This is a genomic window from Ectopseudomonas chengduensis, assembly GCF_900102635.1.
Classification (GTDB): domain Bacteria; phylum Pseudomonadota; class Gammaproteobacteria; order Pseudomonadales; family Pseudomonadaceae; genus Aquipseudomonas; species Aquipseudomonas chengduensis.
The window spans coordinates 56821-145468 of record NZ_FMZQ01000011.1 but is presented as its reverse complement, the minus strand read 5'-3'; the positions used below and the strand labels follow the sequence as shown (position 1 = coordinate 145468).

The following is an 88648-nucleotide window of genomic DNA, read 5'->3' as shown; positions in this document are numbered from 1 at the left end:
AATTCGCCCCGGGGCGGGGCTCCTACAATTTCAGGGCCGATGAAGGCATTGCGCGGGATGGATCAGCGAAGCGTAATCCGTCGTTACGCAGCCCACACCTGACACCAGAGACAAATCACCTCAAGCCATCTCGTGGAGCTCAAGCCAACCCACAAAACTGGAGGAAACCACGGCTAGCACCAACGATTGCGAACAGGCACGCCGGAGAATAGACTAACCAAGTTAGCTAACCAGGTGCTCCACCATGAAAACCGAGACCCCCACCAACAGCCCGAAAATGGTCAATATTCACGACGCCAAGACGCACCTGTCACAACTGATTCTCGATGCAAGCCAAGGCAGCCCGTTTATCATCGCAAAGGCAGGCAAGCCGATGGTGAAGGTCATCTCGATCAACCAGGAAAGCAAACCTCGCACCGGGATGCTGACTGGCGTTTTCAATGTGCCAGACGACATTGACACACCGTTTCAGAATGAAATCGAGTCGATGTTCGGCGCATGAAACTGCTGCTCGACACTCATATTTTACTCTGGGCCTGCGCCACCCCCACCTCACTGCCAACCGACGCGGCCAATCTGATCAACGACCGCGACAACGAACTGCTCTTCAGCGCTGCGAGCATCTGGGAGGTTGGCATCAAGCATGCCATGGGCAAGGCCCACTTCCACTTTGACCCGGCAGTACTCAGAAGAGCACTGCTCGATGCAGACTATCAAGAGCTGGCAATGACCGGGCAGCACAGCATTGCAGCCGCCGCTCTTCCACCTATACATAACGACCCATTTGATCGAATGCTGATTGCTCAGGCCACCACTGAAGGCTTTATATTGGTCACAAGCGATCTGGCCATAGCGAAGTACGCGGGTCCAATCAGGCACGTCAAGTAAGGACGATTCAGAACAGACCACGCACGCCATAAGCGGAAGCAGGGGAAATCGCGGCCTGTCCCTGGGCCCTATAAATCCCAGCTTGTTACACCAGAACTGGACTTCTGCATAGCAAGGCGCCCCCAGCCTTCACACGTCAAGGCAGCCACCACCCAGTAGGAGCCGCGCCTCGCGGCGAATCGATAGCAGGCTCACCACAAAACCAGCCGCCCACCTGTGCGGATATGACAACGTTTTTTCTGAGGGAAAAACCTCAATCCTCCCGCGCATCCTTCAACAGAATGCTTTTGGAATAATCGAGAAACTCATCCAGGTGCCGGGTAATGACCGCCACGGTAATCGGTAGCTGCAGCGCTTGGTACTCATGCACGGCGATATTGCGGTAACCGACCATACGCTTGAGCGCTTCAGCCAGTGCAACATCAATCCAACCTGCCCCAGCCAACAGCACGAAAACATCGCGCGCACTCTGTGGAATACCGAGACGCTCACGCCGAATCAAATGCTGCCCCATATCCAGGGCTGCCTCGCAAGCGCGCTGGATGTTCAGAATGGCCGCATCCTGCCGAGTAAAGTCCTCTGCAAAACTCGCCGGGTCGCGCTCATACTCCTCACGCGCACGCCTGACGCAACGCTCGATGCTTGCGGCCTTGTTCAACAACACATCATCGGCCATACACCCGCCCATCTCGCTCGATATCCCGTAACAGAGGCGCCCTGGCCCGATCCAGCTCAAGCTTCTCGCTCAACACAGCACACTCGAACAAACCGGGCTCGGGCCCCTCAGCCACCCACCAGTGCTCGCCTTTCACCAACACCTGCTGCTGCATCACGGTGGAAGCCCTGCGCAAATCCAGCAGGTCAACCGGACAACCCGCAATATCGGCAGCCTCGCTGGCAATCTCCCAGAGCACCAGTGGATCAACATAACCTTTTACCAATACAGCCAGATCGAGATCACTGCCTTCGTCTGCCGTACCCTGGACACGACTACCAAAGGCATAGATAGCCAGCAAACCATCCAGTCGCGAGCGCAGTAACTCGACCAGCACGACCTTATTCATAGCCAACCTCCGCATACACGCTTAGAAGTGTATCCCAACCGCTATAGCACCAAACAATGCCGAACCTACCGCCATGTAGACGACCGCTGCATGGCGGCAGGAAATAGAGCCAGGCCGGATGCCTGCAGGGCGGATTAGCCCCAGCCCCAAAAGCCGAACGCTCCATTCCAGGCGTCACGCAGATACTTCGGCAAACATCGTGGCCTGTAGCAAACGACTGATTAGACTTCGCCAATCCATCCTGAAAGCAGTCTTCGCCAAGCCGGTACCGAGCACACTTGAGTGGTCCCGCATTGAATCGCTATTTGTAGCGGCCGGCGCCAGAGCTATCGAGGGCAATGGCTCACGCGTGCGCTTCGAACTGAATGGCGTGGTTGGCACCTTTCACCGCCCCCCATCCCGACAAGGAAGCCAAGCCGTATCAGGTTCGCGATGCACGGGCCTTCCTTGAACAAGCAGGAGTTACCCCATGAATGCGCATGCAATGACTTACAAGGGCTATGCAGCCCGCATCGAGTACAGCGACGAAGACGGCCTTTTCGTTGGTCACATCGCCGGCATTCGCGACGTGGTGGGTTTTCATGGTGAGTCCGTTCAGGAACTTCGCACGGCATTCGAAGAAGCAGTGAACGACTACCTCGACACCTGCGCTCAGCTGGATCGCCCGCCGCAAAAGCCCTACTCCGGCAAGCTCAGCCTACGCCTGGGGCCAGAGCTGCACGCCACGGTCGCGGTAAAAGCCGAACTGGAGCACAAGAGTATCAACCAGGGGGTCGCCGACGTGCTGAGCCGCGAGGCACATGCGTAGGCCATAACCGTAGGGCGCATTAGCCGCAGGCGTAATGCGCCGAACGATGCAGACCTGCCCCCTTGCCCCCTACCCATCCCCCGGCACCTCAAGCCCGATATCACCCGCCCAATCAACCGGGTAAAGCCCCATCACCACATCACGGTGAAAGCTCGAATGGGGCCAGTCCGCCACCCGCCCCACCAGCCCGTGTTTGCAAGGGTTGATGTAGACATAATCTATATGCCGGCGAAAGTCCTCGTCATCACGCAGTTGATGCTCCCAGTAGCGCCGCTGCCAGATTCCCCGTTCGCCGCGACGCAAACGCGTCAGCGAGCGGTATTCATCGGAGGGCAACCCTCGGCAGAAAAACGTCTTGATCAGCCGCCAGCGCAACGGGTAATCCGCATCACCAGGCGGCAACGTCCATACGCAATGCATGTGTTCGGGCAGCACCACCCACGCATCGATAGTGAACGGATAATCGCGATGCACGCGCCGCACCGCATCACGCAACAGCTCGACATGCCGCAGCAACAGATCATTGCGGCGGCGTTGCAGCAGATTCACGGTAAAGAACCAGCTCGCCCCCGGCGCGAAAGCACGGCGATAGTTCGGCATCCTTGCCCCTCCAGAAACACCAAAAGGTCAAGCCTAGACGGCCACGGAAATAGCTCAAGCCCCGGCAACATCAGGTAAACCGTAGGGCGCATTAGCCACAGGCGTAATGCGCCGAACGAGAGCCGCACACCACAAACTCCAGAGAGCAAAACACCCCGCGCAAGGTAGGGCGTTCAGTGTTGCAATGGATATCGTGATTCGCGGTGAACGACGGATTACGCTTCGCTAATCCATCCTACGGAGTTGATCCGCCTTACCGGGTTACGGAGTTGATCCGCCTTACCGGGTTAATCCATCCTAAGTTGCTCCGCCTTACCACGTTACCCCGTATTTGCTCTCTCGATCAGAAGCAACCCGAGGGCATATAGGTAGGTTTCCAAGCACCAGCGCCGGACTCATCAAGGTTGCAGGTCCAGGTACCGTTTGCCGAGCGCAGGATGGCGATCCGTGCTCCTGCAACAACTGCACTGGCATTGCCACCGATGGTGACCTCCAGCGAGCCGGAGCCATCGGCCGCGAAGGTGGCGATATCAGCCAGAACCACCGTTGTCAGACTTGAAGCCGTGTAACCCAATTCAGCGTTGTTGATCGTATGCTGACCACGGCTTAGCGCCTCTTCAACCAAGCCTTTGTATTAACCCGGCAATTTAACAGGGCAAGTAGCGACCAATCTTTATATCCATAAGCCATTGAATTTAATGGTTTTTGTGAATGCTTGAGATGTGCTATTTGATTGCCGCGTTAATAAGCTGCAACTTCGGCATGAACCCGCTGTACTTGGGTCCGCGCCACATAGTCCTGGTAAATAGGGATCGCAATCGCCGCAAGAATGCCGATGATCGCAACCACGATCATCAGTTCGATAAGGGTGAAGCCTCGACTCCTACTCATAACCTGCACCTACACGATGACATTGAAACAACGCTCATCCAGACGGCGTTCGAAAAAGAATGCCCCGCACAAGGCGGGGCATTCTTTGTGGCAGCTCAAAAATGAGTCCTATTGCAACGGTTAGATTACAGCGGGCAACTAGTGGCAGTGTATTTGGTATCAATGCCAGCGGCTTGGCAGGTCCAGGAGCCGTTTGCGTCACGACGCCAAGTAACACTGCCCGGGCCGCTGCTCAGAGCTGTAGCCGCCTTGTTGCCGAAGGTGGCGACGATAGTCGCTAGGCCGGTGTTAGGGATTGTTACTTGTGGCACGCCAGTGTCAGCCGGAATCGGGTTGCCTTGAGTGGGGCCAACGAGGATGCTGGAGCCAGTAGCCTGCGGATCACAGTTGCCTGCTGCAATACCTACAGTCAGTTTGTTTTCCAAGATGCAGGCTTCGATAGCGGTCTTGATGGCACCTGATTCAGCAACAGCACGTTGAACCTGCGACTTGGCAACGTAGGTCTGATATTGCGGGATGGCGATGGCAGCCAGAATACCGATGATCGCAACCACGATCATCAGTTCGATCAGGGTAAAACCCTTTTGCGCTTGAGCTTTCATTCGTTAACTCTCCTAGAAATGGACAGGTCCAGCGACCTGAGCATCACAATGCAGCCGGCGTGCCAACTTTTCGAAGCAGGCCAGACGGCGATATTCAGCCACTCCATTACAGGCCACCACACCACCCACTGACACTAACTGACCTTTTTCGTCACCTGACAAACCGCGGTTTGGCAGGCGCCAGCATCTAGGCTATAAGGCAGGCATTGTGTGTGGAGCCCCCGATGAACGAAAGCGTATCCCTCTCCGGCCTGGCCAAGCAGATGGTGCTGGCCGAGCTGCTGGACGAAAAAGCCGCTCAACAGGCGCAACTGCAGGCGCAGCGCAACAAGCTGTCGCTGGTGACTTACCTGGTGCAGAACAAGCTGGTCAAGAGCCGCGCCCTGGCCGAACTGGCCTCGGAGCAATTCGGCGTTTCCTTTCTCGACCTCAACACCCTCGACAAGGAAAGCCAGCCACGTGACCTGATCAGTGAGAAACTGGTGCGCCAGCACCGCGTGCTGCCGCTATGGCGCCGCGGCAACAAGCTGTTTATCGGCCTCTCCGATCCGACCAGTCACCAGGCGGTGACCGATGTGCAGTTCAGCACCGGCCTGACCACAGAAGCCATTCTGGTCGAGGACGACAAGCTCGGCGATGCCATCGACAAGTTCTTCGACTCAGCCACCAGCGGCATGGAGGACCTGGCCGATGTCGACCTGGACGGCCTGGATGTTCAGGCCGTGGATGATGACAAGCAGATAAATGATGGCAACGCCGATGCTGACGATGCACCCGTGGTGCGTTTCGTCAACAAGATGCTGCTGGACGCCATCAAGGGCGGCTCATCGGACCTGCACTTCGAACCTTACGAAAAGAACTATCGCGTGCGTTTTCGTACCGACGGCATTCTGCATGAAGCGGCCCGCCCGCCCATTCAGCTGGCGCCGCGAATTGCCGCCCGCCTCAAGGTGATGGCCGCGCTGGATATCTCCGAGCGGCGCAAGCCGCAGGATGGCCGGATCAAGATGAAAATCTCCAAGACCAAGGCCATCGATTTTCGCGTCAACACCTTGCCCACGCTCTGGGGCGAAAAGATCGTGATGCGCATTCTCGACCCCACCAGCGCGCAGATGGGCATCGACGCACTGGGCTACGAGGAAGAGCAGAAAGAGCTGTATATGGCTGCCCTCAAGCAGCCCCAGGGCATGATTCTGGTGACCGGCCCCACCGGCTCGGGCAAAACCGTATCGCTGTACACCGGCCTCAATATCCTCAATACGCCTGATGTGAACATCTCCACCGCCGAAGACCCGGTGGAGATCAACCTGGAGGGCATCAACCAGGTCAACGTCAACCCCAAGCAGGGCATGGATTTTACCCAGGCGCTGCGCGCCTTTCTGCGTCAGGACCCGGATATCATCATGGTCGGTGAGATCCGCGACCTGGATACCGCCTCCATCGCCGTCAAGGCCGCGCAGACCGGGCATATGGTGATGTCGACCCTGCACACCAACAGCGCCGCGGAAACCCTGACCCGCCTGCGCAATATGGGTGTGCCATCCTTCAACATCGCCACCTCGGTCAACCTGATCATCGCCCAGCGCCTGGCGCGCAAGCTGTGCAGCAGCTGCAAGAAGGAAGTCAACGTACCCCGCGAAACCCTCCTGGCCGAAGGCTTCCCCGAGGACAAGATCGGCACCTTCAAGATTTATGGCCCCGTGGGCTGTGAAAACTGCAAGGGCGGTTACAAGGGCCGCGTCGGTATTTATGAAGTGGTTAAAAACACGCCCAACCTGCAGCGGATTATCATGGAAGAAGGCAACTCCATCGATATTGCCACGCAGATGCGTAAAGACGGCTTTAATGACCTGCGCACCTCCGCTTTGCTCAAGGCCATGCAAGGGGTTACCAGCCTTGAGGAAGTCAACCGCGTGACCAAGGATTAACCATGGCTGAGAAAGCTCTAAAAACCAGCGCATTCAAGTGGGAAGGCAAAGACAGACGCGGCGCCGCCGTCAAGGGGGTCATGAATAGTCAGAACCCCGCCTTGGTCAAGGCGCAACTGCGCAAGCAGGGCATCAACCCGACCAAGGTGCGCAAGGAATCCTCCCTGTCCTTTGGCAAGGGCAAGAAGATCAAGCCCATGGATATAGCCCTGTTTACCCGGCAGATGGCGACCATGATGAAGGCCGGGGTACCGCTGCTGCAGTCCTTCGACATCATCGGCGAGGGCTTCGATAACCCCAATATGCGCAAGCTGGTCGACGAAATTAAACAAGAAGTGGCGGCGGGCAACAGCTTCGCCACCTCGCTGCGCAAGAAACCCGAATACTTCGACGAGCTCTACTGCAACCTGGTTGAGTCTGGCGAACAGGCCGGCGCCCTGGAAAATCTGCTGGACCGGATTGCCACCTACAAGGAAAAGACCGAAGCACTGAAGGCCAAGATCAAGAAAGCGCTTAATTACCCCATCGCGGTGATCGTGGTAGCAGTTGTCGTCTCAGCAATTCTGCTGATCAAGGTAGTACCGCAATTCGAATCTGTTTTTGCCAGTTTTGGAGCCGAACTACCAGCCTTTACCCTTATGGTTATCGGCATTTCACAAGCACTTCAGGCATGGTGGTTTGTTGTACTGGCCGCACTGCTTGTGATTGGCTTTTCCTTCAAGGAGGCCCTCAAGCGCTCGCAAAAATTCAGGGATGCGGTAGATCGCGGGGTTCTGAAGCTGCCGATAGTCGGAGATATTCTCTATAAGTCCGCCGTAGCGCGCTTCGCCCGTACCCTATCAACTACTTTCGCGGCCGGCGTACCTTTGGTGGATGCCCTCGACTCGGTATCCGGCGCCACCGGGAATGTGGTGTTCAAGAACGCCACCAACAAGATCAAGGCTGACGTATCCACCGGTATGCAGCTAAACTTCTCGATGCGCACCACCGGCACCTTCCCCTCCATGGCCGTGCAAATGACCGCTATCGGCGAAGAGTCTGGCTCGCTGGATGAGATGCTCGACAAGGTGGCCAGCTTCTATGAAGCAGAAGTGGACAACATGGTCGACGGCCTCACCAGCCTGATGGAGCCCATCATCATGTCCGTACTGGGCGTATTGGTCGGCGGTCTGATCATCGCCATGTACCTGCCAATCTTCCAGTTGGGTGCCGTCGTTTAAATGCTCGTGATCGACTTCCTGGCCAGCCATGTGCTGGCCTTTGTTTTGTGTGTTTCGTTGCTGGGTTTGCTAGTCGGCAGCTTCCTCAATGTAGTGATCTACCGCCTACCGGTGATGCTGCAACGCGATTGGCAGAGCCAGGCACGCGAGGTGCTGGAGCTGCCGCCAGCACCGACCACTCAGACCTTCAATCTGATTCTGCCTAACTCCAGCTGCCCCAGTTGCGGCCATGAGATTCGTCCTTGGGAAAACATTCCGGTGATCAGCTACCTGTTCCTGCGCGGCAAGTGCTCGAACTGCAAGACGCCGATCAGCAAGCGCTACCCCATCGTCGAACTAACCTGCGGGCTACTTTCCGCTTACGTCGCCTGGCACTTCGGCTTTACCTGGCAGGCCGGGGCGATGCTGGTGCTGGCCTGGGGGCTGCTGGCGATGAGTCTGATCGATGCTGATCACCAGATTCTGCCGGACGTGCTGGTGCTGCCACTGTTGTGGCTAGGGTTGATCGTCAATTACTTCGGGCTGTTCACCAGCCTTGAAGATGCTCTGTGGGGGGCGATTGCCGGTTATCTGAGCCTGTGGTCGGTGTACTGGCTGTTCAAGCTGATCACCGGCAAGGAAGGCATGGGCTATGGCGACTTCAAACTACTGGCCATGCTCGGCGCCTGGGGTGGCTGGCAGATTCTGCCGTTGACCATTCTGCTGTCGTCGCTGGTCGGTGCGGTGCTGGGAGTAATCATGCTGCGCATGCGCGGCAGCGACTCCGGCACGCCGATTCCCTTCGGCCCTTATCTGGCGATTGCCGGGTGGATCGCCCTGCTGTGGGGCGATGTGATTACCGGCAGTTATCTGAAGTTCGCTGGGTTTTGAGTCAAAGAGCCACCCATAGTCGCCCAAGTTGTAGGAGCCCCGCCCCGGGGCGAAGCTTTTGAATTTAGCGCTGCCCCTCAGAACCATTCGCCGCGGGGCGCGGCTCCTACATAAGCTAAAGGCACACCAGTTCGCATCACATCGAAATCCCCCCTACAATCGCGGCCTTGAGCAATAACGAGGCTGCATTGGCGTTATGAAACCCTGGATACTCGGCCTGACTGGCGGCATCGGCAGCGGCAAGAGCGCGGTGGCGCAAGGTTTTATCGAACGCGGCGTGCACGTGGTGGACGCCGATCATGCAGCGCGTTGGGTGGTGGAGCCAGGGCGTCCGGCGCTGGCCAGGATCGTCGAGCATTTCGGCGCGGGCGTATTGCAAGCCAATGGCGAGCTGGACCGCGCCGCACTGCGCAAGCTGATATTTGCCGCACCCGAGCAACGCCGCTGGCTGGAAAGCCTGCTGCACCCGCTGATCGGCCAGGAGATCGTTCAGGTGCTGGCGCGCGCAGAATCGCCCTATGCCATTCTGGTGTCGCCACTACTGGTCGAGTCCGGCCAGCGGCAGATGACCCAACGCATATTGGTCGTCGACACACCTGCCGAGCTGCAGGTGCAACGCACCATCGCGCGCGACCAGAGTTCGGAAGAGCAGGTGCGCGCCATCATGCAGGCCCAGGCCAGCCGCGAAGAACGCTTGCGCCATGCCCACGACGTGCTGGTCAATGATCGTGATATGGCCTGGCTGGACGCCGAGGTCGAGCGCCTGCACAACTTCTATCTGACCCTGCGTGGAGGCCAGCCATGACCATTACCGTTCAATGCCCAACCTGTAGCGCACCCGTCGAGTGGAAAGCCGAAAACACCTACCGCCCCTTCTGCTGCGAGCGCTGCAAGCTGATCGACCTGGGCGCCTGGGCCGCTGAAGAGCATGCGATTCCCGGCAATGACCTGGAAGACGAGATGTTCAGCGGCGACCTGCCGACGCGCCCGCATTGATCCATCTCGCCCTGTAGGAGCCCCGCCCCGGGGCGAAGCTTTTTGACTTTAGCGTCGCCCCACAGCCATTCGCCGCGGGGCGCGGCTCCCGCACAAGCAGAATCGGGAACGTCAGGGGCGCATAAAGGCGTAGTCGCGGTCATCATCGAGGTTGTCGGCGAGAAATTGCAGTTCGTGCGCCAGCTCCTGGGAATCACGCAGCGCCCTGCTCCGCAGTACGACTTCCGATAGCAGCGCACGCAATGCCACGATAGGCTCATGACCCTGCACGTCGGCGTCATGCAAAGCGTCCTGAACAGTGCTTCTTGCCCAGCTGTGAACACTCATCTCAAGTACCTCGGAGGCGTTTCTCACAGCATGGCGGCAGGCCCGCTCCGATCATTGACGAAGATCAATCTCGGCCGCGCCATTCAACCGAGCAATACAACGCCATTCATGCGTCTCGATCGTTCTCCTTCCAGGGCGCCTGCAGGTAGCGGCTGCGATTGAAGGTTTCCAGCCAGTCCGGGTAGAACACCACCAGCGCGGTGACGATGGTGCCGTTGATAAAGGCTTCAGGGAACGCCACCAGCCACAGATAGCCGGCAAAGTCGTCCAGCCAGGGCGGCATGGGGAACAGCCCGTCCATCCACAACAAGGCAAGGCCGCCGAGCAGCGTCATCAACGTCGCCAACGCCGCTGGAAAGAAACCGCAGAAGAAGATGTAGACGAATAGGTTGCGCGGCTGTGCGCGCTCGACACGGATGGCGCACAGCTCGGTGACCAACACCGGGATCAGCACCAGTAGCACGCCGTTGATGCCGAGCGAGGCCAGGTCCATGCGACCGATAGCCAGCAGGCCAAGCTGCGCGGCCAGACCGGCGAGCACGGCCAGTGGCCAGTCGAGCAGCAACGTCACAGCGGTCATGCCGATGAAGTGATAGGAGAGCCCGGAGTCGAAATCGCGGCGCACCAGCCATAGCAGAAACAGCGCGAGCATGGTGCCGAACAGCAGATGCTGGCGGCGCAGGTCACTGAACAGTTCGACCCAGGGCGCCCGTGTTATCGCCCAGAGCAGCGCCAGCCCGTAGACCAGCCAGCCGCCCAACAAGGTGGAGAACGCCAGCAGGTTGGAAGCGATCATGCGCGCACACCCTCTCCTTCATTCATCGCCATGCCAGGGAGTCTACACCGGTACTCGGATTTGATTTTGCCGGCAGAGCAGTTGCCCTGCCATTGATCGACAACAGCCCAAAAAACCCAGCTGGATTTCCACGCTCACTGAAACGACTGGAGTTGCAGGCACTGGCATGCGGGTAAGCGCTGCGGCTAAGCTTCAGACATGGACGATTCCGATTATCTGCGCTTACTTACGCACCAGGCCGAACAAGCCAATGCCTTCCTCTCCAACGCCAAGAAATGGGAGCGTGAGCGTTGGGTCTGTCAACGCCTGCTACAAGCGCTGAACGTGCGCCATCACAGCGACGACTTCACGCCCAGCGGCCAGGAGCCGCCGGACGTGCTGTTTCGCGATGCCAACTTCGAAGTGTTTTTCGTGCTCGATGAAGGCCGGCGCCTCAATGACGAGTGGCGCGCCGAACTGGAGCGGCGCCGCAGCGCCTTTTCCCTGAGCCAGCTGGTACGCCGTGAAGCGCGCCCCAAACGTATTCCAGCCAGTGAGATGCAGACGAGGCTGGCGCCGACCCTGCGCAAGAAGGCGCATAACTACCGCGAGCGTGGCATCGACCTCGGCGAACTCGACCTGGTCGCCTTCGTCAGCCTCAAGCGCGCCGTGCTCGACTGCAACAGCCACTTCCCGCCCCCTACCGAATACCTGCGCCAAGGCTGGCGCTCGCTGTCCTTGGTTGGTCCGCGCTTTGCCCGTGTGCTGTTCGCTCACCCGGACGCGCCGGATTTTCTGCGGCAAAACCTCGGCCGTAGTCTGCTGTTCGACATCGGTATCGGCCTGTGAGCCCCTTGCAGGAATTGCTCGCCGACGTGCCGCAAGTCGGCCAGGTGCGCTGGATAGGGGTTCGCCCCAAGGCGCGCGAGGCGATGCTCGAAGTCGAGGCCGTGGAAGCGCGGCGTGAAGCCGGCCTGACCGGCGATCACAGCCGTCCCGGGCCACGCAATGCGCGGCAGGTCACGCTGATCCAGTGGGAACACCTGGCCGTCGTTGCCGCCTTGCTCGGCCGCGATGCACCCATGCCGCCCAGCGAGCTGCGCCGCAATATCGCGGTCGCCGGCATCAATCTGTTCAGCCTCAAGGGCCGTCGCTTTCGCATTGGCCAGGCACTGCTGGAAACCACCGGTTGGTGCCAACCCTGCGCCCGCCTGGAGGAACGCCTCGGTCACGGCACCTTCCAGGCCATGCGTGGCCATGGCGGCATTACCGCTCGCGTGATCGAAGGCGGCATCATCCGCCTGGAGGACACGGTAAGTGTGGAACCCCTCGAAACGATATCTGACCCGCAGGACAACGACGCTCGCCAAGGCTGGCGGGTACGCCTAGAATAGCCGCATTCAAGCAGAGGCCCGCCCATGACCAGTCGCCTGAGCCCCGAAGACCAACAGAAAGTCGACCAATACCTGAGCGCACCGCAGCATCAGGTTGAACGTCAGCCGTTTCGCGTTTGGCATCTGCTGGCGCTGGTCATGGTCGTGACCATTGGCCTGGGCCTGCTGAGCCGCTTGCTGAGTCGACTGGTGCTATGAGCTGCCTTGCGCTCGCCCTCTCGCACTCACACCGTCTTTTTCAAAGCCTTGTGAGCAATATCCATGTCCCATCGCATCGTGATTGTCGGCGGCGGCGCCGGCGGTTTGGAGCTGGCCACCCGTCTGGGTAGAAAACTGGGCAAGAGTGGCGCGGCCCGAATCATTCTGGTCGACGCCAACCTCACCCATATCTGGAAGCCCCTGCTGCACGAAGTGGCCGCCGGCTCGCTGAACTCCTCGGAAGACGAACTGAACTACGTGGCTCAGGCCAAGTGGAACCATTTCGAGTTCCAGCTCGGGCGCATGTCCGGCCTCGACCGCGCCAGTAAGAGCATCACCCTGGCACCGACGCTAGATGACGACGGCCAGGTACTGATGCCTGAACGCCGCATCACCTACGACAGCCTGGTCATTGCCGTTGGCAGCACCACCAATGACTTCGGCACGCCAGGCGCCGCTGAGCACTGCATTTTCCTCGACACCCGCGCGCAGGCCGAGCGCTTCCATCGCCGCATGCTCAGCCACTACTTGCGGGCGCATGCCAATGAAGGCGCGGATGGCTCGCAGATCGATATCGCCATCGTCGGCGCCGGTGCCACCGGGGTCGAGCTGGCAGCAGAACTGCACCACGCTGCCAAGCAGTTGGCTGCCTATGGCCTCAATCGCATTCGCCCTGAAGACATGCGTATCACCCTGATCGAGGCCGGGCCGCGTGTATTGCCAGCCCTGCCCGAGCGCATCGCTCGGCCGGTGCATCAGACCCTGGAAAAGCTCGGCGTCACCGTGCTGACCGGCGCCGCCGTCAGCGAAGTGACCGCCGACGGTCTGAAAACCGCCGACGGCAACTTCATCCCGGCCAGCCTGAAAGTCTGGGCTGCCGGCATTCGCGCCCCCGGTTTTCTCAAGGACCTCGATGGTCTGGAGAGCAACCGCATCAACCAGCTGCAGGTTCGTCCGACCCTGCAAACGACGCTCGATGACGACGTGTTCGCCTTCGGCGACTGCGCAGCCTGCCCGCAGCCGGGCACTGAGGGCCGCAACGTGCCGCCACGCGCCCAGGCAGCGCATCAGCAGGCATCGCTGCTGGCCAAGTCGCTACGTTTGAAGATCAGCGCCCAGCCGCTGCCGGAATATCGCTATCGCGATTACGGCTCGCTGATCTCGCTGTCGAGCTTCTCCGCGGTCGGTAACCTGATGGGCAACCTGACCGGCAGCGTCATGCTCGAAGGCTGGCTGGCGCGGGTGTTCTACGTGTCGCTGTACCGCATGCACCAGATGGCGCTGTATGGCGTACCACGCACCCTGCTGCTGATGCTCAGCGACCGCATCGGACGCAGCACCGAGCCGCGCCTGAAGCTGCATTGAAGTAGTGGCAGGCTACAGACTGTAGGGTGGGCCGGGCGGCGATCCGCTTCAGCCCACGTCGACCGCTGGTGGGCTAAAGCCCACCCTACGAGCTGAAGCGCCCGTAGGAAAAATGTTGGCATTCCCCTTTGCGAGACAGCCGATCGCCCGTGGTGCGTATGACGCACCTGTGCGAACCGGCCAGCGTGGCCGGGACAATGCGAGACGGCCCAGACCCGCGTGAGGCACAGAAACGAAAAAGCCCGCGCTAGGCGGGCTTGTTCGTTGTAGTGGTGGGTCGTGTAGGATTCGAACCTACGACCAATTGGTTAAAAGCCAACTGCTCTACCAACTGAGCTAACGACCCAAATATGGTCGGGGTAGGGGGATTCGAACTCCCGACATCTTGCTCCCAAAGCAAGCGCGCTACCGGACTGCGCTATACCCCGATAGGAAGTTGGCTCCGCGACCTGGACTCGAACCAGGGACCCAATGATTAACAGTCATTTGCTCTACCGACTGAGCTATCGCGGAACTTCGGTCTTCCAGCTCTGTTGCGCTTCGGCTTTCGCTTTACCGCTTCAGAGGCGCGCCATTTTACGTAGCAAAATTTCCCTGTCAACCCCTGCAAACTGCTTTTACGACAATGCTTTGCAGGCAAGCCATGGACTACTATATGTTTCATCGAACTGCGGCACGACGCAGGACGCGCCAGCCGACGACGCCAGTCAGGACAGTCCATGAGCAACCAGGACAAGCCCCCCATTCATCCCAAGGTGGTTAGCCTCGCCAGCCGCGGTATACAGCCGCGCTTCAGCGATCTGGTACAAGCCTGCCGCAAACTGGTGATGAACCGACTGGCGGAGCATCTGAGCGGTGTATTCGGCCAAGTCGATGACACCCTGTTCGAATGCGCCGAGAAAGCCGAGAACAACAAGGTGCAGACGTTGTTCTTCGACAACATGCGCGAGATCCGCCGCCAGCGTCCACAGATCGAGCGCAGCTACCACCAGGCCATCGCCAACAATTTTTCCGATTTCCTCGACGGCAAACTGCAGGATCAGACGCCGGCCGAAGTGGACCCCGAGCAATTGGCCCTGGTGCAGAACGAGGATTACGAAGAAACCCTGCAAGTCACCAATATGGTCAGCCGGGTCAAGGCACGCTGCACCCAGCCGCTATTCGCTCTGGAGCAGCGCCTGGCGCTGCTCAACAACGGCCAGAAGCTCGGCGAGGACAGCAACCCCTTCGGCCCACAGGCCATTGCCCAGGCGTTTCGCGATGCGCTGGCGCCCTGCCCCTTCCCGCTGCAGATCAAGACCATCCTCTACATGCTCTTCGATCGCCATGTGATGCAGAGCCTCGATTCACTCTATGGTGCACTCAACCAGCGTCTGATCGATGCCGGCGTGCTGCCCAACCTCAAGTACAGCGCGCAGATCAATCAAAGCGTCAGCCGTCCCGATGCACCTGCGCCAGAAGCCCCGCCCCCCCAACAGACAGCGGGCAGACCGGGTACGACGCCAGCGCCCGTAGAGCCGGCGCTGTTCGATCTGGATCTCAGCGCACCGCCGCCGAGCGATCCGGGCGCGCTGTTCAGCGGCCTGTCCAGCCTGCTCGGCGAACACCGCCAGAGCCACCCGGACGCGCCGCTGCTGGGCGGCACACGGAGCATCGTCAGCTTCTCACCGCGCCAGGCCAGCCGTACCTACAGCGCCAGCGAACTGCTTGCTGCACTCAATCGCATGCAACAGCAGTCGGCCCACGAACTGGCCCAGCGCCTGCATCAACCGCAAGCCGTTGAAGGCCTCAAGGCCGACCTGCAGCAGCAACTGGAATCGCACAGCAGCCTGCCGGGCGACAGCAAGGTGTCCGATCAGGAAGCCGACGTGATCGACCTGGTTGGCATGCTGTTCGACTTCATCCTCGATGATGAGAACCTGCCGGACGCCTGCAAGACCGCACTTTCGCACCTGCATACGCCCTATCTGAAAATCGCGCTGCAGGACAAGGCGCTGTTCACCCAACACCACCATCCGGCGCGACGCCTGCTCAACACCATGGCCCAGGCTGGCGTGCTTTACGGCAGCGAAGGTGACGAACGCAGCCTGCTGGCCAAGATGCAATGGGTAGTCGAACGGGTGATTCACGGCTTCAGCGGTGACCTGGGACTGTTCGACAGCCTGATCGAGGAGTTCAACGAGTATGTCGAGACCCTGCGCCACAAGGTCGAACTGCGCGAACGCCGCGCGGTCGAGGCGGCCAAGGGGCGTGATCGTCTACTGGGGGCTCGCGAGCAGGCGCTTGAGGTGGTTCAGCGATGCGTCGGAAAGCGCGACCTACCAACCATCATCCGCAACTTCCTCGAACTGACCTGGGCCGACGTCCTGGTGTTTGTCCTGCTGCGCCATGGCGAACAGAGCACGGAGTGGAAGCGCTCCTGCGAAGTGGCCGAACAGCTGGCCTGGAGCGGCACACCGCTCGGCGAGGCCGAGGTGCTGCAGTTGCAGGAACAGCGCGTGCCGATGCTCAGCGACCTGCGCAAGGGCCTGGAATTGCTCGGCGGCTACCATGAGGACGGTATCCGTCGCCTGCTGCAGGACCTGGTGGCCTGCCAGCATGCAGTCCAGGCCAAGCAGCCGCAGTTGGCCGCCCAGCTCAAACCTACCCTGCCAGAAAGTCCCCTGGGCGCCATGCTTGGAGAAGATGCCGACCTGGCTCGCCAGGCACCTTTGCGCAGCAAACTCTCGGCACGCGCACAAGCCCTGGCCAAGGAATTGGCCAGCGTCGAGTTCGGCACCTGGTTCGAGTTCGTCGAGGGCGGCAAGAGCCGCGTGCTCAAGCTTTCCTGGTTCAGCCCGACCACGCACAACTACATGTTCGTCGACCACAGTGGCCAGCGCGTGGCGATCAAACCGCTGACCCTGCTGGCCAGCGAGATGGAAAAGGGCCTGGCCCGAATCGTGACACCCGAACGCGCGGCGCCCCTGGTGGATCGCGCGCTGACTGCCATTTACCGTGTGCTACAGCGTTTCACTGGGCGCACGGCCGAACCCCGCTGAGGAATTTCCATGGAAGAGCGTCGTCAACACAGCCGCCATGGCACCGAAATGCAGCTGGAGGTCTTCGACCTGAACAGCGGCCAGCGCCTGGGCCGGATAGTCGACCTGTCTGCCGATGGTTTCATGCTGTTCAGCGACACCCCCCATACCGCCGACGCGGTGCTGGAATGCCGCCTGGTGTGCACCTCAGGTAGCGATGCGGTACAGGAAGTGCGCCTGGGCGCCGATTGCCTGTGGAGCCGCCCCGGCGCCGACGGCCAGCATTGCTGGGCCGGCTTTCATATCATCGATCTGGCCGAGGATCAGGCCAAGGCTCTAGAGAGCCTGCTGGCCAGGCTCTGAGGGCACCAAACCCACACCAACGAAAAAGCTGATGCCAATCAGATAAGCACTATAAGGCGGTCTTGCGTGGGAGCCCCGCCCCGGGGCGAAGCTTGTGGATTTGTGCTGAACGCGTGATCGATTCGCCGCGAGGCGCGGCTCCTACAGGTACGTAGCAATCTTTCGACCGACACATACTCCGAATGGGTAGGAGCTTTCGCCTCTTCCCCGGTTCGCGGCGGGGCGCCGCTCCTACAGATAGCCTGCGCCCTCAACGAAAACGGAGCCCGCGGGCTCCGTTTTTTCATCCCGGCGTAACACCGGGATATCGCATGGTGGGTTACGCGGCGCACTCTGCTCGTGAAACCAGCCAATTAAGTGCTTGGCGCCGCTAACCCACCCTACGCCAGCTTCTTGTAACGCACGCGGTGCGGCTGCGCGGCGGCATCGCCCAGGCGTTTCTTGCGATCGGCTTCGAACTCGGTGTAGTTGCCTTCGAAGAAGTTGACCTTGCCGTCGTCCTCGTAGGAGAGGATGTGCGTGGCGATACGGTCGAGGAACCAGCGATCGTGGGAAATCACCACGGCGGCGCCCGGGAAGTCCAGCAGCGCCTCTTCCAGCGCGCGCAGGGTTTCCACGTCGAGGTCGTTGGACGGTTCGTCGAGCAGCAGCACGTTGCCGCCCTGCTTCAGGGTCAGCGCCATGTGCAGGCGACCGCGCTCACCACCGGAGAGGTCCTTGACGAACTTCTGCTGGTCGGCGCCCTTGAAGTTGAAGCGGCCGACGTAACCGCGCGACGGCACCTCGTAGTTGCCGACCTTGATCATGTCGAAGCCATCGGAAATCTGCTCCCACACGGTCTTGTTGCCTTCGAGCATCTCGCGGCTCTGCTCGACGCTGGCGATCTGTACGGTCTCACCGATCTCGATGGTGCCGGAGTCCGGCTGCTCCTTACCGGTGATCATGCGCAGCAGGGTCGACTTACCAGCGCCGTTACCACCGATCACGCCGACAATGGCGCCTTTGGGGATGCTGAAGGACAGGTCATCGATCAGCACGCGGTCGCCGAAGGACTTCGACACATTGTGGAAATCGATGACCTTGTCGCCCAGACGCGGGCCAGCCGGGATGTAGATCTCGTTGGTCTCGCTGCGCTTCTGGAATTCCTGCGACTGCATTTCCTCGAAGCGCTGCAGACGTGCCTTGGATTTGGACTGGCGTGCCTTGGCGCCCTGGCGTACCCACTCCAGTTCGGCCTTCATCGCCTTGGCGTGCGACGCCTCGGCCTTGGCTTCCTGAGCCAGACGGTTGGCTTTCGATTCCAGCCAGCCGGAGTAGTTGCCCTCATAGGGAATACCGTGGCCGCGGTCGAGTTCGAGAATCCAGCCGGCGACGTTATCGAGGAAGTAACGGTCGTGAGTAATCGCTACCACTGTGCCGGGGAAGTCGTGCAGGAAGCGCTCCAGCCAGGCGACCGAGTCGGCGTCCAGGTGGTTGGTCGGCTCGTCGAGCAGCAGCATGTCTGGCGCCGACAGCAGCAGGCGACACAGCGCCACGCGGCGTTTCTCACCACCGGACAGGTGCTCGACCTTGGCGTCCCAGGCCGGCAGACGCAGGGCGTCGGCGGCGACTTCCAGCTGCCGCTCCAGGTTATGACCATCGGACGCCTGCAGAATGGCTTCGAGCTTGGCCTGCTCGGCAGCCAGGGCGTCGAAGTCGGCGTCCGGCTCGGCGTAAGCGGCGTAGACCTCGTCAAGGCGGGCCTGGGCCTGCTTGATCTCGCCTACCGCCTCTTCGACGATGTCGCGCACCGTCTTGCTCGGGTCGAGCTGCGGCTCCTGCGGCAGGTAGCCGACCTTGATCCCCGGCATCGGACGAGCCTCGCCGTCGATCTCGGTATCGACGCCAGCCATGATGCGCAGCAGCGTGGACTTACCGGCACCGTTGAGGCCCAGCACGCCGATCTTGGCACCTGGGAAGAATGACAGGGAGATGTCCTTGAGAATTTCACGCTTCGGCGGGACAACCTTGCTGACCCGATGCATGCTGTAGACGTACTGAGCCATGGAGAACCTGACTGGTGAGAATGAGGGCTGAGAATGGCGGGCCTTGCAGACACTGCGATAACGTTGCGAGTGACGAAACCGGCAACGCCGACAGTCTGACCATCTGCTGCGTGCCGGCCTGGCCGCCGTATTACCGGCTGCAGGCAGTTTTCACCAAGCCTGCAGCGGGGCGTTTGCAGAGACCTTAGCCGCTGCCGGAGCGAACGCCAAGTACCGCGCGGACAGTTCACGCGCGCGGCGCAAAACTACCGGAATGTGCGTGACAGGGCAAACCTACGTTCGTCGGCGCAGCTGGCACTTGGCCACGTTTGCAGGCATTCTAGCCGGCTCGCGCGAGCGCAGGCATGCCCGCGCGCCTCAACGCTTAAAATAGCCCAGCACTGGCTGCAGGTTCACAGAACGTGTCGACTCCCTCATCCCTGCCTTCCTCCTCCCCGGGCGAGTCGCGCGCAGCATTGCGCCGTGCCCTGGTGGTGCTGGTGCTGGCGATGCTGGGATTGCTGGCCTGGCAGCTGACTCAGGAATACCGCCAGTTGCTCGATAGCCAGAAGCAACTGAGTCAGGGTTACAGCGCCCAACTGGCCAAGCACCTGAGTCTGAACATGCGCCTCAAGGCGCAGGCGGGCCAGGCGATGCTACAAAGCAGCCCTGCGCGCGCTGGCGACGGCAGCGAATTGGTCACAGCATTGCGCAGCATTTTCCCGACCGTCAGCAGTGTGGCCTGGCTCGATGCCAACGGGCAGTTGCTGGCCGACAGCGCCAGCGAGTCGCGTGACCTCAGTTTCATTCGCAGCCAGCAGCAACGCAGCGGCGCGGAGCCCTATCACTTCGCTTTCAGCGCACTGGACGGCGGCGCGCTCTACCTGCTGCTGCGTCAGCCTGACGACAGTCACCGAGTATTGCGCATGCGCATCAGTGCGTTGCGCGGCTGGCTGCGCGAGCAGCACCAGAGCGAGCACGACTGGTTACTCGAAGATCTGCTCAGTCACCGCGTGATAGCGCGTGCCGATGACCTGCAACAGGCTGGCGGCATCATCGCTCCGGTTACTGCGGCAGAACAGGCACAAAGCCTGGAACTGATCACCCTGCCCGGCAGCGACTGGCAACTGCGCGCCCTGTTCGATGCAGAACGCGCCGGCAACGAGCTGATGCCGACCCTGGCCGGCAAGTTCCTGCTGTTCGCGCTGTGCAGCCTGCTTACCCTGCTGGCCCTGTACGGCCTGCAACGCGAGCAGCGCAGCCTGCAGCGCCTGAATAACGAAACACGCCGCTCGCTGCGCCAGGCCGCCAGTGCGCTCGGCGCCGTCGAAGAACGCATTCTGGTGACCCAGGCCGATGGCAAGGTGCGCTACCTGAACCCGCAGGCCGAAGCGCTGTTCGGGGTTCCCAGCGACGTGGCCGGGGAACTCCATCTGCTTGATCTGTTGCCCGATCTCGACCCGTTGCTGCTCAACAGCCCACAACTGAGCAGCGATCTGGGACCGGAGCTGATCAGAGTCGAAAGCGAAGGGCGCGAGCGACTGTTCGCCGTGACCCGTAGCGATATCAGCGAAGTCGGGCGTCATGCCGGTTACGTCTGGGTGCTGCGCGATGTGACCGATGAACAGCAGGCCATGCGCGTACTGCAGGAAACCCGCAGACGCTATCAGGACATCTTCGACGGCACCGGCGTAGCCCTCTGCGTGCTCGACCTCTCCGGCCTGCGCTGCCTGTTGCTGCAGCACAAGTTGCGCGATGCGGCGGGTCTGCAGCGCTGGTTGCAGGCCGATGCCGAGCATCAGCAACTGCTGGTCGAGCAACTGCGCATTACCGAGGCCAACCAGGTGGCGCTCAACCTGCTCGGGGTCAAGTCCACCGAACAGGCCTGGCAGCAACTGATCGACAACGGTCCGGTACAGCCGGACGACCTGTGTTACCGCCTGGCCGTGGCCGTGCTCGAAGGCCCCAACCTGATGGAGCTGGAAACCCAACTGGTCACCGCACAAGGCTTGCAGCGGCACGTCTGGCTGGTGCTGCGTCTGCCGGAAATGCTCCAGGACTATCAGGCCGTCACGCTGAGCATCAGCGACATTACCAGCCGCAAGCGCATCGAGCTGTCGCTGATCGAGCGTGAGCGCTTCTGGTCCGAAGTGGTTCGCTCGGTGCCCGACCTGCTCTACGTGCATGACATGCAGAACCGGCAGGTGCTGTTCAGCAACCACAGCCTCGGATTGCAACTGGGCTATAGCGTCAGCGAGCTCAAGGCGATGGCCGGCGACTTCTGGGAGCAGGTACTGCACCCGGACGACAGCGAATACTACTGGCGCATTCGCAACCTGCAGAAAGTGGTCGGCAACGGCCTGCTGCTCGAATCGGTGCTGCGCTGGCGTCACCGCAATGGCCAATGGCACTGGTTCAGCATCCGTGAGCAGGCTCTGGCGCGTGATGAGCGCGGTCGCGTCAGCCGGCTGATCGGCGTGGCCAAGGACATCACCGAGCAGATCGAGCGCAACCAGTCGCTGCGTGACAGCGAGCAACGCTACCGCCTGCTGGCGGAAAGCATCAGCGACGTGATCGTCTCCACCGATGACAGCCTGAATCTGAACTACGTCAGCCCGTCGGTGGAAGCCATGCTCGGCTACAACGCCGAATGGGTGACGGCCAACGGCCTGCAAGGCCTGGCGGCCAACCCGCAGCAGCTCACCGGCCTCTACCTGCTGCTCGAGCGGATTCGCGATTCGCTCGGCGAGCGTGACCGCCTCGAGCGTCTGCGCGAGGAGCTGCCGGATCAGCTGTTCGTGTTCGACTGCCTGCGCGCCGACGGCCACAAGATCCCGGTGGAGCTGCGCCTGGTGCTGATGTGGGACGAGAACGGTCGCTTCGAAGGCATCCTCGGCGTTGGCCGCGACATCAGCCAGCAACGCCGCGCGGAAAAAGACCTGCGCATGGCCGCCACGGTATTCGAGCACTCCACCGCAGCGATTCTGGTGACCGACCCGGCCGGTTACATCGTTCAGGTCAACAAGGCCTTCAGCCGCGTCAGTGGTTATTCCGCCGGCCAGGTGCTCGACCAGCTTCCAGGTATGCTCACCGCCGACCGCCAGCAGGCGGCGCACCTGCAGTACATCCTCGGCCAACTCAACCAGCGCGGCAGTTGGGAGGGCGAGGTGTGGCTCAAGCGCAAGGGTGGCGAAAACTTCCCGGCCTGGGTCGGCATTACCGCGGTGCATGACGAGGAAGGCGACCTGGTCAGCTATGTGTGCTTCTTCAGCGACATAAGCGAACGCAAGGCCAGCGAACAGCGAATCCATCGTCTGGCCTACTACGACGCCCTGACCCACCTGCCCAACCGTACCTTGTTCCAGGATCGCCTGCACAGCGCCCTGCAGCATGCGGATCGGCATGACGAATGGGTGGTGCTGATGTTCCTCGACCTCGACCGCTTCAAGCCGATCAACGATTCGCTCGGCCACGCCGCCGGCGACCGCATGCTCAAGGACGTGGCCGTGCGCCTGTCGGCCTGCGTCGACGGCGACGACACCGTGGCGCGCATGGGCGGCGACGAATTCACCCTGCTGCTGCAGCCGCGCGCCACCCGCGAGGGCGCATTGAATCGCGCCATTCATGTCGCCGAGCAGATTCTCTCCAGCCTGGCCCGCCCTTTCGTCCTCGAAGGCCGCGAATTCTTCGTCACCGCCAGTATCGGTATCGCCCTCGCCCCGCAGGACGGTAGCGAGCTGAGCCAACTGATGAAGAACGCCGACACCGCGATGTATCACGCCAAGGAACACGGCAAGAACAACTTCCAGTTCTACCAGGCCGACATGAACGCCAGTGCCCTGGAGCGCCTGGAACTTGAAAGCGATCTGCGCCACGCTCAGGAGCAGAGCCAGTTCGTCCTGCATTATCAGCCGCAGTTCTCCGGCGACGGCAATCGCCTGACAGGGGTCGAGGCGCTGTTGCGCTGGAGTCACCCGACACGCGGCCTGGTGCCGCCGGATGAGTTCATCCCGGTGCTGGAGGAGCTCGGTCTGGTGGTGCAGGTCGGTGAATGGGTGCTGGAGGAGGCCTGCCGGCAGCTCAAGGCCTGGCACGAGGAAAAGATCCGCATCCCCAAGATTTCGGTCAATCTGTCGGCCCGGCAGTTCGCCGAAGGCGATCTGAGCGCACGCATCGCCGCCATTCTGGACAGAACCGGACTAGCCCCGGCCTGCCTGGAGCTGGAGCTGACCGAAAGCATACTGATGCGTGACGTCGCCAGCGCGATGCAGACTCTCGGCAACCTCAAGCGTTTGGGCCTGTGCATTGCTGTGGATGATTTCGGCACCGGCTACTCGTCGCTGAACTACCTCAAGCAGTTCCCCATCGACGTTTTGAAGATCGACCGCAGCTTCGTCGACGGCCTGCCCGATGGCGAGCAGGACGCGCAGATCGCCCGCGCCATCATCGCCATGGCGCACAGCCTGAACATGATGGTGATCGCCGAGGGCGTGGAGAGCCAGGCACAACTCGACTTCCTTCGTGAACACGACTGCGACGAAGTGCAGGGCTTCCTGCTGGGCAGGCCCATGCCTGCACGTCAGCTCACCGCCCAATTCAGCGGCGCAGCGCTGTTCATCCTCAGTTGACGGGCGGGCCCTGGGCCCAACTCAGCATGAAGGCCATTTGTCAGGCTCATGACCGACCTTCATATGCCTGAATGCGACCTTTGCGGTAGAATCCGCCCCCTCTTTCTACCGCCCAGCTGATTTCAGGGGACCGCCATGTTCAGCCGTGATTTGACCCTCGCTCGTTATGACGCCGAACTCTTTGCCGCGATGGAGCAGGAAGCCCAGCGCCAGGAAGAGCACATCGAGCTGATCGCCTCGGAAAACTACACCAGCCCGGCGGTGATGGAAGCCCAGGGCAGCGTGCTGACCAACAAGTACGCCGAAGGCTATCCGGGCAAGCGTTACTACGGCGGCTGCGAATACGTCGACGTGGTCGAGCAACTCGCCATCGACCGCGCCAAGGAGCTGTTCGGCGCCGACTACGCCAACGTCCAGCCGCACTCCGGCAGCCAGGCCAACAGCGCCGTGTACATGGCCCTGCTCAACGCCGGCGACACCGTGCTGGGCATGAGCCTGGCCCACGGCGGCCACCTGACCCACGGCGCCAGCGTCAGCTTCTCCGGCAAGATCTACAACGCCGTGCAGTACGGCATCAACGACCAGGGCCTGATCGACTACGACGAAGTCGAGCGCCTGGCCGTGGAGCACAAGCCGAAGATGATCATCGCCGGCTTCAGCGCCTACTCGCAGGTACTGGACTTCCCGCGTTTCCGCGCCATCGCCGACAAGGTCGGTGCCTACCTGTTCGTCGACATGGCCCACGTCGCTGGTCTGGTCGCCGCCGGTCTGTACCCGAACCCGGTACCGTTCGCCGACGTGGTTACCACCACCACGCACAAGACCCTGCGCGGCCCGCGCGGTGGCCTGATCCTGGCGCGCAAGAACGAAGAGCTGGAGAAGAAGTTCAACTCCGCGGTATTCCCGGGCGGCCAGGGCGGCCCGCTGGAGCACGTCATCGCCGCCAAGGCGGTGTGCTTCAAGGAAGCGCTGCAGCCTGAGTTCAAGGCTTACCAGGCGCAGGTGATCAAGAACGCCCAGACCATGGCCCAGGTGTTCATCGACAACGGTTACGACGTGGTCTCCGGCGGCACCGAGAACCACCTGTTCCTGCTCTCGCTGATCAAGCAGGACATTACCGGCAAGGATGCTGACGCTGCCCTGGGCCGAGCCTTCATCACCGTGAACAAGAACAGCGTACCGAACGATCCGCGTTCGCCGTTCGTCACCTCCGGCCTGCGTATCGGCACCCCCGCCGTCACCACTCGCGGCTTCAAGGAAGACGAGTGCCGTCAACTGGCAGGCTGGATCTGCGACGTACTGGCCAACATCGGCAATGATGAAGTCGAAGGCCGCGTGCGTGAGCAGGTCAAGGCGCTGTGCGCGAAGTTCCCGGTATACGGCAACTGATACGCTGCCTGAAATGAACAAGCCCGCCAAATTGGCGGGCTTGTTTTTGCCGGGGATTAATCTCAGGCCGGCTGTTTCACGTAGCGCGCCAGTTGCGCGTCACGGCTCATCACCTCGAGCGTGGCTGCCAGCACCTGCTCACTGGTGGCGTCGGCTTTGCTGAAGATGCTGCCGAAGTTGTCGTGAGTGACCTTGGCGAAGTGCGCACGATCCTGAGCCTCCACGCCCAGCAAGGTAGCGTAGGCGTCCAGCGCTTCGCCCTGGCCCATGGCCATGTCTTCGGCAATCGAATCGAGCATGCCATTCATTGCCAGCATGGAGCGACCGTTGTAACCCAGCGCGCCGCTGGTATCGCAGCCGTTGGTACCGGAAGTCATACCGAAGGTGGCATTACCCGAGGTGCCGTTGGTAGTGGTCGCTAGAAAGTGCGGCGCCATGCCGCGCTGCCCTTCGAACAGCATGTTGCCCCAGCCGCAGCCATTACCGCCCGCAGCATCGGCAAACGCACCAACACTGGCCATGCTCAACAGACCGAAGACCAACCCTTTACCCAGCAGTCGCTTGCTCATATGTGTCGCTCCGCAATATTGAGTAATAAAAACTACACAAGGAGCTTTGGCGAAACTTGGCCACCTGTCAAACTGGTGTGTCTCAGCTGTGCGCTGCGACACAGCGGCAAAGCACGGGGCCGTCAGCCTTGGCTATAGTGATGTAAATCCTTCAGGAGTATGGGCATGAGTGAATCAGCCAACGAGCGTCGGCGCTTTCAGCGCATCGCCTTCGACGCCCCCACCGTCATCGCTCAGGGTGAGCGACAATGGTCGGCAGCTCTGCACGATATCTCTCTCAAGGGCCTGCTGATCAAGACCCCGCGCGACTGGAACGGGGACCCGAACCAGCCCTTCGAAGCCCTTATCGAACTGGGGGACGAAGCCAAGGTGAAGATGGAAGTGGTACTGACGCGCACCCAGCCGCAGTCGCTCGGCTTCGTCTGTCGGCATATCGACCTGGAATCGATCAGCCACCTGCGCCGCCTGATCGAGCTCAATCTTGGTGATGAGCAACTGCTGGAACGTGAACTGGCGGCATTGGGCGAAGACGACTAGGTTCTATACGAAAAGTCGTCGAGCGAAGGTCAGGCGAGGCAAAAACCGGTGAGGAAGCGCAGTTTACGAGTGGTAAATGAGCATTCCGAACCGGTTTTTAACGAAGCATCACCGAGCGCAGGCACTTTTCGTACAGAGCCTAGCAGTCAGTGGCGCAAGCAGGCAGCCTCTGCCTGTTCACGACGCTGGCGACGCGCCTGAATACGCTGCGCCTGACGACGCGCATCGCGCGACTCAATGGCCTTGGCGTCGAAGTTGAAAGCCCGGGAAAAGAAATCGAAGAACAGGAACATGATGGCGTCTCCTTCAGTGGATACGCCTTCATGCTGCGCGTCGATAGCCTGCTACTTATTGACCTCGGTCAATTTTCGACCCGCCCCACTCGCGGCAGAACGCCGCAGCCGATACAAAGACGTAGCTCGGATGGACCTGTAGGAGCCGGCTTGCCGGCGATGCTTTTATCGATGATCGCCCGCAAGCGGGCTCCTACAGTTGGTACATGTGCAGGTACAGCAGGAAGGGTTTTAGCCGCGACTTTAGTTACTCGAAAAGCGCATCCAGCGCCTGTTCCAGGCGCGTGACGGCTACTATCTGCAAACCCGGCGGTGCTTCCTTGGGGGCATTGCCCTTGGGCACGATGGCGCGCTTGAAACCATGCTTGGCCGCCTCCTTCAGACGCTCCTGACCGCTCGGCACCGGACGAATCTCGCCGGACAGACCAATCTCGCCGAACACCAGCAGGTCATGTTGCAGCGGCCGGTTGCGCAGGCTGGAGATCACCGCCGCCATCAGTGCCAGGTCGGACGCCGTTTCCAGCACCTTGACCCCGCCAACCACGTTGAGGAACACGTCCTGGTCATAGGTCGGAATGCCGCCGTGGCGGTGCAGTACCGCCAGCAGCATGGCCAGGCGGTTCTGATCCAGGCCCAGGGTGACGCGGCGCGGATTGCCCAGATGACTGGTGTCGACCAGCGCCTGCACCTCCACCAGCATCGGTCGCGAGCCTTCCCAGGTAGCCATCACCACACTGCCGGGCACGGCCTCCTGCGCGCGGGTGAGGAAGATCGCCGAGGGATTGGAGACTTCCTTCAGGCCCTTGTCGGTCATGCCGAACACACCCAGTTCGTTGACCGCGCCGAAACGGTTCTTCACCGCCCGCAAGAGGCGCAGGCGGCCATCGGACTCGCCCTCGAAATACAGCACGGTGTCGACCATGTGCTCCAGCACGCGTGGGCCGGCCAACGCGCCCTCCTTGGTGACGTGGCCGACGAGAAAGATCGCCGTGCCGCTCTGTTTGGCAAAACGCACCAGCAGCGCCGCACTCTCGCGCACCTGGGCAACGCCACCAGGAGCCGACTGCAGTTGCTCGGTGAAGATGGTCTGGATCGAGTCGATGACCATGACCTTGGGTTTTTCCTGGCGGGCGGTGGCGATGATCGACTCGATGCAGGTTTCGGTCATCACCTTGAGCTTGTCCTGCGGCAGATCCAGCCGCCGCGCACGCATGGCCACCTGCTGCTGCGATTCCTCACCCGTCACATACAGTGCCGGGAAACGCTGGGCGATGTTGCACAGGGTCTGCAGCAGGATGGTCGACTTGCCAATGCCGGGGTCGCCGCCGATCAGCACCACCGAGCCATCGACCAGGCCGCCACCCAGCACCCGATCCAGCTCACCGGAAGCGGTGGAAAAACGCGGAATTTCCTCGACACTGACCTCAGCCAAGGTCTTGATATTGGCCTTGTCGCCGGCCCAGCCAGTGCGCCCGCTGGGCGTCGCGCCCTCGACCACGGTTTCCACCAGGGTGTTCCAGGCACCACACTCGCCACATTGCCCGGCCCACTTGGGAAAGGTGGCGCCGCACTCGGTGCAGCCGTACATGCGTTTTGCCTTGGCCATTGCGATCAATCCTGCCGCTGAACGAAGGCTGGAACGATACCGAACAACTGGATAAATTTACAGATCACAGCCACTCTGCCCGGAATGCCCATATGCAGATCCAACTGCTCCCCACCAGCGCCGAACAGCTGCCGCTACTGGCCAACCTCTACCAGTTCTACGCCTACGAAAGCTCGGACTGGGAGCAGGAGGACGTGGAGACGGACGGTCGCTTCTACATCCATCAACCCCACCTGCAGCGCTATTGGCAGGAGCCGGGCTGGAGTGCGCAACTGATACTGGTCGACGACTTCATTGCCGGCTTCCTGCTGATCGAACAGAGCGAGTTACCCGGTCTTGATGTACCGGAATTCGCCGACCTGTTCATCCTCAAAAAGTATCGTCGCCAGGGCATCGGTCGTGCCCTGGTACAGCAGGTAATGGGCGATGGTAGTCCCTGGCTGCTGCGTTTCTACCGTCAGGATGAGTTGGCCTGCGCCTTCTGGCAGCAGCTGTTGAACGAATGGCCCAGGCCGGCGCGCCCGGTGTGGACAGAAGAAGAGGCGGACGGGCTGCTCACTTATCTGATCAACCCGCCCGTGCATTGAGGCCTTTCGGCTCCGATGGCGAAGTCAAGACGAGATCCGGGAAGGCCGGTGCGCACGACGCAACCTACCGGTAGCGATCTCGTAGGGGGCGCCGTGTCTGCCGCATTTTCCGGGCATCAACCCCGACAGCCATTGCCACAACCGCAGCACTGACCTGCAGCGCGTTTGAGCTGGCGCGCCAACTCGTCCTTCATTGCCACACGGTCGAGTTTCAGCGCGCTGAGGGTGACGTCATCGAGCAACTCGATACCGTCCTCGATACGGCAGATGCGCTTGTCCAGCGCTTCGTACTCTTCGGCCTGGCGAGAGAACTGTTCATCGCTCTGCCGCAGACGCTGCAGTTCGTTGCGCAGTTCGGGGAAATCATGAACCAGCGGATGGTGGTCGACGTGCATGAGGAAGCCTCTGACAGGGAAGATGGCTCCAGCCTAGCGCTGCACGTCGACCGTTCATTTGATCCGGATCAAGCACTGCCCGCCTTGCGCAGCAGATCGGCGATCTCGTCCTTGAGGCCCACACGCTGCAGTTTGAGCCCCTGCAAGGTCAGGTCGTCGGCAGCCTCGCGACCGTCCTCTATTTCGTAGATGCGCTTGTCCAGCGCTTCATATTCGCCAGCCAGGCGAGGGAAGTGGGGGTGACTTTGCATCAGCTTGCGCATGACGTCGCCTTGCTGAGGAAATTCGCGGGTCAACGGGTGATGTTCAAGCGGCATGGAGGACCTCCCCAGATAGTGTCCCTTTAGCCTAGTCGAAGCTGGGCTACGTGCAGCCAGTGAAATATCGGCAGGCAAGACGTTGGGCAGTGAACGTCAACGGCGCCAGCATGACGAAATGAAATGTTGCAGCTTTTCTGCTTTTTCCAATGCACTTGCGCTAAATTGGCCGGCCCTTGGCCACCTACCCCTCTACATGACACTCCTGATAGCGTTCGCTGTCCTCTCCATCCTGGTTTCGTTCATCTGCTCCATCCTCGAAGCCGCCCTGCTCTCCCTCACGCCCAGTTACATCGCACAGCAGAAGGCCGAAAAACCTCAGTTGTACGAAAGGCTGAAAGAGCTCAAAGACAAGATCGACCAGCCGCTGGCGGCCATCCTGACCCTCAACACCGTGGCGCATACCGTTGGTGCGACCGGCGTTGGTGCGCAGGTGGCGATCGTCTTCGGTGACGGTTACCTGGGTATCGCCTCGGCGGTCATGACCCTGCTGATCCTGGTGCTTTCGGAGATTCTGCCGAAGACCATCGGTGCCCGTTACTGGCGCGCCCTGGCGCCCTTCCTGCCGGCCCTGCTGCGCTTCATGATCCTGCTGCTCAAGCCGTTCATCGTCATGTCGGACCTGATCATGCGCCTGTTCGGCGGCAAGGAGCCGGAGCACGACATTCGCCAGGAGATCAAGGCGCTGACCCTGCTTGGCCGCGAAGTGGGCAAGCTCGACGAAGACGAGCATCGGGTGATCAGCAATATCCTCGACCTGCACGAGATTCGCCTGCGCGACATCATGACGCCACGCATCGTCTGCGAATCCGCCGCACCGGATGAATCGATCGCCGCGTTCAAGGCGCGTGCCCGCGAGAGCCAGTTCTCCCGTTACCCGGTGATCGGCGAGGACGAATCGCCGCTGGGCGTGGTGTTCCGTTATGACGCCCTGGCGGCCGAGAACGATGGCGAACCGATCACCCAGATCATGAAGCCGATCAAGGTCGTGCCGGACAGCATGAACGTGGAAAACCTGATGACCCTGCTCATGCAGGAGCGTCAGCACATGTGCCTGGTGTACGACGAGTTCGGTAGCTGGCACGGCCTGGTGACACTGGAAGACATCATGGAAACCATCATCGGCAAGCCGATTCTCGACGAGACCGACGATATCCCCAACATGCGCCGTTTTGCCAAACGCCGTTGGGAACATCGACTCAAGGCGATCCGCGAAGACTGATCACCAGTAGTTCTCTACCGCCACCTGACCCGGCCGCCGGGTCAGGCTCAGATTCAGGCCGCGCACCTTCAGACGCTGACGAATGTCGTCGATCATCTGCGGGTTGCCGCAGATCATCACCCGCGAGTGCTCGGGGGTCAGTTGCAAGCCAGCGGCACGCTCCAGCTCGCCGCTGTCGAGCAAGTCGGTGATACGTGCATTCAGGCAACCCGGCGCTTGCTCGCGGGTGACCACCGGCAGGTAGGTGAGCTTGTGAACGAATTCGGCCAGGTGTTCCAGCTCGGCGAAGCTCCTGATCAGCGGCTGATAGGCCAGTTCGGTGAAGCTGCGCGCGCTGTACACCAGCACGATACGCTCGAAGCGCTGCCACACCTCGAAGTCCTGCAGGATCGACAAAAACGGTGCGATGCCAGTGCCACTGCCGAGCAACCAGAGGTCGCGGCCGTCGACGAAGCGATCCAGGGTCAGAAAGCCGGTCGCCATCTTCTCCACCAGCAAGCTGTCGCCAACGCGCAGTCGACTCAACTCGCTGGTGAATTCGCCGCCCGGCACCACGATGGAGAAGAACTCGAGAAACTCGTCATGTGGCGCGGACACCAGCGAATAGGCGCGCCAGACCACGCTGCCATCGGCTTTCTCCACGCCCAGACGCACGAACTGCCCGGCGCGGAAACGAAAGCCCGGATCACGGGTGGTGCGCAGGGTGAACAGGCTCGGCGTCAGGCTGTGTACCTCGAGCAGCGTCTGACGGGTGAACTTGTCTTCGCTGACGGTCATAATCGCCCCCTTCATTGAATACCTGTCCAGTCTGGCGCAATCGGCCAGCAACAAACACCGAAGGTTTGCATGCCTACTCTCGAAACTCCCTTCGCCAGCCTCGAACTGCAGCGTCAGCCGCACCAGGCGAACGAGCCGCTCCAAGCCTTCGACGCCGCCGACGAATACCTGCTCCATCATCTTCATGAGCATGGCATCGCACCAAGCAGCCGGGTGCTGCTGCTCAACGACAGCTTCGGCGCCCTCGCCTGCTCGCTGGCCGGACGCTGCCAGGTGACCAGCAGCGGTGACTCGCACCTGGGCTTTCTCGCCTTGCAGAAGAACCTCGCCAGCAACGGACTTAATGGCGATACGGTGACCTTTCTGCCGAGCTGCGAAACGCCGCAAGGACCGTTCGACTGGATACTGATCCGTGTGCCCAAGACCCTGGCGCTGCTGGAGGAGCAACTGATTCGCCTGCACGGCCAGTTGGCGCCGAATGCCCGCGTGGTAGCAGGGGCGATGATCAAGCACCTGCCGCGCGCCGCCGGTGATCTGCTGGAGCAATACATCGGCCCGGTGCAAGCCTCGCTGGCGGTGAAGAAAGCCCGCCTGCTGGTCGCCACGCCTGAAACCAAGGCGGCGCCGCACTCGCCCTACCCGACCCGCTATCGCCTGGACAAACCAGCGCTGGAGCTGGTCAACCACGCCAATGTGTTCTGCCGCGACGGCCTGGATATCGGCACCCGCGCCTTTCTTCCGCATCTGCCGCGCCACCTCGGCCGCGTGCGCGTCGCCGATCTCGGTTGTGGTAACGGCGTGCTCGGTATCGCCTACGCCCTGGGCAGCCCGCAGGCAGAACTGACGCTGGTGGACGAGTCGTATATGGCCGTGCAATCGGCGCAGGAAAACTGGCGGGCGGCCCTCGGTGATCGACCTGTAACGATCCGTGCTGGCGACGGCCTGGCCGAACAGCCCGCCGACTCGCTGGATATGGTGCTGTGCAACCCGCCCTTCCACCAGCAGCAGGTGGTCGGCGACCTCCTAGCCTGGCGCATGTTCCAGCAGGCCCGCGCGGCGCTGGTCACCGGTGGTGAACTGTGGATCGTCGGCAACCGCCACCTGGGCTACCACGCCAAGCTGGCGCGCCTGTTCCGTGGCGTCGAGCAGGTGGCAGCCAATCCGAAATTCGTGGTGCTCAAGGCGAGAAAGTGACCCGTTGATTGTAACGGCCGAAAAGTATCACTAAAGTGGCACTTTCATCTGCGCAGCGGGCACCGTCCATGAAAGTCGAGTTGGTCACCAACCTGAAGCGACAGGCCACCAAGATTCTGGCCGACCTTCACGAGTCCAAAGAACCTGTACTGATCACCGAACATGGGATGCCTTCGGCTTATCTGGTGGATGTCGATGACTACCAGTTCATGCAGAAGCGTCTTGCCCTTCTGGATGCTCTGGCTCGCGGAGAACGTGCCGTAATCGAGGGCAACACCCTGAACCATGAGCAGGCCAAGGAAAGGCTGAGCAAATGGCTGAAATAGTCTGGACGAACACCGCCCTCGAGCAGCTCGACGATCTCGCGCAATACATCGCCCTCGACAAACCGGATGCCGCGCGAGCACTGGTCAGAAGAGTCGTTGAAACAGTCTCACGGTTAGTGGATTTCCCCCTGTCGGGCCGTGTTCCGGATGAGCTTCCACACTCGGTGTACCGCGAAATCGTCGTCCCACCCTGCCGAATTTTCTACCGCTATACAGACACAACGGTTTTCATCATCCACATCATGCGAGAGGAGCGCGTGCTGCGCGCCCACATACTCAAATGAGCATCATAACGTCAGGGTAAACCGCGACAGCAACGCGCCCGGCAAGGCCATCGAGCCCGTCTGCCTAGCGCCGTAGGTGCCGCCTGGCAGCAGCAGCTCAGGTTCGCGGGTCAAGGCCTCCAGTTGCGGGCCGAGGAAGTCGAACAGCGAGTCGTCGAAACGCATGGTGTTGAGTGGTGCCTGGATCTGCCCATTCTCGACCCAGAAGGTGGCGAAGCGGGTCATGCCGGTCAGGCGTGCCGCGGGCAGGTCGGAGAAATTGCCGTACCACAGGTTGCCGATGTAGAGCCCGGTGCCGAGCCGTTGCAGCACGTCGGGCTCGTCCAACTCACCGCCTCGCATGTGCAAGGACAGCGGATATTCGCCACTGCATGCACCATTGGCGATCAGTCCATATTCTGCGGCACTGCGCGAGCTGACCAGGCGTTCACCAAGTCGCCCCTGGCTGATCAGGCGCAACGGCCGGCGTGGTCCTTCGGCGGTGAAGGCCGGCGCCAGGCCACCCTCGATACGCTCTTCCATTGTCACCAACGGGCTGAGCTCGGCCTTGCCGTTAAACAGACGCTGCAACGGGCTGCCACCCGACGCCAGCGCCTGCGCACCGAAGCCCCAGCAACACAGGCTGATCAGCTCTTCCAGCGCAGCCGGCGCCAGATAGGCGCGATAGGCCCCTGGCTGCAGCACCTTGGCCGGGCGCCCGAGAAACGCCAGTTGCTGTCGTGCACGCTCCAGCTTGCGAGCGAACGCCTGGGCGTCCCATCGCTCGCCGGCATAGGTGCTTTTCACCGCCTGACCGTTGTCGTGAAAGAGGCTGAACTCGAAATTGAAACTGCTTGCGGCATACCAGCCGAAGGCGCCCCAGGAACTGGCAAAGCCCTGGTACTGCGGTCCGACGGCCAGAAAGCCGACCAGATCCAGGCTCGTGGCCGCCGCAACGATCTGCTGTGCCATGGCCGCGCTATCCAGCCGCGCCGCTTCGCCCGCCAGCTCGCTGCGCCAGGCCTCACGGTTCACGCGCAGATAAGGGTCGTCACTCAAGGTTGGCAGCAGGCCACGCAGGCGCTGCACTATCTGCTGCAGGCGCGGCAAATCCTCGTCGAGCACGCCACTGAGCGCCAGTTTACTTTCGGCATGGCGCTGGCCCTGGTACAGCGACAGGGTGACGTAGACCTGCTGCACATCGCCGGCCTGGCGCACCTGGCCATGGTTGAAACGGATAAAGCTGGACACCTCGGCGCCGTAGGCCAGGGTGAAACCCTCCTCGCCCACGACTTGCGCCTGCAGGTGCTCCAGCAACGCACTGAAATGCTGACGTGCGTCCATCAGGCAGCCCCTCCAAAAACGTCGATATCGGCGAAGACGCAGGCCGGTGAAGCGTGCCCCACGCGAATCACCTGGTTGGGCTCGCCCTTGCCGCAATAGGGTGTACCCATCACCTCGAAAGTGCTGACATCGCCCACCGCGCGCAGGTTGCGCCAGAACCGCGAGCTGATGCCGCGGTAGTTGGGGTTCTTCACCACGCCCTTGAGTTCGCCGTTCTCGATCAACTGGCCCCATTCACAGCCGAACTGGAATTTGTTGCGCGCATCGTCGATCGACCAGGAGCGGTTGTTGCTCATCAGGATGCCGCGTTCGATGCCGCCGATCAGCTCGGCCTGGGTCTTGTCACCCGGCTCCAGATTGAGATTGGCCATGCGGTCGATGGGCGGCCGGTTCCAACTGCAGGCGCGGCTGTTGGCCACACCCGGCAGGCCGCTGCGCCATTGCGACAGCGCGCCGCCGAGCGGACGCTGGAGGATGCCATCGCGGATCAGGTATTCGCGCTGCGCCGGGCTGCCGTCGTCATCATGGCTATAGCTGGCCAGCTCGCCTGGCACGCCTGGATCGAAGGTCACGTTGAGCAGCGATGAGCCGTATGGGTAATGGCCGAAATCTTCCTGGCGAATGAAACTGGTACCGGCGAAGTTGCGCTCATCACCGAGGATGCGGTCCAGCTCCAGCGGATGACCGATAGACTCGTGGATCTGCAGGATCATCTGGTCCGGCATCAGCAAAAGGTCACGCGAACCGTTCGGGGTATTGGGTGCCAGCAGCAGCTGCAACGCCTCGTCGGCGATACGCGCGGCGCTGCCGATCACGCCCAACTGCTGCAGCACCTCGGCACCGCCCTGGCGCGCCAGATGCGTTCCGCCGAAACTGCGGCTCTGGCTGTCATGCTCGTCGCTAGCGGTGACGCCTACCTGCGGAAACACATAGCGCTGGGCACGGCGTAGGCAGGCACCAGCGCTGTTGAGGTAGATCTGCTCATGGCAGGTGAAGGTCAGCCCGACATGACTGTCGACCAGACGCGCATCCCGTGGAATCAGTGCCGCCTCCGCCATCAGCAGCTCGAACCAGTGGGCGGCGCCCGCCAGCTGCTGCTCGTAACCCGGCATCACATCGTCGCTTTGCTCAGTCGGGTACGACAGGCTGGCGAGATCCAGCAGGTTATGCCCGACCAGGGCACGGGCCATCAGCTCGGCGCGTTCCAGCGCGGCCTGCAAGCCGGCCTGACTGAGATCGCTGGTGGCCGCATAGGCTTCGACACCGGCGATACGCACGGTGAGCATCGCGCCGGCATCGTCGACCAAGGACGGCGCCTGCGCCACACGCCGGCGTACCCAGTAGGACTCCCGACTCTCGCGCACATGGCGCAGCGACCAGAAATCAGCGGTGGATTTCAGCGCGGCGAAGCGGCGCTGCAGGGTATCGCTGAGGGCGAACATCGGTCCTCCTTGGCTGGCGACGAAAGGAGACCAGTATGGGAACAAGCACGCGCCGGGATCAACCGCCGACCGGCAAGCAAAAGCCAGACGCCGTCCCGCTCCCGATCAGAAATCGACCGTGGCCGAGACCTTGAAGGTACGGGGCGCGCCCTGGGTCAGATAGCCACCATTGGCCGAGGCCCAGTAGTTCTCGTCGGCGACGTTCTCCACTATCGCGTTGAAGGTCACGGCGCGCTGGTCCAGACGGGTCTTGTAGCGTGCGCCCAGATCGACGCGGGTCCAGGCCGGTATGCTGTAGTCATTGGCGGTATCGACATACTGACCACCGGTGCGCAACAGCAGGCCATTGAGGCTCAGCCCCGGCACGCCCGGCACATCCCAGTCGGCGCCGAGGTTGAACTGGAATTCGGGCACCCCGACGGCCTGGTTGCCATCGTTGATCCCACCGGCCGTGCCACGCAGCTCGGCTTCGGTCCAGGTCGCCCCGCCCAACAGGCGCAACCCGCGGAGTGGCTCGCCGAACAGGCTCAGCTCGATACCGCGGTTACGCTGCTCGGCATCCACGCCGTAGTTGCCGTTGCCGTCGAGCACACCTTGCGGCTGCTCGATACGGAAAACGCTCAGGTTGCCCCCGAAGCGACCCCAGTCGAGCTTCACCCCCACCTCGGTCTGCTTGGAGCGGTATGGGGCGAACATCGTCCCGCGGTTGTTGGCGGCGTTGGGCGCGGTTGGCCCCTGCTGCAGCGACTCCACGCGGTTGGCATAGAGCGAGAGATACTCGGTGGGTTTGATCACCAGACCATAGGCGGGCGTGGTGATGCTCTTGTCATAACCAGGTGCACGAATCCCTGTGGCAGCAGCCCAAGTGTCGGCAACGATATTCTGACGGCGCAAACCAAGCGTCAGCAGCACACGATCATCGACAAAACCCAGGGTATCGGAGACAGCCAGGCTCTTGTTCTGCACCTTGGCGGTGGTATCCGGGTCATGCAGATCACCGGAGACGCTAGTGGCGGGAGGCTCTGCAATCGGCAGCGCTTCATACAAGTTACCATTGCCACGGCTACCAGCGGCGGTGGACTCGAAGGCGTTGCGCTTTTCCTGCCAGATACCGTTGGCCGCCAGATTGACCTTGTGGCTGACCGGGCCGGTCTGCAGTTCGCCACGCAGGCCGGTGGCCAGGCTCAGGGTTTCCTGATCGAGCGGCGAATACAGGCGGCCGATGCGGGCCGCGCCATCGGCACCATAGACGTAGTTGGAGGCGTACACGCCGTTCTCCCGCGTGTACTTGCCGCCGCCAATCAGGTAGGCGGTCCAGGACGGCGACAGATCGTACTCGGCGCTGAACATGCCATAGCTGTCTTCCAGCTGCGACCAGCTCCAGGGCTGCGCGTAGTTATGCGTGGAGTCAGGTGCCCGAGGCACCTTGCCATTCAGGGTTGAGGTCACACCAGTAGTGGTCAGGTAGACAACTGAACGCCCCTCGTTGACGCGCTGCTTCTGGTAGCCAAGATCTGCAGCCAGGCGCAGGCGCTCGCCGCGATAATCCAGAGCAACGGTGGCCAGGCTGAAACGCGAATGCTCGTCGTAGACGGCCGTCTCGCCTTCACGCTGCGCCAGGTTGACCCGTACACCGAAGCGGTTGTCCTCGCCGAACCGGCGCCCCAGATCGAGATGCCCGCCCACGCGGCTGGCGTTGGCGTAGTCCAGAGTGAAGCTGCGAGTCGGGGTGTCTTCGGCGCGTTTGGAGACCACGTTGATCGCCCCGCCGACGCCACTGCCGCCAGGCGCCACGCCGTTGATGAAGGCGTTGGCGCCCTTGAACACCTCGACGCGCTCCACCGACTCGGTGGAAATGATCTGCCGCGGCAATATCCCGTACAGACCGTTGAAGGCGATGTCGTCGCTGTACAACTGGAAGCCGCGAACGACGAAGACCTGCGAAAAGTTACCGAAGCCGTAGGACTGGCGCACACCCGGATCGCTGGCCAGCACGTCGGCCAGGGTCTGCGCCTGGCGCGTTTCGATCAGCTCGGAGGTGTAGCTGGAAAAAGCGAAGGGCACGTCCTGCATGTCCTGGTTGCCCAGCAGGCCGATGTTCGCGCCACGCGACACCTGGCCGCCGGCATAGCTGGCCGGCAGGTCGCGGCGACCATCGAGCTGACCGCTGACGGTGGTAGCGCCCAGCTCCAGCACATCGCTGTTATCAGGACGCGGGATCAGCGTGACGGTGCCGTCGGCGCCGATACTGAAAGTCAGGCCGCTGCCCTGCAGCAACTGCTGCAGCCCTTCGCCGACGGAATAATCCCCCTTGAGTGCCTGGCGACCACTGACCCCGCGAGTCAGGCTGGCGTCGTAGAGCAGGCGGATGCCAGCCTGCCCGGCAAAATCGGTGAGCGCCGAATCCAGAGGCTGGGCCGGGATGTCGAGCTCGACGGCCTGCACCTGCGCGGCAGCGAGACCGAGGGAAAGCGCGATCAATGTCGGAAGGAAGGGAATCGAACGCATGCGGATGTCCTGTGCTCTGCTGGCTATTCATGCGAAAAAGTCGCATTTGCAGAAACAGAAGACGAAGGTAATTCGCATTCCTGAACCGGAGCAGCAAATATTTCGAAAAAAGATTCGCGGCATCACCCAGTCGTAGCCCGGATGCAATCCGGGGCGTGGTGCACGTCCGGCAGTTGTCAGATTGGAAGATCAGCCGTCGGACGACACCAGCAGCACGCCCGGCAAGTGGGTCAGCTTGACCGGCAGAGCGGTCTCGATGGCGCGCAGTAAGGCCTGTGGATCATCCAGAGCGAATACGCCGGTGACCTTCAGCTCACGCGCCGCTGCATCGAGAAACAGCACCTGCTGTGCCTGCTGGCGCTGCAGCTCCTCGAACACTTCGGGCAACGGGCGATCACGGAATACCAGCCGCCCCCGTTGCCAGGCCAAAGCCCGCGCGGCATCCAGTGGCTGCAGTGATTGCAGACGACCACCACGCCAGGCGATCTGCTCGCCAGCCTGCACGGCTCGCTCGGTACCCTCGCTGTCACTGACCTGCACATGCCCTTCGCTGACCGCCAGCAACACCTGATCCCCCAGCAGGTTGACGTCGAACCGAGTCCCGGTGACGCGAATGCGCGCCTCACCGGCCTCGATCACGAAGGGGTGGACAGCATCGGCCGCTACCTGGAAATCGACCTGGCCGCGATACAGACGCACTCGGCGCTGACCGTCTGCATCGGCGTTCCAGTCAAGAGCGGTGGCGCCATTGAGCTGCAGCCGCGAGCCATCCTCGAACGTTATCTCGCGGATTTCTCCGGCCTGAGTACGTACATCGGCATGCCAGCCCGGCGGGGTCAACCACAGCGCCAGCAGCAGGCTGGCCGCACTAGCCAGTGGCAGCGGCCAGCGCCGCTTGCGTCTGTGCATGGCCTGCACGATGGCAGCGGGCCGCTCGACTTGGCCGAGCAGCGCCCACAGGTTTTCCGCTTCCGCCAGCGCCTTGGCATGCTCAGCACTGGTCCGGCGCCAGCGCTCCATCGCCGCGTGATCAGCGGCACTGGCCCGCCCGGAATTCAGCAGCACCAGCCACTCCCGGGCCTGGCTACCCAGATCAGCCTCAGTGGTCATCCATGCGTTCCTGGCAATATTCGAGGGCCTTGAGGATATAGCGTCCGGCCATGCTTTCCGAGACGCCCAGGCGCTCGCCGATCTCACGCTGGGTCAGGCCGTCCAGGCGATTCCACAACAGCGCCTGGCGCAGGTGTTCGGGCAATTCATGCATCAGGAGCTGCAGACGAGCCAGACGGCGACTGTCCTCGATGGCGCGTTCGGGGTCGGGGAGTTCGCTTTCCAGCGCTTCGTCGAGCGGTGCCGACTGCGGACGAGTCTGCTGTTGGCGATGGTGGTCGATGAGCAGGTTGCGAGCGATGCGGTAGAGAAAGGCGCGTACGTTACCGATCTCCTCGGTACGACGCCCCTGCAAGCGCAGCCAGGTTTCCTGGCGCAGATCGGCGGCGAGTTCACTGCAGCGTGTCTGCCGGGTGAAGAAGCGCAGCAGCTCCGGGGAATGGCGCCGGAACAGTTCTTCAGGAGGCAGTGGATCGACAGGCAGGGACACGAAGGGTTCTCGGTGCCGGGAAAACCCGAGAAAATATTACAAGCGCAAATGATTTTCAAATATATCCACTCGACCCTATTGGCCGAATGGACGTTGGCTGGATCGCCGGGCTCAGCCCGGCGTCCCCAACCCCGCCGCGCTCATGAACTGGCGCAACAGCCAGGCCACGATGCCCAGCGCGGTGACGCTGCAGGCCCAGATCAGCACCAGCCAACCCAGACGCTGCCACAGCGGTTTCTTCTCTTCGGTTTCGGTCATGGCCGTCTCCTAAGAACCTGATTCAAAGCCTCGCGAGCTAGAGCCATGCAAGGCGCAACGTGAGTAACAGCCTCCGGCTGGTCAAAGCAGGCGAGGACCGGTCGGAGTCGCGTTCGACTGTACAAGTGGTACATGAGCAGGCCGAGCCTGCTTTTAACGCCGCAGGGCCGACGCGCAGCAGGCTTTGGACAGGTTCTCAGTGATAGCCGTCATCCACCGTCACCTTGCCTCTAAACACGTAATAGCTCCAGGCGGTGTACATGAGAATGAAGGGAATGATGAACAACGCGCCCACCAGCATGAAGCCCTGGCTCTGCGGCGGTGCGGAGGCCTCCCAGATACTGATCGACGGCGGAATCACGTTCGGCCACAGGCTGATGCCCAGGCCGCTGTAGCCGAGGAAGATCAGCGCCAGGGTGAGCAAGAATGGCGAGTAGTTGGCGTTGCTGGCCACGGCCCGCAGCAGCGCCCAGGTGCACAGCAGCACCAGCACTGGCACCGGCATGAACCAGAACAGGTTGGGCAGGCTGAACCAGCGCTCGGCAATCGCCGGATGCTCGAACGGCGTCCACAGACTGACGATACCAGTCACGGCCAGCACCACGAATACCAGCGGGCGCCCCAGATCATGCATCTGCTGTTGCAAGCGACCTTCGGTTTTCATGATCAGCCAGGTGCAGCCGAGCAACGCATAGGCAGCGATCAGCGCCAGGCCGCAGAACACCGAGAATGGCGTCAGCCAGTCGAACGCTCCACCGGCGAAACTGCGATTGACCACCTCGAAACCGTCGATATAGGCGCCCAGTGCCACGCCCTGGAAGAAGGTGGCAGTCAGCGAGCCGCCGATGAAGGCCTTATCCCACAGATGGCGCTTGGCGGCCTTGGCCTTGAAGCGAAACTCGAAGGCCACACCACGGAAGATCAGCCCCAGCAACATCAGGATCAGCGGCAGATAAAGCGCGTCGAGTACCACCGCATAGGCCAGCGGGAAGGCGCCGAACAGGCCGGCACCGCCGAGTACCAGCCAGGTCTCGTTGCCGTCCCAGACCGGTGCGACGGTGTTCATCATCACGTCGCGCTCGCCGTCGTCACGGACGAAGGGAAAGAGGATGCCGATACCCAGATCGAAGCCATCCATCACCACGTACATCATTACGCCAAAGGCGATGATCACCGCCCAGATCAGCGGAAGGTCGATACCCATGTTCAGCTCCTCTCCGGCAAGGTGTCGGTTTCACCATCTTCCAGGCCTTCTTCGGCCGCCGACAGCGGACGCGCTGGCGTACGCGGCTGACCGGGCCCACCTTCGGACGTTTCCTTGCCCTCGTCGATCTTCGGCCCCTTGCGCACCAGGCGCAGCATGTAGCCGATGCCCGCACCGAACAGCACGAAATAGACCACCACGAACAGAGCCAGGGTAAAGCCCAACTGCGCCGCGCTATGCCCTGACGAAGCATCGGCGGTACGCATCAGGCCATGGATGATCCAGGGTTGGCGGCCGATCTCGGTGGTGTACCAGCCGGCGAGGATGGCGATGATCCCGCTCGGGCCCATCCACACCGCCAGATGCAGGAATGGCCGGCAGGTATACAGCCGCTCGCCGCGGCGCAGCCAGGTGCCCCACAGGCCGGTGAGGATCATCATCAGGCCCATGGCGACCATGATGCGGAAGGTCCAAAAGACGATGGTGGAATTGGCGCGGTCTTCCGGCGGGAAGTCCTTCAGGGCCGGCACCTGTTTATCCAGGCTGTGGGTCAGGATCAGGCTACCGAGCGCGGGGATTTCCACCTTGAAACGGGTTTCCTCACGTTCCATATCCGGCCAGCCGAAGAGGATGAGCGGGGTCGGCTCGTCACCGACATTTTCCCAGTGTCCTTCAATGGCGGCGATCTTCGCCGGCTGGTACTTGAGGGTGTTGAGGCCATGCAGGTCACCGATGAAAGCCTGTATCGGCGCCACCAGCAGAGCCATCCACAGCGCCATCGAGAGCATCTTGCGGATAGCCGGGTTGTCACGCCCGCGCAGCAGGTGCCAGGCCGCCGAAGCGCCGACGAAGAAGGCGGTGGCAAGGAACGCGGCGGTCGCCATATGCGCAAGGCGATAAGGGAACGACGGGTTGAACACCACGGCGAACCAGTCCACCGGAATCACCCGGCCATCGATGATCTCGTAACCCTGCGGCGTGTGCATCCAGCTGTTGGAGGCGAGAATCCAGAAGGTCGAGATCAGCGTGCCGATGGCCACCATCACCGTGGAGAAGAAGTGCAGGCCAGGCCCGACGCGGTTCCAGCCGAACAGCATGACGCCGAGGAACCCCGCTTCGAGGAAGAACGCGGTGAGCACCTCGTAGGTCAGCAGCGGCCCGGTGACCGCCCCGGCAAAGTCGGAGAAGGCACTCCAGTTGGTGCCGAACTGATAGGCCATGACCAGGCCGGAGACCACGCCCATGCCGAAGTTGACCGCGAAGATCTTCGACCAGAAATGATAGAGATCACGGTACAGGGTATTGCTGGTCTTCAACCAAAGACCTTCGAGCACCGCCAGGTAGCTGGCCAAACCAATGGTGATGGCCGGAAAGACGATGTGGAAGGAAATGGTGAAGGCAAACTGGATTCGGGCGAGATCAAGCGCCTCTAGGCCGAACATGTCACATCCTCATTCAGGGTTATTTCGGCCCCAGCACGCAAGCCGATCCATAGACTCCAGGTCTTGGAGTCAAACGAACTGAAATTGTTCTTATGGAAATGGAATGCAGTCGAGAAGCTGCTGAGTAAAGCGCGAAAAGGCGTACTGATCTGGATCAATGCGCACTAAAAGACTAGCCGCTAAAGGCATAACTAGCGCTGTGGTGATTTGCCGCGCGACAGGCCACCGCAGCAACCACTCATTGCAGGCGGTCATCGCGGCTAAAGCCCCTCCTACAGCCAGGCGGCGCACAAAAAAAGGGCGGCCACGCGCTACGCGGGCCGCCCGAATCACGGAGTTGCTTACATCGAGTGATCGCGATGACTTGCGACCACCCGTATTGGATTACCGCTCAAGGATTGCGGTCACACCCTGACCGCCTGCCGCGCAGATGGAGATCAGACCGCGCCCCTCACCGGCCACCGACAGCAGCTTGGCCAGGTTGGCGACGATACGCCCGCCGGTGGCCGCGAACGGGTGGCCGGCAGCCAGCGAACTGCCCTTGACGTTCATCTTGCTGCGGTCGATGGTCCCCAGTGCGGCGTCCAAACCCAGGCGCTCCTTGCAGTAGTCGGCGTCCTCCCAGGCCTTGAGCGTGCACAGCACCTGGGCGGCGAAGGCTTCGTGGATCTCGTAGTAGTCGAAGTCCTGCAGGGTCAGGCCGTTGCGCGCCAGCAGGCGCGGCACCGCATAGACCGGCGCCATCAGCAGGCCCTCCTTGCCCTGGACGAAATCCACCGCCGCCGCTTCGCCGTCGCGCAGGTAGGCCAGCACCGGCAGACCACGAGCCTTGGCCCACTCCTCGCTGGCCAGCAGCACCAGCGAGGCGCCATCGGTCAGCGGCGTGGAGTTGGCCGGGGTCAGCGTGCCGCGCGGTCCGCGTTCAAAGCAGGGTTTGAGGGTCGCGAGTTTCTCGGCGCTGATGTCCGGGCGTAGATTCTGGTCGCGGGTCAGACCGAGAAACGGCGTCATCAGGTCATCGTGCCAACCCTCGGCGTAGGCCGCCGCGAGCTTCTGGTGACTGGCCAGTGCCAGCTGATCCTGCTCGTCACGCGGGATGGCCCAGCGCTGCGCCATCAGCTCGCAATGCTCGCCCATCGACAAGCCGGTGCGCGGCTCGCCATTGCGTGGGATGTGCGGCGCCAGATGGCGCGGGCGAATCTTCAGCAGGCTCTTGATCTTGTCGCCGGTGCTCTTGCTGCGATTGGCCTCCAGGAGGATCTGCCGCAGCCCCTCGTTGACGCCAATGGGCGCGTCGGAGGTGGTATCGACGCCGCCGGCGATGCCGCAGTCGATCTGCCCAAGGGCGATCTTGTTGGCCACCAGAATCGCCGCTTCCAGGCCGGTGCCGCAGGCCTGTTGCAGGTCGTAGGCTGGCGTCTCCGGCGCCAGACGCGAGCCCAGCACGCATTCACGGGTCAGGTTGAAGTCCCGCGAGTGTTTGAGCACAGCCCCGGCCACCACCTCACCGAGGCGCTCGCCATGCAGATTGAAGCGCTCGACCAGCCCTTCAAGGGCGCTGGTCAGCATTTCCTGATTGCTCGCCCTGGCGTAGACGGTGTTGGAACGCGCGAACGGGATACGGTTGCCGCCTACGATGGCGACCCGGCGCAACTGGGTCATGTGGACTCCTTGCTGGTCGAGAAATCGAAGAAACCTGTGGCGAACTATTGCCCGTCAGCCGGTTCCCAGAAACATGAGACATACACTTTAGCCCTATGGTCGTACAGGCTAAACCTTGAATAGCCGCGAACATTGGCCGCCTCGCCGGCGCGTGAGGCAACAGAGTCAATTGCGCTTTGCCGACTGCCGCGTACAGTGACACGACTTTCGATTCGCCCGCAGGAGCCCTTCATGTCTGATCGTTACCTCGCCTTCGCCAATTCATCCACCGGCCGCCGCCTGGTTGGCGCCCTCGGTCTGCCGGCGCCTGTGCGCCTGGAACGCTGGATGGCCGGCCGCGTACGACCGATCGATGGCGCCCTGCTGTTCGGCGGTGAAGGCGACCTGGTCAAGGCCATCCAGCCTTTCGCCAGCAAGCTCACGGATCAGTTGTTCGCCGCGCGCGACGGCCAGTTCGACCTGCCCCGCTGGACCGCCGAGCACGGCCCCAAGCTCAAGGCGCTGGTCTTCGACGCCAGCCACCTGACCCGTTTCGAGCAGTTGATCGAGCTGCGCGATTTCTTCCAGCCCGCCTTCAAGGGGTTGGCCAACAGCCCTCGCGTGGTGGTGCTGGGGCGTGCGCCGGAGTCGCTCAAAGACCCGGTCGCCGCCAGCGTGCAGCGCTCGCTGGAGGGCTTTACCCGCTCGCTGGGCAAGGAGATTCGCCGCGGTGGCAGCGTGCAACTGCTCTATGTCGGCAAGGGTGGCGATCAGCAGCTGGAGGGCGCGCTGCGCTTCTTCCTCTCGCCGAAAAGTGCCTACGTTTCCGGCCAGGTGCTGCGTCTCGGCGCCTGCGGCGAACAGGTCAAGGACTGGACGCGCCCGCTGGCCGGCAAGAAAGCGCTGGTCACCGGTGCCTCGCGCGGTATCGGCGCGTCCATCGCCGAAGTGCTCGCCCGTGACGGCGCCGAGGTGGTGCTGCTCGATGTGCCCCAGGCAGCCGATGCGCTGCAGGCGCTGGCGGCGCGCCTGGGTGGGCGGGCCGTGACCCTGGATATCTGCGCCGACGATGCGCCGCAGCGCCTGGTCGAAGCCCTGCCCGACGGCCTCGACATCGTCGTGCACAACGCCGGCATCACTCGCGACAAGACCCTGGCGAAGATGAGCGACGCGTTCTGGAACTCGGTGATCGACGTCAACCTCAAGGCGCCACAGGTACTGACCCAGGCGTTGCTGGACGCTGACAAGCTGCACGACAACGGCCGCGTGGTGCTGATCGCCTCGATCAGCGGCATTGCCGGCAACATGGGTCAAACCAACTACGCGGTGAGCAAGGCCGGTGTAATCGGCCTGGCTCAGGCCTGGGCGCCGGCCCTGGCGAAGAAAGGCATCAGCATCAACGCGGTCGCCCCCGGCTTCATCGAAACCCAGATGACCGCCGCCATTCCACTGGGTATCCGCGAAGCTGGACGACGGATGAACTCGATGAGTCAGGGTGGCCTGCCGCAGGACGTCGCCGAGGCCGTGGCCTGGTTCGCCCAGCCGGGTTCCGGCGCAGTGACTGCGCAGGTGCTGCGCGTGTGCGGGCAAAGTTTGTTGGGGGCTTGAGACCGTTGCGAGGGTGGGCTGAAGCGGATCGCCGCCCGGCCCACCCTACTGCCAGAGCGATTCGTGTAGGGTGCGCCGCGCGCACCGAGGTCAACCATTCATCCGGCGCACCCTACGACGTCAGGTTTTGCCGCGCTTGCGAAATTCCACCGGCGTTTCCCCGACCCAGCGCTTGAACGCGCGGTAAAAGGTGCTCGGTTCGGAGAAGCCGGTACGCTCGACGATCACTTCGATACGCTCGTCGGTCTTGAGCAACAGCTCCTTGGCCAGGCGGCAGCGGTAATCGGTGATTAGGTCGTTGAAACGCACCCCGGCCATGGCCAGGCGCTCGCGCAAGCGCCGCGCCGGCATGTTCAAGCGCGCCGCCACCTGCTCCAGGGTGGCGCCGCCATCGACCAGCAGTTCGGCGATCAGCTCTCGCACCTGGCGCACCAGGTCCAGCCTCTCCACTTCCGCCAACTGCCGCCGCGCCAGCGACTCGTGCATGCGCAACAATTCCGGGGCGGCGTGGCGCGAGGCCTTGTCCAGCACTGCAGCGTCGAACAGCAGTGCACAGTCCTCGGCGCCCAGACGTACCGGGCAACCATAGACCGCCTGGTAGCGCTCAGCGGGCGCGCCCTCGGCATGCATGAAGCGCACTTCACGTGGGCGGAAATCGTTTTCGGTCAGTGCCGCGAACAGGCGGATCACCGCGCCGGCCAGCATCTCCGGAAAGTGCCGCGGCGTATCAGCTTCCAGTCCCAGGGTCAGCACGGCCACGTCGCCTTCCACATCCAGGCGCGCGCTGAGGGTGTCGGAGAGCAGGCGCACATAGCGCAGCGCGTGGCGCAGGCCAACGCCAAAGGTTTCACTGGAGAGAAACAGGTATTCCAGCAGCAGGCCATGGAAGGCGGGCAGGTGCTGCGCCAGGTACAGGCCGACATGCTCCTCGCCACACTCTTCGCTGGCGGCCTTCCAGAATGGCGCCTGGGCGGCATGAGGAAAGCGGCCAGCCGGCAGCCCACCAGGAGGCAGGCCAACGCGCACCAGCACGCGGTCAGGATCGGTTCCGCTGGCACGCAGGGCATCGATTACCGGGCGCATCAGCGCCACATCGTCGGTCAGATCACGCATGATTCCTGCTGTTCTTCTTATTAGTGAGCATTTTTCGTGAGCGGCGCCATCTTAGGGTCAGCGAGCCACCGCGTGCAAACCACGTCGCAGGTCGGATTGACTGGCCTGCACACAAGCTGGGCAGAACAGCCAATGCCAGTTTAGGTCTGAGGGTTAAGCTGCTGTCATTCATTCGCCAAGGAGTTCGCCAATGGCCATCGACTGGCTCGACCTCGATACACCTCCGGCTCTGCCCGGCCTGTTCCTACGCGCGGCCCTGCGTCGCAAGGTGACCGGCCGCCAGCTACCTAATATCGGCCTGCGCTGCCGCGTGGACGTGGCCCCCAAGCACCTGGCGCACTATCGCCAGGTCTGCGCCATCGCAGACAGTCCCTACCTGCCACCGGTCTATCCGCATGTGCTGGCTTTCGGTCTGCAGATGCAATTGCTCACCGACCGCCGCTTTCCGTTCCCGCTGCTGGGCCTGGTGCATCTGGAGAACCGTATCCGCGTATTGCGCCCAATGGGCGGGCTGGGGCCGTTCCAGATCAGCGTGCAGGTGACCGACCTGCAGCCGCACGACAAAGGCGCCACGTTCAGCCTGATCACCCGCCTGGAAGATCAGCTCGGCCTGCTCTGGGAAGGTGACAGCCGCATTCTCTGCCGCGCTCTGCGTCTCGACGGCCAGGCGCCGCTACGCGCCGAACAGCCGCCGCTGGAACTGATGCCACTGGCCGACTGGGCCGCCCCTGCCGATACAGGCCGGCGTTACGCGCGTGTGGCCGGCGATTACAACCCGATCCACCTCTACGCCGTGACGGCACGTCTGTTCGGCTTCCCGCGCGCCATCGCTCATGGTCTGTGGAACAAGGCGCGCAGCCTCGCGGCCTTGCACGCCCACCTGCCGCAGGCCGGCTACGTGGTGGACGTACGCTTCCAGAAGCCCGTGCTGCTGCCCACCCACATTGCTTTGCAAGCCAGCGAGCCTGGCGCCAGCGGCCAGTTCCGCCTGATCGGCGAAGGTGACACCCCGCATATGGCTGGGAGCTGGCAGCCGCTGGAAAACTGATCTCCACATCCTGTAGGAGCGCACAGGACATCTTGCAGCACGCTCCGTTCGAGCCGAAGCTATGCGGCTCGAACGGAGCCACACCATGAACCTCGCTGAACTCACCGCCCGCATGCACGCCATTCGCGATCACAACGATTGGCGCCGTTACCAGAGCCCGAAGAACCTGGCCATGGCCGCCAGCGTGGAAATGGCCGAGCTGGTGGAGATCTTCCAGTGGCTGAGCGAAGAACAGTCGCGCCAGCTGCCTACCGACCAGCTCGCCCACGCCGGGCAGGAAGTGGCCGACGTAGTGCTGTATCTCGTGCAGCTGTGCAGTGAACTGGGTATCGACATGAATCAGGCGGTGCTCGACAAGCTCGCCGACAACGAACGGCGCTTCCTCAAATGAGCGACCGCCACTTCGACGAACTCGCCACCCGTTTCGCCGAGAAGATCTATGGCGGCGCCAAGGGCGCCATCCGCCTCGCCGTGCTACAGGCAGATCTCGCTGAAGCGCTGCCGGATCGCCCGCTGCGCGTGCTGGACGTCGGCGCCGGCCTGGGCCACATGAGCCTGTGGCTGGCCCAACGCGGCCATCAGATCACCCTGGCCGAGCCCGCAGAGCCTATGCTCGAAGGTGCTCGCCAGCGCTTCGCCGAGGCAGGCCAGAATGCCACTTTCCTCCAGGCACCCTGGCAGGAGCTACTCGGCCAGTTGCAGGAGCCCTTCGATCTGGTGCTGTGCCACGCCGTGCTGGAGTGGCTGGCCGAGCCGGCAGCCATCCTGCCGGTGCTGCACCAGCTGACGGCCAAGGAAGGCTGGCTGTCGCTGGCCTTCTACAACAAGGACGCGCTGATCTACCGCAACCTGCTCAAGGGGCATTTCCGCAAACTGCGCAAGGAACACTTCGCCGGCGAGAAACAGAGCCTGACCCCACAGCAACCGGTCGACCCGCGCGAGCTGGCCACGCAACTCGCCGCCGACTGGCAGGTCGAAAGCCGTAGCGGCGTGCGCGTATTCCACGATTACATGCCGCAGCAATTCCAGGCCAAAGCCGAACTGATCGACATGCTGGAAATGGAGCTGGCGCACCGCCGCCATCCCAGCTTCGAGGGGCTCGGCCGCTACCTGCACTGGATCTGCCGACCACGTTGAGCGCGTTGGACGAAGCTGGCAGGCCGGCGTAGCCTGAAACCATCGGGGATGTCGCACGCGACCACGGAGACGACCATGCGCACCGCCATAGCCCTATTCATCTTGCCGCTGCTGGCCGCCTGCCAGAGTAAGAACCCCTACCAGGCCGAGTCGCTACCCATGCCACCGGCGCCGCCCGAAGCGGCCACGACCTTCGACCGCAGCGCCTACCCTGCCGCGCCGCGTGACTACGGCCGCTATCGCAGCTGGAGCTGGCTGGATGGCCGCGCGCCTGGCGGCGATCAGTTGGCCGACAGCGTCAGCGCCGGCCTCGACCAGTATGGCCTGCGTCCGGCGCTCAATGGCCCTGGCGACGTGCTGGTCAGCGCCCGTATCAGCCAGGAAACCCGTCTGCGCCAATATCAGGACAACGTCGGTGGCTACTACGGCACCGGCAGCCACTGGGACCGCCGTTACGGCGCCTACGGCAGCGTCCCCATCGTGCGCACTTACGAACAGAAAGTGGCCGTGGTACGCATCGAACTGATAGACCCACGCGACCGCCAGGTGGTCTGGTCAGGCAGCGGCGAAGCCATGGCCGGCAAGGACCAGGCGGCGCAGGCCGATGCCATGCGTGCGGCCATCCGCAGCGCGCTGAACGGCTACCCACCCTATTGATCGACAGCCCTGGAGAGCACCATGCGTAACCTGTCCTACCTGATCGCCGCGCTGCTCCTGAGCGGCTGTGCCAGCGTCAGCCTGGAGCGCGACTTCGACCCCAGTCGCGACTTCGGCGCCTACCGCAGCTGGAGCTGGATGGACGACAAGCTCGCCTACCAACCCGACGACGCACGCCTGAAGAGCGATATCACCGAAGCGCGAATCAGCCAGGCCGTCGCCGAGCAGCTCGAGCAACGCGGCCTGCGCCAGGCAGCTGACGGCAAGGGCGACCTGAAAGTGCAGAGCGTGCTGATCGTCGACGAGCGTCAGGACCAGATCACCACCCAGTACGGCGGTGGCTGGGGCGGCTATTGGGGAGGTTACTGGGGCGGCCCGGCCTTCACCGAAACAAGCCGTGTGGACTACAAGGTCGCGACGCTGCAGATCGACCTGTACGACGGCAAAGACGGCAAACTGGTCTGGCGCGGCAGCGGTGAACAGGTGATGCGCAGCCAGCCACCGACACCGGCAGAGCGCGAACGGGCGATCCGCGAAACCGTCACCCAGGTGCTCTCTCAGTATCCCCCGCGCTGAACAAGGACCGCCCCGTTTGAACGCAAACCTGCAACACCGCCCGGCCACGGCCACCGACCTCGGTGACGTGGTCGGCTTCCCGCAGAACGTCGATGAACTGTTCTTCTGCTACCCCAAGGCTATCTGGCCACTCAACGTCGGCCAGCTCGCTGCCGCCATTGCCGAGCGGCGTGAAAGCACCGTGGTGGAACTGGCTGGAAAAGTCGCCGGCTTCGCCAATTTCTACCAATGGCAGCACGGCGAATTCTGCGCCCTTGGCAACCTGATGGTGGCGCCCTGGGCGCGCAGCCAGGGCGTGGCTCAACACCTGGTGGAAGTGATGGAACAGATCGCCCGCGAGCGCTATAAGGCGCCGCTGATGAAGGTGTCCTGTTTCAACGCCAACGCTGGCGGCCTGCTGCTCTACACCCGTCTCGGCTACCAGACCGTTGGCATCGTCGAACGCCGTGCCCCGGACGGCAGCCGCGTGGCACTGGTGCAACTGGAAAAAGCCCTGCCGTAACGCCTCGCCCCATCCTCCCTTCCTCGCTGGAGTTACCCATGAACCACATTAGTGGCTGGCTACTGGCCCTGCCCTTTCTCGCCGGCGCTGTGCTGCCACTGCAGGCCGGCATCAACGGCCAACTCGCCCGCCAGCTTTCCAGCGTCTTCGCCGCCGCGCTGATCTCCTTTGCCGTCGGCAGCCTGGCGTTGCTGCTGATGACCCTGAGCCAGCGCGAGATGCCCGGGCTTGGTGCACTCAAGCAACTGACCTGGTGGCACTGGAGCGGCGGCCTGCTCGGCGCATTCTTCATCGCCACCGCCGCCTTCGCCGGGCCACGCGTGGGCGCGCTGCTGTTCATGGTGCTGGTGATCGCCGGGCAGCTGGCCATGGCCATCACCCTCGATCATTTCGGCTGGGCAGGCTTTCGTGAATCGCCGATCACCTTCGGCAAGGTGGCAGGCCTGCTGTTGATCGTCGCCGGTATCTGGATGATTCGGCGCGGCTGACGGGTGGTGGCAAGTACTGGCAAATCGACATCCTCGCGTTCACGAAAAGGCGCTATGCTCTGGCAAGCAGTTTCTGTGATCACAAACCTCCTGGAGAAGGTTCTGACGTCGCCTGCGACGGCCCGGAGGTGGCCGCCAGCGGTGGCAGGCCAAAAGAAATGACCGACGCCGAAGTACCGCGCCAACCCAATACCTTCGCCCTGTGGCGTGAAGTGGATGACACCCGCATCCGCACACGCCTGGGAGGTCTCTTCTACGCCCTCGCCTGGCTGCTGACCTGGGTATTCAGTGCGGCACCGGGCAGCCTGATGGTCAGCGGCGTGCTGGGCTGTACGGTATTCGTCGTACTCCTGGCTGCGCGCCTGCTGCACCGCCCCGATGGCCTCGACAGCCCTGAACAGTTGCAATGCTGGCTGGATCGTCACTGGGGTCTGATCCTCCTAACTTCGTTGTGTTGGGGCCAGGCCCATGCGCTGGCGGTATACAGCGACGCCTACAATGACTCGGAAATGATCGCCACCCTGGCGACGGTGGCCTTCGCCACGGCAATGACCTTCAACTTCGCCATGCGCCGAGGCCGCGCCCTGCTGGCGCTGGCCCTGCTCTATCTGCCGGGCCTGGCAGTGATGGCGCTGAATTGGCAGCAGAAGCATGCGATGCTGATCACCCTGACCTTCTATCTCAGCTATCTGATTCTGGTGCTGGGGCGCAATCACCGTGAATACCGCGCCACTCTCGATCTGGAGCTAAAGCTGCTGGAGCAGCAGAGTCAGCTCGATCTGCTCAGCCGCACCGACAGCCTGACCCAACTGGGCAACCGCTATCAGTTCAACAACCTGTTCCCCAGCCTGGTGGCCAATGCGGTACGCCAGGGCGAGCCGCTGTCACTGGTGCTGATGGATATCGACTTCTTCAAGAAGGTCAACGACGAACACGGCCATGCCGGTGGCGACGCCTGCCTGAGCGCCTTCGCCGAACGCATGCGCAAGGTGTTCCGCCGCGATGGCGACGCACTGCTGCGCCTGGGTGGCGAAGAATTCGGCGTACTGCTGCCGGGCACCACCCTGGCCCAGGCGTGGGATCTGGCCGAGCACTTTCGCCAGGAACTTGAAACAGAAGGCCTGCTGCTGGCCGGCCAGCGCCTGGAGCTGACCACCAGCCTGGGCGTCGGCTGTTTCAGCAGCAGTCATGACGGCGACGCCGATGCCTTCTTCAAGCGCGTCGACGGGGCGCTCTACCGTGCCAAACGCGAGGGCCGCAACCGCCTGGTTGCGGCCGATCACTGAGAACGGACCTCAGGATTACAGCCTGAACTTGCCCATCTGCCCGGCCAGATCATCGGCCAGGCGGCTCAGGGTCTGGCAATCCTCACGGCAGACGCGCACCTCGCCGGCCGTGGCGTGAGCCAGGTCGGCGATGCCCTGCACGTTGCGGTTGATCTCCTCGGTCACCGAGCTCTGTTCTTCGGTCGCCGCAGCCACCTGAGTGTTCATGTCGCTGATGCGCTCGACCTGCTCGGTGATGGCACCCAGCGACTGCCCGGTGCGCTGACTGGATTCGACGCCGGTACCGGTGGCCGATTGCCCCGCGTGCATGGAGCTGACCGCCGTCTCCGCGCCCTGCTTGAGGCGCTGAATCATCTGCTGAATCTCGTCGGTGGAGGCCTGGGTGCGGCTGGCCAGGGTGCGCACCTCGTCTGCCACGACCGCAAAGCCGCGCCCCATCTCCCCGGCGCGCGCGGCTTCGATGGCCGCGTTGAGCGCCAGCAGATTGGTCTGCTCGGAAATACCGCGGATCACTGCCAGCACCTGATCGATCGACGCGACCTGCTCGGCCAACTCGGTCACCGCTCCGGCAGCGCTACCAATATCGGCGGACATGCGCTCGATATGGGCGATGGACTGGCCCACCACCTGACGCGCACTCTGCGCCTCGTCGCGCGCGCTGTGCGAGGACTGCGCGGCGTTGCTGGCGTTGCGCGCGATCTCCTGCACGGTCAGGCCCATCTCGTGCACGGCGGTGGCCACCATGTCGGTCATTTCCTGCTGTTGCACAGCACGCCCTGCGGTGTTCTCCACCACCCGCGCCACCTGACCGACTGCGGTACGCAGGCGCTCGCTGGTGGCCAGCACATCGCCGATCAGATCGCGCTGGCTGGCAAGAAAGCGGTTGAAGCCCCGCGCCAGGTCACCCAACTCGTCGGCCCGCGATTCATCCAGGCGTCGCGTCAGGTCGCCACCGCCGCCACCGATTTCCACCAGTGCCTGGGTCACCTGACGGATCGGCCGCACCAGACCGCGAGCCAGCAGCACCACCAGCCCCAGGAACAACAGCGCCACGGCCACGCCGATCAGGCTGGTCATCAGTAGCGCCTGCCGGGCCTCTGAGTAGACTTCGGCCTCGGGCACTTCGCTGACCAGCAGCCAGTCGATACTGGCGAACTTCTGCGCCACGGCGAGAAAGGTCTCGCCATCGCGCTCGAAACGTACCGCCCGGCTATCGCCTGCAAGCACCTGACGGCTGGCGTCGGCGCCGAAGAGTTCGGCGAGCTTGCCATTGCCGCTCAGCTCCGAACGCGGATGCACCTTGACGCCGCCCTGGCTGTCGATGAGAAACACCTGGCCGCGCTCGCCGAAGCGAAATTCGCTGATCATCTTCGACATGTCCGCCAGGTTGTAGCCCAGCCCCGAGACGCCGAGCGTCTTGCCACCGCGCTTGATGCGCTGGTTGATGAACAACGTGGGCAGCCGCGTGGTCTTGTCGATATCGATTTCCAGCACCCGGTCCCGGTCGCTGTCGACCAGGCGATAGAACCACTGGTTTTCAGCCTGACTGCGGTCGAGGGTGCGCATCAGCCCTTCACCGGTGGTGTAGTTGCCACTGGCCAGGGCGACGATGGAAGTGGTCATGGCGTTCTGCTGGGCACGCACGCCCTCCAGATAGCGCGCGAACTCGTCACGCCGGGAAACATCCTCGCCAGCTGCCAACCAGTCCTGCACCAGGCTGTTCTCGGCAATCGAGGCGTTGGCGGTAATGGGCGCAGTCAGCACCCGCTCCAGGTCGTTGCGGATCGCCAGCACCCGCGCCGGCAGCGCTTCTTCGATCAGGTAGCGCTCGGTCAGGCGATTGACCACCGCCGAGTAGATGCCGACGACGATTAGAATACTGGCCAACAGGGCAGCGCCCATGCTGAGGATCAACTGCCACTGAATACTGCGTTGCCAGAGGCGCATGGAGGCTTCTCCCGGTTATTATTTTGAGCTCGCCGAGCAATTGGATACAAAAATGTACACAAATTGCAAATCGGTTACCGTCAGATTTCATATCGGCGGCTCACGACCAAGCTTTATTCGCTACAGGCGGCATTATTTGCAGGGATGATCAGGCCTCAGGCCAGAGCGGTCGGCGCCCGCACACCGCCAGCGAGTCGCGTCACGGCCCGACGCTGAATTCCAGACGAGCGGTCTGACCACCCTCGTCGAGTACGCTCAGTTGATGCCTGCCGCTGTCGAAGGCATGGTTGAAGGGTGCATCCAGCGCGGTGTCACCCAGCGGTCGGCCATCGAGAAACCACCAGCGTCGGCCACTTCCCCCCAGCGCCGAAAGGCTGAGCCGCAGTGGCTCATGATTGCCTTGCGGGCGACGCAGACGATCACCATCGCGCACGCCGACGATGGACAGCGGCGCCACCTGGCTGCTGCGCGGGGGCGGGCAACTCGGATCGACGCTCGGCAAACGTGCCGTGCGCTGCTCACGACGTGGCAGCCAGGGCTCCAATGGCGCCGGCCACAAGGCCAGTTCACGCGCCTCGGCCCCGGCACAACCTGGACCAACGCGCCGCCCTTCGGCATTGAGCCAATAGCGCTCGCGCAGGCCACTACCCAACGGTTGATCGGCTGCCAGCAACGTGGGGGGCGTGGTGCCTTCCAGCGTCCAGGCAAAGCGCAGGCGCCGACAGTTGGGATCGTCCTTGCTCATCGGCTGCCCCAACGGCCAGCAGATGGCGGCCACGCCGACCTCGGCCGGCTGCGGGTCGGCCGGTGCAGCGATGCCGCGCTGGCTGTCGCGATTGACCAGCAGATCATGCACTTGCAGCAACAGCGGCGCGGCCGAGGCCAGACCGAACTGGCCCGGCACCGGGGTGCCGTCCGGGCGGCCGATCCAGATACCGATCAGATGACGCGGGCCAACGCCGATAGCCCAGGCATCGCGAAAGCCGTAGCTGGTGCCGGTCTTCCAGGCCAGGGTCGGGCGCTGCGCCAGGTAGGCGCGCGGGTCACGATCAGGCCGTGCCTGACCGCTGAGAATGCGCCGGATGATCCAGGCCGAACCTGGCGACAGCAGGCGCCGTTCGCGCAGCTCATCACCCGGCTGCAGGCGAGGCTTGGCCGCCATGCCACCGCGCGCGAAGGCGCTGTAGCCAGCCACCAGCGATTCCAGGCGCGAGCCGCCGCCCCCCAGGATCAGCGCCAGGTTCGGTTCGGCCAGCGCCGGCAGGCGAATCGGCACGCCGGCACTGCGCAGCTCGCCGGCGAAGCGCTTCGGCCCATAGGCTTCGAGCAGTTGCACGGCGGGCAGGTTGAGCGAGGTGGCCAGCGCCTCGCTGGCCGATACCGGGCCGATGAAGCCGGCGGCGAAGTTGCCGGGACGGTAGTCGCCATAGTGCCGCGGCACGTCCTGCAGCAGCGATTCGGAGTGAATCAGCCCGGCATCCAGGGCCATGCCGTAGAGAAAGGGTTTCAGCGTCGAACCGGGCGAACGCAGGGCGCGGACCATGTCGACATGACCGAAGCGCGAGGTATCAGCGATATCCACCGACCCAAGATAGGCACGCACCGCCATGCTCTCGTGCTCGACCACCAGAATCGCCGCCGAGGTGCGCTCGGGCAGGCGCGCGCGCCAGCCCAGCAGCAGATCCTCCAGGCGCAGCTGCAAACCGGCATCCAGCGTGGTGCGAATCAGCGGCGGACTGCCGGCGCGGTTCAACCGCCGCGCCAGCAAGGGCGCCAGGCTCGGCTCACGGCGCGGCGCGAGAAAAACCGGCTCTTCCAGCGCTTCATCCACCTGCGCCTGCGGCCACACCTGAAATTCGCCCAGGCGCCGCAGCACCTTGTCGCGCGCGGCCTGGGCGCGCTCGGGATGGCGGTCCGGACGCAAGCGGCTGGGCGCCTGCGGCAGTACCGCGAGCAACGCGGCGTCGGCACGGGTCAGTTGGCTCGGAGGTTTGCCCAGGTAACTCCAGCTCGCAGCCGCCACACCTTCAAGGGTGCCGCCGAAGGGCGCGCGGTTCAGATACAGGGTGAGGATTTCATCCTTGGACAGGTGCCACTCCAGCTGCGCGGTGCGCCACAGTTGCTTGAGTTTGCCGGGCAGGTCACGTCCGTGCGGGTCGAGCAGCCGCGCCACCTGCATCGACAGCGTGCTGCCGCCGGACACCACGCGCCCACCGGTGAGGTTCTGCCAGGCCGCACGGCCCAGCGCCAGCGGGTTGATGCCGGGGTGCTGGCGAAACCAGCGATCCTCGTAGGTCAGCAGCGCCTCCAGGTAATAGGGCGAAACTTCATCCGGCGTCACCGGATAACGCCATACACCGTCACGATCAGCGAAGCGCCACAGCGGCGTGCCGTCCTCGGCCAGCACCACACGCGCCAGATCATCCTCGGGCAGGGGTAGTGGAAAGAGTTGGTCGGCTAGCCAGATCAGGGTCAGGGGGAGCAGGAGGATTAGCAGCCAACGCTGCCAGCGTTTGAATGGCATGGTCAGTACAAGCTCCCGGATTCATCCGGGCTACGCAGACTGTAGCCCAAATGAATCCGGGATCGCTTTTAGCGCCCCCTCACCACCAGACTATCCGGCGCACTACCCAGCGCCTGCCAGCTCGGCCGGTACATGGACTCCACCTGCGGTGGTGGTACGCGATAGCTGCCAGGCGTCACCGCACGGGCCAGGTAGAGCAGGTGGGTGGTGCCATACTCCTCGACATCCACCGCTGCCACATAGCGATCACCACGGTATTCCTGGTGTTTGATCCGCGCATTCTGCATGGAGCCGCGCCATTCCTTGACGTTGCTGCCGGCGTCATCGAGGCTCGCGGCGCTCTGCGCCAGGTTCTGGTTTTCCAGCTCCAGGCCAGCCGGCAACAGGTCGACGACCAGCGCATCCGGTACGCGCTGCTTGGCCCGCACAGCCAAGTGCACCAGCACCAGCTCACCGCTGTCCAGACGCTGCAGATCGAGCGGACGGCCGTCCATGCCGAGGTACTCGCGCTCGATGCTGAGGTTCTCGCCACCGGCGCGTGGCGCCTGGCTCGGATAGCCGGACAGGGTCAGCTGCTGATACAGCTTGGTGCTGCCGGCATTGTTCACGCTCAGCGGTTCGGCCAGTTCGCCACGCTCCAGCTTGATACCGGGCTGCTGGTTGCTCAGCTCGAACTGGAAGGTGCCACTGGCAAGCGCAGCGCTCCAGGTCTGCTCCGGCTTGCCGAGAATGCCGCGACCGGCGAGGAACAGCGAATTGCGCTCCTGAGTCGACAGCCAGCGCTGGCCAGCCAGCTCATCGGCCAGGTTGAACAGACGCTGCTCGCGCTGACCGGCCGCCAGGTCGTGCTCCTCCAGCAGGGCGAGGATCAGCGCCTGGTCACGCAGCGGACTGCCGTAATCGGCCATCCAGCGCTCGCCATCGCGCTGCTGGATCAAGCCCTGATTCAACGCCTGCTCGGCACGCGGCGCATCACCCATCAGCTTCAGCGCCGCTGCCAGTTGCACCAGCGGCAGTCCGGAACGCGCATCGCTGCGGCGGTCGAACAGACTGCGCAGCGCACCCAGCGGCGCCTGTTGGCTGCGCGCCAGCACGTAGCCGGCGTAGGCCTGCACGGCGAAGCGGGTGTGGGCGAAGTCCTGGCTGTAGCTGGCCTCGATCAGGCTGCTCTGCTGCAGGTAGCGCAGCAGGCGATCACTGGCCTTCTTCAGTGCTTCCGGCGGTACGCCGAAGCCCTGCTCGCGAGCACGCAGAAGGAAATCGGTGACATAGGCGGTGAGCCAGTATTCCTCTTCGCTCTCGGCACTCCACAGGCCGAAGCCGCCGCTATGCCGCTGCATACCAAGCAGACGCTCGATGCCCAGCTCGATGCTCTTGCGTCGCTGCTCGTCAGGTTCACCCTCAAGGCCAAGGCGCTTGAGACTCGCGGCATCGGCGTAGAGCGACGGATAGAGGCCACTGGTGGTCTGCTCCAGGCAGCCGTAGGGGTACGCCTTGAGCGCACGAATCTGCTCGCCGAGGTTAAGCGGCGGTCGGCTCGACAGGGCCAGCACGGCCTCCAGCCCGGCAGGTTCGAACTGATTGAGGGTGCCCGCCGGCAGGCTCCACGGCTCGCCCTCACTCAGTACCGCGCGGAAGTGTTGCAACTGCGCCGGATACGCCGGGCGAATACCCAGTGTCCACTCGCGGCTGAAGTCGCCCAGCGTCTCGTTCGGCAGCGTCAGGCCCTGCACCTCGACATGGATGCGGCCCTGGCCCAGGCCGCCCTCGGCGCGTACCGGAATGCGCAAGGTGGTGCGCTCGCCATCCTTCAGGCTGATCGGCGATTCACCCTTGCCGAGCAGACGCAGCTGGCCTTCTACGTCCAGCTGCACATCGAGCTTCTGCTCGCTGCCGGACAGGTTGGTCAGGTCCAGCGCCAGGGTGGTTTCATCACCACCGGCGAGGAAGCGCGGCATCGACAGTTCGGCAATCAGCGGCGCGGCCACCACCGTCTTGGCTTCGGCCATGCCGAAGCGCTCGTCGCTCCAAGCCTGTGCCATCAGCCGCAGTTCGCCATTGAAGTCGGGGATATCCAGGCTGACTTCGCCTTCACCCTTGTCGTTCAGCTGCAGCGCATCGCTCTGCAGCGCGACGATCAGCACGCTGGTATCCGGGCGCTTGCCGCCGGCGGCAAGGCCGGCGTCACCGCCGAAGGCCAGGCTGGCGACACGCCCCTGCGCTTCGATCAGCTGCCCATAGATGTCCAGCTGGTCAGCGCCATAGGCCTTGCGCCCGAAGAAGTTGGCGAAAGGATCGGGTGTGGCGTAGCTGGTGATGTTGAGGATGCCCACGTCCACCGCGGCGACCAGCACATGCACCTTGTCGGGGATGCTGCCGTCGGCGTTGCGCGCACTGACCTTGACCTTCAGCGGCTGCTTCGGACGCATTTTTTCCGGCGCTTCCAGGCTCAGCGCCAGCTTGCGCGGAGCGCGCTCCAGTGGCAGGTGCAGCAGGCCGACGGCACGCTTCGGCGTGACCTGCGCCTTGCGCTCGCCAGGGCGAATCACCAGAGCACTGAGGTAGAGGTCGTGACGCGCCCATTTTTCGTCGATGGGCAGTTCGAAGGTCTGGCCTTCAGCCGGCACGCTGATTTCCTGCCACCACAGCGGACCGTCGCTGGACTCGACCAGCAGGTAGCCGTTGCCGGCAGCCGGCGGGGTGACGGTGATCTTGGCCACGTCGCCCGCGGCGTAGGCAGGCTTGTCCAGCGCCAGCTTGACCTGGTCCGGGCGCACCGCGCCGCCGTCGGCGTTGTCCTGCCAGCGGTAGCCGGCCCAGAAACGCAGGCTGCTGACCAGGCCGGTCTGGCCGTCCACCACCTCGACTCGGTACGGGCCCCACTCCACCGGGAAGCTGACCTTGGCGGTGCCGCCCGCGGCGACCTTCAGCGGCTCGTCGCTGAGGGTCAGGAATTTCTCGTTGTAGTTGTGACGCCAGCCTTCACCGTCAGAGAAGCTCCAGAAGTAGTCGCGACGCTCACGCACCAGGCGCACGTTGAGGCTGTCGGCCGCCAGCTTGTTGCCGGCGGCGTCGGCCACCAGTATCTCGAATTCGGCCAGGCTGTCGGCATCGACCTCCTCGCCGTCGAACAGCCCGCGCACACCCGGCAGACGCTCGGCGGGCCATACCGGCTGAATGATGCGGCGGGTAATCGGACGGCCGCCGGACTCCTGCAGGCTGGCCTGGAGGATCAAACGCAGCGGCGACTTGGCGTCGCCCCAGCGGTTTTCCGGGCGCAGCACGGCACGACCCTGGTCGTCGAGATTGATTTCGTCGAGCTCCTGGTCCTGACTCAGATCGGCCTCGGTGATGTCGCCGAACTGATAGCCCGGCAGGCTCGCCACCGCCTCACGCAACGGGCGCACGTAGAGCTGCCCGGTCAGACGATTGCCAGCGGCCGGCGCACCATAGAGGTAGCGTCCGGTCACCGCGAACTCGGCGCTGTCGCCCGGCGCGTAGGGCTGGTCCTGGCCCTTGAGCTCCAGGGCCATGCGCTCGGGCAGGAAATCCTCGACGAGAAATTCGTACAGCTGCGGGTTGCCGTCGCCCAGGTCGAGCAATAGCTGCCAGCGGCCGGTCGGGGCCTCTTCGGCGAGCGGCAGCTGGTATTGATAGAGGCCGTCATCGCCAGCATTCCAGACGAACTTGCGGCTGATCTGCTCATCCGGGCGGCGCACCTCGACGCTGACCGGCTGGGCCTTGACCGGGCTGCCGTCGGCATCACGCAACAGGCCGTTTAGCAGCACCGTCTCGCCGGGGCGATACAGATCGCGCGGGCCGAACACAAAGAACTGCAGGGCGTGCGCTTTCGGGCCGGTGATATCGAACTCGGCCAGGTCCAGCGCCGGCGTGTTCAGGCGCAGCAGGCTGGTCTGCTCGTCCTGTTTGGCCAGCAGCACCTGGGCCTTGGCAGGCAACGGCAGCTGTGCATGGCCAGCCGAATCGGTCTTGCCTTCAGCCAGCAGCGCGCCTTCACCATCGAGCAGCTCGAGCTGCACGCCGGACTGCGCCTTGCCACCTTCCAGCGCCTGGGTGAACACGTCGAGACGGTCGCGATAACGATGCGCGGACAGGCCGATATCACTCAGGGAGAACAGCGTCGCCGGCTGCGAGTAGCTGTAGCTGCCGGCCTCACGCATCACCGCCAGGTACACGCCCGGCTGCTTGAACGGATCCAGGCCGGCGATGGGCAGCAGCAAGGTTTCACGGGTGTTGCGCGCCGGGTTGAGGTCGAAGCGCCCGCCATAGACCAGATCGGCCATCGGCAGCAGTTCGCGCGCCTCCCAGGTATCCAGGTTGCTGGCCCGGCCCCAGCGGGACAGGAAACGCGGCAGCGCCTCGGGCTTGATGCGGAAGAACTCGACGTTGACCTTGTCGACGTTCAGCGCGATGACCGGCAGGCCTTCGGCCAGGCGGGTCGGCAGCAGCGAACCGCGGCTGGCGAAACCGACGCTGGCCTGCAGGTCGCGGGTTTCGAAACGGCTGACATGCTCTTTGGCGAGCTTGCCGCCATTGATCGACGTCAGGCCAGCATCGATGGTCAGCACCAGTTTGCGCTGCGGCTCCAGGTGGCGCAGGCGCAACTCGCTGAGGTTGTCGGTCAGTTCCCAGGCGCCGTCGACCTTGCCGGCAGTACTGTCGACCAGGTGCAGGCGCTCGGCGAAGGGCTGGTCGGGGTCCAGCGGGATGGAGAAGGTCACCGACAGCGCACTGGCGCCGTCGAGCTGCACCTCGGAGACGTCGACCACCTCCAGCTCGCGCCCGGCGTAGCGCTTGGCCAGCGCGTCGCGGTCGACCGCTGGCTTGGGCGCCGGTGGCTGTTGCGCAGCAGGGGCAGCGGGGGTCACCGTGGCAGGGGGTTCAGAAGAATCACAGGCGCTGAGCAGGGTCAGCACCAAGGCCAGAAGCAGTCCTTTGTTCGGCATTGCGGGCTCCGGAATCAGGGGGCGCAGAGACTATCAACTATAGCCGAGGCGCCCTGCCAACGACGAGCCGTGCAGACGAATTCGCCAAGCCACTCACAGTCCTGAGGCGATGTGCGACCACCCCGGTGCTGTGCCTATAATCGGCGCTTTGCCGGAGCCGCCCATGTCCGCCCTGCTCGATGCCTGGCGCCACACCCCGACCCAGCGCAAGGTCTGGGCACTGGCGGCGCCGATGATTCTCTCCAACCTCTCGGTGCCGCTGGTGGCGCTGGTCGACACCGCCGTGGTCGGCCACTTGCCGCATGCCCACCAGTTGGCTGCCGTGGCGGTGGGCGGCAGCCTCTACACCCTGCTGACCTGGGCCATGGGCTTCCTGCGCATGGGCAGCACCGGTTTCGCCGCCCAGGCTGCAGGCCGCGGGGATGGCAGCGCCCTGCGTCAGGTACTGGTGCAGGGGCTCGGCCTGGGTGTACTCCTGGCCTTGCTCCTGGGCCTGCTGGCTTTGCCCTTCAGTAATGCCGCACTGAGTCTGATGCAACCCTCGGCCGAACTGGATCAACTGGCGCGCCAGTATTTCCAGATCCGTCTGCTCGGCCTGCCCGCCAGCCTGGCGACCTATGCCCTGATCGGCTGGCTGCTGGGCACGCAGAGCGCCCGTGGTCCGCTGGCCATCCTACTGACGGCCAACCTGATCAACGTGGCGCTCGACCTGCTGTTCGTGCTCGGTCTCGAATGGGGTGTAGCCGGCGCGGCCTGGGCCTCGGTGATAGCCGAATGGAGTGGCGCCCTGCTCGGCCTGTGGCTGGCCCGCGGTGCACTCGCACACTATCCTGGCCGCCTCGACAGTAGCGCGCTGAAACGCTGGAGCAACTGGCGTCCGTTGCTGGCGGTCAACCGCGATATCTTCATCCGCACCCTGGCGCTACAGTTGGTGTTCTTCCTGATCACCGTGAAAGGCACGCGCCTCGGCGATGCCACGGTGGCGGCCAACGCGCTGCTGCTCAATGGCCTGACGCTGACCGCCTACGCCCTCGACGGCCTGGCACATGCCGTCGAGGCCCTTTGCGGCCACGCGCTGGGCGCGCGTGATCGCGCTGCGCTGCGCCGTTCGCTGCTGGTGGCCGGTGCCTGGTCGCTGCTGGCCAGCGCCGGCTTCGCCCTGTTCTTCCTTTTCGGCGGGCACTGGTTCGTCGGCATGCTCACCAATATCTCCGAAGTGCGCGAACTAGCGCTAAACTTCCTACCCTACCTCGCGCTGTTGCCGCTGCTAGCGGTGTGGAGCTACCTGCTCGACGGTCTGTTCATCGGTGCCACCCGAGCCCGAGAAATGCGCGACGCCATGCTGATTGCCCTGGCGCTGGCCCTGCCGCTGGGCTGGGCTCTGCAGGCGCTGGGCAACCACGGCTTGTGGCTGGCCTTTCTCGCCTTCATGGGGCTACGGAGCCTAGTGCTGGCTGGCTATGCTTGGCACTTGAGTCGTCGCGACCAATGGTTCCCCCCACTGCCAGCAGGAGAGACCGCCCATGCTCAGCGCTGAGCTGCCGCACAACGAAGTACAACGTCAACAGGCCCTGGAGCGCCAGGACCTGCTCGACACCCCGGCCGATCCCTACCTGGACACACTGACCCGTATCGCCCGTGAACTGTTCGCGGTGAGGACGGTGCTGATCAGCCTGATCGACAACGACCGGCAGTGGTTCATGATCCGCCAGGGCCTGGAACTCGCCGAGACCCCAAGGTGCATCTCCTTCTGCGCCCACGCCATCCTGCAAGACGACGCCCTGGTGATCGAGGACACCCACCTGGACTTTCGCTTCGCCGACAACCCGGTGGTGCTGCAATCGCCTTTTATCCGCTTCTACGCCGGCCAGCCGCTGCATGACGAAGACGGCCAGACCCTCGGCACCCTGTGCCTGATCGACCCGCAGCCGCGCGGCTTAGATGTCTGCGAGCGGCGCCAGCTGCGCGACATGGCACAACTGGTGGAGGGCTATCTGCGCCTGCGCCACAGCTCGCGCCAGGCCGAACAGCTGCGCGCAGCACTGAGTCGCGCGCAGCGCAAGGCCATGCTCGACGCGCTGACCCAGCTGTGGAATCGCGCCGGCCTGCTGCACTTTCTGCCCCAGCAGCAGGCCGCGGCCGAACGCACCGGCCTGCGCCTGGGCCTGCTGTTCTGCGACCTCGACCACTTCAAGCAGGTCAATGACCGCCATGGCCACGCCGCTGGTGATCAGGTGCTGTGGCAGAGCGCACGACGCCTGAGCGCGGCGGTGCGCCCGCAGGATGTGGTCGCCCGCAACGGCGGCGAAGAATTCGTGATTCTCGCCCTGGTACACGACAGCACCGAACTGCTGCAGATCGCCGAACGCATGCGCCTGGCCATCGCCGAGCCGGCCATGGAGCTGGACGGCGCCCAGTTGAGCCAGACCGCCAGCGTCGGCTGCGCCCTGCTGGCGCCCGGCGAAACCGCCGCCGACGCCCTGGAACGGGCCGACCAGGCGCTGTACCGGGCCAAGCGCGGCGGTCGCAATCGCTGCGAATTCGCCGCAACCGATAAATAACCCGCAAGGAGCACTCGATGGCCGCCGCACTCGTCGCCTATCTGCATTTTCTGGCGATCTTCGCCCTGTTCGCCCTGCTCAGCATCGAACACGTGCTGTTCAAGGCGCCGCTGGATCTGTCCCGTGCGCGCAGCCTGATGATCACCGACCTGGTCTACGGCATCTGTGCCGGTCTAGTGCTGGCCACCGGTGTCGCCCGCGTGCTGTGGTTCGGCAAGGGCGCCACCTATTACATGGGCAACAGCCTGTTCCATGCGAAGTTAGGGCTGTTCATCCTGGTTGGCCTGCTGTCGATCCTGCCCACGGTGGTGTTCATCAAATGGCGCAAAACCGTGAAGGCAGGTCAGGTGCCCGCGCCCAGCGCTCGGCAGGTACGCCTGGTGACCTGGAGCATCCGCATCGAACTGCTGCTGTTGCTGGTGATACCGCTGCTGGCGACGCTGATGGCGCGCGGTTATGGCGTCATTGGCTGAACCGAGAGACGCAAAGCATCGCCGCTGAAGCGCCTCCCACAGAGCAGCACCGTAGCCCGGATGCAATCCGGGAACGATGTCCGACGTTGCACCATCCCCGGATTGCATCCGGGCTACCGGAGTTGCCGCAGGCGGTTTACGACGCCAGGTAGGACGAGCGGGTCAGTCCCAGGCGCAAGGCATCGAGGAACTGCGTACGCTCGCGGGCGCTGATCTTGGCGCTGGCCACCTTGTCGCGGTAGTGGGTCATCAGCTCTTCCGGCGACAGGTGCACGTAGCGCAGCATGTCCTCGATGGTGTCGTGGGTCTCGATGCCGGCATGCACCACGCTGCCATCGGCGCCCTGGTAGATGTTCACCGAGTCGGTATCGCCGAACAGGTTGTGCATATCGCCAAGGATTTCCTGATAGGCGCCGACCAGGAAGATGCCCAGCACATAGTCCTCACCCTCGCGGATCTCGTGTACCGGCAGGCTGGTCTCGATCGACTGCTCGTCGACGTACTGACGGATCTTGCCGTCGGAGTCGCAGGTCAGGTCCTGCAGCACGGCGCGGCGCAGCGGCTCTTCGTCCAGGCGTGACAGCGGCAGGATGGGCAGAATCTGGCCGATGGCCCAGGTGTCCGGCAGGCTCTGGAATACCGAGAAGTTGCAGATGTACTTGTCGGCCAGCTTGTCGTTGAGCTCGTCGAGCACCGCACGGTGCGAGCGCTGACGCGCCTTGAGCTGGTTGTGCAGGCGACGGCAGATGGCGAAGTAACACTGCTCGGCCAGCGCCTTCTGCGCCAGGCTGAGCTTGCCAGCCGAATACTGCGCAGCCACTTCCTCGATGTAGTGGGTGGCGCGCCAGTAGGTCTCGGCGACCATTTCCGGGTCGCTGTCTTCCAGTAGTTCGATCAGCACCTGCAACACTTCCGGCTGCTCGACGCTGGCGTCGATCTCCGGCACCTTGTCGTTGTGCCGCTCGACGTCGGTGACCTGCACCAGCAGCACGGCATGGTGCGCGGTCATCGCCCGGCCGCTCTCGGAGAAGATGTGCGGATGGGGGATTTCCTGGCGGTCGCAGAACTCCTTGAGCATGTCGACCACGGCATCGGCGTAGTCCTGCATGTCGTAGTTGATCGAGCTGGCATTGCGCGAATGGGTACCGTCGTAGTCCACACCGAGGCCACCGCCGACGTCGATATGATCGACCGGCAGGCCCATGGCGCGAAGCTCGCCGTAGTAGCGGATGGCCTCGCGGAAGCCCTTGCGGTAGTCGGCGATGTTGGCGATCTGCGAACCCATGTGAAAGTGCAGCAGGCGGATGCCCTGATCCAGCCCGGCAGCGCGGAAGCGCTCCACCACCTGCAGGATCTGCGCTGCGGACAGACCGAACTTGGACTTCTCGCCACCGGTGTCGGCCCACTTGGAAGATGCCAGCGAGGACAGGCGCACGCGCAGGCCGATCTGCGGCGCGACCTTGAGGTCAGCGGCCTCCTCGATCACCAGGGCGACTTCCGACTCTTTCTCGATGACGATGAACACGTTGTGGCCGAGCTTCTGCCCCATCAGCGCCAGGCGGATGAACTCGCGGTCCTTGTAACCGTTGCAGACGATGGTGCCGCCCTTCGGCGCCAGCGCCAGCACGGCCAGCAGCTCGGGCTTGGAGCCGGCTTCGAGGCCGATGGAGACGTTCTGCGTGGCGATGATGTTCTCGATCACCGCTTCCTGCTGGTTGACCTTGATCGGGTACAGCGCGGTGTAACGGCTCTGGTACTCCAGGCGCTCGATACTGGCGTCGAAGGCACCGGTCAGGCGGCGCACGCGATCTTGCAGAATGTCCGGGAAACGCACCAGCAGCGGCAGCGACAGGCCGCTCTGACGCAGCTCGTCGACCTGCTGATAAAGATCGATGGGCTGGCTGTCCGGCCCATTGGGACGCACTTCGATACGTCCGGCATCGTTGATCGAAAAGTAACCGGCGCCCCAATGGCGAATGCCATAGACACTACGGCTATCGGCTACGGTCCATTGGCTGCCGTCGTCTTTGCGGGTGCGTCGTGCGGACATCGGGTTCTCCCATGAGAAAAGCCTGACCTTGCTGGCGGCCAGTTTAGAAATTATGAAAGCAAGATGACGTTTGCTCGGCGGTTGACCGTACTAACGTCATCGAAGTTTAGAAAAGGGCTTATCAGCCGCCGGACTTCTTCGCGGTAAACCCGCGTTTGCTCAGCTCGGCCAACAGCAGATCGACGTGATCACCCTGAATCTCGATCACCCCGTCCTTGAGTGCGCCGCCGGTGCCGCTGCGTTTCTTCAAGGCGCTGGCCAGCTCCTTGAGCGGCTCCTCGGCCAGCGGCACGCCGCTGACGGTGGTGACGGTCTTGCCGCCACGGCCCTTGGTCTCACGGCGCACACGGGCAATACCGTCGCCATCGGGAATGCGTGTCTGTTTGCAGATGCAGGCATCCACCGCCTGGTTGCAATCCGGGCAATGGCGACCGCCATCGGTGGAATAGACGAGACCGCTCAGGGCGGAGAATGAAGAGGCTTTCTTGACCACCGGCTTGTCCTCGTAGGGGTCAGGATAGCGACTGGCTGAACGGGTTCAGCCGCGAAGCCCCACTCAGGCAGGGGCAGCGCAAGCGGACAGACGTCCGCCGAAAAGGCCGCGCAGTGTAACGGCAAAGGCCGGGCTTGCTAAGACCAAATTTGCGTCATTGTGCGGCACTTTGGCGACGCCGTTCGCCATCGCGCACGGCACGCTCGAAATCCGCGACGCCGCTGGGTGCGCCGTGCGCACCAAGGCCCCCTGTTCGAGGTGAAGGCGCACCCTACGAGCCAAGCTCGACGAAATACAAGTGCCGACACAAACACCCTCTCCCGCCCTTCGGGCCCCCTCGGCTTGGGCATCCTGCGTCGCCCTACCTCCTGCATCCATGCAGTCGTCTCCCATAAATGAGAGAGGGACATCAGCTAGCCGCAAGCGGCCTGTTTATGTAGCGCTCCAGCGCCGCCAGCGAATCGGGGCAATAGGACAGACGATGGGTTTCTTCCAGCGCCTGCTCGACGCTGATAAAGCGCGCTTCCAGTACTTCTTCCGGCTGCAACACCAGCGGCGCATCGGATACCGCCGAATAGGCCATGCACCACAGGCGACTTTCCGGAGCGTCATAGAGAAAGTGCGCATGCTCGACCAGGTCGGCATCGACGATGCCCAGTTCCTCGGCCAATTCACGCTCAGCGGAGAGGCGGTAGTCCTCGCCTTCGAGCACCATGCCGCCGGCCGCCACGTCCCAGTAACCGGGATATAGCGCCTTGCTCAGGGTGCGCCGATGCACACACAGCAGACCGGCCGTGTTGAACAGGAGAATGTAGGTGCCACGCCCGATCAGCCGGCGCTCGCGCATTTCGGCCCGGGAAACACCACCCAGTGGCCGATCGTGTTCGTCAACCCAGGCCACCCGCTCGCGGTCGGAGGCAGCACGATGCGCCGCCTCCGCTGCCGAAATGGCGACCATCAACCCTGGCTCAGCAACTGACGCAGATCGATCATGCCGGCATTGGCGCGGGAGATGTAGTTGGCCATCACCAACGAGTGGTTGGCCAGAACACCGTAACCGCTGCCGTTGAGGATCATCGGGCTCCACAGGGTGGCCTGCGCGGCCTCCAGCTCACGAATGATCTGGCGCACACTGACGGTGGCGTTCTTTTTCGCCAGCACGTCGGCGAAGTCCACCTCGATGGCGCGTAGCAGATGAGCCAGCGCCCAGGCCTGGCCGCGAGCCTCGTAGAACACGTTATCGATCTGCAGCCAGGGCGTCTCGTAAACGCCGCCTTCACCAATCAGCCCGGACTCTTCGGCATCGCTGCCCACCTGCAGTTTCTCGTTCAGGCGCACCTGACCCACGCTGGCGGACAGCCGCTGGGACAGCGAGCCAAGACGTGTGCCGGCATCACCCAGCCAGTTGTTGAGGTTGTCGGCACGCGCATAGAACTGCGCGTTTCTCTGCGCCGGGTCGGCCAGACGAGCGAGGTAGCGGTCCAGCGACTTGATGCCCTCGCGATACTCGGACTCGGACGCCGGCAACGCCCAGCTCTTGTTGTCGAAGTGAAAACGCGGCTCGGCCTTGGCCAGGTCCGGGTCCTCGGTGGACTGCGACTGCGAACGGGCGAAGTCCTTGCGCAGCGCACGCGAGAAATCGCGTACCTGCACCAGCACGCCGTATTCCCAGCTCGGCATGTTGTCCAGCCACAGACCGGGTGGCGCAAGATCGTTGGACAGATAGCCGCCCGGCTTGTCGAGCAGCGTGCTGGCGACCTGCTTGAGGGTTTCCACCGAGGTGTAACCGGTGACCATCTGCCGTTGCGCCTGCTGCGCCGAATTCTGCGCATGCTGCTGGACCTGGAAGGCAGACGGTTCCTGACTCCAGTACCAACCGACCACCAAGGCGATCAGCAGATAGACACCGATCAGGCCGCCCAGAGCTCGGGCAATCAGGCTGCCGCCACTGCGACCGCCCCCTGAGGTCTTGGCGGCGCCGTCTTGCGAGTTCGTCGCGCGATTCTTCCAGTCCAGCATGGCAGTGTCCTTTTCAAGCGAATTCGAGTGTTCGACCACAACCCGACCAACGGGTTGCGACCTGCTACGCACTATAAGGCAAGCCCACAGCAAAACGCAGGGCAGAGGGGCAAACTTACCGCTGGTAAGGGAAAACTACATTTCTGTCGCTTATTCGACAGAAATACCGACGCCAATTGATCGACGGCAATGTCAGCGCCTCCAGCAAGTGATAGCATCAAGCCACCACTGACTTAACCACCTATAGAAGTCGGCCCATGACCGAGCACCCGGATCCCAGTCGAGATCGCCTCAAGCACCATTTCGCCCAGCGCGTGATTCACCAGGCACGCCAGGTGCTGGAAGTCTGGCAGCGCCTGCAACGCAGCGAATGGAACGATGCCGGCATGGCTGAGCTGACCGAGGCCAACCTGCGCCTGCTGCGTTACGCCGAGCGCTTCGAGCAGATCGAGCACGCGCAGCTGGCGCAAAGCATTGGCGTCAGCCTCGATGAAGTGGTGGAAAATCGCGGTCGCCTCAACAGCACGTTGATCGCCCGCCTCAATCAGGCCATGCAGCGCTTGTCGAGAACCGGTCTGCGTCATAGCGATGCCTTCGAACAGACCTTCCTGCCACCACTGCGCAAACCGGTGTACCTGGCCCTGCAGGATGCCCAGCGCGCCGAGCGTCTGGCCCAGCAACTGGATTTCTTCGGCCTGGCGGCGCAGGCCCTGAGTGATGAGCTCGCCTTCCGCGCCGCCATCAGCGAGCGCCACCCGGCTGCCATCGTCATGGACGTCGATTTCGCCGGCGCCGGTCTGGAACTTGCCAACTCGGTGCAAGAGGGTCTGGAGCAGAAGATTCCGCTGCTGTTCTTCAGCCACTGCGATACCGACACGCCAACGCGCCTGGCCGCAGTGCGCGCCGGTGGGCAGGAGTTCTTCACCGGTTCGCTGGACGCCTCCAGCCTGCTCGAACGTATCGAGGTACTGACCCACGTCTCGCAGTACGACCCGTACAAGGTGCTGATCGTCGACGACTCAAAGGCCCAGGCGACCCATACCGAGCGCGTGCTCAACAGCGCCGGCATTCTCACCCACACCCTGACCGAGCCGATTCAGGCGATGGACGCGCTGGCCGAATTCCAGCCAGACCTGATCATCCTCGACATGTACATGCCCGACTGCAACGGCACCGAACTGGCCAAGGTGATCCGCCACAACGACCGTTACGTCAGCGTACCGATCATCTATCTGTCGGCCGAGGACGACCTGGACAAGCAGCTCGACGCCATGAGCGAGGGCGGCGACGACTTCCTCACCAAACCGATCAAGCCACGCCATCTGATCGCCACCGTGCGCAACCGCGCGGCCCGTGCACGCAACCTCAAGGCGCGCATGGTGCGTGACAGCCTGACCGGCCTGTACAACCACACCCATACCCTGCAGCTGCTCGAAGACGCCTGCTTTCGCGCCCGTCGCGACGAGCAGCCGCTGGCCTTCGCCATGCTCGACATCGACCACTTCAAGAAGGTCAACGACACCTATGGCCACCCCATGGGCGACCGCGTGATCAAGAGCCTGGCGCTGTTCCTCAAGCAGCGCCTGCGCAAGACCGACCACATCGGTCGTTACGGCGGCGAGGAATTTGCCGTGGTGCTGCCCGATACCGATGAGCAATCAGCGCTCAAGGTGCTGGAAGAGATTCGCCAGCGCTTCGCCGAAATCCACTACCCGGCCCAGCCGCAGGACCTGTCCTGCACTTTCAGCTGCGGCATCGCCATGCTGCAACCGGGCCTGGATGGCAACGCACTGTCCAAGCGCGCCGACGAGGCGCTGTACAAGGCCAAGCACGGTGGTCGTAACCGGGTGGAGCTGTACGGGGATCGCACAATGCGCTAACCCACCTTTTCACACCATAAGCAGAATTATAAAATCCGGCGCATCACAACTAGCCGTACCCGGCTTCGGTCTTCTGCGCGGTCCTACATTCGGCGGCCATGCAGCCATAGCGAAGCGTTACGCCACTGGATTCGTGAAGCATCGAAAACAGCGGACTGTTTGCCAGGTACTGAGGCTCGCCCTGCTTGTCTAGCGCCAACATCTGACACAGGCATGCCCGAAGGCAGGGCCCACGTCGGAGCCCTTCATGCCGACATATTTAATTCAAGGAAGAATGTTCTCAGATGGCAATAATCAAGACCAACGACAATTTCGCACTGCTTACCAACATCATCGATGCCCTGAACTACAGCTTCAATGGCAACGCCAATAACGGCTATGTAGACGGCATCACGGGCGCCCTTGCCCTCCAAGCCTATCAGTTAGAGACCCGCAAGGTTTCCTGGGCCAGATTTGACGACTACAACCCATTCGTGGGAACGCCTGCAAACCTCTCGGCGAAAGTGCTCTATCGCTACGACACTACGAAACTGCTGGACGAGAATAAAAAACATATCGGCTGGGTCAACGGCTCCCGTGAGATCAAGCTGACCGACAGTAATCACTCATCCAGCTACAACAAGCTTTCCCTGAACGACAACTACGCGACGAAGAATATCGCCGGGCAGCCATTGTCCCAGACCACCATCAAGAACAACGCCAACGCAGACATTGCCCTTGCCCGGGGCTATGGCAGCGACAAGAGCCTGTCCATCACGAAAGCCAAAGCGAGCTATTCCAACAGCGAAACCTCGATAAACGGCAGTCAGACTTTTTCGGACACGATTAATTTCGTGGGGCAGGCCAACTACCAATCCACTGGTGCCCTGCAGACGCTCACCATCAACACCTACAACAAAACCCATAACGAGAAACTGACCGAAAAGAGCGGAGCGACCCAGACCACTTCTTCTTACTCCTACAGCCTCTCCTTGAGCAGCCAGCTAGGGCTGACCTACGACGCCCTGACTGGCACGTTCAAGCCCGGCAGCAAGCTGGACAGCCTCAAGTTCAATGGCCAGAGCCTCTATGCCGACGGCATGAGCAACTCCGGTTCCTATCAGGCTAGCGCCATGGCCCAAACCACCTTGGACGAGCTAGCTGATTACCTCTCATACCGGACTATTTCTCAGGTTGACCTGCTAATGGCCCTGCTGAGCGGCGACGACGTCATTACCGGCACCGACAAGCGTCATAACTGGCTCTTCGGTGGCGCTGGCAATGACAAGATCACCGGCAATGCGGGCTCAGACGAACTTTATGGTGGCGACGGCGATGACCAACTATTCGGCCTGGCTGGCGACGATCAACTATATGGTGGTGCCGGAAACGATCTGCTTGACGGCGGCAAGGGTCTCGACATCATGGTCGGTGGGGACGGCGACGACCTCTATGTCCTTGATGACATCCGCGAATTGGAGTGGATCAACCGGGATCACGAGAACACCTACCATGACGCTGGCAACGACACCCTGCGTATCACCTTCAAAGGTAGCAGCAACTCCGCTCCGGCAGTGATCGACCTGAGCGCGGTTAACCTGCTTGAAGTGGAAAACGTACAGATCGCCAGCAGCGGCCTGTTCGAGATAATCGGCAACGATGCCAATAACGTTCTCGATGCCGGCAAGACCGCCAGCATCCTTCGCGGCGGCAAGGGTAACGACACCTACCATGTGACTCACAGGGATGCTCAGGTGCACGAAAACGCCGGCGAAGGCTGGGACACGGTCATCTCCTCCGTTCACTTCACTCTCGGTGCAAATCTTGAAGAGCTTATCCTGACTGGCAGGGCTGCCCTAAACGGCACGGGCAACGCACTCAATAACATCCTGCGGGGCAACGACGGCAACAATATCCTCGACGGCGGCGCTGGTATCGATACCCTGATTGGAGGCAAGGGCAACGACACCTATATCGTCAGAAACATCGGTGACATCGTGGAGGAAAAAGACAAGGAAGGCACCGATACGGTCAAGGCCCATGTCAGCTACGAACTCACCGACCACGTCGAGAACCTGATTCTCGAGGGCAGCGACCATCTCGACGGCACCGGAAACGGGCTGAAAAACGTCATCACCGGCAATTCCGGCAACAACGTCCTCGACGGCAAAGGCGGTGTCGACAGAATGATCGGCGGCAAGGGCGACGATACCTATATCGTCGACCTGATCGTCAAGGGCACAGGTACCAAGGCCACGGTCGCCCTCGAAGACAGCATCGTCGAGAAGAAAGGTGAAGGCGAGGACACCCTGCAACTACGGGTCAGCCAGGATGTCCTGGACAAAATGGCGGACGCCAGCAAAGCCACCACCCTGATCCTCGGCGCTAACCTGGAAAACCTTGACGCCAGTGACACTCAAGACCTCTGGCTCAACCTGACCGGCAACGCGCTGAACAACGTGATCCGGGGCAACGCTGGCGACAACATCCTCAGCGGCGGTGCCGGTGACGACACTCTCTATGCTGGTGAGGGCGGAAAAAACGTGCTGATCGGAGGCGCCGGAGCGGACATCATGCATGGCGGCGCAGGCGACGACACCTTCCGCTTCACCTCACTCAAGGATCTCGGCATCGGCGAAGGCAAGCAGGATGTGATTCATGGTTTCAATGAGGCAGGAGTGGACAAGCTCGACTTCAGCGCGCTCAAGGGCTGGAGCTTCAAGGAAGATGGCGTTATCACTGGCACCAAGCAGCTCTGGGCCGCGCATGACGGCAGTGACCTGATCCTCTACGGCAACAGCAGTGGCAACCTCGACGCTGACTTTTCCATCAAACTGGTCGGTGTAAGCGCACTAAGCGTGGATGACTTCATCGTCTAGAACCTAACCAACCGCCGGCTCCATCCCCGATGGAGCCGGCGCGACAAAGGTGGCAAACTGCCCGGCCGCCGACCAACCCGCCACCAAGTTCTTCGCCGCCCCCTCGACGCTCCGGACTCCCACCATGCTGCGGTTATCGCAAACCGACCTTGAACGCACCCTGCTCGCCTGTCGTACGAGCTTTTTCGCGGTGGCGCTGTTCAGCCTCTTCATCAACCTGTTGATGCTGGTGCCCTCCTTCTACATGCTGCAGGTCTACGACCGCGCAGTGGGTAGTGGTAGCGAAGCCACGCTGCTGATGCTGACCCTGATCATGCTGTTTCTGATGATCAGCCTGGGCGCCTTGGAGTGGGTGCGCTCACGTATCATGGTGCGCGTGAGTACCCGCCTGGAAAACGATCTGGGCGCCCGCCTCCACGACGCAGGCTTCAAGCTGGCACTGGACTCGGGCGGCGTGAAGGCCACCACCCAGCCGCTCAGCGACCTCAATGGCCTGCGCCAGTTTCTCACCGGCAATGGTCTTTTCGCCTTCTTCGACGCACCCTGGCTGCCAATCTATCTCGCCGTGATGTTTATCTTCCATCCCTGGTTCGGCTGGCTGGGGCTGGTCAGCTCACTGCTGCTGATTGCCCTGGCCATGCTCAACGAACGCCTGACCCAGGCTCCCCTGCAGCAGGCAAATCGCGAACAGTTGCTCGCCACCGACCTTACCGGCAAGAGCCTTAACAATGCAGAGGTCATCGCGGCCATGGGCATGCTGCCCAACCTCCGCCAGCGCTGGCTACAGCAGGTGCACAAGGTTCTGCTTCTACAGAGCAGCGCCAGCGATCGTGCCGGCGCGATCAGCTCTCTGTCGAAAACCTTCCGCCAATTGGTGCAATCGCTGATCCTAGGCCTTGGCGCATACCTGGCGATCAACCATGAGATCAGCGCGGGCCTGATGATCGCCGGCTCAATCCTTCTAGGTCGGGCCCTAGCCCCCATCGATCAGATGATTGGCGCCTGGAAGGGCTTTATCGGCGCCCGCTCGCAGTACGCGCGCCTGCATGAGCTGCTGGCCAAGGTAGCGCAGGAGCCCGAGCCCATGCCGCTTCCCAGTCCACTGGGCAGCATTGCCGTAGAAAACCTTCACGCTGGTGCCCCGGGCAGCTCCCGGCCGGTCATCAGGAATATCAACTTTCAGGTCACACCGGGCACCGCGGTCGGCATCATAGGTCCGAGCGGCTCGGGCAAGTCGACCCTGGCGCGCGCACTACTCGGTATCTGGCCAGCACTGGAAGGGCATGTTCGCCTGGATGGCGCAGACGTTAGCCAATGGCGCCGCGAGGAACTGGGCCGTCACCTTGGCTATCTACCGCAGGACATCGAGCTGTTCGAGGGCAGCATTGGTGACAACATCGCCCGGCTGGGCGAGCTGGATGCCGAGGCCGTCGTGGAGGCGGCACGACTGGCAGGAGTGCACGAGCTCATCCTGCAACTACCGCAAGGCTATGACACCCGCATCGGCGCAAATGGCGGCGGTCTTTCTGGCGGACAGCGCCAGCGTATCGGGCTGGCCCGGGCACTATATGGAAATCCCAGGGTGCTGATCCTCGACGAGCCGAACTCGAACCTCGACGAGGCAGGGGAAAAGATGCTTGCTCAGGCACTGCAAAGCATGAAGCAGCGCGGTAGCACCCTCTTCGTCATCACCCACCGCCCCAATGTGCTGGCGCAGCTCGACAGCCTGATCGTGATGAACGCCGGCGAAATGCCCCTATGCGGCCCCCGCGACAAAGTGCTCAAACAGCTGCAGAGTAAGCCAGAGCCCGGCATCAGCGGCCCTCGGCTCGCCGACCCTCAGCAGCCGACATGAATAGTCCCATGACCCCTAGCCACACCCTCCCCCCATTGCCCATCGACGATAAGCCGATCCGGCGCCTGGGCTATGGCATTCTCTTCGTAACTTTTGGCCTGTTCGGCGGCTGGGCCACTCTGGCACCACTGGATGGCGCCGCGCTCGCCCCCGGGGTGGTTACGGTCAAGAGTTATCGCAAGACCGTGCAGCATTTGGAGGGAGGCATCGTCCATGCCTTGCATGTGCGTGATGGCGACCCGGTCCAGGTCGGCGACGTTCTTCTGGAGCTAGACGACAGCCAGCTCCGTGCAGAGTTCGAGATGGTGCGCAGCCAGTTGATCGCGCTATTAGCCCAGGAATCCCGACTGCAGGCCGAGCAGAAGACTCACGACGGCGCCTTGCCAGTGCCCGATTTCGCCCCCGGCGATCCCCGCATCCGGGAAGCGATGGCCAACGAGGAGCAGATTTTCCAGACCAGACGCAGCAGTTTGTCCGGGGAAGTAAGCATTTTTGAAAAAAACATAGTGCAGCTTGAGGCGCAGATCGAAGGCCTCCAAGCCATGGTCTCCAGCAAGCAAGAACTGGCCAGTTCCTATGCCGAGGAGATTGCCGATCTGCGCGCACTGCTCGCAGAAGGCTTCATCGACATCCAGCGCCTGCGGGATCAAGAACGCAGCTTGACACGCCTTCGTAGCGAAATTGCCGAGCATCGATCGGCAATGGCCCAAGCACGTTTGCGTATAAGCGAGACGAGGCTGCAGATTCTGCAACTGACCAAGGCCTTTTACAGCGAAGTGGCCAGCCAGCTCGGCGACACCCATACCCGCGTGCGGGATCTGCGCGAGCGCCTCGCAGCCATCCAGAGCCGGCTCGAGAGGACGCGGATCGTGGCGCCGGAATCTGGGATGGTGATAGGCCTGAGCGTGCACACGGTTGGCGGGGTGATCGGCGCCGGCACGCCATTGCTGGACATAGTGCCTGCTGAAGCGGAGCTCGTCGTCGAGGCACGCATAGCGCCAACTGACATCGACAGGGTAGCCATAGGCCGCAATGCCGATATTCGTTTCAGCGCCTTCAAGAGCAGCACCACCCCGGTGATCGAAGGACTACTGACACATATCTCTGCCGATCGCTTGATCGATACGGACACAGGTATGCCTTACTACCTCGGTCGTCTCGAGCTGACCGAAGAGGGCCGGACGACCCTCGGGGGGCTAACCCTGCTGCCAGGCATGCCGGCGGAAGTGCTGATCAACACGGGCGAACGCACGCTACTCAACTACTTGATGCAGCCTGCCGGCGATGCACTGGCCCGCTCACTGATCGAGGACTGAAGCGTGCGCACCTCAATATTCAAGCTATCGGTCCTTGGGCTCTGTGTTCTGACGCACACGAGCATCGCCATGGCCACCAGCACGCCCGTCGACCTATGGGACCTGTATATCGAAACCCGTAACGCGGACCCCAGGATACTCAGGGCGGGGGCGCTTGAAAAAAGCAGCGAAGGGCGCCAACGCGAAGCACTGGGCCGCCTGTTGCCGCAACTCGGCGGCAGCGCCAGCGTCAATCGCAGCCAGCGCGAGGACGACCTCGCCCGCAGCCACTACAACGGCCAGGCCTATTCACTCGGATTGAGCCAGTTGCTCTACGCACCCCAGGCGTGGCGCAGCTACCAGAAGTTCTCTGCCCTCACCAGACAGAGTACGTTCGAATACGAGGAAGCTCGCGTACAGGCGAGCATTGACCTCGCCGAGCGCTACTTTGCGGTATTAGCGGCAGAGGACGAGTTACGCCTGGTTCAAGCGGAACTGGACGCAACAGCACGCAACCACGTACGGACTGAAGCACTGTTTGCGAAGAAAATGGCCAGAGTCACGGATGTGCTCGAGCTTAAGGCCCGCGTGGACCTACTGAAAGCACAGGCCATCGAAGCGGCCAACCAGATCGAAATCGACCGGGAAGCAATTGCCGAACTGATCGGACGCTCTCTGGAACAGCCACTGAAACGGCTCGCCGCGCAGCCAGACTTCCTCCCACCGCAACAAAGCCAGGAATTCTGGGTCGAGACCGCTTTGCGCAGCAATCCGGCCCTGCTGGCGAGGGAGCAGGCACTGGACGCGGCGCATGCTGCACTGGGCGAAGCGAAGGCCGAACACCTACCAACCCTGGCATTGGACCTCAGCGCTCAGCGCAGCGATATCGGCTACGAAGGAACTGCAACGCCCCGCTCGGATACCTACGTTGCATCCCTGGGCGTGCAGATCCCCCTTTACAGTGGTGGCTCGACCCAAGCCAGGGTTGCCTCACTGCATGCGGAACTCGATGCGACTCAGCACGAACGCGAAGCCCTGCGCCGGCAGGTAGTACGAGAGACGCGCACGGCTTACCTCAACCTTGAGGCCAGCCTGAATCGCGTGACAGCCTTGCAGTTCGCCCTTGCCTCCGCCGAGCGCTCACGCACTGCGACCGAGCAGGCCTTCAGCTACGGGGTAATGAACGCCGTAGATGTCCTGAACAGCATCGAGATGGAGTTTCGCGCCAAACGGGATCTACTGCAGTCGCAATACCACTACATCACCAGCTTGTTAGTCCTGTATCGCTGGAGTGGGCGACTCAGCGATACCGACATACGCCAGGTGAACAGCTGGCTGACAGCCTCTCAGCCAAACCGATAGGTACTGGCGGCCCCGCAGAACGTGACGCATCTCACAGCGTCATCAGCCTGTAACCAAACCGCAATAAGCTCGCGGGCATCGTTCAGTCGTCGATCGAGCCCGTCATGCGCCTCAAGCTGCTCACCAACCTAAACACCCTGCTGCTGGTCACCGTCTGCGTTGCGCTGGCGGCGACGCTCTGGTGGTCGCAGCGCGCGTTGCAGCAACCGGTGCAACTGATGGAGCGCTACCTGACGCTGTCCCAGCAGTTCCAGCGCGAGGTGGCCGACAACATTCAGGCCTACCTGGCCGGTGGCAACGCGGTGCAACACAGCAGCGCGACCCAGGCCATCGACGCCTTCGACGAAGCCCTCGAACAACTGCCGCAACAATTGACCACCGAGCTGCGTCCAAGCCTTGAGCAACTGCGCGACTTCAGCGCCAATCAGCTGCTGGCGGCCGGCAAACTGGCCGGTGATCCGCAGGGGCTGCTGTTGCAGGCCGAACGCGAGATGCTCGCCGCGCTGGAACAACTGACCCAGTACGTCGCAGATGCCAGCAGCCCCGCCGCCGGTGACTACCGCAAACCACTGCAGGAAGCCGGTTCGCGCCTGCTTAGGCTGGCCCACGCCCGCGAACGCTTCACCAGCCAGGGTCGTAGTGAGCTGCTCGGCGACGTCGAACGCGAACTCAAGGCTCTTGCTCAACAGGCAGAGGCGCTGGATAAGTTGCCGCTACTCGGCGTGCAGCAGGCCGACAGCTCTGCCAGCGTCGGTTTCGCAGCACTGCTAGGCCTGGATGAAACACAGCAGGAACAACAGGCGCAGGATCGTGGCGTCGAGCTGAAACGCGAACTGAGCACCCTGGTACGCCGCTACCCCAGCGAACTGCAGCGCACCCGCGAGCTGGTCGAGCAACGTCAGCAACTGGCCGTAACCACCACCGAACGCGTGACCCAGGTGCAACAGGCACTGGCGGCGCTGGAGCCTCTGGTAAAAGGCGAATACGCGCGCATTCAGGGCGAGGTGCGGCTGATTCAAGGCCTGATGATCGGTCTGATCCTGCTGATCGCCCTGCTCATCGACCGCATCCAGCGGCGCCTGTCACAGGTACTCGAGCGCCTGGTACCGGCGCTGTCGCAATGGGCCAAAGGTGATTTCGCGACGCCGATCAGCATCAATTCCCGCACCCGCGAGCTGCGCGATATCGAAGATTCGCTCAATCACCTGCGCCGCTATCTGGTGGAGCTGGTCGCCAGCATCCGCGGCCACGCCGAGCATGTCGCCGGCTCCAGTCGCACCCTGGCCGACCTCAGCGGCGGCCTACATGGCGGAGCCGAACGCCAGGCCGGCGATACCGCCCTGATCCGCGACGCATTGAGCGAGCTGGAAGCGACCATCGGCCAGGTCGCCCAGGATGCCAGCCAGACCGCCGACGCCAGCCGCGACGCCGACCGCGCCCTGGTCCAGGGCCAGCAGGTCATCGGCCAGAGCCTGGAAGGGCTGCATGCCCTGGTCACCGAGGTACAGGGCAACGCCCAGGCCATCGAACGTCTGGCCGACGAGACCGCCACCATCGGCAGCGTGCTGACGGTGATTCGCGGCATCGCCGAACAGACCAACCTGCTCGCCCTCAACGCCGCCATCGAGGCCGCGCGCGCTGGCGAGGCCGGCCGCGGTTTCGCCGTGGTCGCCGACGAGGTGCGCTCACTGTCGCAGCGCACCGGCAGCGCCACCGCGGAAATCCAGGATGTCATCGGCCGCTTGCAACAAGCCGCGCATCAGTCGGTACAGGCCATGCGTGCCCAGGTCGAACACGCCGAAGCTACCGCGGGCAAGGCCGAAGCGGCCGATGGTGCACTGGACGAGATCGTCAGCGCCATACGCACCATCGCCAGCATGGCCGGGCGTATCGCCGAGGCCACCGCGCAGCAGAGCAATGCGGTCAGCGAGATTCGCGAACACGGCGAACGCATCCACCAACTGGGCGACGACAACCTCGGCCTGATCGCCAACGGACGCAGCGAGAGTGAACGCCTGCTGCACCTGGGTGGCCAGTTGCACAGCGCCGTACAGGCGTTTCGCGTCTAAGCGCCTGCGACACGGCAGCGCAGGCTTGATCTGCACGGGAACTCGACAAGGCCGGCCTTCTCCAAGGTTCCGCTCATCTCCGGCAATCGACGCCCCGGCGCGGCGACGACGATACGGGTGAGCGCTTTCCGGTATCATGCCGCCACCTTTCGCCGAGATATTCGCCCGATGTCACTGCGTCGACTGCTGCTTCCCCTGCTTCTGCTCTGCCTGAGCCTGCCCGCCAGCGCCAACCTGTTCGACCAGCGCCCTGCCGCCTCGCCGATTGGCGCACCGCTGAACAACAGCAGCGATTTCCTGCCGGTGCGTGAAGCCTTCAAGCTGAGCCTGGTGAGCAGCGATGCACAGGCAGTGACGCTGCGCTTCGTCGCGGCCGAGGGCTACTACCTCTATCGCCATCGCTTCAATTTCAGCGTCGAACCGGCGGACCTGGTGCTCGGCGACGCCGAATTGCCAGCAGGCGAGGCCAAGCACGATGAATTCTTCGGCGATGTCGAGGTGTACTACGGCGTGCTGGATATCCGTGTGCCGCTGGACAACCCGGATAACCGCCCGCTGCGCCTGCAGGTCGGCTATCAGGGTTGCGCCGACAAGGGCCTGTGCTATCCGCCGGAAACCGAATATATCGAGATCGGTGATATGCCTGCCGCCACCAGCGGTGATGTGGCGCCGGTCGCGACAGGCTGGAACTGGAAAGAGCTGGCGCTGTTCTTCCTCGGCGGTCTGGCGCTGACCTTCACCCCCTGCGTGCTGCCGATGCTGCCGATCCTCTCCGGCGTGGTGCTGCGCGGCCAGTTGGGCGGCCTGCGCAGCCTGACTCTGTCGCTGGCTTATGTCCTGCCGATGGCCGCCTGCTTCGCCATTCTCGGCACGCTGATGGGGCTGTTCGGCGCGGGCCTCAATCTGCAGGCTCGCCTGCAATCGGCTTGGGTATTGGTGCCTTTCGCCGCCTTCTTCGCCTTCTTCGCGCTGGCCATGTTCGGCCTGTTCGAGCTGCGCCTGCCACGTTTCATCAGTGAACCGCTGGATCGCCTGGCAGGCAAAACCCATGGCGGCTCGCATCTGAATGCAGCCCTGCTCGGCGTGCTGTCCAGCCTGCTGGTCAGCCCCTGCGTCTCGGCACCGCTGGCCGGTGCCCTGCTTTATATCAGCGCCAGTGGCGATGCCCTGGGCGGCGGCCTGAAGCTGCTCGCCCTCGGCCTCGGCATGGGGACGCCGCTGGTGCTGTTCGCCGTTGGCGGTGGTGCGCTGCTGCCGAAAACCGGTACCTGGATGGTCACGGTGCGCAATGCCTTCGGCGTGCTGCTGCTGGCCGTTTCGGTCTGGCTGCTCGAGCGCGTGCTGCCGGGCAGTCTCAGCCTGGCCCTGTGGGGCCTGCTGGCGGGTGGCGTGGCAGTATTCCTCGGCGCGCTGGAGTTCGGCCCCAAGACGCATCGACAAAAGCTCGGCCAGATCGCCGGCCTGGCGTTGCTGGTCTATGCCCTGGCCGCCTGGGTCGGTGCCCTGCAAGGTGCGAGCGATCCGCTTAAGCCGCTCGGCCAGTTGCAGGCCGGTGCCAGCCAGAGCAGCGCCAAGAGTGGTGCCTGGCAAACCCTGAGCAGCCCCGCCGAACTGGACGCCGCACTGGCCGAGGCCAAAGCAGGCGGCCAGCCGCTGCTGCTGGATTGGTACGCCGACTGGTGCATCAGCTGCAAGGTCATCGAGCGCGAGGTGTTCGGCAATGCCGAAGTGGGCAGCAAACTGGCCGGCTGGCGCCTGATCCGCTTCGATATCACCGAAAGCAACGCCGCCCAGCGCGCCCTGCTGGACCGTTACAAGTTGTTCGGCCCACCTGCCATCCAGTTGTTCGCCGGCAATGGTGACGAATTGCTCGATCTGCGTGTCGTAGGTGAGGTCAATGCCGCCACCTTCGTAGGGCGCCTGGATCAGGCCAGCAACCGCCAGGCAGGTCGTTGAACGCTGGCAACGCGATCATCGCCGGTTCTTTGCGAATGCCCTGGCAACGACCGAAACCAACGCTATAGTCATATTTCTGCCGCAAACGGCAGGCATCGTGTCGACTATTGCTGACATCGCGCAGCTGCGGCATAGTCCTGCGCAGCCTGAACAACAAGGAACGCGACCATGGCCACCCTACTGGTGCTGCACGGCCCCAATCTGAATCTGCTGGGCACCCGCGAGCCCGACAAATATGGCGCCACCACCCTCGCCGAGATCAATCAGGATCTGGAGCAGCGCGCCCGCGAGGCTGGCCATCATCTGCTGTACCTGCAGAGCAATGCCGAGTACGAACTGATCGACCGCATTCACGCCGCAAAGGGTGAAGGTGTCGACTTTATCCTGATCAATCCTGCCGCTTTTACCCATACAAGCGTCGCATTACGTGACGCATTGCTGGCGGTGAGCATCCCATTCATCGAAGTGCACCTGTCCAACGTGCACAAGCGTGAACCTTTCCGCCATCACTCCTATTTTTCCGACGTTGCAGTAGGGGTGATCTGCGGCCTTGGCGCCAGCGGTTATCGGCTGGCCCTGGAAGCGGCACTCGAACAACTGGCCGGGCGCGCCTGACGCGTAGCCTGGTAGACAAGTCCTACCTCACCTCTGGGAGTTGACCATTCATGGATATCCGTAAAGTCAAGAAACTGATCGAGCTGCTGGAAGAGTCCGGTATCGACGAGCTGGAGATCAAAGAGGGCGAAGAGTCCGTACGCATCAGCCGTCACAGCAAGCAACCGGCCTATGCCCCGCAGCCGATGTACGCGCCTGCACCGGCTCCGGTCGCTGCGCCTGTCGCTGCAGCTGCTCCGGGCGCTGAAGCCGCCCCGGCTGCCGCCGCGAAACTGAACGGCACCGTTGCTCGCTCGCCGATGGTCGGTACCTTCTACCGCGCTGCTTCGCCGACCTCGGGCAACTTCGTCGAAGTCGGTCAGACCGTGAAGAAGGGTGACATCCTGTGCATCGTCGAAGCGATGAAGATGATGAACCACATCGAAGCCGAAGCCAGCGGCGTGATCGAGTCCATCCTGGTGGAAAACGGCCAGCCGGTTGAGTACGACCAGCCCCTGTTCACCATCGTTTGATGCCCGGGGAGCCTGCAATGCAGAAGCTGGAAAAAGTCCTTATCGCCAACCGTGGCGAGATCGCCCTGCGTATCCTGCGTGCCTGCAAGGAGCTGGGTATCAAGACGGTGGCCGTGCACTCCACCGCCGACCGCGAACTGATGCACCTGGGCCTGGCCGACGAGTCCGTCTGCATTGGTCCGGCAGCCGGCGCGCAGTCCTACCTGAACATCCCGGCGATCATCAGCGCAGCTGAACTGACCGGCGCCACGGGCATCCACCCGGGCTACGGCTTTCTCGCCGAGAACGCCGACTTCGCCGAACAGGTGGAAAACTCCGGTTTTGCCTTCATTGGCCCGACCGCGAGCGTGATCCGCCTGATGGGCGACAAGGTGTCGGCCAAGGAAGCCATGATCAAAACCGGCGTACCGGTGGTTCCCGGCTCCGACGGCCCGCTGCCGGAAGACGAGGAAGAAGCGCTGCGCATCGCCCGCGAAGTGGGCTACCCGGTGATCATCAAGGCCGCTGGCGGCGGCGGTGGTCGCGGCATGCGCGTGGTACACAAGGAAGAAGACCTGATCAAATCGGCCAAGCTGACCCGTACCGAAGCCGGTGCAGCGTTCGGCAACCCGATGGTCTATCTGGAAAAATTCCTCGGCAACCCACGCCACGTCGAAGTCCAGGTGCTGTCCGACGGCCAGGGCAACGCGATTCACCTGTACGACCGTGACTGCTCGCTGCAGCGCCGTCACCAGAAAGTGATCGAAGAGGCTCCGGCCCCGCTGATCGACGAGAAGGCCCGCGCCGAAGTGCTCAAGCGCTGCGTCGATGCCTGCGTCGAGATCGGCTACCGTGGCGCCGGCACCTTCGAGTTCCTCTATGAAGACGGTCGTTTCTACTTCATCGAGATGAACACCCGCGTTCAGGTGGAGCACCCGGTCACCGAGATGGTCACTGGTATCGACATCGTCAAGGAGATGCTCAGCATCGCCGCTGGCAACAAGCTGTCGATCAAGCAGGAAGACGTGAAGATCCTCGGTCACTCGGTCGAGTGCCGGATCAACGCCGAAGACCCGGACAACTTCATGCCCAGCCCCGGCAAGGTCAAGCATTTCCATGCTCCGGGCGGTAATGGCGTGCGCGTCGATTCGCACCTGTACAGCGGCTACAGCGTCCCACCGCACTACGACTCGCTGATCGGCAAGCTGATCACCTTCGGCAAGGACCGTGACGAGGCCATGGCCCGCATGCGCAATGCTCTTGACGAGATCGTGGTCGATGGCATCAAGACCAACGTGCCGCTGCACCGCGACCTGACCCGCGACAAGGGGTTCGTCAAAGGTGGCGTTAACATCCATTACCTGGAAAAGAAACTGGGTATGGACAAGCACTGAGTCCTGACTCACTGCATCACAGGGGCTGCCTTCGGGCGGCCCCTGTCGTTTCAGCGGCCGAACTGGCAAGCCGCCCGCCCCTTCAAGTAAGCTGCGCGGCCAAACGCGCGCCCTTCATGAGGTTTTCCATGCCCTGGTTACAAGTCCGTCTCGCCATCACTCCTGAGCAGGCAGAAACCTACGAGGATGCCCTGCTGGAAGTCGGCGCCGTATCGGTAACCTTCATGGACGCCGAAGATCAGCCTATCTTCGAGCCGGATCTGGGCACCACCCCGCTGTGGTCGAACACCCACCTGCTGGCCCTGTTCGAGGCCGACACCGACGAAACCGCACTGCTCGCCCACCTGCAACTGCTGTGTGGCGGCGCACTGCCGGAGCATCATGTCGAGCGCATCGAGGATCAGGACTGGGAACGCAGCTGGATGGATGGTTTCCAGCCCATGCGCTTTGGCCAACGCCTGTGGATCGTGCCGAGCTGGCACGCCGCGCCGCAGCCGGACGCGGTCAATCTGCTGCTCGATCCGGGCCTGGCCTTCGGCACCGGCACCCACCCGACCACCGCACTGTGCCTGGAATGGCTCGATAGCCAGAATCTGGACAACTGCAGCGTGCTCGACTTCGGTTGCGGCTCGGGCATCCTCGCCATCGCCGCCCTGCTGCTCGGCGCGCCGCAGGCAGCGGGCACCGATATCGACCCGCAGGCGCTGGAAGCCTCGCGCGACAATGCTTCGCGCAACGGCATCGATCCGGCGCGCTTCCCGGTGTATCTGCCTGCCGATCTGCCACAGCAGCCTGCCGACGTGGTCGTCGCCAACATTCTCGCCGGCCCGCTGGTTTCTTTGGCACCTCAGATCACCGCGCTGGTCAAAGGCGGTGGACGCTTGGCGCTGTCGGGTATCCTCGCCGAACAGGCCGAGGAAGTCCGCGCCGCTTACGCAAGTACCTTCGACCTCGACCCAACGGCCGTCAAGGACGGCTGGGTGCGCATCAGTGGCGTCAAGCGCTGAACCGCGCGCAGTCGTTGCGTTAGACTAGCTGCTTGGATTTTCCGGACCCGCGCATGAGCGAAAGCCACGTCACCCAGTGCCCCAATTGCCGTACCAGCTTCCGCGTCAGTCAGGCGCAGCTGGCTGCTGCCCATGGCGCAGTACGCTGCGGTGCCTGCCTGCACGTGTTCAATGCTGCCGAACAACTGTTCGGCCCGCGTGCCGCCGCACCTGCGCCAGCGGCAGCCAAAACGGTGAGCGCTCCGGCCACAGCCCAGCCCGACACACGCACCAAGCCGCCAGCGACCAAGCCCGCCGACGATACCCTGTGGATTCATGACGACCTCGACCTGGACAGCCTCAACCTCGATGAGGAACTGGCCAGACTGGAGGAGCAGGAACAGCAGTTGTCGCAGCAGTTCCTCGCACTGGAACAGGCCCCGCGATATGCCGAGAATTTCGGTAGCCGCGCGACGGACGAGCCCGACGACGCCCATGACGAAGCCTGGGCCGAAGCCCTGCTGCGTGACGAGCCGGTGAAGCGCGAGCGCGACAGCTTCGAACTGCAACCGACTGAAGAGCAACCTGAACCGATCACCGCACCTGAGCCCAAAGCGACCATTGAATTCGCCCCTCCCGCCGCGCCCCGCAAGCAGCAGCCCATCGCCGATGACCTCGACGACTCCGTTGAGCCGCGCCTGGGTGATCTCGATGACGAGCAGACCGAACCGGAGCACCAGGACGAAGACCTGCGCACGGCACCTGAAGAACCCAAGGTAGTGCGCAACGAGCCGGGGCTGCGCGAGGAACGTCTGTTCGAACTGGACGACGAACCCCTGCAACTCGACTGGCGCCAGCCACAGGGCACGTCATGGGGTCGCCTGTTCGGCTGGGGATTGCTCAATCTGCTGGCGGCTGGCGGCCTGCTGGCACAATACGCGGCCTACAACTTCGATGAGCTGGCACGCCAGGACCGCTATCGCCCCTGGTTCGAACAACTGTGCCCGAACATCGGCTGCACCCTGCCCTCGAAAGTCGACATCAGCCAGATTCGCAGCAGCAACCTGGTGGTACGCAGCCACCCGGAGTTCTCCGGCGCACTGATCGTCGACGCCATCCTCTACAACCGCGCCTCCTTCGCCCAGCCCTTCCCGCTGCTGGAGATGCGCTTCGCCGACCTGGGCGGACAACTGGTCGCCAGTCGTCGCTTCAAACCCAGCGAGTACCTGGCCGGCGAGCTGGCCGGACAGAGCGAGATGCCACCGCAGACGCCCATCCACATCTCCCTGGACATCCTTGATCCGGGCACCCGCGCGGTGAACTACAGCCTGAGCTTCCACTCGCCCGAGTAGTCTGGAGACGGCGCGACCCGTGGTCGCAGACCTTCCATCTAACTACTGGCGATAAGCCCATAGCTGTTCAGAATTTGTTCAAAACGACCTTTATCCGGTCATCCAGAGCGGGTATCATGCCCACCCTTTCGCGAGCACCAACCCACCGCAGTTTCCCCTGAGGACACAGTGGAGGGCGGGTGTTGATCGCCCTTTGTCTCAACTGCGCAAC

At 62.8% G+C, this 88648-nt stretch carries 77 protein-coding genes, 3 tRNA genes and 2 pseudogenes; 47 read left to right on the top strand and 35 right to left on the bottom strand.

The window, feature by feature from the left end; translation table 11 throughout:
• Nucleotides 1-244: 244 nt before the first annotated feature.
• On the top strand, nt 245-502 hold the full coding sequence (locus tag BLS08_RS17600; protein WP_004424974.1) for a type II toxin-antitoxin system Phd/YefM family antitoxin: 258 nt from the start codon (nt 245-247) through the stop codon (nt 500-502).
• Complete coding sequence (locus BLS08_RS17595; protein WP_004424977.1) at nt 499-888, top strand: type II toxin-antitoxin system VapC family toxin; 390 nt, start codon at nt 499-501, stop codon at nt 886-888. Before BLS08_RS17600 ends, BLS08_RS17595 begins: the two co-directional genes overlap by 4 nt.
• A 253-nt stretch (nt 889-1141) precedes the next feature.
• Here the strand turns inward: BLS08_RS17595 and hepT are convergent, their stop codons facing one another.
• On the bottom strand, nt 1142-1564 hold the full coding sequence (hepT, locus tag BLS08_RS17590) for a type VII toxin-antitoxin system HepT family RNase toxin (protein WP_090337049.1): 423 nt from the start codon (nt 1562-1564) through the stop codon (nt 1142-1144).
• The gene (gene mntA / locus BLS08_RS17585) at nt 1554-1952 is read right to left on the bottom strand and encodes a type VII toxin-antitoxin system MntA family adenylyltransferase antitoxin (RefSeq protein WP_090337047.1); all 399 of its coding nucleotides are present in this window, start codon (nt 1950-1952) and stop codon (nt 1554-1556) included. The genes hepT and mntA overlap by 11 nt, the downstream gene beginning before the upstream one ends.
• A gap of 217 nt (nt 1953-2169) precedes the next feature.
• Here mntA and BLS08_RS26580 point away from each other — a divergent pair.
• Together BLS08_RS26580 and BLS08_RS17575 are read left to right on the top strand one after the other, a co-directional pair.
• A pseudogene (locus tag BLS08_RS26580) lies at nt 2170-2425 on the top strand (type II toxin-antitoxin system HicA family toxin).
• Nucleotides 2422-2760: a type II toxin-antitoxin system HicB family antitoxin gene (locus tag BLS08_RS17575; RefSeq protein WP_169886853.1), complete on the top strand. Its 339-nt coding sequence runs from the start codon at nt 2422-2424 to the stop codon at nt 2758-2760. Before BLS08_RS26580 ends, BLS08_RS17575 begins: the two are co-directional and overlap by 4 nt.
• Before the next feature lie 69 nt (nt 2761-2829).
• Here BLS08_RS17575 and BLS08_RS17570 read toward each other — a convergent pair whose 3' ends face one another.
• From BLS08_RS17570 to BLS08_RS17555, 4 genes and pseudogenes are all read right to left on the bottom strand, one after another.
• On the bottom strand, nt 2830-3360 hold the full coding sequence (locus tag BLS08_RS17570; RefSeq protein ID WP_004424990.1) for an REP-associated tyrosine transposase: 531 nt from the start codon (nt 3358-3360) through the stop codon (nt 2830-2832).
• 343 nt (nt 3361-3703) lie between these two features.
• Nucleotides 3704-3985 carry a pilin gene (locus BLS08_RS17565; RefSeq protein ID WP_090337046.1) on the bottom strand — a complete coding sequence of 94 codons (282 nt, stop codon included), beginning with the start codon at nt 3983-3985 and terminating at the stop codon, nt 3704-3706.
• A gap of 122 nt (nt 3986-4107) precedes the next feature.
• Nucleotides 4108-4251, bottom strand: a pseudogene (locus BLS08_RS17560) (prepilin-type N-terminal cleavage/methylation domain-containing protein); the annotation flags it as partial.
• A gap of 125 nt (nt 4252-4376) precedes the next feature.
• Nucleotides 4377-4853, bottom strand: a complete 477-nt coding sequence (locus BLS08_RS17555; RefSeq protein ID WP_090337044.1) for a pilin — start codon at nt 4851-4853, stop codon at nt 4377-4379.
• A gap of 224 nt (nt 4854-5077) precedes the next feature.
• On the opposite strand from BLS08_RS17555, the gene pilB reads away from it, so the two are divergent.
• The 5 genes from pilB (at nt 5078) to yacG (ending at nt 9867) form a co-directional block, all read left to right on the top strand.
• Complete coding sequence (pilB, locus tag BLS08_RS17550; RefSeq protein ID WP_090337042.1) at nt 5078-6781, top strand: type IV-A pilus assembly ATPase PilB; 1704 nt, start codon at nt 5078-5080, stop codon at nt 6779-6781.
• A 2-nt stretch (nt 6782-6783) separates the two neighbouring features.
• Nucleotides 6784-8001 (top strand): type II secretion system F family protein, encoded by a 1218-nt coding sequence (locus BLS08_RS17545; RefSeq protein WP_090337040.1) that lies wholly within the window; start codon nt 6784-6786, stop codon nt 7999-8001.
• Complete coding sequence (locus tag BLS08_RS17540) at nt 8002-8871, top strand: prepilin peptidase (protein WP_139204258.1); 870 nt, start codon at nt 8002-8004, stop codon at nt 8869-8871.
• A gap of 196 nt (nt 8872-9067) precedes the next feature.
• Nucleotides 9068-9676, top strand: a complete 609-nt coding sequence (gene coaE / locus BLS08_RS17535) for a dephospho-CoA kinase (RefSeq protein WP_059390436.1) — start codon at nt 9068-9070, stop codon at nt 9674-9676.
• Nucleotides 9673-9867, top strand: coding sequence for a DNA gyrase inhibitor YacG (gene yacG / locus BLS08_RS17530; protein WP_004425006.1), 195 nt, complete (start codon nt 9673-9675; stop codon nt 9865-9867). The genes coaE and yacG overlap by 4 nt, the downstream gene beginning before the upstream one ends.
• 111 nt (nt 9868-9978) lie before the next feature.
• On the opposite strand, the gene BLS08_RS17525 is transcribed toward yacG, so the two are convergent.
• On the bottom strand, nt 9979-10194 hold the full coding sequence (locus tag BLS08_RS17525; protein WP_090337038.1) for a hypothetical protein: 216 nt from the start codon (nt 10192-10194) through the stop codon (nt 9979-9981).
• Between the two features lie 106 nt (nt 10195-10300).
• Nucleotides 10301-10990: an energy-coupling factor ABC transporter permease gene (locus tag BLS08_RS17520; RefSeq protein ID WP_090337037.1), complete on the bottom strand. Its 690-nt coding sequence runs from the start codon at nt 10988-10990 to the stop codon at nt 10301-10303.
• Nucleotides 10991-11188: 198 nt separating this feature from the next.
• Here BLS08_RS17520 and BLS08_RS17515 point away from each other — a divergent pair, with 198 nt between their 5' ends.
• The 4 genes from BLS08_RS17515 (at nt 11189) to BLS08_RS17500 (ending at nt 13926) form a co-directional block, all read left to right on the top strand.
• A complete protein-coding gene (locus BLS08_RS17515) occupies nt 11189-11818 on the top strand; it encodes a DUF1780 domain-containing protein (protein ID WP_090337035.1) in 630 nt (209 codons plus the stop codon).
• Nucleotides 11815-12363 (top strand): MOSC domain-containing protein, encoded by a 549-nt coding sequence (locus tag BLS08_RS17510; RefSeq protein WP_090337033.1) that lies wholly within the window; start codon nt 11815-11817, stop codon nt 12361-12363. Before BLS08_RS17515 ends, BLS08_RS17510 begins: the two co-directional genes overlap by 4 nt.
• Nucleotides 12364-12387: 24 nt before the next feature.
• The gene (locus BLS08_RS17505) at nt 12388-12561 is read left to right on the top strand and encodes a DUF3094 family protein (RefSeq protein WP_090337031.1); all 174 of its coding nucleotides are present in this window, start codon (nt 12388-12390) and stop codon (nt 12559-12561) included.
• 63 nt (nt 12562-12624) lie between these two features.
• Nucleotides 12625-13926: an NAD(P)/FAD-dependent oxidoreductase gene (locus BLS08_RS17500; RefSeq protein ID WP_090337029.1), complete on the top strand. Its 1302-nt coding sequence runs from the start codon at nt 12625-12627 to the stop codon at nt 13924-13926.
• A gap of 270 nt (nt 13927-14196) precedes the next feature.
• On the opposite strand, the gene BLS08_RS17495 is transcribed toward BLS08_RS17500, so the two are convergent.
• From BLS08_RS17495 to BLS08_RS17485, 3 genes are all read right to left on the bottom strand, one after another.
• Nucleotides 14197-14272: transfer RNA gene (locus tag BLS08_RS17495), tRNA-Lys, on the bottom strand.
• Between the two features lie 5 nt (nt 14273-14277).
• Nucleotides 14278-14354 (bottom strand) — tRNA-Pro (locus tag BLS08_RS17490).
• A 9-nt stretch (nt 14355-14363) separates the two neighbouring features.
• Nucleotides 14364-14439 (bottom strand) — tRNA-Asn (locus BLS08_RS17485).
• A gap of 206 nt (nt 14440-14645) precedes the next feature.
• Between BLS08_RS17485 and BLS08_RS17480 the strand changes: the two genes are divergently transcribed.
• Both BLS08_RS17480 and BLS08_RS17475 read left to right on the top strand, forming a co-directional pair.
• Entirely contained in the window at nt 14646-16967 is a 2322-nt protein-coding gene (locus tag BLS08_RS17480; RefSeq protein WP_090337027.1) for a DUF1631 domain-containing protein, read from the top strand.
• A 9-nt stretch (nt 16968-16976) separates the two neighbouring features.
• Nucleotides 16977-17309: a PilZ domain-containing protein gene (locus BLS08_RS17475; RefSeq protein WP_017678816.1), complete on the top strand. Its 333-nt coding sequence runs from the start codon at nt 16977-16979 to the stop codon at nt 17307-17309.
• Nucleotides 17310-17689: 380 nt separating this feature from the next.
• Here BLS08_RS17475 and ettA read toward each other — a convergent pair whose 3' ends face one another.
• Entirely contained in the window at nt 17690-19354 is a 1665-nt protein-coding gene (ettA, locus tag BLS08_RS17470; protein WP_090337025.1) for an energy-dependent translational throttle protein EttA, read from the bottom strand.
• A gap of 401 nt (nt 19355-19755) precedes the next feature.
• Here ettA and BLS08_RS17465 point away from each other — a divergent pair, with 401 nt between their 5' ends.
• Entirely contained in the window at nt 19756-23961 is a 4206-nt protein-coding gene (locus tag BLS08_RS17465; protein ID WP_394327957.1) for an EAL domain-containing protein, read from the top strand.
• 135 nt (nt 23962-24096) lie between these two features.
• On the top strand, nt 24097-25350 hold the full coding sequence (gene glyA, locus BLS08_RS17460; protein ID WP_004425032.1) for a serine hydroxymethyltransferase: 1254 nt from the start codon (nt 24097-24099) through the stop codon (nt 25348-25350).
• Nucleotides 25351-25412: 62 nt separating this feature from the next.
• On the opposite strand, the gene BLS08_RS17455 is transcribed toward glyA, so the two are convergent.
• Complete coding sequence (locus BLS08_RS17455) at nt 25413-25919, bottom strand: DUF3015 domain-containing protein (RefSeq protein WP_004425035.1); 507 nt, start codon at nt 25917-25919, stop codon at nt 25413-25415.
• 165 nt (nt 25920-26084) lie between these two features.
• Between BLS08_RS17455 and BLS08_RS17450 the strand changes: the two genes are divergently transcribed.
• Nucleotides 26085-26456 (top strand): PilZ domain-containing protein, encoded by a 372-nt coding sequence (locus BLS08_RS17450; protein ID WP_074856097.1) that lies wholly within the window; start codon nt 26085-26087, stop codon nt 26454-26456.
• Nucleotides 26457-26602: 146 nt separating this feature from the next.
• On the opposite strand, the gene BLS08_RS26390 is transcribed toward BLS08_RS17450, so the two are convergent.
• Nucleotides 26603-26749, bottom strand: coding sequence for a hypothetical protein (locus BLS08_RS26390; RefSeq protein WP_017678812.1), 147 nt, complete (start codon nt 26747-26749; stop codon nt 26603-26605).
• A 247-nt stretch (nt 26750-26996) separates the two neighbouring features.
• Nucleotides 26997-28355 carry a DNA repair protein RadA gene (gene radA / locus BLS08_RS17445; protein WP_090337023.1) on the bottom strand — a complete coding sequence of 453 codons (1359 nt, stop codon included), beginning with the start codon at nt 28353-28355 and terminating at the stop codon, nt 26997-26999.
• A gap of 92 nt (nt 28356-28447) precedes the next feature.
• On the opposite strand from radA, the gene BLS08_RS17440 reads away from it, so the two are divergent.
• Complete coding sequence (locus BLS08_RS17440) at nt 28448-28942, top strand: GNAT family N-acetyltransferase (RefSeq protein ID WP_090337022.1); 495 nt, start codon at nt 28448-28450, stop codon at nt 28940-28942.
• A 116-nt stretch (nt 28943-29058) separates the two neighbouring features.
• Here BLS08_RS17440 and BLS08_RS17435 read toward each other — a convergent pair whose 3' ends face one another.
• Nucleotides 29059-29337, bottom strand: coding sequence for an HP1242/YdcH family protein (locus tag BLS08_RS17435; RefSeq protein WP_055984128.1), 279 nt, complete (start codon nt 29335-29337; stop codon nt 29059-29061).
• A 68-nt stretch (nt 29338-29405) separates the two neighbouring features.
• Nucleotides 29406-29654 carry an HP1242/YdcH family protein gene (locus BLS08_RS17430; RefSeq protein ID WP_021487975.1) on the bottom strand — a complete coding sequence of 83 codons (249 nt, stop codon included), beginning with the start codon at nt 29652-29654 and terminating at the stop codon, nt 29406-29408.
• A 196-nt stretch (nt 29655-29850) separates the two neighbouring features.
• On the opposite strand from BLS08_RS17430, the gene BLS08_RS17425 reads away from it, so the two are divergent.
• Nucleotides 29851-30876, top strand: coding sequence for a CNNM domain-containing protein (locus BLS08_RS17425; protein ID WP_021487974.1), 1026 nt, complete (start codon nt 29851-29853; stop codon nt 30874-30876).
• Here BLS08_RS17425 and BLS08_RS17420 read toward each other — a convergent pair whose 3' ends face one another.
• Nucleotides 30877-31653 carry a ferredoxin--NADP reductase gene (locus tag BLS08_RS17420; RefSeq protein WP_055984130.1) on the bottom strand — a complete coding sequence of 259 codons (777 nt, stop codon included), beginning with the start codon at nt 31651-31653 and terminating at the stop codon, nt 30877-30879.
• 69 nt (nt 31654-31722) lie between these two features.
• On the opposite strand from BLS08_RS17420, the gene BLS08_RS17415 reads away from it, so the two are divergent.
• The 3 genes from BLS08_RS17415 (at nt 31723) to BLS08_RS17405 (ending at nt 33457) form a co-directional block, all read left to right on the top strand.
• Nucleotides 31723-32847, top strand: coding sequence for a methyltransferase (locus tag BLS08_RS17415; protein ID WP_055984133.1), 1125 nt, complete (start codon nt 31723-31725; stop codon nt 32845-32847).
• A gap of 68 nt (nt 32848-32915) precedes the next feature.
• Entirely contained in the window at nt 32916-33173 is a 258-nt protein-coding gene (locus tag BLS08_RS17410; RefSeq protein WP_021487971.1) for a type II toxin-antitoxin system Phd/YefM family antitoxin, read from the top strand.
• Nucleotides 33161-33457, top strand: a complete 297-nt coding sequence (locus tag BLS08_RS17405; RefSeq protein ID WP_055984136.1) for a type II toxin-antitoxin system RelE/ParE family toxin — start codon at nt 33161-33163, stop codon at nt 33455-33457. Before BLS08_RS17410 ends, BLS08_RS17405 begins: the two co-directional genes overlap by 13 nt.
• 3 nt (nt 33458-33460) lie before the next feature.
• On the opposite strand, the gene BLS08_RS17400 is transcribed toward BLS08_RS17405, so the two are convergent.
• The 9 genes from BLS08_RS17400 to BLS08_RS17360 form a co-directional block, all read right to left on the bottom strand.
• On the bottom strand, nt 33461-34780 hold the full coding sequence (locus BLS08_RS17400; RefSeq protein ID WP_055984139.1) for a TldD/PmbA family protein: 1320 nt from the start codon (nt 34778-34780) through the stop codon (nt 33461-33463).
• Nucleotides 34780-36222: a TldD/PmbA family protein gene (locus tag BLS08_RS17395; protein ID WP_055984141.1), complete on the bottom strand. Its 1443-nt coding sequence runs from the start codon at nt 36220-36222 to the stop codon at nt 34780-34782. Before BLS08_RS17395 ends, BLS08_RS17400 begins: the two co-directional genes overlap by 1 nt.
• A 105-nt stretch (nt 36223-36327) precedes the next feature.
• Nucleotides 36328-38730, bottom strand: coding sequence for a TonB-dependent receptor (locus tag BLS08_RS17390; RefSeq protein ID WP_017678794.1), 2403 nt, complete (start codon nt 38728-38730; stop codon nt 36328-36330).
• A gap of 189 nt (nt 38731-38919) precedes the next feature.
• A complete protein-coding gene (locus tag BLS08_RS17385) occupies nt 38920-39840 on the bottom strand; it encodes a FecR family protein (protein ID WP_017678792.1) in 921 nt (306 codons plus the stop codon).
• Nucleotides 39830-40330, bottom strand: coding sequence for an RNA polymerase sigma factor (locus tag BLS08_RS17380; protein ID WP_017678791.1), 501 nt, complete (start codon nt 40328-40330; stop codon nt 39830-39832). Before BLS08_RS17380 ends, BLS08_RS17385 begins: the two co-directional genes overlap by 11 nt.
• 111 nt (nt 40331-40441) lie before the next feature.
• Nucleotides 40442-40588: a DUF2474 domain-containing protein gene (locus tag BLS08_RS17375; protein ID WP_004425073.1), complete on the bottom strand. Its 147-nt coding sequence runs from the start codon at nt 40586-40588 to the stop codon at nt 40442-40444.
• A 196-nt stretch (nt 40589-40784) separates the two neighbouring features.
• Nucleotides 40785-41792 carry a cytochrome d ubiquinol oxidase subunit II gene (gene cydB / locus BLS08_RS17370; protein ID WP_017678790.1) on the bottom strand — a complete coding sequence of 336 codons (1008 nt, stop codon included), beginning with the start codon at nt 41790-41792 and terminating at the stop codon, nt 40785-40787.
• A 2-nt stretch (nt 41793-41794) separates the two neighbouring features.
• On the bottom strand, nt 41795-43234 hold the full coding sequence (locus BLS08_RS17365; RefSeq protein ID WP_017678789.1) for a cytochrome ubiquinol oxidase subunit I: 1440 nt from the start codon (nt 43232-43234) through the stop codon (nt 41795-41797).
• Between the two features lie 384 nt (nt 43235-43618).
• On the bottom strand, nt 43619-44896 hold the full coding sequence (locus BLS08_RS17360) for an acetyl-CoA C-acetyltransferase (protein ID WP_017678788.1): 1278 nt from the start codon (nt 44894-44896) through the stop codon (nt 43619-43621).
• 231 nt (nt 44897-45127) lie between these two features.
• Between BLS08_RS17360 and BLS08_RS17355 the strand changes: the two genes are divergently transcribed.
• Nucleotides 45128-46483 carry a 3-oxoacyl-ACP reductase gene (locus tag BLS08_RS17355; RefSeq protein WP_017678787.1) on the top strand — a complete coding sequence of 452 codons (1356 nt, stop codon included), beginning with the start codon at nt 45128-45130 and terminating at the stop codon, nt 46481-46483.
• A 120-nt stretch (nt 46484-46603) separates the two neighbouring features.
• Here the strand turns inward: BLS08_RS17355 and BLS08_RS17350 are convergent, their stop codons facing one another.
• Nucleotides 46604-47596: an AraC family transcriptional regulator gene (locus tag BLS08_RS17350; RefSeq protein ID WP_017678786.1), complete on the bottom strand. Its 993-nt coding sequence runs from the start codon at nt 47594-47596 to the stop codon at nt 46604-46606.
• A gap of 190 nt (nt 47597-47786) precedes the next feature.
• Between BLS08_RS17350 and BLS08_RS17345 the strand changes: the two genes are divergently transcribed.
• The 8 genes from BLS08_RS17345 (at nt 47787) to BLS08_RS17310 (ending at nt 53290) form a co-directional block, all read left to right on the top strand.
• Nucleotides 47787-48644: a MaoC family dehydratase gene (locus tag BLS08_RS17345; protein ID WP_055984147.1), complete on the top strand. Its 858-nt coding sequence runs from the start codon at nt 47787-47789 to the stop codon at nt 48642-48644.
• 85 nt (nt 48645-48729) lie between these two features.
• Nucleotides 48730-49035, top strand: coding sequence for a nucleotide pyrophosphohydrolase (locus BLS08_RS17340; protein WP_017678784.1), 306 nt, complete (start codon nt 48730-48732; stop codon nt 49033-49035).
• Nucleotides 49032-49781, top strand: coding sequence for a methyltransferase domain-containing protein (locus BLS08_RS17335; RefSeq protein ID WP_017678783.1), 750 nt, complete (start codon nt 49032-49034; stop codon nt 49779-49781). The genes BLS08_RS17340 and BLS08_RS17335 overlap by 4 nt, the downstream gene beginning before the upstream one ends.
• Nucleotides 49782-49856: 75 nt before the next feature.
• On the top strand, nt 49857-50438 hold the full coding sequence (locus BLS08_RS17330; RefSeq protein ID WP_017678782.1) for a DUF4136 domain-containing protein: 582 nt from the start codon (nt 49857-49859) through the stop codon (nt 50436-50438).
• 21 nt (nt 50439-50459) lie between these two features.
• Entirely contained in the window at nt 50460-51014 is a 555-nt protein-coding gene (locus BLS08_RS17325) for a DUF4136 domain-containing protein (RefSeq protein WP_017678781.1), read from the top strand.
• Nucleotides 51015-51030: 16 nt separating this feature from the next.
• On the top strand, nt 51031-51516 hold the full coding sequence (locus BLS08_RS17320) for a GNAT family N-acetyltransferase (protein WP_017678780.1): 486 nt from the start codon (nt 51031-51033) through the stop codon (nt 51514-51516).
• A gap of 38 nt (nt 51517-51554) precedes the next feature.
• On the top strand, nt 51555-52004 hold the full coding sequence (locus tag BLS08_RS17315) for a DMT family transporter (RefSeq protein ID WP_017678779.1): 450 nt from the start codon (nt 51555-51557) through the stop codon (nt 52002-52004).
• 158 nt (nt 52005-52162) lie between these two features.
• A complete protein-coding gene (locus BLS08_RS17310) occupies nt 52163-53290 on the top strand; it encodes a GGDEF domain-containing protein (RefSeq protein WP_017678778.1) in 1128 nt (375 codons plus the stop codon).
• Nucleotides 53291-53305: 15 nt separating this feature from the next.
• Here the strand turns inward: BLS08_RS17310 and BLS08_RS17305 are convergent, their stop codons facing one another.
• The 3 genes from BLS08_RS17305 to BLS08_RS17295 all read right to left on the bottom strand — a co-directional run bounded on the left by BLS08_RS17305 (nt 53306) and on the right by BLS08_RS17295 (nt 62728).
• On the bottom strand, nt 53306-55237 hold the full coding sequence (locus BLS08_RS17305; RefSeq protein ID WP_017678777.1) for a methyl-accepting chemotaxis protein: 1932 nt from the start codon (nt 55235-55237) through the stop codon (nt 53306-53308).
• A gap of 199 nt (nt 55238-55436) precedes the next feature.
• A complete protein-coding gene (gene pbpC, locus BLS08_RS17300; protein WP_017678776.1) occupies nt 55437-57761 on the bottom strand; it encodes a peptidoglycan glycosyltransferase PbpC in 2325 nt (774 codons plus the stop codon).
• A gap of 68 nt (nt 57762-57829) precedes the next feature.
• On the bottom strand, nt 57830-62728 hold the full coding sequence (locus tag BLS08_RS17295) for an alpha-2-macroglobulin family protein (RefSeq protein ID WP_017678775.1): 4899 nt from the start codon (nt 62726-62728) through the stop codon (nt 57830-57832).
• A gap of 163 nt (nt 62729-62891) precedes the next feature.
• Here BLS08_RS17295 and BLS08_RS17290 point away from each other — a divergent pair, with 163 nt between their 5' ends.
• Genes BLS08_RS17290 through BLS08_RS17280 form a run of 3 tightly spaced genes read left to right on the top strand, consistent with a single transcriptional unit; the run spans nt 62892 to nt 65762 of the window.
• Complete coding sequence (locus tag BLS08_RS17290) at nt 62892-64265, top strand: MATE family efflux transporter (protein ID WP_017678774.1); 1374 nt, start codon at nt 62892-62894, stop codon at nt 64263-64265.
• A complete protein-coding gene (locus tag BLS08_RS17285) occupies nt 64252-65289 on the top strand; it encodes a sensor domain-containing diguanylate cyclase (RefSeq protein ID WP_017678773.1) in 1038 nt (345 codons plus the stop codon). Before BLS08_RS17290 ends, BLS08_RS17285 begins: the two co-directional genes overlap by 14 nt.
• 17 nt (nt 65290-65306) lie before the next feature.
• Nucleotides 65307-65762, top strand: coding sequence for a DUF2214 family protein (locus BLS08_RS17280; RefSeq protein WP_017678772.1), 456 nt, complete (start codon nt 65307-65309; stop codon nt 65760-65762).
• 136 nt (nt 65763-65898) lie between these two features.
• Here BLS08_RS17280 and speA read toward each other — a convergent pair whose 3' ends face one another.
• The 4 genes from speA to BLS08_RS17260 form a co-directional block, all read right to left on the bottom strand.
• Nucleotides 65899-67812 (bottom strand): arginine decarboxylase, encoded by a 1914-nt coding sequence (gene speA / locus BLS08_RS17275; RefSeq protein WP_017678771.1) that lies wholly within the window; start codon nt 67810-67812, stop codon nt 65899-65901.
• 121 nt (nt 67813-67933) lie between these two features.
• Nucleotides 67934-68305: a translation initiation factor Sui1 gene (locus tag BLS08_RS17270; RefSeq protein WP_017678770.1), complete on the bottom strand. Its 372-nt coding sequence runs from the start codon at nt 68303-68305 to the stop codon at nt 67934-67936.
• 409 nt (nt 68306-68714) lie between these two features.
• Nucleotides 68715-69263 (bottom strand): NUDIX hydrolase, encoded by a 549-nt coding sequence (locus tag BLS08_RS17265; RefSeq protein WP_017678769.1) that lies wholly within the window; start codon nt 69261-69263, stop codon nt 68715-68717.
• A complete protein-coding gene (locus tag BLS08_RS17260) occupies nt 69263-70324 on the bottom strand; it encodes a DUF2333 family protein (RefSeq protein ID WP_017678768.1) in 1062 nt (353 codons plus the stop codon). The genes BLS08_RS17265 and BLS08_RS17260 overlap by 1 nt, the downstream gene beginning before the upstream one ends.
• 257 nt (nt 70325-70581) lie before the next feature.
• Here BLS08_RS17260 and BLS08_RS17255 point away from each other — a divergent pair, with 257 nt between their 5' ends.
• From BLS08_RS17255 to BLS08_RS17200, 12 genes are all read left to right on the top strand, one after another.
• Nucleotides 70582-72204, top strand: a complete 1623-nt coding sequence (locus BLS08_RS17255; RefSeq protein WP_017678767.1) for a response regulator — start codon at nt 70582-70584, stop codon at nt 72202-72204.
• 284 nt (nt 72205-72488) lie between these two features.
• A complete protein-coding gene (locus BLS08_RS17250; protein ID WP_017678766.1) occupies nt 72489-75062 on the top strand; it encodes a calcium-binding protein in 2574 nt (857 codons plus the stop codon).
• A gap of 124 nt (nt 75063-75186) precedes the next feature.
• The gene (locus BLS08_RS17245) at nt 75187-76917 is read left to right on the top strand and encodes a type I secretion system permease/ATPase (protein WP_017678765.1); all 1731 of its coding nucleotides are present in this window, start codon (nt 75187-75189) and stop codon (nt 76915-76917) included.
• Nucleotides 76918-76925: 8 nt separating this feature from the next.
• Complete coding sequence (locus tag BLS08_RS17240; protein ID WP_026088755.1) at nt 76926-78233, top strand: HlyD family type I secretion periplasmic adaptor subunit; 1308 nt, start codon at nt 76926-76928, stop codon at nt 78231-78233.
• A 69-nt stretch (nt 78234-78302) separates the two neighbouring features.
• The gene (locus tag BLS08_RS17235) at nt 78303-79574 is read left to right on the top strand and encodes a TolC family outer membrane protein (protein WP_017678763.1); all 1272 of its coding nucleotides are present in this window, start codon (nt 78303-78305) and stop codon (nt 79572-79574) included.
• Between the two features lie 104 nt (nt 79575-79678).
• A complete protein-coding gene (locus BLS08_RS17230; RefSeq protein ID WP_017678762.1) occupies nt 79679-81643 on the top strand; it encodes a methyl-accepting chemotaxis protein in 1965 nt (654 codons plus the stop codon).
• A gap of 168 nt (nt 81644-81811) precedes the next feature.
• Nucleotides 81812-83599: a protein-disulfide reductase DsbD gene (gene dsbD / locus BLS08_RS17225; protein WP_017678761.1), complete on the top strand. Its 1788-nt coding sequence runs from the start codon at nt 81812-81814 to the stop codon at nt 83597-83599.
• A 168-nt stretch (nt 83600-83767) separates the two neighbouring features.
• A complete protein-coding gene (gene aroQ, locus BLS08_RS17220; RefSeq protein WP_017678760.1) occupies nt 83768-84214 on the top strand; it encodes a type II 3-dehydroquinate dehydratase in 447 nt (148 codons plus the stop codon).
• 50 nt (nt 84215-84264) lie between these two features.
• Entirely contained in the window at nt 84265-84726 is a 462-nt protein-coding gene (accB, locus tag BLS08_RS17215) for an acetyl-CoA carboxylase biotin carboxyl carrier protein (protein WP_017678759.1), read from the top strand.
• A 17-nt stretch (nt 84727-84743) separates the two neighbouring features.
• The gene (accC, locus tag BLS08_RS17210; RefSeq protein ID WP_017678758.1) at nt 84744-86099 is read left to right on the top strand and encodes an acetyl-CoA carboxylase biotin carboxylase subunit; all 1356 of its coding nucleotides are present in this window, start codon (nt 84744-84746) and stop codon (nt 86097-86099) included.
• 128 nt (nt 86100-86227) lie between these two features.
• A complete protein-coding gene (prmA, locus tag BLS08_RS17205; protein WP_017678757.1) occupies nt 86228-87106 on the top strand; it encodes a 50S ribosomal protein L11 methyltransferase in 879 nt (292 codons plus the stop codon).
• Nucleotides 87107-87159: 53 nt separating this feature from the next.
• Nucleotides 87160-88437, top strand: coding sequence for a DUF3426 domain-containing protein (locus tag BLS08_RS17200; RefSeq protein WP_017678756.1), 1278 nt, complete (start codon nt 87160-87162; stop codon nt 88435-88437).
• Nucleotides 88438-88648: the final 211 nt, after the last annotated feature.

Coding starts and splice junctions, on each gene's coding strand:
- BLS08_RS17525 (WP_090337038.1), bottom strand. CDS start 10,194: ATGAGTGTTCACAGCTGGGCAAGAAGCACTGTTCAGGACGCTTTGCAT.
- prmA (WP_017678757.1), top strand. CDS start 86,228: ATGCCCTGGTTACAAGTCCGTCTCGCCATCACTCCTGAGCAGGCAGAA.
- BLS08_RS17505 (WP_090337031.1), top strand. CDS start 12,388: ATGACCAGTCGCCTGAGCCCCGAAGACCAACAGAAAGTCGACCAATAC.
- cydB (WP_017678790.1), bottom strand. CDS start 41,792: ATGGGTATCGACCTTCCGCTGATCTGGGCGGTGATCATCGCCTTTGGC.
- BLS08_RS17315 (WP_017678779.1), top strand. CDS start 51,555: ATGAACCACATTAGTGGCTGGCTACTGGCCCTGCCCTTTCTCGCCGGC.
- BLS08_RS17405 (WP_055984136.1), top strand. CDS start 33,161: ATGGCTGAAATAGTCTGGACGAACACCGCCCTCGAGCAGCTCGACGAT.
- BLS08_RS17595 (WP_004424977.1), top strand. CDS start 499: ATGAAACTGCTGCTCGACACTCATATTTTACTCTGGGCCTGCGCCACC.
- BLS08_RS17240 (WP_026088755.1), top strand. CDS start 76,926: ATGACCCCTAGCCACACCCTCCCCCCATTGCCCATCGACGATAAGCCG.
- BLS08_RS17325 (WP_017678781.1), top strand. CDS start 50,460: ATGCGTAACCTGTCCTACCTGATCGCCGCGCTGCTCCTGAGCGGCTGT.
- BLS08_RS17235 (WP_017678763.1), top strand. CDS start 78,303: ATGGCCACCAGCACGCCCGTCGACCTATGGGACCTGTATATCGAAACC.
- BLS08_RS17390 (WP_017678794.1), bottom strand. CDS start 38,730: ATGCGTTCGATTCCCTTCCTTCCGACATTGATCGCGCTTTCCCTCGGT.
- BLS08_RS17450 (WP_074856097.1), top strand. CDS start 26,085: ATGAGTGAATCAGCCAACGAGCGTCGGCGCTTTCAGCGCATCGCCTTC.
- pbpC (WP_017678776.1), bottom strand. CDS start 57,761: ATGCCATTCAAACGCTGGCAGCGTTGGCTGCTAATCCTCCTGCTCCCC.
- aroQ (WP_017678760.1), top strand. CDS start 83,768: ATGGCCACCCTACTGGTGCTGCACGGCCCCAATCTGAATCTGCTGGGC.
- BLS08_RS17415 (WP_055984133.1), top strand. CDS start 31,723: ATGCCTACTCTCGAAACTCCCTTCGCCAGCCTCGAACTGCAGCGTCAG.
- BLS08_RS17280 (WP_017678772.1), top strand. CDS start 65,307: ATGGCCGCCGCACTCGTCGCCTATCTGCATTTTCTGGCGATCTTCGCC.
- pilB (WP_090337042.1), top strand. CDS start 5,078: ATGAACGAAAGCGTATCCCTCTCCGGCCTGGCCAAGCAGATGGTGCTG.
- BLS08_RS17520 (WP_090337037.1), bottom strand. CDS start 10,990: ATGATCGCTTCCAACCTGCTGGCGTTCTCCACCTTGTTGGGCGGCTGG.
- BLS08_RS17330 (WP_017678782.1), top strand. CDS start 49,857: ATGCGCACCGCCATAGCCCTATTCATCTTGCCGCTGCTGGCCGCCTGC.
- coaE (WP_059390436.1), top strand. CDS start 9,068: ATGAAACCCTGGATACTCGGCCTGACTGGCGGCATCGGCAGCGGCAAG.
- BLS08_RS17265 (WP_017678769.1), bottom strand. CDS start 69,263: ATGGTCGCCATTTCGGCAGCGGAGGCGGCGCATCGTGCTGCCTCCGAC.
- hepT (WP_090337049.1), bottom strand. CDS start 1,564: ATGGCCGATGATGTGTTGTTGAACAAGGCCGCAAGCATCGAGCGTTGC.
- dsbD (WP_017678761.1), top strand. CDS start 81,812: ATGTCACTGCGTCGACTGCTGCTTCCCCTGCTTCTGCTCTGCCTGAGC.
- accC (WP_017678758.1), top strand. CDS start 84,744: ATGCAGAAGCTGGAAAAAGTCCTTATCGCCAACCGTGGCGAGATCGCC.
- BLS08_RS17455 (WP_004425035.1), bottom strand. CDS start 25,919: ATGAGCAAGCGACTGCTGGGTAAAGGGTTGGTCTTCGGTCTGTTGAGC.
- BLS08_RS17570 (WP_004424990.1), bottom strand. CDS start 3,360: ATGCCGAACTATCGCCGTGCTTTCGCGCCGGGGGCGAGCTGGTTCTTT.
- BLS08_RS17310 (WP_017678778.1), top strand. CDS start 52,163: ATGACCGACGCCGAAGTACCGCGCCAACCCAATACCTTCGCCCTGTGG.
- BLS08_RS17515 (WP_090337035.1), top strand. CDS start 11,189: ATGGACGATTCCGATTATCTGCGCTTACTTACGCACCAGGCCGAACAA.
- accB (WP_017678759.1), top strand. CDS start 84,265: ATGGATATCCGTAAAGTCAAGAAACTGATCGAGCTGCTGGAAGAGTCC.
- BLS08_RS17285 (WP_017678773.1), top strand. CDS start 64,252: ATGCTCAGCGCTGAGCTGCCGCACAACGAAGTACAACGTCAACAGGCC.
- BLS08_RS17395 (WP_055984141.1), bottom strand. CDS start 36,222: ATGTTCGCCCTCAGCGATACCCTGCAGCGCCGCTTCGCCGCGCTGAAA.
- BLS08_RS17500 (WP_090337029.1), top strand. CDS start 12,625: ATGTCCCATCGCATCGTGATTGTCGGCGGCGGCGCCGGCGGTTTGGAG.
- BLS08_RS17245 (WP_017678765.1), top strand. CDS start 75,187: ATGCTGCGGTTATCGCAAACCGACCTTGAACGCACCCTGCTCGCCTGT.
- BLS08_RS17420 (WP_055984130.1), bottom strand. CDS start 31,653: ATGACCGTCAGCGAAGACAAGTTCACCCGTCAGACGCTGCTCGAGGTA.
- BLS08_RS17200 (WP_017678756.1), top strand. CDS start 87,160: ATGAGCGAAAGCCACGTCACCCAGTGCCCCAATTGCCGTACCAGCTTC.
- BLS08_RS17435 (WP_055984128.1), bottom strand. CDS start 29,337: ATGCACGTCGACCACCATCCGCTGGTTCATGATTTCCCCGAACTGCGC.
- BLS08_RS17290 (WP_017678774.1), top strand. CDS start 62,892: ATGTCCGCCCTGCTCGATGCCTGGCGCCACACCCCGACCCAGCGCAAG.
- BLS08_RS17355 (WP_017678787.1), top strand. CDS start 45,128: ATGTCTGATCGTTACCTCGCCTTCGCCAATTCATCCACCGGCCGCCGC.
- BLS08_RS17230 (WP_017678762.1), top strand. CDS start 79,679: ATGCGCCTCAAGCTGCTCACCAACCTAAACACCCTGCTGCTGGTCACC.
- glyA (WP_004425032.1), top strand. CDS start 24,097: ATGTTCAGCCGTGATTTGACCCTCGCTCGTTATGACGCCGAACTCTTT.
- BLS08_RS17410 (WP_021487971.1), top strand. CDS start 32,916: ATGAAAGTCGAGTTGGTCACCAACCTGAAGCGACAGGCCACCAAGATT.
- BLS08_RS17545 (WP_090337040.1), top strand. CDS start 6,784: ATGGCTGAGAAAGCTCTAAAAACCAGCGCATTCAAGTGGGAAGGCAAA.
- ettA (WP_090337025.1), bottom strand. CDS start 19,354: ATGGCTCAGTACGTCTACAGCATGCATCGGGTCAGCAAGGTTGTCCCG.
- BLS08_RS17260 (WP_017678768.1), bottom strand. CDS start 70,324: ATGCTGGACTGGAAGAATCGCGCGACGAACTCGCAAGACGGCGCCGCC.
- BLS08_RS17425 (WP_021487974.1), top strand. CDS start 29,851: ATGACACTCCTGATAGCGTTCGCTGTCCTCTCCATCCTGGTTTCGTTC.
- BLS08_RS17250 (WP_017678766.1), top strand. CDS start 72,489: ATGGCAATAATCAAGACCAACGACAATTTCGCACTGCTTACCAACATC.
- BLS08_RS17430 (WP_021487975.1), bottom strand. CDS start 29,654: ATGCCGCTTGAACATCACCCGTTGACCCGCGAATTTCCTCAGCAAGGC.
- BLS08_RS17295 (WP_017678775.1), bottom strand. CDS start 62,728: ATGCCGAACAAAGGACTGCTTCTGGCCTTGGTGCTGACCCTGCTCAGC.
- BLS08_RS17475 (WP_017678816.1), top strand. CDS start 16,977: ATGGAAGAGCGTCGTCAACACAGCCGCCATGGCACCGAAATGCAGCTG.
- BLS08_RS17335 (WP_017678783.1), top strand. CDS start 49,032: ATGAGCGACCGCCACTTCGACGAACTCGCCACCCGTTTCGCCGAGAAG.
- BLS08_RS17440 (WP_090337022.1), top strand. CDS start 28,448: ATGCAGATCCAACTGCTCCCCACCAGCGCCGAACAGCTGCCGCTACTG.
- radA (WP_090337023.1), bottom strand. CDS start 28,355: ATGGCCAAGGCAAAACGCATGTACGGCTGCACCGAGTGCGGCGCCACC.
- BLS08_RS17345 (WP_055984147.1), top strand. CDS start 47,787: ATGGCCATCGACTGGCTCGACCTCGATACACCTCCGGCTCTGCCCGGC.
- mntA (WP_090337047.1), bottom strand. CDS start 1,952: ATGAATAAGGTCGTGCTGGTCGAGTTACTGCGCTCGCGACTGGATGGT.
- BLS08_RS17350 (WP_017678786.1), bottom strand. CDS start 47,596: ATGCGTGATCTGACCGACGATGTGGCGCTGATGCGCCCGGTAATCGAT.
- BLS08_RS17255 (WP_017678767.1), top strand. CDS start 70,582: ATGACCGAGCACCCGGATCCCAGTCGAGATCGCCTCAAGCACCATTTC.
- BLS08_RS17365 (WP_017678789.1), bottom strand. CDS start 43,234: ATGTTCGGCCTAGAGGCGCTTGATCTCGCCCGAATCCAGTTTGCCTTC.
- BLS08_RS17540 (WP_139204258.1), top strand. CDS start 8,002: ATGCTCGTGATCGACTTCCTGGCCAGCCATGTGCTGGCCTTTGTTTTG.
- BLS08_RS17385 (WP_017678792.1), bottom strand. CDS start 39,840: ATGACCACTGAGGCTGATCTGGGTAGCCAGGCCCGGGAGTGGCTGGTG.
- BLS08_RS17575 (WP_169886853.1), top strand. CDS start 2,422: ATGAATGCGCATGCAATGACTTACAAGGGCTATGCAGCCCGCATCGAG.
- speA (WP_017678771.1), bottom strand. CDS start 67,812: ATGTCCGCACGACGCACCCGCAAAGACGACGGCAGCCAATGGACCGTA.
- BLS08_RS17375 (WP_004425073.1), bottom strand. CDS start 40,588: ATGACCGAAACCGAAGAGAAGAAACCGCTGTGGCAGCGTCTGGGTTGG.
- BLS08_RS17400 (WP_055984139.1), bottom strand. CDS start 34,780: ATGGACGCACGTCAGCATTTCAGTGCGTTGCTGGAGCACCTGCAGGCG.
- BLS08_RS17480 (WP_090337027.1), top strand. CDS start 14,646: ATGAGCAACCAGGACAAGCCCCCCATTCATCCCAAGGTGGTTAGCCTC.
- BLS08_RS17360 (WP_017678788.1), bottom strand. CDS start 44,896: ATGACCCAGTTGCGCCGGGTCGCCATCGTAGGCGGCAACCGTATCCCG.
- BLS08_RS17555 (WP_090337044.1), bottom strand. CDS start 4,853: ATGAAAGCTCAAGCGCAAAAGGGTTTTACCCTGATCGAACTGATGATC.
- BLS08_RS26390 (WP_017678812.1), bottom strand. CDS start 26,749: ATGTTCCTGTTCTTCGATTTCTTTTCCCGGGCTTTCAACTTCGACGCC.
- yacG (WP_004425006.1), top strand. CDS start 9,673: ATGACCATTACCGTTCAATGCCCAACCTGTAGCGCACCCGTCGAGTGG.
- BLS08_RS17340 (WP_017678784.1), top strand. CDS start 48,730: ATGAACCTCGCTGAACTCACCGCCCGCATGCACGCCATTCGCGATCAC.
- BLS08_RS17305 (WP_017678777.1), bottom strand. CDS start 55,237: ATGCGCCTCTGGCAACGCAGTATTCAGTGGCAGTTGATCCTCAGCATG.
- BLS08_RS17600 (WP_004424974.1), top strand. CDS start 245: ATGAAAACCGAGACCCCCACCAACAGCCCGAAAATGGTCAATATTCAC.